The sequence below is a fragment of the Nocardioides asiaticus genome (genome assembly GCF_040049175.1).
In the GTDB taxonomy this organism is placed as follows: Bacteria; Actinomycetota; Actinomycetes; order Propionibacteriales; family Nocardioidaceae; genus Nocardioides; species Nocardioides cheoyonin.
In genome coordinates, this window is record NZ_JBDZDM010000003.1 from 787,073 (window position 1) to 896,923 (window position 109,851).

113 protein-coding genes, 1 tRNA gene and 1 riboswitch (1 of these 115 running past the window's edge) are annotated in these 109,851 nt (G+C 72.0%); of the genes, 50 read left to right on the forward strand and 64 right to left on the reverse strand.

Annotated elements, in window-relative coordinates:
- Nucleotides 1-71: 71 nt before the first annotated feature.
- From kdd to ABLE53_RS14385, 6 genes are all read left to right on the forward strand, one after another.
- Entirely contained in the window at nucleotides 72-1,136 is a 1,065-nt protein-coding gene (gene kdd, locus ABLE53_RS14360; RefSeq protein ID WP_348859643.1) for an L-erythro-3,5-diaminohexanoate dehydrogenase, read from the forward strand.
- A 2-nt stretch (nucleotides 1,137-1,138) separates the two neighbouring features.
- Nucleotides 1,139-2,710, forward strand: coding sequence for a lysine 5,6-aminomutase subunit alpha (kamD, locus tag ABLE53_RS14365; RefSeq protein WP_348859644.1), 1,572 nt, complete (start codon nucleotides 1,139-1,141; stop codon nucleotides 2,708-2,710).
- A complete protein-coding gene (gene kamE, locus ABLE53_RS14370; protein ID WP_348859645.1) occupies nucleotides 2,707-3,474 on the forward strand; it encodes a lysine 5,6-aminomutase subunit beta in 768 nt (255 codons plus the stop codon). Before kamD ends, kamE begins: the two co-directional genes overlap by 4 nt.
- A complete protein-coding gene (gene kal, locus ABLE53_RS14375; RefSeq protein WP_348859646.1) occupies nucleotides 3,471-3,881 on the forward strand; it encodes a 3-aminobutyryl-CoA ammonia lyase in 411 nt (136 codons plus the stop codon). Before kamE ends, kal begins: the two co-directional genes overlap by 4 nt.
- A 557-nt stretch (nucleotides 3,882-4,438) precedes the next feature.
- A complete protein-coding gene (locus tag ABLE53_RS14380) occupies nucleotides 4,439-5,215 on the forward strand; it encodes a polyprenol monophosphomannose synthase (RefSeq protein ID WP_348859803.1) in 777 nt (258 codons plus the stop codon).
- A 72-nt stretch (nucleotides 5,216-5,287) separates the two neighbouring features.
- A complete protein-coding gene (locus ABLE53_RS14385) occupies nucleotides 5,288-5,734 on the forward strand; it encodes an FxsA family protein (RefSeq protein ID WP_348859647.1) in 447 nt (148 codons plus the stop codon).
- A gap of 63 nt (nucleotides 5,735-5,797) precedes the next feature.
- Here the strand turns inward: ABLE53_RS14385 and ABLE53_RS14390 are convergent, their stop codons facing one another.
- The 3 genes from ABLE53_RS14390 to ABLE53_RS14400 all read right to left on the reverse strand — a co-directional run bounded on the left by ABLE53_RS14390 (nucleotide 5,798) and on the right by ABLE53_RS14400 (nucleotide 8,610).
- The gene (locus tag ABLE53_RS14390; protein ID WP_348859648.1) at nucleotides 5,798-6,181 is read right to left on the reverse strand and encodes an RNA polymerase-binding protein RbpA; all 384 of its coding nucleotides are present in this window, start codon (nucleotides 6,179-6,181) and stop codon (nucleotides 5,798-5,800) included.
- Nucleotides 6,182-6,353: 172 nt separating this feature from the next.
- Complete coding sequence (locus tag ABLE53_RS14395) at nucleotides 6,354-7,733, reverse strand: MFS transporter (protein ID WP_348859650.1); 1,380 nt, start codon at nucleotides 7,731-7,733, stop codon at nucleotides 6,354-6,356.
- Between the two features lie 79 nt (nucleotides 7,734-7,812).
- Nucleotides 7,813-8,610: a glycerophosphodiester phosphodiesterase family protein gene (locus ABLE53_RS14400; protein WP_348859651.1), complete on the reverse strand. Its 798-nt coding sequence runs from the start codon at nucleotides 8,608-8,610 to the stop codon at nucleotides 7,813-7,815.
- A 68-nt stretch (nucleotides 8,611-8,678) separates the two neighbouring features.
- Between ABLE53_RS14400 and ABLE53_RS14405 the strand changes: the two genes are divergently transcribed.
- The gene (locus ABLE53_RS14405; protein ID WP_348859652.1) at nucleotides 8,679-9,506 is read left to right on the forward strand and encodes an SDR family oxidoreductase; all 828 of its coding nucleotides are present in this window, start codon (nucleotides 8,679-8,681) and stop codon (nucleotides 9,504-9,506) included.
- Between the two features lie 10 nt (nucleotides 9,507-9,516).
- Here ABLE53_RS14405 and ABLE53_RS14410 read toward each other — a convergent pair whose 3' ends face one another.
- A complete protein-coding gene (locus ABLE53_RS14410) occupies nucleotides 9,517-11,043 on the reverse strand; it encodes a UDP-N-acetylglucosamine 1-carboxyvinyltransferase (RefSeq protein WP_348859653.1) in 1,527 nt (508 codons plus the stop codon).
- A gap of 111 nt (nucleotides 11,044-11,154) precedes the next feature.
- On the opposite strand from ABLE53_RS14410, the gene ABLE53_RS14415 reads away from it, so the two are divergent.
- Together ABLE53_RS14415 and ABLE53_RS14420 are read left to right on the forward strand one after the other, a co-directional pair.
- The gene (locus tag ABLE53_RS14415; RefSeq protein WP_348859654.1) at nucleotides 11,155-12,174 is read left to right on the forward strand and encodes a zinc-dependent alcohol dehydrogenase family protein; all 1,020 of its coding nucleotides are present in this window, start codon (nucleotides 11,155-11,157) and stop codon (nucleotides 12,172-12,174) included.
- 307 nt (nucleotides 12,175-12,481) lie between these two features.
- Nucleotides 12,482-13,414, forward strand: a complete 933-nt coding sequence (locus ABLE53_RS14420) for a lytic transglycosylase domain-containing protein (RefSeq protein ID WP_348859656.1) — start codon at nucleotides 12,482-12,484, stop codon at nucleotides 13,412-13,414.
- Here the strand turns inward: ABLE53_RS14420 and ABLE53_RS14425 are convergent.
- Together ABLE53_RS14425 and ABLE53_RS14430 are read right to left on the reverse strand one after the other, a co-directional pair.
- Nucleotides 13,407-14,120, reverse strand: a complete 714-nt coding sequence (locus ABLE53_RS14425) for an alpha/beta fold hydrolase (protein ID WP_348859657.1) — start codon at nucleotides 14,118-14,120, stop codon at nucleotides 13,407-13,409. The genes ABLE53_RS14420 and ABLE53_RS14425 overlap by 8 nt on opposite strands.
- 71 nt (nucleotides 14,121-14,191) lie before the next feature.
- Nucleotides 14,192-14,701: a gamma carbonic anhydrase family protein gene (locus ABLE53_RS14430; protein ID WP_348859658.1), complete on the reverse strand. Its 510-nt coding sequence runs from the start codon at nucleotides 14,699-14,701 to the stop codon at nucleotides 14,192-14,194.
- 29 nt (nucleotides 14,702-14,730) lie between these two features.
- Between ABLE53_RS14430 and ABLE53_RS14435 the strand changes: the two genes are divergently transcribed.
- The 3 genes from ABLE53_RS14435 to ABLE53_RS14445 all read left to right on the forward strand — a co-directional run bounded on the left by ABLE53_RS14435 (nucleotide 14,731) and on the right by ABLE53_RS14445 (nucleotide 18,086).
- On the forward strand, nucleotides 14,731-15,228 hold the full coding sequence (locus ABLE53_RS14435; protein ID WP_348859659.1) for a GNAT family N-acetyltransferase: 498 nt from the start codon (nucleotides 14,731-14,733) through the stop codon (nucleotides 15,226-15,228).
- A 67-nt stretch (nucleotides 15,229-15,295) separates the two neighbouring features.
- Nucleotides 15,296-17,026 (forward strand): AMP-binding protein, encoded by a 1,731-nt coding sequence (locus tag ABLE53_RS14440; protein WP_348859660.1) that lies wholly within the window; start codon nucleotides 15,296-15,298, stop codon nucleotides 17,024-17,026.
- Between the two features lie 34 nt (nucleotides 17,027-17,060).
- Nucleotides 17,061-18,086: an LLM class flavin-dependent oxidoreductase gene (locus ABLE53_RS14445; protein WP_348859662.1), complete on the forward strand. Its 1,026-nt coding sequence runs from the start codon at nucleotides 17,061-17,063 to the stop codon at nucleotides 18,084-18,086.
- On the opposite strand, the gene ABLE53_RS14450 is transcribed toward ABLE53_RS14445, so the two are convergent.
- A complete protein-coding gene (locus ABLE53_RS14450; RefSeq protein WP_348859663.1) occupies nucleotides 18,056-22,315 on the reverse strand; it encodes a patatin-like protein in 4,260 nt (1,419 codons plus the stop codon). The genes ABLE53_RS14445 and ABLE53_RS14450 overlap by 31 nt on opposite strands.
- Nucleotides 22,316-22,473: 158 nt before the next feature.
- Nucleotides 22,474-22,848: a DUF427 domain-containing protein gene (locus ABLE53_RS14455; RefSeq protein ID WP_348859664.1), complete on the reverse strand. Its 375-nt coding sequence runs from the start codon at nucleotides 22,846-22,848 to the stop codon at nucleotides 22,474-22,476.
- 53 nt (nucleotides 22,849-22,901) lie between these two features.
- Between ABLE53_RS14455 and ABLE53_RS14460 the strand changes: the two genes are divergently transcribed.
- Nucleotides 22,902-23,216 carry a YciI family protein gene (locus tag ABLE53_RS14460; protein WP_348859665.1) on the forward strand — a complete coding sequence of 105 codons (315 nt, stop codon included), beginning with the start codon at nucleotides 22,902-22,904 and terminating at the stop codon, nucleotides 23,214-23,216.
- Between the two features lie 13 nt (nucleotides 23,217-23,229).
- Here the strand turns inward: ABLE53_RS14460 and ABLE53_RS14465 are convergent, their stop codons facing one another.
- The 3 genes from ABLE53_RS14465 to fdhA form a co-directional block, all read right to left on the reverse strand.
- Complete coding sequence (locus ABLE53_RS14465) at nucleotides 23,230-24,039, reverse strand: helix-turn-helix transcriptional regulator (RefSeq protein ID WP_348859666.1); 810 nt, start codon at nucleotides 24,037-24,039, stop codon at nucleotides 23,230-23,232.
- 124 nt (nucleotides 24,040-24,163) lie between these two features.
- Nucleotides 24,164-24,619, reverse strand: coding sequence for a VanZ family protein (locus ABLE53_RS14470; RefSeq protein ID WP_348859667.1), 456 nt, complete (start codon nucleotides 24,617-24,619; stop codon nucleotides 24,164-24,166).
- Between the two features lie 46 nt (nucleotides 24,620-24,665).
- A complete protein-coding gene (gene fdhA, locus ABLE53_RS14475) occupies nucleotides 24,666-25,880 on the reverse strand; it encodes a formaldehyde dehydrogenase, glutathione-independent (protein WP_348859668.1) in 1,215 nt (404 codons plus the stop codon).
- Between the two features lie 147 nt (nucleotides 25,881-26,027).
- On the opposite strand from fdhA, the gene ABLE53_RS14480 reads away from it, so the two are divergent.
- Genes ABLE53_RS14480 through ABLE53_RS14500 form a run of 5 tightly spaced genes read left to right on the forward strand, consistent with a single transcriptional unit; the run spans nucleotide 26,028 to nucleotide 30,439 of the window.
- The gene (locus tag ABLE53_RS14480; protein ID WP_348859669.1) at nucleotides 26,028-26,480 is read left to right on the forward strand and encodes a helix-turn-helix transcriptional regulator; all 453 of its coding nucleotides are present in this window, start codon (nucleotides 26,028-26,030) and stop codon (nucleotides 26,478-26,480) included.
- A gap of 10 nt (nucleotides 26,481-26,490) precedes the next feature.
- The gene (locus ABLE53_RS14485; protein ID WP_348859671.1) at nucleotides 26,491-27,165 is read left to right on the forward strand and encodes a glyoxalase; all 675 of its coding nucleotides are present in this window, start codon (nucleotides 26,491-26,493) and stop codon (nucleotides 27,163-27,165) included.
- A 10-nt stretch (nucleotides 27,166-27,175) separates the two neighbouring features.
- Nucleotides 27,176-27,586 carry a VOC family protein gene (locus ABLE53_RS14490; protein ID WP_348859672.1) on the forward strand — a complete coding sequence of 137 codons (411 nt, stop codon included), beginning with the start codon at nucleotides 27,176-27,178 and terminating at the stop codon, nucleotides 27,584-27,586.
- A 9-nt stretch (nucleotides 27,587-27,595) separates the two neighbouring features.
- Nucleotides 27,596-29,977 (forward strand): ATP-binding cassette domain-containing protein, encoded by a 2,382-nt coding sequence (locus ABLE53_RS14495; protein WP_425474877.1) that lies wholly within the window; start codon nucleotides 27,596-27,598, stop codon nucleotides 29,975-29,977.
- A gap of 60 nt (nucleotides 29,978-30,037) precedes the next feature.
- Nucleotides 30,038-30,439, forward strand: a complete 402-nt coding sequence (locus ABLE53_RS14500) for a hypothetical protein (protein WP_348859674.1) — start codon at nucleotides 30,038-30,040, stop codon at nucleotides 30,437-30,439.
- Nucleotides 30,440-30,473: 34 nt separating this feature from the next.
- On the opposite strand, the gene ABLE53_RS14505 is transcribed toward ABLE53_RS14500, so the two are convergent.
- Nucleotides 30,474-31,223, reverse strand: coding sequence for an SDR family NAD(P)-dependent oxidoreductase (locus ABLE53_RS14505; protein ID WP_348859675.1), 750 nt, complete (start codon nucleotides 31,221-31,223; stop codon nucleotides 30,474-30,476).
- Nucleotides 31,224-31,251: 28 nt separating this feature from the next.
- On the opposite strand from ABLE53_RS14505, the gene ABLE53_RS14510 reads away from it, so the two are divergent.
- The gene (locus ABLE53_RS14510) at nucleotides 31,252-31,776 is read left to right on the forward strand and encodes a MarR family winged helix-turn-helix transcriptional regulator (RefSeq protein ID WP_348859676.1); all 525 of its coding nucleotides are present in this window, start codon (nucleotides 31,252-31,254) and stop codon (nucleotides 31,774-31,776) included.
- 244 nt (nucleotides 31,777-32,020) lie between these two features.
- Here the strand turns inward: ABLE53_RS14510 and ABLE53_RS14515 are convergent, their stop codons facing one another.
- Complete coding sequence (locus ABLE53_RS14515) at nucleotides 32,021-32,611, reverse strand: GNAT family N-acetyltransferase (RefSeq protein ID WP_348859677.1); 591 nt, start codon at nucleotides 32,609-32,611, stop codon at nucleotides 32,021-32,023.
- 148 nt (nucleotides 32,612-32,759) lie between these two features.
- Between ABLE53_RS14515 and ABLE53_RS14520 the strand changes: the two genes are divergently transcribed.
- On the forward strand, nucleotides 32,760-33,332 hold the full coding sequence (locus ABLE53_RS14520; protein WP_348859679.1) for a mycothiol transferase: 573 nt from the start codon (nucleotides 32,760-32,762) through the stop codon (nucleotides 33,330-33,332).
- A gap of 19 nt (nucleotides 33,333-33,351) precedes the next feature.
- Here ABLE53_RS14520 and ABLE53_RS14525 read toward each other — a convergent pair whose 3' ends face one another.
- Nucleotides 33,352-33,993: an HAD family hydrolase gene (locus ABLE53_RS14525; protein ID WP_348859680.1), complete on the reverse strand. Its 642-nt coding sequence runs from the start codon at nucleotides 33,991-33,993 to the stop codon at nucleotides 33,352-33,354.
- Entirely contained in the window at nucleotides 33,990-35,327 is a 1,338-nt protein-coding gene (locus ABLE53_RS14530; RefSeq protein ID WP_348859681.1) for an MFS transporter, read from the reverse strand. Before ABLE53_RS14530 ends, ABLE53_RS14525 begins: the two co-directional genes overlap by 4 nt.
- A gap of 133 nt (nucleotides 35,328-35,460) precedes the next feature.
- On the opposite strand from ABLE53_RS14530, the gene ABLE53_RS14535 reads away from it, so the two are divergent.
- Complete coding sequence (locus ABLE53_RS14535; RefSeq protein WP_348859682.1) at nucleotides 35,461-36,300, forward strand: SCO6745 family protein; 840 nt, start codon at nucleotides 35,461-35,463, stop codon at nucleotides 36,298-36,300.
- Between the two features lie 8 nt (nucleotides 36,301-36,308).
- Here ABLE53_RS14535 and ABLE53_RS14540 read toward each other — a convergent pair whose 3' ends face one another.
- A complete protein-coding gene (locus tag ABLE53_RS14540; RefSeq protein WP_348859683.1) occupies nucleotides 36,309-37,205 on the reverse strand; it encodes a TIGR03621 family F420-dependent LLM class oxidoreductase in 897 nt (298 codons plus the stop codon).
- An 82-nt stretch (nucleotides 37,206-37,287) separates the two neighbouring features.
- The gene (locus ABLE53_RS14545; protein ID WP_348859684.1) at nucleotides 37,288-37,683 is read right to left on the reverse strand and encodes a VOC family protein; all 396 of its coding nucleotides are present in this window, start codon (nucleotides 37,681-37,683) and stop codon (nucleotides 37,288-37,290) included.
- A gap of 114 nt (nucleotides 37,684-37,797) precedes the next feature.
- Between ABLE53_RS14545 and ABLE53_RS14550 the strand changes: the two genes are divergently transcribed.
- From ABLE53_RS14550 to ABLE53_RS14560, 3 genes are all read left to right on the forward strand, one after another.
- Nucleotides 37,798-38,196 carry a nitroreductase family deazaflavin-dependent oxidoreductase gene (locus ABLE53_RS14550; protein ID WP_348859685.1) on the forward strand — a complete coding sequence of 133 codons (399 nt, stop codon included), beginning with the start codon at nucleotides 37,798-37,800 and terminating at the stop codon, nucleotides 38,194-38,196.
- Nucleotides 38,197-38,258: 62 nt separating this feature from the next.
- A complete protein-coding gene (locus tag ABLE53_RS14555; protein ID WP_348859686.1) occupies nucleotides 38,259-38,513 on the forward strand; it encodes a hypothetical protein in 255 nt (84 codons plus the stop codon).
- Nucleotides 38,510-39,019: a DoxX family protein gene (locus tag ABLE53_RS14560; RefSeq protein ID WP_348859687.1), complete on the forward strand. Its 510-nt coding sequence runs from the start codon at nucleotides 38,510-38,512 to the stop codon at nucleotides 39,017-39,019. Before ABLE53_RS14555 ends, ABLE53_RS14560 begins: the two co-directional genes overlap by 4 nt.
- A gap of 21 nt (nucleotides 39,020-39,040) precedes the next feature.
- Here the strand turns inward: ABLE53_RS14560 and ABLE53_RS14565 are convergent, their stop codons facing one another.
- Entirely contained in the window at nucleotides 39,041-39,547 is a 507-nt protein-coding gene (locus ABLE53_RS14565; protein WP_348859689.1) for a GNAT family N-acetyltransferase, read from the reverse strand.
- Here ABLE53_RS14565 and ABLE53_RS14570 point away from each other — a divergent pair.
- The 5 genes from ABLE53_RS14570 to ABLE53_RS14590 all read left to right on the forward strand — a co-directional run bounded on the left by ABLE53_RS14570 (nucleotide 39,546) and on the right by ABLE53_RS14590 (nucleotide 44,907).
- Entirely contained in the window at nucleotides 39,546-40,133 is a 588-nt protein-coding gene (locus ABLE53_RS14570; protein ID WP_348859690.1) for a helix-turn-helix domain-containing protein, read from the forward strand. The two genes, ABLE53_RS14565 and ABLE53_RS14570, sit on opposite strands and share 2 nt — an antisense overlap.
- A 285-nt stretch (nucleotides 40,134-40,418) precedes the next feature.
- Entirely contained in the window at nucleotides 40,419-41,279 is an 861-nt protein-coding gene (locus tag ABLE53_RS14575; RefSeq protein ID WP_348859692.1) for a methylenetetrahydrofolate reductase, read from the forward strand.
- Between the two features lie 65 nt (nucleotides 41,280-41,344).
- Nucleotides 41,345-42,751, forward strand: coding sequence for a vanillate/3-O-methylgallate O-demethylase (ligM, locus tag ABLE53_RS14580; RefSeq protein WP_348859693.1), 1,407 nt, complete (start codon nucleotides 41,345-41,347; stop codon nucleotides 42,749-42,751).
- 111 nt (nucleotides 42,752-42,862) lie between these two features.
- Nucleotides 42,863-43,750: a formyltetrahydrofolate deformylase gene (gene purU, locus ABLE53_RS14585; RefSeq protein ID WP_348859694.1), complete on the forward strand. Its 888-nt coding sequence runs from the start codon at nucleotides 42,863-42,865 to the stop codon at nucleotides 43,748-43,750.
- Nucleotides 43,751-43,794: 44 nt separating this feature from the next.
- Complete coding sequence (locus ABLE53_RS14590; RefSeq protein ID WP_348859695.1) at nucleotides 43,795-44,907, forward strand: NDMA-dependent alcohol dehydrogenase; 1,113 nt, start codon at nucleotides 43,795-43,797, stop codon at nucleotides 44,905-44,907.
- Here ABLE53_RS14590 and ABLE53_RS14595 read toward each other — a convergent pair.
- Both ABLE53_RS14595 and ABLE53_RS14600 read right to left on the reverse strand, forming a co-directional pair.
- Nucleotides 44,898-46,022 carry a DmpA family aminopeptidase gene (locus tag ABLE53_RS14595; RefSeq protein WP_348859696.1) on the reverse strand — a complete coding sequence of 375 codons (1,125 nt, stop codon included), beginning with the start codon at nucleotides 46,020-46,022 and terminating at the stop codon, nucleotides 44,898-44,900. The genes ABLE53_RS14590 and ABLE53_RS14595 overlap by 10 nt on opposite strands.
- Before the next feature lie 193 nt (nucleotides 46,023-46,215).
- Complete coding sequence (locus ABLE53_RS14600; protein WP_348859697.1) at nucleotides 46,216-46,677, reverse strand: MarR family winged helix-turn-helix transcriptional regulator; 462 nt, start codon at nucleotides 46,675-46,677, stop codon at nucleotides 46,216-46,218.
- 121 nt (nucleotides 46,678-46,798) lie between these two features.
- On the opposite strand from ABLE53_RS14600, the gene ABLE53_RS14605 reads away from it, so the two are divergent.
- The 6 genes from ABLE53_RS14605 to ABLE53_RS14630 all read left to right on the forward strand — a co-directional run bounded on the left by ABLE53_RS14605 (nucleotide 46,799) and on the right by ABLE53_RS14630 (nucleotide 52,794).
- The gene (locus ABLE53_RS14605; RefSeq protein WP_348859698.1) at nucleotides 46,799-47,878 is read left to right on the forward strand and encodes a substrate-binding domain-containing protein; all 1,080 of its coding nucleotides are present in this window, start codon (nucleotides 46,799-46,801) and stop codon (nucleotides 47,876-47,878) included.
- A gap of 111 nt (nucleotides 47,879-47,989) precedes the next feature.
- The gene (locus tag ABLE53_RS14610; RefSeq protein ID WP_348859699.1) at nucleotides 47,990-49,009 is read left to right on the forward strand and encodes an aliphatic amidase; all 1,020 of its coding nucleotides are present in this window, start codon (nucleotides 47,990-47,992) and stop codon (nucleotides 49,007-49,009) included.
- A gap of 104 nt (nucleotides 49,010-49,113) precedes the next feature.
- Nucleotides 49,114-50,847, forward strand: a complete 1,734-nt coding sequence (locus ABLE53_RS14615; RefSeq protein ID WP_348859700.1) for a purine-cytosine permease family protein — start codon at nucleotides 49,114-49,116, stop codon at nucleotides 50,845-50,847.
- 14 nt (nucleotides 50,848-50,861) lie between these two features.
- Nucleotides 50,862-51,143 carry an FmdB family zinc ribbon protein gene (locus ABLE53_RS14620; protein WP_348859701.1) on the forward strand — a complete coding sequence of 94 codons (282 nt, stop codon included), beginning with the start codon at nucleotides 50,862-50,864 and terminating at the stop codon, nucleotides 51,141-51,143.
- A gap of 40 nt (nucleotides 51,144-51,183) precedes the next feature.
- The gene (gene fmdA, locus ABLE53_RS14625; RefSeq protein WP_348859702.1) at nucleotides 51,184-52,443 is read left to right on the forward strand and encodes a formamidase; all 1,260 of its coding nucleotides are present in this window, start codon (nucleotides 51,184-51,186) and stop codon (nucleotides 52,441-52,443) included.
- A gap of 69 nt (nucleotides 52,444-52,512) precedes the next feature.
- Nucleotides 52,513-52,794 (forward strand): Fe-S cluster assembly protein HesB, encoded by a 282-nt coding sequence (locus tag ABLE53_RS14630; RefSeq protein WP_348859703.1) that lies wholly within the window; start codon nucleotides 52,513-52,515, stop codon nucleotides 52,792-52,794.
- Nucleotides 52,795-52,827: 33 nt separating this feature from the next.
- On the opposite strand, the gene ABLE53_RS14635 is transcribed toward ABLE53_RS14630, so the two are convergent.
- The 6 genes from ABLE53_RS14635 to ABLE53_RS14660 form a co-directional block, all read right to left on the reverse strand.
- Nucleotides 52,828-53,310 (reverse strand): GNAT family N-acetyltransferase, encoded by a 483-nt coding sequence (locus tag ABLE53_RS14635; protein ID WP_348859704.1) that lies wholly within the window; start codon nucleotides 53,308-53,310, stop codon nucleotides 52,828-52,830.
- Entirely contained in the window at nucleotides 53,307-54,095 is a 789-nt protein-coding gene (locus ABLE53_RS14640) for a metallophosphoesterase family protein (RefSeq protein ID WP_348859705.1), read from the reverse strand. The genes ABLE53_RS14635 and ABLE53_RS14640 overlap by 4 nt, the downstream gene beginning before the upstream one ends.
- A complete protein-coding gene (locus ABLE53_RS14645; protein ID WP_348859706.1) occupies nucleotides 54,071-54,733 on the reverse strand; it encodes a DedA family protein in 663 nt (220 codons plus the stop codon). Before ABLE53_RS14645 ends, ABLE53_RS14640 begins: the two co-directional genes overlap by 25 nt.
- A gap of 78 nt (nucleotides 54,734-54,811) precedes the next feature.
- Nucleotides 54,812-55,210 carry an MmcQ/YjbR family DNA-binding protein gene (locus tag ABLE53_RS14650; RefSeq protein WP_348859707.1) on the reverse strand — a complete coding sequence of 133 codons (399 nt, stop codon included), beginning with the start codon at nucleotides 55,208-55,210 and terminating at the stop codon, nucleotides 54,812-54,814.
- Between the two features lie 8 nt (nucleotides 55,211-55,218).
- Nucleotides 55,219-56,094, reverse strand: a complete 876-nt coding sequence (locus ABLE53_RS14655) for an LLM class F420-dependent oxidoreductase (RefSeq protein WP_348859708.1) — start codon at nucleotides 56,092-56,094, stop codon at nucleotides 55,219-55,221.
- 13 nt (nucleotides 56,095-56,107) lie between these two features.
- Nucleotides 56,108-56,986, reverse strand: a complete 879-nt coding sequence (locus ABLE53_RS14660) for an LLM class F420-dependent oxidoreductase (protein ID WP_348859709.1) — start codon at nucleotides 56,984-56,986, stop codon at nucleotides 56,108-56,110.
- Between the two features lie 82 nt (nucleotides 56,987-57,068).
- Between ABLE53_RS14660 and ABLE53_RS14665 the strand changes: the two genes are divergently transcribed.
- Entirely contained in the window at nucleotides 57,069-57,791 is a 723-nt protein-coding gene (locus ABLE53_RS14665) for a peptidylprolyl isomerase (protein ID WP_348859710.1), read from the forward strand.
- A 32-nt stretch (nucleotides 57,792-57,823) separates the two neighbouring features.
- Here ABLE53_RS14665 and soxR read toward each other — a convergent pair whose 3' ends face one another.
- Nucleotides 57,824-58,306, reverse strand: coding sequence for a redox-sensitive transcriptional activator SoxR (gene soxR, locus ABLE53_RS14670; RefSeq protein ID WP_348859711.1), 483 nt, complete (start codon nucleotides 58,304-58,306; stop codon nucleotides 57,824-57,826).
- Nucleotides 58,307-58,376: 70 nt separating this feature from the next.
- Here soxR and ABLE53_RS14675 point away from each other — a divergent pair, with 70 nt between their 5' ends.
- On the forward strand, nucleotides 58,377-59,075 hold the full coding sequence (locus ABLE53_RS14675; protein WP_348859712.1) for an SDR family NAD(P)-dependent oxidoreductase: 699 nt from the start codon (nucleotides 58,377-58,379) through the stop codon (nucleotides 59,073-59,075).
- A complete protein-coding gene (locus ABLE53_RS14680) occupies nucleotides 59,072-60,142 on the forward strand; it encodes an S-adenosylmethionine:tRNA ribosyltransferase-isomerase (RefSeq protein ID WP_348859713.1) in 1,071 nt (356 codons plus the stop codon). Before ABLE53_RS14675 ends, ABLE53_RS14680 begins: the two co-directional genes overlap by 4 nt.
- Before the next feature lie 114 nt (nucleotides 60,143-60,256).
- Here ABLE53_RS14680 and ABLE53_RS14685 read toward each other — a convergent pair whose 3' ends face one another.
- Both ABLE53_RS14685 and ABLE53_RS14690 read right to left on the reverse strand, forming a co-directional pair.
- Nucleotides 60,257-60,727, reverse strand: coding sequence for an OsmC family protein (locus tag ABLE53_RS14685; RefSeq protein WP_348859714.1), 471 nt, complete (start codon nucleotides 60,725-60,727; stop codon nucleotides 60,257-60,259).
- Nucleotides 60,728-60,771: 44 nt separating this feature from the next.
- The gene (locus tag ABLE53_RS14690) at nucleotides 60,772-62,586 is read right to left on the reverse strand and encodes a SpoIVB peptidase S55 domain-containing protein (protein WP_348859715.1); all 1,815 of its coding nucleotides are present in this window, start codon (nucleotides 62,584-62,586) and stop codon (nucleotides 60,772-60,774) included.
- A 134-nt stretch (nucleotides 62,587-62,720) separates the two neighbouring features.
- Between ABLE53_RS14690 and pepN the strand changes: the two genes are divergently transcribed.
- Nucleotides 62,721-65,192, forward strand: coding sequence for an aminopeptidase N (pepN, locus tag ABLE53_RS14695; RefSeq protein ID WP_348859716.1), 2,472 nt, complete (start codon nucleotides 62,721-62,723; stop codon nucleotides 65,190-65,192).
- Here the strand turns inward: pepN and ABLE53_RS14700 are convergent.
- Entirely contained in the window at nucleotides 65,189-66,055 is an 867-nt protein-coding gene (locus tag ABLE53_RS14700; RefSeq protein ID WP_348859717.1) for an alpha/beta fold hydrolase, read from the reverse strand. The genes pepN and ABLE53_RS14700 overlap by 4 nt on opposite strands.
- 77 nt (nucleotides 66,056-66,132) lie before the next feature.
- Here ABLE53_RS14700 and ABLE53_RS14705 point away from each other — a divergent pair, with 77 nt between their 5' ends.
- The 5 genes from ABLE53_RS14705 (at nucleotide 66,133) to ABLE53_RS14725 (ending at nucleotide 73,750) form a co-directional block, all read left to right on the forward strand.
- The gene (locus ABLE53_RS14705; RefSeq protein WP_348859718.1) at nucleotides 66,133-67,338 is read left to right on the forward strand and encodes an exonuclease SbcCD subunit D; all 1,206 of its coding nucleotides are present in this window, start codon (nucleotides 66,133-66,135) and stop codon (nucleotides 67,336-67,338) included.
- Nucleotides 67,338-70,268 carry an AAA family ATPase gene (locus ABLE53_RS14710; protein ID WP_348859719.1) on the forward strand — a complete coding sequence of 977 codons (2,931 nt, stop codon included), beginning with the start codon at nucleotides 67,338-67,340 and terminating at the stop codon, nucleotides 70,266-70,268. Before ABLE53_RS14705 ends, ABLE53_RS14710 begins: the two co-directional genes overlap by 1 nt.
- Nucleotides 70,269-70,288: 20 nt before the next feature.
- Nucleotides 70,289-71,806, forward strand: a complete 1,518-nt coding sequence (locus tag ABLE53_RS14715) for a TldD/PmbA family protein (protein WP_348859720.1) — start codon at nucleotides 70,289-70,291, stop codon at nucleotides 71,804-71,806.
- Entirely contained in the window at nucleotides 71,806-73,191 is a 1,386-nt protein-coding gene (locus ABLE53_RS14720; RefSeq protein ID WP_348859721.1) for a metallopeptidase TldD-related protein, read from the forward strand. The genes ABLE53_RS14715 and ABLE53_RS14720 overlap by 1 nt, the downstream gene beginning before the upstream one ends.
- A gap of 64 nt (nucleotides 73,192-73,255) precedes the next feature.
- Entirely contained in the window at nucleotides 73,256-73,750 is a 495-nt protein-coding gene (locus ABLE53_RS14725) for a hypothetical protein (protein WP_348859722.1), read from the forward strand.
- 24 nt (nucleotides 73,751-73,774) lie between these two features.
- On the opposite strand, the gene gcvP is transcribed toward ABLE53_RS14725, so the two are convergent.
- The 14 genes from gcvP to ABLE53_RS14795 form a co-directional block, all read right to left on the reverse strand.
- On the reverse strand, nucleotides 73,775-76,672 hold the full coding sequence (gene gcvP, locus ABLE53_RS14730; protein WP_348859723.1) for an aminomethyl-transferring glycine dehydrogenase: 2,898 nt from the start codon (nucleotides 76,670-76,672) through the stop codon (nucleotides 73,775-73,777).
- 79 nt (nucleotides 76,673-76,751) lie between these two features.
- Nucleotides 76,752-76,852, reverse strand: a riboswitch (glycine riboswitch).
- A gap of 81 nt (nucleotides 76,853-76,933) precedes the next feature.
- Entirely contained in the window at nucleotides 76,934-77,548 is a 615-nt protein-coding gene (locus tag ABLE53_RS14735; RefSeq protein ID WP_425474878.1) for a MerR family transcriptional regulator, read from the reverse strand.
- 180 nt (nucleotides 77,549-77,728) lie between these two features.
- Nucleotides 77,729-78,196 (reverse strand): bifunctional nuclease family protein, encoded by a 468-nt coding sequence (locus ABLE53_RS14740; RefSeq protein ID WP_348859724.1) that lies wholly within the window; start codon nucleotides 78,194-78,196, stop codon nucleotides 77,729-77,731.
- Between the two features lie 54 nt (nucleotides 78,197-78,250).
- Complete coding sequence (gene ftsR, locus ABLE53_RS14745; RefSeq protein ID WP_348859725.1) at nucleotides 78,251-78,985, reverse strand: transcriptional regulator FtsR; 735 nt, start codon at nucleotides 78,983-78,985, stop codon at nucleotides 78,251-78,253.
- Between the two features lie 3 nt (nucleotides 78,986-78,988).
- Nucleotides 78,989-79,480 (reverse strand): double zinc ribbon and FHA domain-containing protein, encoded by a 492-nt coding sequence (locus ABLE53_RS14750; protein ID WP_348859726.1) that lies wholly within the window; start codon nucleotides 79,478-79,480, stop codon nucleotides 78,989-78,991.
- Nucleotides 79,481-79,581: 101 nt separating this feature from the next.
- Nucleotides 79,582-79,968: a glycine cleavage system protein GcvH gene (gcvH, locus tag ABLE53_RS14755; RefSeq protein ID WP_348859727.1), complete on the reverse strand. Its 387-nt coding sequence runs from the start codon at nucleotides 79,966-79,968 to the stop codon at nucleotides 79,582-79,584.
- A gap of 129 nt (nucleotides 79,969-80,097) precedes the next feature.
- Entirely contained in the window at nucleotides 80,098-81,081 is a 984-nt protein-coding gene (locus ABLE53_RS14760) for a DUF881 domain-containing protein (RefSeq protein WP_348859728.1), read from the reverse strand.
- Nucleotides 81,074-81,406: a small basic family protein gene (locus ABLE53_RS14765; RefSeq protein ID WP_348859729.1), complete on the reverse strand. Its 333-nt coding sequence runs from the start codon at nucleotides 81,404-81,406 to the stop codon at nucleotides 81,074-81,076. The genes ABLE53_RS14760 and ABLE53_RS14765 overlap by 8 nt, the downstream gene beginning before the upstream one ends.
- Nucleotides 81,403-82,248, reverse strand: a complete 846-nt coding sequence (locus ABLE53_RS14770; protein WP_348859805.1) for a DUF881 domain-containing protein — start codon at nucleotides 82,246-82,248, stop codon at nucleotides 81,403-81,405. The genes ABLE53_RS14765 and ABLE53_RS14770 overlap by 4 nt, the downstream gene beginning before the upstream one ends.
- Nucleotide 82,249: 1 nt before the next feature.
- Complete coding sequence (clsA, locus tag ABLE53_RS14775; RefSeq protein ID WP_425474882.1) at nucleotides 82,250-82,948, reverse strand: cardiolipin synthase ClsA; 699 nt, start codon at nucleotides 82,946-82,948, stop codon at nucleotides 82,250-82,252.
- A 68-nt stretch (nucleotides 82,949-83,016) separates the two neighbouring features.
- Nucleotides 83,017-84,090 (reverse strand): hemolysin family protein, encoded by a 1,074-nt coding sequence (locus tag ABLE53_RS14780; RefSeq protein WP_348859732.1) that lies wholly within the window; start codon nucleotides 84,088-84,090, stop codon nucleotides 83,017-83,019.
- Nucleotides 84,087-85,475 (reverse strand): hemolysin family protein, encoded by a 1,389-nt coding sequence (locus ABLE53_RS14785; RefSeq protein WP_348859733.1) that lies wholly within the window; start codon nucleotides 85,473-85,475, stop codon nucleotides 84,087-84,089. Before ABLE53_RS14785 ends, ABLE53_RS14780 begins: the two co-directional genes overlap by 4 nt.
- A 141-nt stretch (nucleotides 85,476-85,616) precedes the next feature.
- Complete coding sequence (locus ABLE53_RS14790; RefSeq protein WP_425474883.1) at nucleotides 85,617-86,378, reverse strand: spermidine synthase; 762 nt, start codon at nucleotides 86,376-86,378, stop codon at nucleotides 85,617-85,619.
- A gap of 117 nt (nucleotides 86,379-86,495) precedes the next feature.
- The gene (locus ABLE53_RS14795) at nucleotides 86,496-87,134 is read right to left on the reverse strand and encodes a hypothetical protein (RefSeq protein WP_348859735.1); all 639 of its coding nucleotides are present in this window, start codon (nucleotides 87,132-87,134) and stop codon (nucleotides 86,496-86,498) included.
- Between the two features lie 163 nt (nucleotides 87,135-87,297).
- On the opposite strand from ABLE53_RS14795, the gene ABLE53_RS14800 reads away from it, so the two are divergent.
- Together ABLE53_RS14800 and ABLE53_RS14805 are read left to right on the forward strand one after the other, a co-directional pair.
- Nucleotides 87,298-88,695: an FAD-binding oxidoreductase gene (locus ABLE53_RS14800; RefSeq protein WP_348859737.1), complete on the forward strand. Its 1,398-nt coding sequence runs from the start codon at nucleotides 87,298-87,300 to the stop codon at nucleotides 88,693-88,695.
- A gap of 34 nt (nucleotides 88,696-88,729) precedes the next feature.
- Nucleotides 88,730-90,019, forward strand: coding sequence for an MFS transporter (locus ABLE53_RS14805; protein WP_348859738.1), 1,290 nt, complete (start codon nucleotides 88,730-88,732; stop codon nucleotides 90,017-90,019).
- 4 nt (nucleotides 90,020-90,023) lie between these two features.
- Here ABLE53_RS14805 and ABLE53_RS14810 read toward each other — a convergent pair whose 3' ends face one another.
- The 3 genes from ABLE53_RS14810 to ABLE53_RS14820 all read right to left on the reverse strand — a co-directional run bounded on the left by ABLE53_RS14810 (nucleotide 90,024) and on the right by ABLE53_RS14820 (nucleotide 92,145).
- Nucleotides 90,024-90,671 carry a group I intron-associated PD-(D/E)XK endonuclease gene (locus ABLE53_RS14810; RefSeq protein WP_348859739.1) on the reverse strand — a complete coding sequence of 216 codons (648 nt, stop codon included), beginning with the start codon at nucleotides 90,669-90,671 and terminating at the stop codon, nucleotides 90,024-90,026.
- Between the two features lie 160 nt (nucleotides 90,672-90,831).
- Nucleotides 90,832-90,905 (reverse strand) — tRNA-Pro (locus tag ABLE53_RS14815).
- A 91-nt stretch (nucleotides 90,906-90,996) separates the two neighbouring features.
- Nucleotides 90,997-92,145, reverse strand: coding sequence for a CDP-glycerol glycerophosphotransferase family protein (locus ABLE53_RS14820; RefSeq protein ID WP_348859740.1), 1,149 nt, complete (start codon nucleotides 92,143-92,145; stop codon nucleotides 90,997-90,999).
- A gap of 164 nt (nucleotides 92,146-92,309) precedes the next feature.
- Here ABLE53_RS14820 and ABLE53_RS14825 point away from each other — a divergent pair, with 164 nt between their 5' ends.
- Entirely contained in the window at nucleotides 92,310-93,743 is a 1,434-nt protein-coding gene (locus ABLE53_RS14825) for a glycosyltransferase family 2 protein (protein ID WP_348859741.1), read from the forward strand.
- Nucleotides 93,740-93,949, forward strand: coding sequence for a hypothetical protein (locus tag ABLE53_RS14830; RefSeq protein ID WP_348859742.1), 210 nt, complete (start codon nucleotides 93,740-93,742; stop codon nucleotides 93,947-93,949). The genes ABLE53_RS14825 and ABLE53_RS14830 overlap by 4 nt, the downstream gene beginning before the upstream one ends.
- A 20-nt stretch (nucleotides 93,950-93,969) precedes the next feature.
- Here the strand turns inward: ABLE53_RS14830 and der are convergent, their stop codons facing one another.
- From der to ABLE53_RS14900, 14 genes are all read right to left on the reverse strand, one after another.
- Nucleotides 93,970-95,349, reverse strand: coding sequence for a ribosome biogenesis GTPase Der (gene der, locus ABLE53_RS14835; RefSeq protein ID WP_348859743.1), 1,380 nt, complete (start codon nucleotides 95,347-95,349; stop codon nucleotides 93,970-93,972).
- On the reverse strand, nucleotides 95,346-96,080 hold the full coding sequence (locus tag ABLE53_RS14840) for a lysophospholipid acyltransferase family protein (protein ID WP_348859744.1): 735 nt from the start codon (nucleotides 96,078-96,080) through the stop codon (nucleotides 95,346-95,348). The genes der and ABLE53_RS14840 overlap by 4 nt, the downstream gene beginning before the upstream one ends.
- The gene (gene cmk / locus ABLE53_RS14845; protein ID WP_348859745.1) at nucleotides 96,077-96,784 is read right to left on the reverse strand and encodes a (d)CMP kinase; all 708 of its coding nucleotides are present in this window, start codon (nucleotides 96,782-96,784) and stop codon (nucleotides 96,077-96,079) included. The genes ABLE53_RS14840 and cmk overlap by 4 nt, the downstream gene beginning before the upstream one ends.
- An 11-nt stretch (nucleotides 96,785-96,795) precedes the next feature.
- Nucleotides 96,796-97,881: a prephenate dehydrogenase gene (locus ABLE53_RS14850; RefSeq protein WP_348859747.1), complete on the reverse strand. Its 1,086-nt coding sequence runs from the start codon at nucleotides 97,879-97,881 to the stop codon at nucleotides 96,796-96,798.
- Between the two features lie 43 nt (nucleotides 97,882-97,924).
- Nucleotides 97,925-98,311, reverse strand: a complete 387-nt coding sequence (locus ABLE53_RS14855; protein ID WP_348859749.1) for a VOC family protein — start codon at nucleotides 98,309-98,311, stop codon at nucleotides 97,925-97,927.
- 4 nt (nucleotides 98,312-98,315) lie between these two features.
- Complete coding sequence (locus tag ABLE53_RS14860; protein WP_348859750.1) at nucleotides 98,316-99,125, reverse strand: helix-turn-helix domain-containing protein; 810 nt, start codon at nucleotides 99,123-99,125, stop codon at nucleotides 98,316-98,318.
- A gap of 4 nt (nucleotides 99,126-99,129) precedes the next feature.
- Nucleotides 99,130-100,455 carry a threonine--tRNA ligase gene (gene thrS / locus ABLE53_RS14865; RefSeq protein ID WP_348859751.1) on the reverse strand — a complete coding sequence of 442 codons (1,326 nt, stop codon included), beginning with the start codon at nucleotides 100,453-100,455 and terminating at the stop codon, nucleotides 99,130-99,132.
- Between the two features lie 188 nt (nucleotides 100,456-100,643).
- A complete protein-coding gene (locus tag ABLE53_RS14870) occupies nucleotides 100,644-101,417 on the reverse strand; it encodes a pseudouridine synthase (protein WP_348859752.1) in 774 nt (257 codons plus the stop codon).
- Nucleotides 101,410-102,138 (reverse strand): SMC-Scp complex subunit ScpB, encoded by a 729-nt coding sequence (gene scpB / locus ABLE53_RS14875; protein ID WP_348859753.1) that lies wholly within the window; start codon nucleotides 102,136-102,138, stop codon nucleotides 101,410-101,412. Before scpB ends, ABLE53_RS14870 begins: the two co-directional genes overlap by 8 nt.
- Entirely contained in the window at nucleotides 102,131-103,039 is a 909-nt protein-coding gene (locus tag ABLE53_RS14880) for a segregation and condensation protein A (RefSeq protein ID WP_348859754.1), read from the reverse strand. The genes scpB and ABLE53_RS14880 overlap by 8 nt, the downstream gene beginning before the upstream one ends.
- Before the next feature lie 2 nt (nucleotides 103,040-103,041).
- Nucleotides 103,042-103,455: a hypothetical protein gene (locus ABLE53_RS14885; protein WP_425474879.1), complete on the reverse strand. Its 414-nt coding sequence runs from the start codon at nucleotides 103,453-103,455 to the stop codon at nucleotides 103,042-103,044.
- Entirely contained in the window at nucleotides 103,452-104,330 is an 879-nt protein-coding gene (locus ABLE53_RS14890; protein ID WP_348859756.1) for a ParA family protein, read from the reverse strand. The genes ABLE53_RS14885 and ABLE53_RS14890 overlap by 4 nt, the downstream gene beginning before the upstream one ends.
- A gap of 351 nt (nucleotides 104,331-104,681) precedes the next feature.
- Nucleotides 104,682-104,975 carry a GNAT family N-acetyltransferase gene (locus tag ABLE53_RS14895; protein ID WP_348859757.1) on the reverse strand — a complete coding sequence of 98 codons (294 nt, stop codon included), beginning with the start codon at nucleotides 104,973-104,975 and terminating at the stop codon, nucleotides 104,682-104,684.
- Nucleotides 104,976-104,992: 17 nt separating this feature from the next.
- Nucleotides 104,993-105,214, reverse strand: coding sequence for a VOC family protein (locus tag ABLE53_RS14900; protein ID WP_348859759.1), 222 nt, complete (start codon nucleotides 105,212-105,214; stop codon nucleotides 104,993-104,995).
- Nucleotides 105,215-105,282: 68 nt separating this feature from the next.
- Between ABLE53_RS14900 and ABLE53_RS14905 the strand changes: the two genes are divergently transcribed.
- A complete protein-coding gene (locus ABLE53_RS14905) occupies nucleotides 105,283-105,729 on the forward strand; it encodes a GNAT family N-acetyltransferase (RefSeq protein WP_348859760.1) in 447 nt (148 codons plus the stop codon).
- Between the two features lie 18 nt (nucleotides 105,730-105,747).
- Nucleotides 105,748-106,086, forward strand: coding sequence for a cupin domain-containing protein (locus tag ABLE53_RS14910; protein ID WP_348859761.1), 339 nt, complete (start codon nucleotides 105,748-105,750; stop codon nucleotides 106,084-106,086).
- A gap of 44 nt (nucleotides 106,087-106,130) precedes the next feature.
- Here ABLE53_RS14910 and ABLE53_RS14915 read toward each other — a convergent pair whose 3' ends face one another.
- The 3 genes in view from ABLE53_RS14915 to ald are tightly spaced (at most 26 nt apart) and all read right to left on the reverse strand, a layout consistent with a single transcriptional unit that may run on beyond the window.
- A complete protein-coding gene (locus ABLE53_RS14915) occupies nucleotides 106,131-108,797 on the reverse strand; it encodes a DEAD/DEAH box helicase (protein WP_348859762.1) in 2,667 nt (888 codons plus the stop codon).
- Nucleotides 108,794-109,753 carry a site-specific tyrosine recombinase XerD gene (xerD, locus tag ABLE53_RS14920; protein WP_348859763.1) on the reverse strand — a complete coding sequence of 320 codons (960 nt, stop codon included), beginning with the start codon at nucleotides 109,751-109,753 and terminating at the stop codon, nucleotides 108,794-108,796. Before xerD ends, ABLE53_RS14915 begins: the two co-directional genes overlap by 4 nt.
- Before the next feature lie 26 nt (nucleotides 109,754-109,779).
- Nucleotides 109,780-109,851, reverse strand: the 3' portion of a protein-coding gene (ald, locus tag ABLE53_RS14925; RefSeq protein WP_348859764.1) for an alanine dehydrogenase. It continues 1,044 nt past the right edge of the window; 72 of the gene's 1,116 nt are visible here — the last part of the coding sequence; the start codon falls outside the window, past its right edge; its stop codon occupies nucleotides 109,780-109,782.

A 109,851-nucleotide genomic window follows, 5' to 3' on the forward strand; every position in this document is an offset into this window, starting at 1 on the left:
GCCAGCGTAAGCACAGATTCTGCGGTGCGTCGACAGACTCGCCGCAAGAATTGTGGCATGGTGGCCGTGTGGTGAGTGGACGAACCCGCAGCGACCCCACCGGGCTGCACCGCGTGCTCGACGACGCCGTCGTGCTGCCGCAGGCGGCGCGGCGGCTGGACACCCGCCGTGAGCTGTGGCCGGACGAGGTCCGCGTCCGGGTCGAGCGCCTCAACCTCGACGCCGCGTCGTTCCGACAGCTGGAGCGGAAGCACTCCTACGACGGCACCGTCGACGGCGACGCCGTGCGCGCCGAGGTGCTCGACATCGTCGCGGCCCGCGGCAAGATGCAGAACCCCGAGACCGGCTCGGGCGGCATGCTCGTCGGCACCGTCGAGGAGGTCGGGCCCCAGTCTCCGTTGGGCCAGTCGCCGCTCGGCCTCACGGTGGGGGACCGGGTCGCGACGCTGGTCTCGCTCACGCTCACCCCCCTCGTGATCGAGGACGGCCTCGCTCGCTGGGACGGCCGCTCCGAGCAGGTCCCCGCCGACGGCTACGCGATCCTCTTCGGCCGCTCCATCGCAGCGGTCATCCCGGACGACCTGCCGGGCGGGTTGAGCCTCGCGGTCATGGACGTGTGCGGCGCGCCGGCGCTCACCCGCCGCGTCGTCGCCGAGAGGTACGCCGGCGGCGTCGTCGCCGTGGTCGGCGGCGGTGGGAAGTCCGGCTCCCTCTCGCTGGCCGCCGCCCGCGACGCCGGCGCGCGCCACCTGATCGGCATCGTCCCGACCGAGGCCGAGGCGGCCCGGCTACGGGACGCGGCGCTGGCCGACGAGGTGGTGGTCGCCGACGCCCGCAACCCGGTGGCCCTGCGCGACGCGGTCGAGAAGGCGGGCGGTCCCGCCGACGTCACCGTCGTCTGCGTCGACGTGCCCGGCTGCGAGGGCGGGGCGATCCTCGCCACGGCCGACCGCGGCACGGTCGTCTTCTTCTCGATGGCGACCAGCTTCTCCGCCGCCGCGCTGGGCGCCGAGGGGCTGGCCGCGGACGTGACGATGCTGGTCGGCAACGGCTACGTCCCCGGCCACGCCGACTACGCGCTGCGGCTGCTGCGCGACAACCCCGGCGTACGCCGGCTGTTCGAGGGGAGACTGTGAGCGTGGGCAAGCTCGACCTCGACCCCGCGACCATCGCCAGGGCCCGCGACCTCGCGGCACGGGTGGGCGCGCCGATCGTCGACCTCGCCAGGCGCCACACCACCGTCTCGGTGGAGCGCGCGACGCTGCGCCTGGCCGGGCTCGCGGGCGCCGATCCGGACGGGACGCCCTGGGCCAACCACCTCGTCGACGCCGTGCGCGTCGGCCTCCACGACGACGGCGGGCTCGCCCACGGCGTCGCGCTGCCGGTCTGGGACGCCCTGCTGCGCGGCGAGGCGGAGGACCTCGCCACCCTCGCCCAGAAGGCGGCCGCCGGCTCGGTGGCGTTCCGCCTGCCGGAGGTCGCCGAGGCGCGGGCCGCGGGTGCCGCCGCCCGGGCGGCCGTCGCGCGGGGCATCGCCACGATCGACGGCAACCGGCGTACGCGCGACTCGCTGATCGCGACGATCGGGGACGCGCCCCGCCAGCCGTGGGTCTACCTCATCGTCGCGACCGGTGACATCGACGAGGACATCCCGCAGGCGCAGGCCGCCGCCCGGGAGGGCGCCGACGTCATCGCGGTCATCCGCTCCACGGGCCAGAGCCTGCTCGACTACGTCCCCGAGGGCGCCACCCACGAGGGCTTCGCCGGGACCTACGCCACGCAGGAGAACTTCCGGCTCATGCGGGCGGCGCTCGACGAGACCTCGAGGGAGCTCGGCCGGTACGTGCGGCTGACGAACTACGCGAGCGGGCTGTGCATGCCGGAGATCGCCACCCTGGCCGGGCTCGAGCGGCTCGACATGATGCTCAACGACTCGATGTACGGCATCCTCTTCCGCGACATCAATCCGGTCCGGACCTTCGTCGACCAGCGCTTCAGCCGCCAGGTCCACGCCCGCGCCGGGATCATCATCAACACCGGCGAGGACAATTACCTCACCACCGCCGACGCCGTCGAGGCGGCCCACACCGTCACGACGAGCCAGCTGCTCAACGAGTACTTCGCCAAGGAGGCCGGCCTCGACGACTGGCAGCTCGGCCTCGGCCACGCCTTCGAGATCGACCCGGCGATCCCGGACTCCTTCCGGCTCGAGCTCGCCCACGCACTGCTGGCGCGGGAGATCTTCCCGGACGCTCCGCTGAAGTGGATGCCGCCCACGCGCCACATGACCGGCGACGTCTTCCGCGGCTACCTGCTCGACGGGTTGTTCAACCTCGCCGGCGCGCTCACCGGCCAGGGCATCCTGCTGGTCGGGATGATGACCGAGGCCGTGGTCACGCCCTGGCTCTCCGACCGCGACCTCGCGCTGCAGAACGTCAGGTACGTCCTCGACGCCGCCGGCCGGCTGCACGAGGACTTCCACCCCGTTCCCGACGGGTTCATCGCCACCCGGGCCCGGCAGGTGCTCGACGAGGCGATCGACCTGCTGCGCCGGATCGCGGAGGAGCCGCACGGGCTCCTCGACGCCATCGCCGACGGCACCTTCGGGCTGATGAAGCGCCCGGCCGACGCCGGCAAGGGGCTCGACGGCGTGGCCGGGCGGTCCCCGTCGTACGTCAATCCCGCCATCGACCTCCTGGAGGAGCCGTGATCGTCCGCCCGTACGGCGACACCACCGGCGACGGCATGGTGCAGCTGTCGTTCACGCTTCCGCTGCCCTCGACCTCGGGGCAGGCCGCCAAGGTCGCCGAGGGCGCGGCGCTGCAGCTGGCCCGGAAGATGGGGCTCGACCCGGCGATGGTCGTCCACAGCAAGGCCATCGGCCAGGACGACGGGCAGAGTGGGTTCACCTTCTTCGTCGTGTACGGCCGGGTGAGCCACCTCGTCGACACCGAGCAGGTGCAGGTCGTGGAGCGGGACTTCCCGCTGCTCACGCCGAAGGAGGTCAACGCGGCCGTGAAGAAGACCCTGCGCCGGCCGCTCGTCGTCGTCGGGGCCTGCATCGGCACCGATGCCCACACCGTCGGCATCGACGCGATCCTCAACATCAAGGGGTTCGCGGGGGAGAAGGGGCTGGAGTACTACCAGGAGCTGCAGGTCGTGAACCTCGGCGCGCAGGTCTCGGTCCCGCAGCTCGTGGAGGAGTCGCGGGCCCACGGTGCGGACGCCGTGCTGGTCTCGCAGGTCGTCACCCAGCGCGACGCCCACCTGCTCAACACCCGTGAGATGTCGGCGGCGTTCCGCGAGGCCTACCCGAGCGACCGGCGGCCGCTGCTCGTCGTCGGCGGACCGCGGTTCGACGAGTCGATGGCCGGCGAGCTCGGCGTGGACCGGGTCTTCGGCCGTGGCACCACCCCGGGCGAGGTGGCGTCGTACCTCGTGCACCGGCTCGCCCCGGCGGGAGCGGCGGCATGAGTGCCGAGGCCCGGCCCGCCGACGAGCTGGTCGGCACGAGGGTCGTCCACCGCCGGTACGTGCCGTACTCCCACGCCCACTACGCCGGCAACCTCATCGACGGCGCCTACAGCCTCGGCCTCTTCGGCGACGTGGCGACCGAGCTGTGCATCGTGACCGACGGCGACGAGGGGCTCTTCGCGTCGTACGACGACGTGCAGTTCCGGGCGCCGGTCCGCGCCGGAGACGTCCTGGAGATCACCGCGGAGATCGTCCGCGCGGGCACCCGGTCGCGGGTCGTGGAGTTCGCGGTGTACGTCGTCGCGCGGGGCGCCGCGACCGCCGACCGGCCCGGCGCCGCGGAGCTTGTCGAGCCCCCGATCCTGGCCACGACGGCGCTCGGCACGGTCGTCGTACCACCCCGATGAGCGCCTCAGATCGCGGTTTTCTCGGCGTGTCGCCGCGACACGCCGAAAATAGCGGCGATTCTCCAAGAATTTTCGAAGTGTGCAGGTACCCGCTGACCTGCGTAAACATCCGTTTCTGCTGGTCAGGAGACGGTTGACGGCTCAGCCAGCCGGAAGTCAACCTGTGGCCGTCCGCCCACGCAGAGTCGCGCCAGGCGGACCGACGTCCGAGTGGCCGGGTCGGAGGGTGTCGAGCCAGACACCTGTCTCACGTGGTTCGCGGATGCCGGTCCGCCCCGCGAGGGCAACGTGGGAGGGTCCGAACGCTCTTTAGACAACGATCGTGGCCCGGCAGCCGGTCGGGCCGGACGATCGGCCCGAAGGGGGTACGGGCCCTCCCGCGGCTCTGTCGCCGCGGGAGCCGGATCGAGCCGTTCGGCTCCCGCCTCCCCTCATGGCTCTGCCTCGCCTCCACGGCGCCGGGGTCCCCCGCCGTTAACCTGTCCTTCAGGTGCCCGAACCAACGTCTGCGGCACCCGACCCGACGAGCGAGCGAGGCACTTCCACTCGTGACCACCATGCAGCACCCCGACGACCACCGGAGCGGACCCGACGACGGGCTCGGCCGGGTCGTCATGGTCATCCCGACCTACAACGAGGCGGCCAACCTGGCCTGGATCGTCGGCCGGCTGCGGCGTGCGCAGCCCGACGTCGACGTCCTCGTCGTCGACGACGGCTCGCCCGACGGCACCGGCGCCGTCGCGGACGAGCTCGCCGCGACCGACGACCACGTCACCGTCCTCCACCGGACGGTGAAGGAGGGCCTCGGGGCGGCGTACCTCCACGGGTTCAGGTGGGCGCTCGGCCACGGCTACGACGTGATCGGCGAGATGGACGCCGATGGCTCGCACCAGCCCGAGGAGCTCGGCCGGCTGCTCGAGGCGCTGCGCGGCGCCGACCTCGTGATCGGGTCGCGGTGGGTTCCCGGCGGCTCGGTGGTGAACTGGCCGCTGCGGAGGCAGGCGCTCTCGCGCGGCGGCAACCTCTACGTCCGGCTCCTGCTCGGGCTCAAGGTCCGCGACGCGACCGCCGGCTTCCGCGTGTTCCGCCGGGAGACGCTGGAGAAGATCGACCTCGACTCCTGCGAGTCGACCGGCTACGTCTTCCAGACCGACCTCGTCACCCGGACGCTCCGCGCGGGCCTGGAGGTCAGGGAGGTCCCGATCGAGTTCGTCGAGCGGGTCCGGGGCGACTCCAAGATGAGCGGCGCGGTGGCCGCCGAGTCGATGCGGCTGGTGACCCGCTGGGGCATCCGCGAGCGCCGCCAGCAGCTGCGCCGCCGCTTCGGGCGCTGAGTCACCCCGGCCATCCCGGGCGCCCAGGGCGCATCCCGGCCGGGGCTTGGCGCGCGGTGCGATGATCGGGGTGTGAAGTCCCGCCGGCGCCTCTCCTGGATCCTCCTGGTCGCGTTCCTCGTCGTCCCGATCCTGGAGATCTACGTCCTCATCCAGGTCGGCCAGGTCATCGGCCCCTGGTGGACGATCCTGCTCCTGGTCGCCGACTCGATCTTCGGCAGCTGGCTGATGAGGCGGGAGGGCGCCCGCGCCTGGGCCGCGCTCCGCGAGGCTCTCTCGACCGGTCGGATGCCCCACCGCGAGCTCGCCGACGGAGCGCTCATCCTCGTCGGCGGCGCGCTCATGCTCAGCCCGGGCTTCGTGAGCGACCTGTTCGGCGTCCTGCTCATCCTGCCGGTCACCCGGCCCTTCTTCCGGCGGGTGCTCGGCTCGCTCGTGCAGCGGCGGCTCCTCGGACCGACCCGGCGGAGCTCGTACGCCGGCGGGCCGGTCGTCCACGGCGAGGTCGTCGACCGCTGAGACGACGAACGGCGGTGGCCTCCCGTGGGGGAGTCCACCGCCGTCGTACGACGCTGGTGCGGCTCAGGCCGTCGCCTTGCTCCGCTTCGTCTTGCGGTGCAGGTGGGCGGGGCCGATCTCGCCGCCGCGGAGCAGCTCGAGCCGCTCCTTGAGGATGTCCTCGAGCTCCTTCTCGGAGCGGCGCTCGAGAAGCATGTCCCAGTGGGTGCGGGCCGGCTTCTCGACCTTCTCCTCCGGCTGCGCGCCCGAGGTGTTCAGCGCCTCGGCGCCGCAGCGCGGGCACTCCCACGTGGCCGGGACCTCGGCCTCCTCGGACATGGTGATCTCGAACTCGTGTCCCTGCGGGCAGCGGTAGCCGACCTGCTGACGAGCGGCGAACTCGATGCCGCGCTCGTCCTCGAAGCTCTGACCGCCCAGACGGGCTCCGCGCAGTGTGCGCTCAGCCATGCGGGCACCTCCCTGACTGTGTTCCCCCGATTGCCATAGACGAGACGTTCGACGCAGGCGCGCATGACGCGGAGGTGCCGAACCCCTCGAAGTCCTCAACGGTACTCAGGTCCACGGGATTCCGGGAATTGTCGACAAAGCGCCATGGCCTGCGCCACGCCGGCCCGCGCGCTCAGACCGCCGCCGGCGGTCGGTTGCCCGCCTCGGCGATGCCGCGGCGGGGGTCGAGCCGGAGCAGGAAGACCGCGCCGAGGACGAAGAACACGATGAGCGAGACGATCGCCGGCCGGTAGGACCCGGACAGCTGGAAGACCAGCCCGAACAGCAGGGTCCCGAACCACGACGTGCCGCGCTCCGCGGCGTTGTAGAGAGCGAAGTACTCACCCTCCCGGCCGCGCGGGATCAGCAGGCTGAAGAACGAGCGGGAGAGTGCCTGGGTCCCGCCCATGACGAGCGCGATCGCGACGCCGATCGCGAGGAAGAGCGCGATGTTGCGGGCCGGCAGGAACATCGCGACGACCACGATCGCCATCCAGGCGAACGTGCCGTAGAGCAGGCAGTGGTAGGCGCCGTACCGCCTGGCCCAGCGACCGAAGAAGAGCGCGCCGCCGAAGGCGACGAACTGGATCATCAAGATGGCGGCGATCAGGACGCTGTCGCCGAAGTGGAGCTGCTTGGAGCCGTAGATCGAGGCGCTGTAGATGACGGTCTGGATCCCGTCGTTGTAGAAGAGGTACGCCAGCAGGAACGTCAGCGTCATCGGGTAGCGCCGCATCTCGGTGAGCGTGGTCCACAGCTGCCCGAAGGACCGGTGCAGCAGGCCGCCGGACTCGGGGACGACACTCGTCGGCGGGTGGTTCCGCAGCCGCAGGACCGGGATCAGGGTGAACCCCGCCCACCACAGCGCGGCGCTCAGCAGCGACAGGCGTACGGCGAGCTCCTTGCCGATGCCGAACGCGTCGTGGCCCTGGACGAGCACCAGGTTGAGCAGCAGGAGGATCCCGCCGCCGAGGTAGCCGAACGCCCACCCGCGCGCGGAGGCCGCGTCGCGCTCGTCCTCGGTGGAGATGTCGACGAGGATCGCGTAGTAGCTGACCAGCGAGCAGCCGCCCAGGATGCTGCTCACCACGACCGCGACCGCGCCGAGCTGCCAGTGGCCGCCCCACATGAAGAAGAGCAGCGCGCAGAAGAACGCCCCCACCCACGCGAACCACGCCATGTTCCACTTCTTCCGCGGCGAGCGGTCCACCATGGCGCCGACGACGGGCAGGATGAAGGCGGAGAGGATGGTCGCGAAGCTGGTGAGGTACGACGGCAGCGACCCGGCTGCCAGATGGAGCCCGAGGACGCTGACGGTCCTGTCGCAGGTGTCGTCCGGGGAGTCGCCGCAGCCGGCGGCGCGCCCGGCGACGGTGATCATGAACGGTCCGAAGAGGACCGTGAGGACCGTCGTGTAGAAGGCGGAGTTCGCCCAGTCGTACCAGTTCCACGCCTTCTGCTCGTTGCGGCGTACGACGGGGCGGAAGTCGCCGAGGCCGGTGGTCGCCGTCATGCCGCCGCCTCCGTGGAAGAACGCCGAGGACACGGACGCGGCGGCACGACCATCCCGATGATCGCTCGCTGACGCTCGCTCATGCCGGCTCCTGCCCGTCCCAGAGCCCGTGCTCGACGAGCACGTCCTTGAGGACATCGGTGCGATCGGTCATCACGCCGTCGACGCCGCGGTCCACGAGGTCGGCCATCTCGTCCGGGTCGTCGATGGTCCAGACGTGGACCTCCTTGCCGGCGGCGTGGGCCTTGCGGACCAGCCGCTCGCTCGCCACGGTGAGGCTGACCGGACCGAGGCCGCGCTTGTGGGGGATCTGCAACGCACTCACGCGGTGACGCGTGACGAGGTCGGCGAGCCGGCCGCTCGGCAGCACCAGGTAGGCGAGCACCTCGAGCGGGTGGGCCGAGGTCCGGACCCGGCCACCGGTGAGGCGCCGGAACTCCTCGAGCCGCCTTGGCGAGAACGAACCCACGACGACCCGGTCGCCCTGTCCGGTCGCCTCGAGGAACTCCGCGAGCGCACCGACCGCGCCGTCGGACTTGATGTCGATGTTGAACCGCACACCCGGGAACGCGTCGAACAGCTCGGCGAGGGTCGGCACCTCGTGGTGGCCGCCGATCCGGGCCGCGCGCACCTCGGCGTACGTGAGGTCGGCGATGGCCCCCTGCTGGTCGGTGACCCGGTCGAGGACCGCGTCGTGGAAGGCGAGCAGCACGCCGTCGCGGGTCACGTGGACGTCGGTCTCGAGGTGGCGGTAGCCCAGCGCCACCGCGTGCTCGAACGCCGCCATCGTGTTCTCGAGCCCCTCGATCTCCGGGTGGTAGGACCCTCCGCGGTGCGCGTACGCGCGGACCCGGGACGGTCGTGTCGTCTCCCTCACGGGGCAGCAGTATCCACGGTCCCCGGTCGCTTGCGTTGGAGCGCGCTCCAACTCCTAGCGTCGAGGACATGACTGACTCCAAGACCTGGTTCATCACCGGCACGTCGCGCGGGTTCGGCCGCGAGTGGACCCTCGCCGCCCTCGAGCGCGGCGACCGCGTCGCCGCCACCGCACGCGACGTCACCAGCCTCGCCGACCTGACGGAGAAGTACGGCGACCAGCTCCTCCCGATCGCGCTCGACGTGACCGACCGCGACGCCTGCTTCGCGGCGGTCGAGACGGCGTACCAGGCCGTCGGCCGGCTCGACGTCGTGGTCAACAACGCCGGCTACGGCCACTTCGGCTTCATCGAGGAGCTGTCCGAGAAGGACGTGCGCGACCAGATGGAGACCAACTTCTTCGGACTGCTCTGGGTCACCCAGGCGGCGCTGCCGCACCTGCGCGCGCAGGGGAACGGCCACCTCATCCAGGTGACCTCGATCGGCGGCGTCACCGCCTTCCCGCTCACCGGCGCCTATCACGCGTCCAAGTGGGCCGTCGAGGGGCTGACCCAGTCGCTCGCCGCCGAGCTCCGCGACTTCGGCGTGAAGGTCACGCTCGTGGAGCCGGCCGGCTTCTCGACCGACTGGGCGGGCAGCTCCTCGCGGAGGTCCGAGCCCCTCGCGGCGTACGACGGCCTGCGGATCAGGACCCAGGAGTGGCGCGCCTCGCGCAACACCCGCGCCGGCGACCCGCGAGCCTCCGCCGACGCCGTGATGCGCCTCGTCGACGCCGCGGAGCCTCCACTGCGCTGCATGTTCGGCGAGACCGCCCTCGCGATCGTGCGCCCCGACTACGAGTCGCGGCTCGAGACCTGGGACGAGTGGGACGAGGTCGCCCAGCTCGCCCAGGGCTGAGGTGGCGGCCTCAGATGTCGCGGAACGGCGTGATGTTGGCGCCGAGCTGGTTGAGCCGCTCGGCGAGGTCCTCGTAGCCGCGGGCGATGACGTAGGTCGACCGCAGGACCGAGGTGCCCTTCGACGCGAGCATCGCGAGGAGTACGACGACCGCCGGCCGGAGCGCCGGCGGGCAGACGACCTCGGCGCCGGAGAAGTGGGTCGGGCCCTCGATCATCACCCGGTGCGGGTCGAGCAGCTTCACCTGCGCGCCGAGCTTGTTGAGCTCGGTGAGATAGATCGCGCGGTTCTCGTAGACCCAGTCGTGCAACAGCGTCTGCCCGGTCGCCACGGCGGCGATGACCGCGAAGAACGGCAGGTTGTCGATGTTGAGCCCCGGGAACGGCATCGGGTGGATCTTGTCGAGCGGCGCGTGCAGCACCGAGTGATGGGTCGTGATGTCGACCAGCCGGGTCCGCTCGTTGCGCGCGGTGTACTCGGCCGAGCGGCTGTAGTTGAACCCCATCTCCTCCAGCGTCGCCAGCTCGATCTCGAGGAACTCGATCGGCACGCGCCGGATCGTGATCACCGAGTCCGTCACGATCGCCGCCGCGAGCAGCGACATCGCCTCGATCGGGTCCTCCGAGGGCGCGTAGTCCACGTCGACGTCGATCGCCCTGCAGCCGGTCACGGTGAGCGTGGTGGTGCCGATGCCCTCGATGCGGACGCCCAGCTTCTCCAGGAAGAAGCAGAGGTCCTGGACCATGTAGTTCGACGACGCGTTGCGGATGACCGTGGTGCCGGGGTGCAGCGCGGCCGCCATCAGGGCGTTCTCCGTGACGGTGTCGCCGCGCTCGGTCAGCACGATCGGCCGGCCGGGCTCGATCGCCCGGTTGACGTTGGCGTGGTACTTCCCGTCGGTGGCCTTCACGTCGAGGCCGAAGGGACGCAGTGCGGACATGTGGGGCTCCACCGTCCGGGTGCCGAGCTGGCAGCCGCCGGCGTACGGCAGCGCGAAGGCCTCCGACCGGTGCAGCAGCGGGCCGAGGAACATGATCACCGAGCGCGTACGTCGGGCGGCCGCCTCGTCCACGTTGTCGAGCCGCAGCTCGCGCGGCGGGATGATCTCGAGGTCGTTGTCGGCGTTGAGCCAGCGGGTCTGGACGCCGAGGGACCGGAGGACCTCGAGCAGACGGTTGACCTCCTCGATCCGGGCCACCTTACGCAGCGTGGTGCGGCCGCGGTTGAGGAGCGAGGCACACAGCAGCGCCACGCCGGCGTTCTTGGAGGTCTTGACGTCGATCTCGCCCGACAGCGTGGTCGGGCCGGTGACGCGCAGGTGGGTCGGGCCCACGCCGAAGTCGACGATCGAGGAGTCGACCGCCGAGCTGATCCTCGCGATCATCTCCAGCGAGAGGTTCTGCTGCCCCTTCTCGATCCGGTTGATCGCGCTCTGGCTGGTCCCGAGCCGCTCGGCCAGCTGGGCCTGGGTGAGACCGCGGTGCTTGCGGGCGTCGCGGATGAGGTTCCCGATCCGGCCCTTGTATCCCTCACTCATAGCAGCAAGGTATCTCATATGTGAGATATCGCAAGTCAGCGTCGGTCCCGCGCGTGTCGCGACCGCCGGGGCGGCGAACCCGCAGCATCTTACGCCTGAAAGGATGGAGACATGCGCGCCACGACGATCCACGGAGTCCGGGACATCCGCTACACCGAGGTCCCCGACCCGGTCATCACCCGCCCGACCGACGCGATCGTGCAGGTCACCGCGTCCTGCGTGTGCGGCTCCGACCTGTGGAGCTACCGCGGCGACAACGGGCCCATCACCGAGCCGCGGACGATCGGTCACGAGTGCATCGGGGTCGTCGCCGAGGTGGGGGAGGACGTCCGGTCGTTCAGGCCGGGCGACTTCGTGCTGGTGCCGTTCGACCACTGCGACAACACCTGCCCGGCCTGCCTCGCCGACTACCAGTCGGCGTGCGTGAACACCGGCGTGACCAGGAGCGGCCAGGGTGAGCTCGCCCTGGTGACCCAGGCGGACGGGACGCTCGTGAAGCTGGACGAGCCACCGGCGCCGGAGCTGGTGCCCGACCTGCTCACCCTCACCGACGTGATGGCGACCGGCTGGCACGCAGCAGTGATGTCGGGGGTCACGAAGGGTGGCACGGCCGTCGTCGTGGGCGACGGCGCCGTGGGGCTGTGCGGCGTACTCGCGGCGGCGACCCTCGGCGCCGAGCGGGTCGTCGCGATGTCGCGGCACCAGCCGCGTCAGGAGCTCGCCGTCAAGTTCGGCGCCACCGACATCGTCGCCGAGCGCGGCGAGGAGGGCGAGGCCGCGGTCGCCGAGCTCACCGACGGCGTCGGCGCCGACTACGTCCTCGAGTGCGTCGGCAACGACCCGGCGATGCGGACCGCCCTCACGATCGCCCGCCCCGGCGCGACCGTCGGCTTCGTCGGGGTGCCGCACGGCATCGAGGTGCCGATGGGGGTGCTCTTCTCCCGGAACGTGGGACTGAAGGGTGGCAAGGCGCCGGTCCGCGGCTACCTTCCCGAGCTCCTGGACCTGGTGCTGGCCGGGAGCATCAACCCGGGGCTGGTGTTCGACCTGACGCTGCCGGTGGAGCAGGTCGCCGAGGGCTACCGCGCGATGGACGAGCGGACGGCGATCAAGGTGCAGCTCACCTACTGAGCCAGCGCGCGCTCAGGCGGCCGACGCCGGCTCACGCCCGCCCGGCATGACGACGGCCCTGCAGTCGCAGGCCTCGTCACAGGGCAGGTAAAGATGGCCCGGATGGCCGCACCACGGGCACGGCAGGTCGTGTGACAGGTGTCCGGCTCCTGGACCGGTGTGGCTTTCGACGGTGTCCCACATGGCACTTCCCCCCTGGAGTGAGATCCCATCTGAAACGCTAGGAGCGGGCACCGACATTTTTCGGACGCCACGCGTGTGGCGTCCCCCATTTGGGGGTCGGCCGAGCGTCGTGCACGCTGGGTGGGTGCGGACCCGGACGCCACCTCTCGCCGTCGCCCTGCTGACCGGTTGCCTCCTCGCCGGCTGTGGCGGCACCGAGCCGGGGGCCGACCCCGCCCCGCCGACGCCGTCGGCGACGTCAGCGACACCAGCGCCGTCGTCCGTCGCGCCGACCCCGAAGGCGGCTCCGGCGCCCGCGCTGCCGCAGATGCCGTCGCTCGCCGACCACGCCGAGCTGGCCGCGCAGCTCCAGCGCGCCGCGGAGACGGTGCTCGACCCACGCGCCGGGACCGACGTCGTACGACCGGCGGCGCTGTTCGAGCAGCTCGCCACCCGGATGCTCGCCCGGGCGCGGCCACGGGTCTCCGACGACGTCGTGTCCCGGCTCCGTCCGGCGGCGCGCAGGCTGGTCGCGACCGACGTCCGCGCCGCGGGCGAGCTCACCTCGATGACGGCGGCGCAGCCGAGGCTGCCGGAGTGGCGGATCGTCACGCCGCCGCCTCCGGCCGAGCTGCTGGGCGACTACCGGCGCGCCGAGCGCCTGACCGGGGTGCCGTGGGAGTACCTCGCCGCCATCCACCTCGTCGAGACCCGGATGGGCCGGATCCGCGGCACCAGCACCGCCGGCGCGCAGGGGCCGATGCAGTTCATCCCCGAGACGTTCGCGAGGTACGGCGCCGGCGGCGACATCGACAGCGCGCGTGACTCGATCCTCGCCGCCGGGCGGCTCCTGGCGGCCAACGGCGCACCCGACGACATGGCCGGGGCGCTGTGGCACTACAACCAATCGAGCCGCTACGGCCGCGCGGTGACGGCGTACGCCTCGGTGATGAGGCGTACGCCGGCGGCGTACCGCGGCTACTGGCACTGGCAGGTGCTCTACCGCCAGCGCGCGGGCACCTTCCTGCTGCCCGAGGGCTACCCGAAGGAGCCGGCCGAGCGGCTCTCGGTCAGCTAGCGTCCCGGTCGCCCGCGAAGGCCAGGATCGCCGCGGCGAGCTCCTCCGGTCTGGTCAGCTGCGGCCAGTGGCCGGTCGGCACGTCGGCGTACGACACGCTCGTGATCTTGGGGATCTCCCGCACCGACGCCTCGCCGTCTGCGACCCACGTCTGCAGCTGCTCGGCGGTGTACTCCGGGCAGACGAAGAGGGCGGGCACGTGGTAGCGGCGCTCGTCGGTGAGGCGTACGACGTCAGTGGTCAGCCGGGCGGGGGAGGGCCGCAGGATCGCCTCGAAGGAGGCCCGGTCGAGGTCGCGCACGTCGGCCTCGTCGAGCTCGTCCCACGGCATCGGCGGCAGTTCCGCGCCGTCGGTCGGGAACCCCTCGGCCAGCGGCTTGCCCGCCGCCCCCGGCCAGCCGCCGACGTAGACGACCTTCGCGACCGCGTCGACCCGCGCATCGAGCGCACAGCCGGCGATCCCGCAGCCGAGCGAGTGCCCCACGAGCACGACCGGGCCGTCGGCCTCGTCGATCGCCGCCGCCACCGCCGCCACGTGGTCGGCGAGCCCGACCTGCGACCGGTCGACGTCGGCCGACTCGAGGCCCGGCAGGGTCAGCGGACGGGCGCGGTGGCCCGCCTTCTCCAGCAGCGGGACGACGAGGTCCCACGACGACGCGTCGAGCCACAGCCCGGGCACCAGCACGATGTCCATCTTCGGATCCATGACGGCAGCCTTGCACCCGTTCCGGACGGACACCTTCCGGAACGCCGGAACGTCCGAAGCTTCCGGAACGGCTACAAAGTCGCGTACGTCCGCGCCCGCTCGCGGTAGTGCTCCGCGTTGGCCCGGATCAGCGCGGCCTCGTCGTCGGAGAGGTTGCGGCGGACCTTCCCCGGAACCCCCGCGACCAGCGAGCGCGGCGGGACGACCATGCCCTCGGTGACGAGCGCGCCGGCGGCGAGGATCGACTCCCGGCCGACCACTGCACCGTTCATGACGGTGGCGTGCATCCCGACCAGCACGTCGTCCTCGATCGTGCAGCCGTGCAGGACCGCGCTGTGCCCGACCGACACGCCGGCGCCGACGGTGAGCGGGAAGCCCGGGTCGGCGTGGCAGGCGACGAGGTCCTGCAGGTTGGAGCCCTCGCCGAGCACGATCGGCTCGCTGTCGGCGCGGAGCACGGCGTTGAACCACACGCTCGAGCCCGGGCGGAGGGTCACCGCCCCGACGAGCACGGCGCCGGCGGCGACGTACGCCGTCTCGTGGACCTGGGGACTTCCGTTGGGCAGGGGGATCCTCGTCATGCGCGGCATTGTGCCGTGACAATGGGAGCATGCCCGACAGCCTCCGCCTTCGACCGCTCCAGCCCGGCGACGAGACGCTCTTCGCGGCCTGGGCGCACGATCCCGACTTCCGCACGGCGAACGGCTGGAGCGAGCCGACCGGCGAGAGCCACCTGCGGCACTGGCGCGAGCTCATCGCCGCGCCGCCGGCTGACCTGGTCAGGCTCGCCGTGGAGCGCGACGGCGACGTGGTGGGCTACGTCGACCTGCACGGGTCCGGGGAGTCCTGCCGCGAGCTCGGCGTGGTGATCGGGCCGAGCAGCAACTGGGGCCGGGGGCTCGGCCGCCGGGCGCTCCGGCTCGCGCTCACCTACGCGTTCTCGGTCCTCGACCTCGACCAGGTCCAGGCCCGCACCCACGAGACCAACGAGCGCGCCCGCCGGCTGCTGGCCGGCAGCGGGTTCAGCGAGACCGGACCGCAGGGCGAGGAGGAGTACGCCGGCGAGGTGGTGGACCTCGTCGGCTACCGCCTCGAACGGGCCTCCTGACGCCGGAATCGGCCATCCCCGGCGGTGGGGATGTGATCGCCGCCACGGGTGGTGTAGGCATTGGGGCATGACCGCGAGCCCGACCACCCCTGCCGGTCCCACCAGTCCCGCGACAGCCGCCCTGCGAGCGGCGCGTGACCGGCTCATCGACCTCCGGACGTCGTACGACGAGGCCGTCGCGACGTTCACCTGGCCCGACGTGGGCCCGACGTTCAACTTCGGCCACGACTGGTTCGACGCGTACGCCCGCGGCGACGACCGGCCGGGCCTCGTCATCGTCGAAGAGGATGGGTCGCGGGCGTCGTACTCCTTCGACGAGCTCGCTCGTCGCTCCGACTCCGTCGCCCGCTTCCTGGCCGCCCGGGGCGTCGGGAAGGGCGACTCGGTGGTGGTCATGCTCGGCAACCAGGTCGAGCTGTGGGAGTCCATGCTCGCCGTCATCAAGCTCGGCGCCGTCATCATGCCGACGACCACCGCCGTCGGCCCGGCCGAGCTCATCGACAGACTCGCCCGCGGCGGCGCTCGGGCAGTCATCTGCAACGCGGCCGACGCCGCGAAGTTCGACGAGGTCCCGGGCGGCTACGCGCGGATCGCCGTGGGGCAGGCCGAAGGCTGGCTCGACTACGCGGCGGCGTACGACGAGGACGATGCGCCCCTCGACCACCCGGGCAACGCCTCGACCGACCGGATGCTGCTCTACTTCACCTCGGGCACGACCAGCCGGCCGAAGCTGGTGGAGCACACGCACGTGTCGTACCCGGTGGGCCACCTCTCCACGATGTACTGGCTCGGCCTGCAGCCGGGCGACGTCCACCTCAACATCTCCTCGCCCGGCTGGGCCAAGCACGCGTGGTCCAACTTCTTCGCGCCGTGGCTCGCCGAGGCGACGGTGTTCGTCTACAACTACGCCCGGTTCGACCCGGCCGCCCTGGTCGGGCAGCTCGAGAAGGAGCAGGTCACGACGTTCTGCGCGCCGCCGACGGTCTGGCGGATGCTCATCAACGCCGACCTCGGCACGAAGCCGTCGGCGCTGCGCGAGGCGATCGGCGCCGGCGAGCCGCTCAACCCGGAGGTCATCAGCCAGGTGGAGAGGCGCTGGGGGCTCACCATCCGTGACGGGTTCGGCCAGACCGAGTGCACGGCGTCGGTCGCCAACAGCCCCGGTCAGCCGGTCGTCGCCGGCTCCATGGGAAGGCCGCTGCCCGGCGTACCCGTCGTCCTCGTCGACCCCGCCACCGGAGCGCTCGTCGAGGGCGACGGTGAGGGTGAGATCTGCCTCGACCTCGAGCAGCGCCCGCTGACGCTCATGACCGGCTACCAGGGCGACGAGCTCCGCAACGCCCAGGCGATGGCCGGCGGCTACTACCACACCGGCGACGTCGCCGAGCGCGACGAGAACGGCTACATCACCTACGTCGGCCGCACCGACGACGTCTTCAAGGCGAGCGACTACAAGGTCAGCCCGTTCGAGCTCGAGAGCGTCCTCATCGAGCACCCGGCCGTCGCGGAGGCCGCCGTCGTCCCCGCGCCCGACCCGCTGCGGCTCGCCGTCCCCAAGGCGTACGTCGCCCTCGCACCCGGCCACCAGCCGACCGCCGAGACGGCTGAGTCGGTCCTGGCGTTCGCGCGGGAGAAGCTGCCGCCGTACCTCCGGGTGCGGAGGCTGGAGTTCTACGAGCTGCCGAAGACGATCTCGGGCAAGATCCGCCGGGTCGAGCTCCGCCAGCGCGAGGCGGAGGTCACCGACCACCGGCCGCCGGGGGAGTACCGCGACGAGGACTTCGGCCTCCGCGGCTGAGGAATGCCACGGATGATTGAGCGTTGAACCAGTTGTGACCAAGAAGATCGGGTTCCTGTCGTTCGGACACTGGACGCCGTCGCCTGCCTCGCAGGTGCGGTCGGCGTCGGACGCGCTGCTGCAGTCCATCGACCTCGCCGTCGCCGCCGAGGAGCTCGGCGCCGACGGGGCGTACTTCCGCGTGCACCACTTCGCCCGCCAGCTCGCCTCGCCGTTCCCGCTCCTCGCCGCGGTGGGCGCGAGGACCTCGCGCATCGAGATCGGGACCGGCGTGATCGACATGCGCTACGAGAACCCGCTCTACATGGCCGAGGACGCCGGCGCCGCCGATCTGATCGCGGGGGAGAGGCTCCAGCTCGGTATCAGCCGCGGATCACCGGAGCAGGTCATCGAGGGCTACAAGTACTTCGGCTACGAGCCGCCCGAGGGCAAGACCGACGCCGACATGGCGCGGGCGCACACCGAGGTGTTCCTGCAGGTCATCGAGGGGGCGCAGTTCGCCGAGCCGAACCCGCGGCCGATGTTCCCCAACCCGCCGGGCCGGCTGCGGCTCGAGCCCTACTCACCGACCCTGCGGAGGAGGATCTGGTGGGGCTCGGGCTCCAACAAGACCGCGGAGTGGGCCGCGCAGCTGGGGATGAACCTGCAGAGCTCCACGCTCAAGGACGACGAGACGGGCGAGCCGCTCCACGTCCAGCAGCGCAAGCAGATCGAGGCCTACCGCGAGGCCTGGAAGGCCGCCGGCCACACCCGCGAGCCGCGCGTCTCGGTGAGCCGCAGCATCTTCGCGCTCGTCAACGACGAGGACCGCCGCTACTTCGGCCTCGAGCGCAACAGCGAGGACCAGGTCGGCATGATCGACGCCCACACCCGGGCGATCTTCGGCCGGTCGTACGCCGCCGAGCCCGACGTGCTCGTCAAGCAGCTCGCCGAGGACGAGGCGATCGCGGCCGCCGACACGCTGCTGCTGACCGTCCCGAACCAGCTCGGCGTCGACTACAACGCCCACGCCATCGAGTCGATCCTGACCTACGTCGCCCCCGAGCTCGGCTGGCGCTGAGCGGCCTCGACGCGCGCCTTCGGGATCCGCAGGCTCTCCCACGCCTCCTTCGCCTGCGCCGAGGCGACCCGCTGTGCCGCCAGCACCTCGGCTGCAAGCTCGCCCCTTTCCCGCGCGCGTTCCGCTGACGCCTTCCTGGCCCGGTCGGCGTCGACGCGGCCCGCTGCCACCCTCGCCCGCAGCCGCTCACCGGCGCGGGTGAGCGTGGGGACGACGACCGGCAGGGGCAGACCGTCGGTCGTGACGTAGCGGCGGTACGCCGTGCCGCGGGCGACCAGGTCCGCGGCGTACTCGTCGGGCTCGTCGGCGGCGGCCCGGCCGGCCCTGACCTCGGACCGCTCGAACCTCCGCAGCACGCGCAGGCAGACGAGGGCGGGGTAGACCAGCGCGAGGAAGGCCCCGAACGCGGCGGCTGTCAGGAAGACCGTCCGGCCCCACGGGTGGTCGTCGAGCGGCAGCCGCCCGATCGTCGCGATCGCGGCGACGGCAACGTACGCGAACCCGTAGAGCAGCGCCCATCCGGACGCCACAGCGGCCGGGTCCGAGACCGGGTGGAACTCGTAGACGCCCGGCCGGCTGCCGCGGCTGAGGACCTGGAGCCGGCGGCTGCTCCAGAAGGCGTAGCCGGCGGCGAGGACGGCCAGGCCGGCGACCGGCAGCCACACCAGGAGCGCGTGGTCCTGGACGAAGCCGACCACCGCGTGGGTCGTGACGACCCGGCGGATGCCGCGTCCCGCGAACCACACCGCGGCGACGACGGCGGCGACCGCCGCCGCGGGGACGAGCACGGCCGTGACCCGGCGAACCACCGCCCACAGGTGGTCGAGCCACACCCGCCGAGGCCCGGAGGGGGGCCGGCCGGCGAACGGCGTCCGCCTCGGGAGACGTACGGCGTCGGCCAGCTCCGCGAGGGCCGACCACACCGTCTTCCGGGCGACCGCGATGCTGCCCAGCAGCATGAGCGCGACCGCGAGCACGACGACCACGACGACCGTCGACAGGCCGCGCTCGCGCTCGGCCTGCTGCGCGGCGGTGCCGGTGACGGCGTACACCGCCAGCGGGAGCAGCGGGGTCAGAAGCACGACGCCGTGGACGAGAGCGCCGGTCCGGAGCGCGCTGTAGGCGAACGCCCCGAGCGTGATCGCGCCGCCGATCGCCGCCGCCGGGCCGGAGAGCCCGCCGGGCAGCGCGCCGAGGAGGGCCAGCGCGAGCAGGACGCCGCCGATCGCGAACCCGAGCAGGACGACCGCCCGCGCGAGCTTGCTCTTCGACGTCAGCCCGACCATCGACCAGTAGGGGAGGAGCATCCCGCTGCGGACCGCGCGCGTGACGGGCCGGAGCGCGCCCAGGCCGGCGCGGCTCGAGTCGGCGAGCGTGGCGAAGGACGCCGCAGCGGTGACCGTGGTCCGCAGGACCAGGTCGCTCGTCGTTTCGTCGCGCAGCGGCTCGCGGCCGATCCCGGAGGCGTCGAACGCGGTCAGCGACGTACGCCGGTCCCGCGCCGACAGGTGGCCGTCGGGGCCGGCCTTCTCGATCCGCGCGAGAAGCTCCTCGTTCTCCTTCACGAAACGCTCGCTGTGGGAGCGCCGGTTGGCGCCCTCGACGTGGTCGGCGCGGATCGCCTTGACCAGCGCGCCCAGCTCGGCGGGCAGGGACTCCAGGTGGAGGGCCCAGGCGAACAGCTCGGCGAGGCAGGGCAGAGCAGAGGGGAGGTTGCCGTCCGGAACACCCTCGCCGGTGCGCTCGTCGTACGGGTCGAAGACGTCGGCCAGCTCCTCGACCGCCCCGGCGTGCAGGTCGGCCAGCAGGTCGCGATCCGGGAGCAGGTCCTGGTCGCCCAGGTGGCGCTCGATCCCGGCCACCGTGGCCTCCGCCCGGGCGCGCGGGTCGCCGATGCCGTCGAGGTAGCCGGCGAGCGAGGCCGTACGCCGGATCCGCTTCGGGTCCAGCACGGTCCGGCAGAGCATCGTCGCGGCGTCCGCCCGACCCCAGATCCAGTCGTTGACCCGCCACGAGCGCTTGAGGAAGCCGCCGAACCGGTTGACGCTGTCGCCGCCGAGCTTGTCGGCCGGGGTCTCCGACCGGGTCGCGAAGGCGTTCTGGGTCTGTGCGCTCAGCAGGACGAGCTCGACGGGGAGCGGGTTGCCGTTCTCGATCTCGTCACCGAAGACGGTGCCGAGCACCTCGAGCTGCAGGAACCGCCGGCGCAGGGCGTCGCGGTCGACCGAGCCGTCCTCCGGGAACAGCGAGGTCCGCCAGGCCGCGACGGACGGGTCGCGCACAGCCGCGGCATCGAGCAGGTCCGACACCTCCACGAGGGCGTCGAGGATCTCGTCGACGACCGCGCTGACCTCGCGCCCGAGGCTGCCCGGGTCCTGGTGGTCCGGCCGGTCGAGGGCGGCGACGATCGCAGAGGTTCGCGCGTCCCGCTGTGCCGGGTCGCCGGGCTCGGCGGCCTTCTCCGCCCACGGGGTGAGGTCGACGACGTTGCCGAGCATGAGGCGGTCGTAGAAGGCGAGCCGGAGGGTCCAGTACGTCTCGTCGGGCGGGAGCGCAAGGAGCGCGGGCTCGGTCTCCCAGCACGAGTCGGTCACCGAGCGGAGGTCGCGCAGCGTCGCCGTACGCGCGTCCACCAGGCAGCGCGCGGCCCGCACCTTGTCATATCCCTCGTCCTCGCGGGTCACCCAGATCATCCGCCGCAGCAGGTCGCCGGCCGCCTCGGCGACGCCCAGCGCACCGGTCACGCCCCAGGCCCAGCCGTCCCCGCCGGGCGCGGCGTCCCAGCAGTGGACCGGCCCGCCTTCGCCCTCGTGGCCGGTCCCGTCGTCCTTCTCCAGCGGCGCGTACGGCAGCCCGCCCTGAGGCTGCTCCCACTCGTCCTGCGAGCGCTGCGCGGCGTACCGGACCCGCTCGAAGCCCCACTCGGCGGTGACCTGCGCGCCGGAGCCGTCGGTGCGGCTCAGGGCGACCCCGGTGCGCCACGCGGCCAGGTCGCGGCCGACCCGCCACCGACGCAGGCGGCGGAACTGCTTGTAGATCCCCTCGGCGACCCGGCGCAGCTCGTCCGGCCCGTCGACCGACTCGAGGATGTCGCCGCGTGTGCCGCGCCGGCCGGCGGCGTCGAGGTTGTGGCGCTCCAGCTCCTCGACGTATGCCCGGCTGCCCTGGGCCGTGAGCGCGCCGAAGACCTGCGACAGGGACATCGTCAGCGTCGGGGGCGAGTCGGGGTCGTCCGGCGTCGACCTGGTCGGCAGCGGGGCGTGCGGGAAGACCAGGAGCATCACCCGGCGTACGGGGCCCTGGGCCGGCATCGCCTCGATCGCCCGCAGGGCGTCGATCGTCGGCGTGTTGGCGAGCACCCCGCCGTCCACGACGTACCTCGACCGGTCGGTCTGCGCGCCGTCGCCCCAGCCGCTCACCACCTTCGCCATGTCGGGGCGGGCGTAGCCGGCGACCCGCGGTGTCGGGTCCTCGCGGCCCACCGGGATGAACGTCGGCTCGAACGCGCCCGGGAAGCTCGCGGTCGCACGGGCGGCGAGCGCGAGCTCGTGCGCGGTGCCGGCGACGGCGCCGGCCGCGAACGGGTCGGCGTCCGCCCCGGTCGTGGGGAGGCGGCTCCAGTGGAACCGCCCGGCGTGCAGGCTCTGCGGGATCCGCTGGCCCATCGAGTCCACCCAGATGCCCTGGTTGCCCCGGAGCACCGTCGTCGTGATCGTCAGGTCGACCGGGCGCCGGTCGGGGCCGCTCACCGCCGCGCCCCTCGGGACGCGGGCGAGCAGGCCGAAGGCGTGGTCGAGCTGCGGAAGGAAGTACTCGTCGCCCTGGAGCAGCGACGTCGGCGCGCCCTGGAACGGCGGTCGCAGGAGCGCGTCGATCCGGCCCTGCTCGGTCCACAGGTCGCGCAGGAGGCCCAGGTCGGCCGACGGGTTGGTCTGGGCGAGCGCGAGGGCGGCGCCGTTGATGCCGCCGGCCGACGTCCCCGCGATGACGTCGGCGCGGGCGGTGCAGCCCGCCAGCCGGAGGAGCAGGCCGTACGGCGAGGTCCGGGTACGGTCGGCCCGCGTGAGCCGGTCCAGCTCCACGGTCGCGCCGCCCATCCACACGGCCAGCGAGACCCCGCCGTTGAGCACCACGGCCAGCCGCAGCTCCTCCGGAGGGACGTCCTCGATGCCCGGCTGGCTCAGCAGCCCGGCACCCGGATCGGCGGCTCTCGCCGCCGCTCGCGTCACCGGTCCTGCCGCTGTGTCTGGTCCTGTCGTCGCCATCTCGGCCTCCCGCACGTCCGACGCGACCCGGCCGCCCCGGCAGCGGCCATCTCTCGAGGCTAGGGACCCGACCGGACGGTGCGGAATAGTCAGAAGTGACTAGGCGACGCGAGGCGTCCCGGTCAGCCGGCCTCGGTGATCTGGACGCGGTCGGGGTAGAAGGCGACGTACTCCCGGATCTCCGCGACCGCGTCGTACGGCGCCTCGTAGGTCCAGACCACGTTGTCGAGGACGCCCTCGTCGGTGCGGACGCTGAAGTACGACGCGTCGCCCTTGTAGGGGCAGTACGTCGTGTGCGCGGTCCGCTCCAGCAGGTCGAGGTCGACGTCGACGCGCGGGAAGTAGTGGACGGGCGGGTAGTCGGCCTCGCGCAGCGTCAGGGTGGCCGAGGAGTCGGCGACGGTGCGGCCGTCGACCGACGCGACGACCCGGCCGGAGCCGGGCTCGACGGTGATGGGGTGGTCGGGTCCGGGCGACCACCGGGGCTTCTCGCTCATGTGACCCGTAACGCCCCTTCCTCGCGGGCCATTCCGGACCATACGCTCGCGGCGTGGCGGACATCGCGCAGTGGATCTACTTCATCCACCCACCCCGGGAGGACTTCGTCGCGACGATCACCGACGAGGAGGCGGCACTGATGGCCGGGCCGCACAGCGACTACCTGCAGCGCCTGTACGACGCCGGGACGCTGCTCCTCGCCGGCCCGACCTTCGGCACCCCGCACAACGACGGCATCTCGGTGTTCGAGGCGCCCGACCGGGCGGCAGCGGAGGCGATCATGAACGCCGACCCGGCGATCACGTCCGGGGTGTTCACCGGCGAGCTGCGGCAGATGCGGGTCGCCTTCCTGCGACGGCGGGACTAGGGACGCGCCAGGCTCAGCGCTGCCGCGGGATCGAGATGTCGGTCGGCACGGTGACGGGCGGCTGGAGGAGCCCGGCGGAGCGCAGCATGTCGACGGCGACCAGGCGGTCGGAGCAGCCGAGCTTCGCGTAGACGTTCTGCAGGTGCTTGCGCAGCGTCCCGGGCGCGATGCGGAGCGCCCGGGCGCAGGCGGTCGCGGTGAGTCCCTTCGCGACCAGCGTCATCACCTCGAGCTCGCGCGGCGTGAGGCCCCACGGCTCCTCGTCGGTGGGCTCCGGTGGCCCGACCAGCGCCTCCCAGCAGCGGTCGAGGGCGACGAGCACCGGCTGCAGGCGGGTGGCGAGGTCGACCTCCTTGTCGGTGAAGTCACCGGTGTGGCGCGCGAAGGTCCAGGCGCTCCCGGCCGCGCCGGGGGAGAGGGAGGTGAGGATGGTCAGCTGGTTCTCGGCCCCCATCGGGTGGAGCAGGTCGGCGTACGCGCGCGTGCGGACCAGGTCACGGTGGCTGACCACGTCGCTCATCCGGCGCGGATCGGTGTCGCCCGGCCTCCTCGGGCGGAGGTAGCTGTTGACCATCGGGTGGTCGTCGAGCTCGACCAGCAGCTCGGCCACCTGCGGTTCCATGAACGCGGGCGCGCCGACGATCTCCGCCTCGCCGCTGCTGCGGTCGATGCCGTTCCAGGCGATCTCGTCGCTCGGGATCAGCTGCGCCAACAGCTGCCGCGTCGCGGCGAGGAACGCCTGCCGGTCGGGAGCGCCGGAGAGGTCGTACGACAGCCGCGGCACGGCCGGATCAGCGAACTCGTCCTCCACCGACGTCAGCATGCTCGGCACCCCCTCGTGACGCTCCCCGTCACGTGCCCGGACTGGACGGTCCCAGCCTAGGAGCGCGCGGGCGTGCCGAACCGGGCCGATGGTCCCGATCGGATGGTCCCGGTCGCGCACCCGGTCAGGCGCGCTGGAGCCGCTGGCGCTGCTTGCGCTGGCGTCGCCGGATGGTGGCCGGCAGGGTCAGCACGAACGCGGCGACGATCCCGATGAGAGCGCCGACCGTGTTGGCGACCAGGTCGCGCTCGTCGGAGACGCGACCGGGGATGTACTGCTGTGCCTTCTCGATGAACGCCGTCATCGCGAACGAGCCGATCGCCGCCAGCCACCAGAACCCGGCGCCGAAGAGCAGCAGCAGGAACATGCCGATCGGCACGAAGAGCGCGATGTTGGCGAGGAACTCCAGTCGGCTGTAGTCCAGCGACTCCGCGTAACCGCGCCGGTGGAGCCCGTCCAGCAGACGCTCGATGAGCTGCTGCTGGTTGGGCCCGATCGGCTGCGGGGTCAGCGTCAGCCAGCCGACGAACACGAGGTAGGCGCCGGTCAGCAGGCTGAGGAACGGGTGTCGGTGGAACATCCTCCTAGTGTGCAGGAACGGTGGTGGCGAGGTCGAAATCCGAGGATCACGCCACCATGCCGTGCGGGTCGATGACGAACTTCGTCGCCGCGCCCTTGTCGAAGTCGGCGTAGCCGCGCGGGGCGTCGTCGAGGCTGATCTTGGTGGCGTTGACGGCGTTCGCGATCTGGGCCTTGTCCTCGAGGATCAGGTTCATCAGCTGCCGGTTGTAGCGCTTCACCGGGCACTGGCCGGTGGTGAAGTGGTGCGACTTGGCCCAGCCGAGCCCGAGGCGTACGCCGAGCGTGCCCTGCTTGGCCGCCTCGTCGACGGCGCCGGGGTCGCCGGTGACGTAGAGACCGGGGATGCCGATCCCGGCGCCTGCTCGGGCGATCGTCATCGTGTCGTTGAGCACCGTCGCCGGGGCCTCCGAGGCGCCGGCCCCGTGGCCGCGGGCCTCGAAGCCGACCGCGTCGACCGCGGCGTCCACCTCGGGCTCGCCGACCACGTCGGCGATCTTGTCGGCGAGCTCGCCCTCGCTGGAGAGGTCGATCGGGACGCAGCCGAAGCTCTCGGCCTGCTTGAGCCGGTCGCCGTTGAGGTCGCCGACCATCACCACCGAGGCGCCGAGCAGCTGCGCCGCGTGCGCAGCCGCGAGACCCACCGGCCCGGCACCGGCGACGTACACCGTCGAACCCGTCGTGACGCCCGCGGTGTAGGCCCCGTGGTAGCCGGTCGGGAAGATGTCGGACAGCATCGTCAGGTCGAGGATCTTCTCCAGCGCCTGGTCGCGGTCGGGGAACCTGAGCAGGTTGAAGTCGGCGTACGGGACCATGACGTACTCCGCCTGGCCGCCGATCCAGCCGCCCATGTCGACGTAGCCGTACGCCGCGCCGGCGCGGGCGGGGTTGACGTTGAGGCAGACGCCGGTCTTGCCCTCGTTGCACATCCGGCAGCGACCGCAGGCGATGTTGAACGGCACCGAGCAGATGTCGCCCTCGTTGACGAACAGGACGTCCTCGCCCTTCTCGACCACCTCGCCGGTGATCTCGTGGCCCAGCGTCTGGCCCACCGGAGCCGTCGTGCGCCCGCGGACCATGTGCTGGTCGGAGCCGCAGATGTTGGTGGTGACGAGCTTGAGGATCACGGCGTGCGGGGCCTTGCGCGCGATGCCGAAGTGGTCGGCCACCTCGCCGGGGATCTCGAGGCGCGGGTAGTCGGTCGACTCGACCGCGACCTCGCCGGGACCCTTGTACACGACGACCCTGTTGGAGTTGCTCATGGTGCTCCCTCTCTGGCTTCGTCCGCCGCGGTCGGGGGATGTGACCGCGGTCACGTCTTCTTTACCTGACCACGACCAACGGCCGGGGGCAAGGGCCGGCGGTCCCGATCCGCGCGCGAGGTGCGCGTCGGTGGCAGGATGGTCGGCGTGACCGGCACGACCGACGCGCAGCGGCTGGACGATCTGGCCAGGCTGCGCCGCGTGCGCGACCGGATCGACCGGGAGTACGCCGAGCCGCTGGACGTGGAGGCGCTCGCGCGCGGTGTGCACATGTCCGCGGGCCACCTGAGCAGGCAGTTCCGGCAGGCGTACGGCGAGTCCCCGTACTCCTACCTCATGACGCGCCGCATCGAGCGGGCGATGGCGCTGCTGCGCCGCGGCGACCTGAGCGTCACCGACGTGTGCTTCGCGGTGGGCTGCCAGTCGCTGGGCACATTCAGCACGCGCTTCACCGAGCTGGTCGGCGTACCTCCGAGCGTCTACCGTGAGCAGGGCGTGCCGGTGACCGAGGGGATGCCGCCGTGCATCGCCAAACGGGTCACCAGGCCGGTGCGTAACCGGTCAGGAATCGAGAAGCAGGCGTCGCCGACCCGCGCCTAGCGTGACGGCCATGTCCACCATCGACTCCATCACCCTCGAGGTGGCCGACCCGTCGGCCGCCGAGCGCTTCTACGCCAGCGCCTTCGACCTCGGCCCGCAGCACGGTCCCGAGCTGCGGCTGCGCGCCTCGGAGGCGCCCACGACCGGGTTCCCAGGCTTCACCCTCTCGCTCACGGTCGCCCAGCCGTCCACCGTCGACAGCCTCGTCGGGACCGCCCTCGACGCCGGCGCCGCGCCGCTGAAACCGGTCGCCAAGTCCTTCTGGGGGTACGGCGGCGTCGTCCGGGCCCCCGACGGGACGATCTGGAAGGTCGCGACCTCGTCGAAGAAGGACCGCGGCCCCGCCACCCGCGCGGTCGATGCGCTCGTCCTCCTCATCGGTGCGTCCGACGTCGCCGCCAGCAGGCGGTTCTACGTCGACCGCGGGCTCGCCGTCGCGAAGAGCTTCGGCAGGAAGTACGTCGAGCTCGACACCGCCGGATCGCCGGTCAGGCTCGGCCTCTACGGTCGGCGGGCGCTCGCCAAGGACGCCGGCGTCGCCCCCGACGGCAGCGGGTCGCACCGGATCGTCGTCAACGGCGACCTCGGCGCCTTCACCGATCCCGACGGGTTCGGCTGGGAGCCCGCCACCGTCCCCGACGACCGTCCCTCCGACGCGACCCACGGGTCGCCGAGCTCGCTCTAGGTTGATCGCCATGGACATCACCATCGACACGGTCGCCCTCCCGCACGTCGACCCGGACGCCTCGGTCGCCTTCTACCGCGACATCCTCGGCTTCGAGGTCCGCACCGACGTCGGCAGGGGCACGATGCGCTGGATCACCGTCGGACCCGTGGGCCAGCCCGAGACCTGCATCCTGCTCGGCCCACCGGCCGCCGACCCGGGGATCACCGACGACGAGCGCCGGACGATCACCGAGATGATGGCCAAGGGCACCTACGGGTGGCTGCTGCTGGCGGCGAAGGACCTCGACGCGACCTTCGACGCCGTCCAGGCCGCCGGCGCCGAGGTCGTCCAGGAGCCGGTCGACCAGCCGTACGGCATCCGCGACTGTGCGTTCCGCGACCCCGCCGGCAACCTGATCCGGATCAAGCAGGCGGGGTGAGACCCACCGATGTGCCACCCCGGCTACGTCCACCAGCCACCCCGCCAGGAGACCCCCGTGGCCGACAGCCATGACCTGATCCGCGTCCAGGGCGCTCGCCAGAACAACCTGAAGGACGTCAGCGTCGAGCTGCCCAAGCGCCGGCTGACGGTCTTCACCGGCGTCTCCGGATCCGGCAAGAGCTCCCTGGTCCACGCGACCATCGCGGCGGAGTCGCAGCGGCTGATCAACGAGACCTACTCGACCTTCGTGCAGGGCATGATGCCGACGCTGGCGCGCCCCGAGGTCGACGTGCTCGAGGGGATCACCACGGCCATCACCGTGGACCAGGAGCGGCTCGGCGCCAACGCCCGCTCGACCGTCGGCACGGTCACGGACGCCAACGCCATGCTCCGCGTGCTGTTCAGCCGGCTCGGCACGCCGTACGTCGGGCCGCCGACCGCCTTCTCCTTCAACGTCCCGACGCGGAAGGCGAGCGGCGTGATGACCTCCGAGACCGGCGAGAAGAGGGTGGTCCGGCAGGCGGTCTACCTCGGCGGCATGTGCGCCCGGTGCGAGGGCAGGGGCACGGTCTCCGACCTGGACCTGACCCAGATCGTCGACGAGTCGAAGTCGCTCGTCGAGGGCGCGATCCTGGTGCCCGGCTACACCGCCGACGGCTGGATGGTGGCGGCGTTCAAGGCCGTCATCCCCGCCGGCGTACCCGTCAGGGACCTCACGCCCGAGCAGCGCGAGGACCTGCTGTACGCCGAGCCGCGCAAGGTCAAGGTCGACAAGATCAACGTCACCTACGAGGGCCTGATCCCGAAGATCCGGAAGTCGATGTTCAGCAAGGACCCGGACTCGCTTCAGCCGCACATCCGGGCGTTCGTGGAGCGGGCGGCGGTCTTCACGGCGTGCCCGGCCTGCGACGGCACCCGGCTCAACGAGTCGGCCCGGTCCTCGACGATCAGGGGTCTGAGCATCGCCGACGTCTGCGCGATGCAGATCACCGACGCGGCGGAGTGGATCCGGGGGATCGACGAGCCCGGCGTGGCCCCGCTGGTCCGCAACCTGCTGCACCTGTTCGACTCGTTCGTGGAGATCGGCCTCGGCTACCTCGCGCTCGACCGGCCGTCGGGCTCGCTCTCGGGAGGGGAGGCGCAGAGGACCAGGATGATCCGCCACCTCGGGTCGGCGCTGACCGACGTCACCTACGTCTTCGATGAGCCGACGGTGGGGCTGCACCCGCACGACATCGAGCGGATGAACCGGCTGCTCCTCGACCTGCGCGACAAGGGCAACACCGTCCTCGTCGTCGAGCACAAGCCGGAGACCATCGCGATCGCCGACCACGTCGTCGACCTCGGACCGGGCGCCGGCACCGACGGCGGCACGGTCTGCTTCGAGGGGACGTACGACGGCCTGCGTGCCTCCAACACGCTCACCGGCCGCCATCTCTCCTACCGGGCCGCGCTGAAGGACTCAGTCCGCACACCCACCGGCAGGCTGGAGATCCGCGGCGCGAACGCCAACAACCTGCGGGACGTCGACGTCGACGTGCCGCTCGGCGTGCTCTGCGTCGTCACCGGCGTCGCGGGCTCCGGGAAGTCCTCGCTCATCCACGGCTCGCTCCCGGCCGGCGCCGACGTCGTGGCGGTCGACCAGTCGGCGATCAAGGGCTCCCGGCGCAGCAACCCGGCGACGTACACCGGACTCCTCGAGCCGGTCCGCAAGGCGTTCGCGAAGGCCAACGGCGTCAAGCCGGCGCTGTTCAGCGCGAACTCCGAGGGCGCCTGCCCGACGTGCAACGGCAACGGGATGATCTACACCGAGCTCGGCTTCATGGAGACCGTCGCGACGGTGTGCGAGGACTGCGGCGGCAAGCGGTTCCAGGCCGCCGTGCTGGAGCTGCGCCTGGGCGGGCTCAACATCGCCGAGGTGCTCGACCTGCCGGCCGCGCAGGCGAACGAGCTCTTCGCCGCGGGCGAGGCGAGGACCCCGGCGGCCGCCGCGATCCTCGGCCGGATGGAGGAGGTCGGGCTGGGCTACCTGCGGCTCGGCCAGCCGCTCAACACCCTCTCCGGCGGCGAGCGGCAGCGGCTGCGGCTGGCCATGCACATGGCGGAGAAGGGCGGCACGTACGTCCTCGACGAGCCGACCTCCGGGCTGCATCTCGCCGACGTCGAGAATCTGCTGCGGCTGCTCGACCGCCTCGTCGACGCCGGCAAGTCGGTCATCGTCATCGAGCACCACCAGGCAGTCATGGCGCACGCCGACTGGATCATCGACCTCGGCCCGGGAGCCGGGCACGACGGCGGGCGGGTCGTGTTCGAGGGCACGCCGGCCCAGCTCGTCGAGGACCGTTCGACGCTGACCGGCCGGCACCTCGCGGCGTACGTCGGAGGCTGACCGGGTCGAGCGGGCAGTGCTAGCGTCGCCTCATCCGTTCGGATGTCTCGGGAGGTCGCCATGCGATCGATTCTGAACGCCGCCACGAAGGCCGCCGGCGCCGCCGGCCTCGTCGTCGCGCTCGTGCTGCTGGGACCGGGGGTGGCCTCCGCCGCCACGGTGTCGCCGACGTCGACCACCGGTCACCCGCCCGACTGGCTGCCCGACTGGTGGTGGCCGGACACGCCGGGGTGCGTCAGCGACGAGGAGTGGGACCAGGCCTACGACTACCACCAGACGCACAACGACATGTACCTGCTCGACGTCGAGCTGATCTTCGAGGCCATCGGCCGGGTGAAGTACCACGAGTACGAGAACCTCGACAAGGAGTACGACCTCTGCGACGGCTCGGGGACGGTCCTGGTCTCCTACATCCAGGACGACAACGGCCGCTACTGGGTGTCGATCATGAGCAGGACCTGAGCCTGCTCTCTCATCAGCGGGCTCACCAACCGGCTCACAGCCGGGCGAGGATCGTGCCGCCGTGGATGCCGATCACCTGGCCGGTGGTGAAGCCACCCTCGGGCGAGGCGAGGTGGGCGACCAGCCCGGCGACCTCCTCGGGCGTGCCAGAGCGGCCCATCGGGATGCGGGCGATCCTCTGGGCGACGAGCTCCGGCGTCCGCCGGGAGTCCCAGAACCCGGTCTCGGGGATGAAGCCCGGCGCCACCGCGTTGACCGCGATCCCGTCCGGCGCGAGCTCGGCGGCGAGGCCGGTCACCCAGCTGTTGAGCGCCCCCTTCATCGCGCCGTACGACCCGCTGCCGCGCAGCGCCGCCACCGAGCTCATCGCGACGATCCGGCCGCCGGGGCGGCGCAGGTGGGGGAGAAGGGCCTCGGTCGGGAGCACGGCGGTGAGCACGTTGAGCCGGAAGTCGGCCGTCCAGTCACGCTCGGTCGCCTCGAGGTCGGTGCCGGTCGCGCTGGTGTTGCCGCCGGCGTTGAGCACGAGCACGTCCAGGCCGTCCGAGCAGGCATCCGCCAGGCGGCGTACGTCGTCGGGGTCGGCGCAGTCAGCCGCGAGCGCCGACAGGGGAGCGTCGCCGAGCTCGGCGTTGACCGCCGCCGCCGTCTCCTCGAGGACCTCCGCCCGGCGGCCGACGACAAGGACGTCGAACCCGTCGGTGGCGAGCCTGCGGGCGATCGCTCTGCCGAGCCCGGTGCCGCCGCCTGTGACGACGGCGGTGCGTGTGTTGGCGTGGGTCATGAGGACACTTTAGCGCTAAAATGTCTGCATGGAAGACGAGGGGAGAGGGGACGAGGTCGACCGGATCGTCGAGGCCTGGGCGCGTGAGCGGCCCGGGGTCGACGTCTCGTCGATCCGGGTCGTGACGCCGATCTGGCGGCTGGCCGCCGCACTGCAGGCGGCGCGTCACGAGGCGCTGGCCGCGTACGACCTGGACCAGAGCGCGCTGGACGTGCTCGGCACGCTGCGCCGTGCCGGACCGCCGTACCGTCTCACCGCCGGCGAGCTCACCCGACGCTGCCGCGTGACGGCCGGGGCGACGACCCAGCGCGTCGTGCGCCTCGAGGAGGCCGGGTTCGTCCGGCGGGTCCGTGAGGAGCCAGACCGCCGGACGGTCCACGTCGAGCTGACGGCTCGCGGCTCGACGCGGCTCGACGAGATCTTCGCCGACGTGCTGGCCGCTGACGAGGGCGTGCTGGCGCCGCTGTCGTCGTCGGATCGCGCCGACCTCGAGCGGCTCCTACGGGACTGGCTGAAGGGCGCAGACCTGGACCGGGCCACGTCGGCTGGGTGAGGCGTACGCGCCGCGCTGGTCTGTAGCGCGTGACATCTCCGGGTCAGTGATCCCGCCTGCGTATCGCCGATAAGCGACATTATGTCAACTACTGCACCCTGTCAGGACCGAGCGTCAGGCTGATGCCACTACCCCACGGGCAATGCCGCGATCACAAAGTCGTCCTCCTCCGGGTAGGCCGCGTGCCGCGGTGTAAGGCGTGGGCCAGATACGGACGGACTTGATACGCAGCCCGTCCACAGCCTCACGCAGGATCGACCGTCTTCACCATGACGCAGTTCTTCAGCCCTTTGGGCCGGTCGTAGGTGAAGCCGAGCCGCTCGTAGAGTCGACGGGTGCCGTTGTAGAGGAACGACGACGACATCTTCTTGGTCTGGTCGGTCAGGTCGTGGGGATAGCTCTCGACCCGTCCCCCGCCGGCCCGGGCGATCATGTCGAGCGCACCGGTGATCGCGAGCTCGGTCACGCCTCGCCGTCGATGGCGCTTGTCCACGAAGACACAGGTGATGCGGTAGTCGGGATCCGCGGTCTTGGTGGCGTCGTACTCCTTGCGGTGGTGGATCGACGGCAGCTCGACCGGGGTGCCGTACTCCGCCCACGCGATCGCCTCGTCGCCGTCCATCACCAGGGCGGCGTGCGCCTTGCCCTGCTCGACGTACGCCTTCTTGAGCGCTCGGTTGGCCTCGGCGCCCTGGCCGCGCTCGGGCCCGTCAGGGTGGAACCAGATGCACCAGCAGCCCCCGAAGATGCCGTTGTGCCGCTGCACCAGCGCATCGAAGGCGGGCCAGGTCTCGGGACTGAGGGGCGCGACGGTGTACGACGACTCGCTGGCCATGCCGCTCACGGTATTCGATCTGGAGTTGGCGAGGGCTGACCCCGGAAAACACTGGTCCCGGACGGGATTCGTCCGGAACCGCGCCTAGCGTGGCCCGCATGGTTGCCACACTCCCCCTCGTTCCGGTCATCCACCACGGGGGCAGGTCGTGAGGACTGCCCCGGGCTTCACCGCCGGCAAGCCGCCGGAGTGGGACGTCGAGCGGTTCCTCCACGGCGACGAGATCGACACCGCCCTGATCACCCTGGAGCGCAACCGGCGCACGTTCGCCTGGAAGTGCGCCGGCATCGACGCGGAGGGCATGACGCTGCGACTCGCTCCCTCGTCGGTGACCCTGGGCGGCCTGCTCAAGCACCTGGCCTGGGTCGAGGAGCTCTACTTCCAGCACCGCCTGGCGGGCCGGCCGGTCATGGCACCGTTCGACGGGCTCGACCTCGAGACCGACTGGGACGACTGGGCATGGCGCACGGCGGCCGACGACGCCCCACCAGCCCTTCGCTCACTGTGGGCCGACGCGGTGCACCGCTCCAGAGCCTCGCTGGCCGAGGCCCTGTCCGGCGGTGACCTCGATCAGCCGACCCACTCCGGGATGAGCCTGCGTCGGTTGCTGGCCGACATGATCGAGGAGTACGCCCGCCATACCGGCCACGCCGATCTTCTGCGCGAGGCGGTCGACGGCTCCACCGGCGAAGGACCCCCGCAGGACTTTCCGGTGCCGTAGACCAGGCTCCTGTGATCAGTCAGGTCGCATCGAGGACGATGCGCTTCAGCTCAGCCAGGGTCTTGATCCGATGGCTGGCCTGTGAGAAGTCCTGGGCGCTCGTGAAGTCGTTGCGGACGACGGCACAGTCGATACCGGCCGCCACGGCCGACTTCAGCCCTCTGGCCGAATCCTCGACGACCAGCGCCTCTTCCTTGGAGGCCCCGAATCGCCTCAGGCCGGTCAGGTACGGCTCCGGATGTGGCTTCGCGAGCCTGTAGTCCTCGCGGACGAGGACGAACTCCATGAACTGCCTGATCCGACGCTTCTGGTGGATGAGCTCGAAGTCCACGCGCCTCGCCGTCGTCACGATGGCCATGCGGACGTAGGTCGACAGCTCCGCGAGCGCGTCCACGACGCCGTCGATCTCAATGGCCTCTGTCCTGAGGTAGTCCTGGTAGTAGTCGTTGCGGACCTCGCGCAGTCTGCCGATGGACTGTTCATCGATCCCTGCCGCCCTCGCCTGGGCCCAGGTGCCCCTTCCCTGGCTCATGTCACGGAGGTACTCCTCCTCGTCCAGGACGAAACCGATCTCCGCCAGGGCGCGTTCTCCGGCCTTGTAGTACCAGGGCTCGGTGTCCACCAGCACGCCGTCGTGGTCGAAGAGTATGTAGTTCTTCATCCTCGGGATCCTTCATGCGCGGAGTGTCCGGAATCGACCGTCGAGCGGTCCGAGCGCAGCGGTGACAACAGCAGGATCGCCGCGGACACCGCGAAGACCACAGCCGCCATGACCAACGTCGACCCGCTGCCTTCCAGACCGACGAGCAGACCCGCGACCGGCGCACCGACGACCACCACGGCGCGGTTGAGCGACCGCATGGTGATGTTCGTCCGGGCCTGGAGCCGGTCGGGTGTCAGCAGCTGGCGGTAGCTCATCTCGTGGGAGTTGCTCACGCCCATCCCGATGCCGTGGAGCAGGTGGCCGGCGCCGAGCACCCCGACCACGAGCCAGTCCTCCGCGTCGCGAACCAGGCCCGCAGCCGCCATCGTCAGCGCCCCGGCCGCCGAGAGCAGGTGGGCGCAGACGATCGCTCCCCCTGTCCCCAGCCACCTGCCCACCCTGCCGGTCACGAGCGCGCCGAGCACCGCGCCCACCCCGGCCAGCGCCGCAGCGACGCCCAGCTGGAAGGGACTGAGGCCGAGCACGAGCAGCGCGTACGGCGCCACGACCACGCCGACCGCGGCCTGGCCGGCGAACCAGACATGCGTCGAGACCGCCAGCCGGGTCAGCCCGGAGTCGCGGTACACCCACCGGAGCCCCTGGGCCACCTCGCTTCCAAGATGGGGCCGCTCCCCCTCCGGGCGGGCACGCGGGGGCTCGGCGACAGGGAGCGCGGCCACGACGCCCGCGGAGAACACGTACGTCGCCGCATCGACCAGCACCGCGGCAGGGGCGCCGACGAGGGTGACCAGACCGCCAGCGAGCGCCGGCCCGCTCGTCTGGGCGACGGCGTCACCGGCGTCGAGACGGGCGTGCGCCGGCTGCAGATGACGCCGCGGGACCAGGCGGGGAACGAACGACTGCGAAGCAGCGTCGTTGACCACGGAGACGGCACCGAACACGACGACCACCGCCAGCAGCAGCGCCAGCGTGAGTACGCCGGTCCACCAGGCGACCGGGATCGCGCACAGGAGCGCCGCGCGGAGCAGGTCGCTGCCGACCATGACCGGACGGCGCGGCCAGCGGTCGACCCAGGCCCCGACGACGAGGCCGAGCACCAGGTACGGCAGCCATCGGCTGCTGTTGAGCCACCCGACCTGCTGGGCCGTGCCGTCGAGGGTCACCACGACGAGGGTCTGCAACGCCAGCAGCGTCACGTAGGACCCGAACGACGAGACGGTCTCCCCCGCGAAGAACCAGCGGAACTCGGGCGACGGGAACACGCCGTCGCGCACCCCTCCGTCGCGCACCTCGTCGACGCTGTCCTCCGTCGCTGGTGTCGGGTCCGACATGCCGGGACCCTACCGGTCATGACAGCGACGGCCCGCCGGCAGCACCGAGGTGTCGGATCGGAGCAGGTCGGTTCGTCGTAGGAGTGAGCGGCCGCCCATGAGAGGCGGCCCCGACCACAGGAGATCCTCGGACATGCAGCCTCCGGCCCACGGACACGACATCGCGCGCCGCATGCACCAGCTGGTGGAGCCGATCCATCTGGTGACCTACCTCTCCGCTGAGCCCACCGCAGCGCTCGTCGCGCTCGGGATGCGGAACTACTGGGACGGCTACTTCGCAGGCCGGGCCGCTCCGCTCGGCGTCGTCCCGGCCGAGGTGGTCGATGCGGCCTTCTACAACTTCGCCGACGGCGAGGTGGCCCGTCACATCCCCCGGGTCTGGACCATCACCACCCCCGAGGCGGCGCTCGCGGCCCGCCAGGAGGGCAGCGTCGCCGCGCTGAGGCGGATCCTCGGCGACCTCGCCGACTCCCCCGGTCTCGCCAGTGCCGCCGATCTCGCCACCACGGCCGCGACGAGCGCGCCGGTCGAGGGACGCGTCCTGTACGCCGCCCTCCGTGGCCTTCCCGTGCCCGACGAGCCGGTGGCACGGCTGTGGCACGCCGCCACGCTGCTGCGCGAGCACCGCGGCGACGGCCATGTCGCAGCCGTGGTCACCGAAGACATCGGCGGGACCGAGGCCCACATGCTCCACGCCCTCTCGCTCGGCATCCCGGCCGTGAGCTTCGGCCGCGTCCACCACCTCCCCGCCGAGCGGCTTGCGGAGGTGCTCGACGGCCTGCGCGACCGCGGTCTCGTCGACGCTTGCGGGTGGTTCACCGACGCCGGTCGGAAGACCAAGGAGCGGATCGAGTCGCTCACCGACGATCTCGCTGCACCGGCGTACGCCAGCCTGGACGCCGACGAGCTGGAGCGGCTCGTCGCCGACCTGGACCCGATCAGCGCCGTCCTCGAGGCCGCGGGCTCCCGCTAGGTCCGGCTCTACTCCCCCGCGAGCTGCGGCAGGACCGGCGCGAAGGCGTACATGAGCTCCTGGCCGACGAGGACGTAGGAGATCCCGAGGCGCTCGCGGCGTACGCGCAGCTGCTCGGCCATCTCCTCTGGCGACCCCGTCACGACGGGCACGGCGCCTGCCGCCGAGAGAGCGGCGGGGTCGAGCTGGCCGGCGAGGTGGCGGGGTACGACGTCGCCGACCGCCATCAGGTTGACGTTGATCTCGACCGGCCGGCCGTCCGCCGGGGCGCGGACCTGCGCGACCCGCGCGGCGAAGGCCGCCTCGTCGGCGTCCGGCTGCAGCGCCAGCGCGACGGTGTCGGCCTCGGCGCCCGCGAGCCGCAGCATCCGGGGAGCCCCGGCGGCGACGAGCAGCGGCACGCGCGGGGGCTCGACGCCGTACGGCACGACCGACGCCTCGGTGACGGTGTAGTGCTCCCCCGCCTCGGTGACGGTCTCCCCGGCCAGCAGCCGCTTGATCAGCCCGATCGACTCGGCGAGCCGGGAGACCCGGGTGCCGGGGCTGTCGAACGGCAGCCCGAGCATCGCGTTGTCGCGGTCCGAGGCGGGCCGGCCGGCGCCGAGACCGAGCTCGAACCGTCCGTCGGAGAGCAGCGCCACCGCGAAGGCCTCCTTGGCCGCCTCGACCGGGTGACGGAGGTCGTTGGCGAGCACGTAGGTGCCGAGCCGCAGCCGGGTGGTCGCCGTCGCGGCGGCCGCCAGTGCCGGGAAGACAGCCAGACCTTGCGCGACGTTGTCCGGCATCACGAGGGAGTCGTAGCCGAGGCCCTCGACCTCCTGCACGAACGCCGGCCACGCCTGTCCGGGCGGCGGCTGCATCGCGACTACGCCGAAGCGGAACGGGAGTGTCTGTGTGGTGTCCATGGGCTCCACGCTCGTCCGACGGACGGCCGGCCGCGTCCGCTCTTGCGCGGCGCCGTCGTACGCGATCTGGCGTAGGCGCCGCTCAGCCGGCCTGCTGGACCCTCTCGACGAGCTGGATCGGGTGGCCGTCCGGGTCCTCGACGAAGGCGACCCGCAGCCGACCGTCGAGGAACGGGTGCGGACCGGCGTGGTCGGTCGCGCCGGCGGCGAGCGCCTCGGCGTACGCCGCCTCGACGTCGTCGGTCCAGAAGGTCAGGCACGCACGATGCCCGGAGGCGACCGGGTCGAGGCCGTGGCTCTCGGCCGCCGGGCCCGGCAGGGCGAGCCCGAGGCCGAACCCGCCGAGCGCCATCTCGATCTTGACCGGGGCCTCGGCGGAGGTGCGGAACGCCTCCTTGAACCCGAACGACTCGTAGAAGCGGGCGGACCGCTCGCAGTCGGCCACGAACAGGATCACCTGCGGCTCGGTGACGATCATCGGAAGCTCCTCGCTGGAGTTCGGCTCTGTCGTGATCATGACGGACGAGCGGCCCCCGGATCGACAGTGACGAATGTCAGCCCGGTCTCTGCGCGGGCGGCGGATGGTGGAGGCATGACCACCACACACCGGCGGCCGCCGAGGGCCGTCAACAGGTTCAACAAGGTCGCGGCCACCGTCGCCGGCCGTCGGGTCCTGCCGGTCTGGGCGCTGGTGAAGCACCGCGGCCGCCGGTCCGGGACGGCGTACGAGACCCCGGTCGCCATCATCGGCTCGACGCAGGACGCCGTCTACCTCGGACTCCCCTTCGGCCGGGAGGTCGACTGGGTCCGCAACCTGCGCGCTGCCGGAGGCGGCACGCTCGTATGGAAGGGCACGACCTACACGGCGACCGCGCCCGCCTTCGTCGACAGGGACCAGGCGCTGAGCGTCGCACCACTCCCCCAGCGCGAGGTCGTCAAGCGCTGGCCGGTCACCGACTACCTGCGGCTCACGGTGAAGCCCGTCGCCTGAGGGTCCGCTGAGGATTCCGACCGGCCGCCCACGTCCTCGTTCCGCTGTGTCAGTCTTGGGACGTGACGGAGGTCTGGTACGTCGTCGGCCTGTGCGCCGCGTCCCTCGCCGTGCTCCTCGTGGGTCACTGGTACGTCCGCCACGAGCTGCGCACCCGCACCGAGCCGCCGCCCGCAGCGGTGCTGTGGGGCGGCTACGCGCTCGTCGCTGTGGTGGTCGTCCTCGGCTGCGCGCGTACGTCGTGGGTCGTGCTCGACAGCGACGACGGGACCGACCAGGCGACCGCCCTCCCGGCCCACTCGGCGGTGACCCGATGACCACTCACGTCGACACCAGGCAGCCCTCCACCGTGCGGTCCCTCGCCCCGACCGTGCTGGCCTGGGTCGGGCTCGCGGGGCGGCTCTACCTCGGCTACACCTTCATCAAGGCCGGCCTCGACAAGCTCCCCCACCCCGACGGGACCGAGGCCGCCGTACGCGCCTACCAGCTCCTCCCCTGGCAGTGGGCGTCGTCGTACGCCACGGCGCTGCCGGTCGCGGAGCTCGTCCTCGGCATCGCGCTCGCGCTCGGGCTCTTCACCAGGTCCGTGGCGGTCCTGCTGGCGCTCGGGCTCTGCTCGTTCCTCGTCGGGATCACGTCGGCCTGGGCGCGCGGGCTCAACATCGACTGCGGATGCTTCGGCGGTGGCGGCGAGGTGAGCGACCCGCACTACCTCGAGCACGTCCTGCGTGACGCCGGCTACCTCGCGATCGCCACCTACCTCGTCGTCGTACGCCGCACCGCGCTGGCCGCCGGAGACTGGCTCTTCGGCCGCCGCGACTGAGCGACCGGCTGCTCGGGACGGTCAGAGCCGGAGCTGCAGGATCGTGAGGTCGAGCCAGCGACCGAACTTCGTGCCGACCTCGCGCAGCGTGCCGACCCGCTCGAACCCGAGCGACTCGTGGAGCCCGATGGAGGCGGTGTTGCCGGCCTCGATGTCCGCGACCAGCACGTGGCAGCCGCCCTCGCGCGCGGCAGCGATCAGCGCCTCCAGCAGGGCCCGCCCGACGCCGTTGCCCTGGTGCCCGGCGAGCACGTAGACGGAGTCCTCGGCCGAGAACCGGTAGCCCTCCTTCGGTCGCCACCTCGCCCACGACGCGTACCCGACGACCTCGCCGTCGACCTCGGCGACCAGCAGCGCACCGCGTGCGAGGTGCTCGGTCGCCCAGTCCCGGCACTCCTCCGCGGTCACCGTCTGCGAGGACCACACGGCGGTCGAGTGCTCGATCGCGTCGTTGCGGATCGCGCGGATCGCCTCGACGTCCCGCTCGTCGGCCGCGCGAACCCGGACCGGCTCATATAGTGGATCCATGTCCAATATCGTAGACAGCGGTGCGGTCCTCGGCCAGCGCCTCCGCGAGGAGCGTGCCCGGCGGGGCTGGTCGCTCGCCGACCTGGCCGACGCCTCCGGCGTCTCACGGGCGATGATCAGCCGGATCGAGCGCGGCGAGAGCAGCCCGACCGCCGCGGTCCTGGGCAAGCTGTCGGCCGCGCTCGAGCTCAGCGTCTCGGCCCTGCTCAGTGCCGGCGCCGTCTCCGAGCCTGTCGAGCCCGCACCCGGGGGCGTACGCCGCGACGAGGACGTCCCCGAGTGGCGCGACCCGGAGACCGGCTACCTGCGCCGCCAGGTCTCGACCCCCACCTTCCCGGTCGACGTCACCGAGGTGCTGCTGCCGCCGGGCACGCGCGTCCCCTATCCCGCCGCGGCGTACGCGTTCATCGCCCAGCTGGTCTGGGTGCTCCACGGCACGCTCACCCTCGTCGACGGCGCAGACACCCATCTTCTCGAGGGCGGCGACACCTTCGAGCTCGGCACGCCCCGCCCGCGGGTCTTCGCGAACGACACCGGCCACCACTGCAGGTACGTCGTCGTGGTGACCCGCCGCGCCACGCCCTGAGCCTCTTCCGTACGCCGGCTGCCACGGGCACCGGCACGCGGGCGCCGCAGAGTCCTTCCGTCACACGGGAAGCGCCCTTCTCCGGCGTCCCGGCCCCGGCGAGCCTTGGAGGAACCCGGGGCCACGCCGCCACGGCCATCCCCAGGTGGGCGGCGCCTCGGGTCTCCGCGTCGCCACGGCAGACCGACCGCACGCGACGACACCGACCACGACCGCATCGACGACCGCACGAGAGCCAGGGAGCACATGACCACGGACGAGGCCCGAGCACCCGAGGAGCAGCGCATGGCGACAGGCTGGGCCGTCGACCACGGCACCCCCGACCAGGTGCTGCGCAGCATCCTCACCCACCTCACCTACGAGGTCATGCCGTTCAAGGGCACCGAGGAGAAGGTCGTCACCAACGTGCCGGCGACCACCCGCCTCACCGTCACCGCCTCTCCCGGCAAGACGCTCAGCGACACCGTCGACCTCGCCGAGCGGCTCACGAGGCACGGCTACACCGTCGCACCGCACCTGTCGGCCCGCATGCTGACCGACCGCGCGGAGCTCAAGGACCTCGTCGACCGGTGCGCCGGCGCTGGCATCTCGTCGTTGTTCGTGGTCGGCGGCGACGCCGACCAGGCCGGCGAGTTCTACGACGCGCTCGACGTTCTCCGCGGCCTCGACGAGATGGGCCACCACTTCGTCGACATCGGCGTCGGCGGCTACCCCGAGGGCCACGCCGGCATCCCCGACGAGGCGCTGTGGCGCGCGCTCGAGGAGAAGGCGCGCTACGCCCACCACATCGCCACGCAGGTCTGCTTCGACGCGCGTACGACGGTGGCCTGGTCGCGCCAGGTCCGCAGCCGCGGCATCGACCTGCCGATCCGCGTCGGCATGCCCGGTGCCGTCTCGCGCCAGAAGCTGATGCGGGTGACCGGGAAGATCGGCCTCGGCGACTCCGCCCGCTTCCTCAAGAAGCAGCAGGGCATGCTCTGGAAGTTCTTCACCCCGGGCGGCTATAGCCCCAACAAGCTCATCCGAGGCCTCAGGCCCCACCTCGCCGAGCCCGACACACGACTCCGGGGCTTCCACATCTTCACGTTCAACGACGTGGAAGGGACCGAGGCCTGGCGGCGCAAGCTGCTCGACGGCCTCGGCTGAGGCTCGACCGAGGCCCGAGCCGACGGCACGGTCGGACAGCATCCACCTGAAAGGTAAAGGAAGCAATGAACGCACGGAATCTGCAGGACGTCCTCGACGAGTCAGGCAACATCGTCGAGCACCTGCGCAACTCGCAGATCGGGGCCTACATCTACCCCGTGGTCCCCGCGGAGTTCACCAACTGGCGCCGCGAGCAGCGGGCCTGGCGCGAGACGGCGGTGCTGTACGACCAGTCGCACCACATGGTCAACCTGTTCCTCAAGGGCCCCGACGCGCTGAAGGTGCTCTCGGACACGGGCATCAACAGCATGGCCAACTTCCCGGTCAACCGCGCGAAGCAGTTCGTGCCGACGACCCCGGCCGGCCACGTGATCGGCGACGGCATCCTCTTCCACGAGGAGGACGACCAGTTCGTCTACGTCGGTCGCAGCCCGGGCGCCAACTGGCTGCAGTACAACGCCGAGACCGGCGGCTACGACGTCGAGGTGACCTACGACGACCGCTCCCCCTCGCGCCCGTACGGCCACGCGGTCAGCCGCAAGTACTGGCGGTTCCAGATCCAGGGTCCCAACGCGTGGGCGGTGATCGAGAAGCTGAACGGCGGGCCGCTGCCCGAGGTGAAGTTCTTCCACATGGACCACATGGAGCTCGCCGGCGACAAGGTCCGCACGCTCCGCCACGGCATGGCCGGCGCCCCCGGCCTCGAGCTGTGGGGCCCGTACGACACCTACGAGAAGGTCCGCGAGACGATCCTCGACGCGGGTGCCGAGTTCGGCCTCGAGCCGGTCGGCTCGCGGGCGTACTCCTCCAACACCCTCGAGTCGGGCTGGATCCCCTCCCCGCTGCCAGCGATCTACACCGGCGAGGAGCTCCGGCCCTACCGCGAGTGGCTGGCGGCCAACTCGTACGAGGCGGTCAACGCGCTCGCCGGGTCGTACGTCTCCGACAACATCGAGGACTACTACCTCAACCCGTGGGAGCTCGGCTACGGCAACTTCGTGAAGTTCGACCACGACTTCATCGGCGCCGACGCCCTCAAGCAGATCAAGCCCGAGGAGCAGAGGACCAAGGTCACCCTCGCCTGGAACTCCGAGGACGTCTCCAAGGTCTTCGCCTCGATGTTCGAGCCGGAGGGCGAGGACTTCCAGTTCTTCGACCTGCCGAACGCCAACTACGGCTCGTCGAACTACGACGCCGTGCTCGGCCCGGACGGCTCCCACATCGGGTTCTCGATGTTCACCGGCTACAGCGCCAACGAGCGCAAGGCGCTGTCGCTGGCCACCATCGAGCCGGGCGTCGAGATCGGCACCGAGGTCAAGGTCCTGTGGGGCGAGCCGGACGGCGGCAGCAAGAAGACCACCGTCCAGCCCCACAAGCAGCTCGAGGTCCGGGCCGTCGTCAGCCCGGTCCCCTACTCGCAGGTCGTCCGCAAGGACTACCACGACGGCTGGCGCACGGCCGGCCGCGCCTGACGGCATCGATCGGCGCCGTCCGCCACCCGGGCGGCGCCTGAGGACACATCCGGGCTGTCCGGTGCGGGACACCACCCGCACCGGACAGCCCTCGGCACCTGAGAGGGACCCATGAGCACAGCCGACGCCGTCGTACCCGACGCCGCGCCCGAGTACGTCCTGCGCTTCTCCTGCGAGGACGAGGTGGGGATCGTCTACGCGATCTCGAAGTTCCTCGTCGAGCACGACTGCAACATCGTCGAGAGCCAGCAGTTCGGATCCCGCACGTCGGGACTGTTCTTCATGCGCGTGCAGTTCAGCGCCTGCGACGGCGGGATCCTCGACCTCGACGGCGTACGCCGTGAGTTCGTGCCCATCGCCGAGCGGTTCGGCATGGGCTGGGACCTCCGCGAGCTCACCACGAAGCAGCGGGTGCTCATCATGGTGAGCAAGTACGGCCACTGCCTCGACGACCTGCTCTTCCGCGCCCACAGCGGCTGGCTCAACGTCGACGTCGTCGCGGTCGTCTCCAACCACCCCGACATGCAGCACCTCACCGAGAGCTACGACGTCCCGTACTTCCACATCCCGGTGACCGCCGAGACGAAGGCGGAGGCGGAGGCGGAGCTGCTCGACCTGGTCGACAAGTACGACGTCGACCTCGTTGTCCTCGCCCGCTACATGCAGATCCTGTCCGACGGCCTGTGCGAGCAGCTGGCGGGTCGGGCCATCAACATCCATCACTCGATGCTGCCGGCCTTCAAGGGCGCCCGGCCCTACCACCAGGCCCGCGACCGCGGCGTGAAGCTGGTCGGGGCCACCGCCCACTACGTGACCGCCGACCTCGACGAGGGCCCGATCATCGAGCAGGAGGTCGCTCGCATTGACCACACCATGACGGCCGACCAGGTCACCCAGGTCGGCAGGGACAACGAGTGCATCGCACTCGCGCGCGCCGTCCGCTGGCACACCGAGAGCCGCGTGATCATCGGCGGGAAGCGGACGGTCGTCTTCAAGTAACCCACACGCGCCGGACGGCGCGGGAGCCCGCCAAGGAGGCCGGGATGAGGACACAGGCAGCCGTGCTCTGGGAGTACGGCGGGGACTGGCAGGTCGAGGAGCTCGAGCTCGACGACCCGCAGAAGGGCGAGGTGCTCGTCAGGCTGGCCGCCTCCGGGCTGTGCCACTCCGACGAGCACGTGAGGGTCGGCGACCTCCCGATGGAGGCCTTCCCGATCATCGGCGGCCACGAGGGCGCCGGCGTCGTCGAGAAGGTCGGGCCCGACGTCGACGGGCTCGCCCCCGGCGACCACGTGGTCCTCAGCTTCATCCCGGCGTGCGGGCGTTGCGCGTCGTGCGCGACCGGCAACCAGAACCTGTGTGACAAGGGCGCCGGGATCCAGGTCGGTCTGCAGCAGGACGGCACGGCGCGCCACCACGTCCGCGGGCAGGACGCCCGGCTGATGTGCATGGTCGGCACGTTCTCGCCGTACACGCTGGTCAACCAGGACTCGGTCGTGAAGATCGACGACGACATCCCGCTCGACAAGGCGGCCCTGGTCGGCTGCGGCGTCACGACGGGCTGGGGTACTGCGGTGTACGGCGCGCGGGTCGCCGTCGGCGACACGGTCGTCGTCCTCGGGGTCGGCGGCGTCGGCGCCAACGCGGTCCAGGGGGCCCGGATCGCCGGTGCGTCGCACATCGTGGCGGTCGACCCGTCGGCCTACAACCGCGACCAGGCGAAGACCTTCGGCGCCACCCACACCGCCGCCTCGGCCGACGAGGCGCGCGACCTGCTCGCCGACGTCACCCGCGGGCGGATGGCGAACTCCTGCATCATCACCGTGGGCGTCAACAACGGCACCGTCGTCGGCGACGCGATCTCGCTGGTCGGCAAGCTCGGGACCGTCGCGATGACGTCCCTCGGCCCGGTCACCGACGCCGACGTGACACTGCCGATGTTCGAGGTCACCGCGTTCCGCAAGTCGCTGGTCGGCTGCCTCTTCGGCAACGCCAACCCGCGCTACGACATCCCGCGGCTCCTCGAGCTCTACCGCCAGGGCGACCTGCTGCTCGACGAGCTGATCACCGGCACGTACTCCCTCGACGAGATCAACAAGGGGTACGACGACATGCGGGATCACCGCACCATCCGCGGTCTGATCCGCTACGACTGAGGCGATAGCCACCTCAGCACGTCGACCGGGAACCCCGGCGACCGGTGGCCGTCGCGGCCGACCATCGTCGTGCTCGCGGCGAGGACGTTGACCACCGCCTCCTCGACGGCCTGGACGACCGCGGCGTAGAGCGGGTCGAGCAGGCCCCAGCGCAGGAACTCGAGGCGGCCCACTGACTCACGGTCCTCGACGAGCAGGCTGTCGAGCTCGCCGGGGTTGGCGGTCGAGAACGCCAGGAAGACGTCACCGGAGAAGTGGCTGCCGGTCGTCCCGGTGCGCGCCAGACCCAGCGGGACCCGGCGGGCGAGCGCCTGGCACTGCTGCGGCAGCAGCGGCGCGTCGGTCGCGACGACCGTGATGCACGAGCCCGCACCCGCCGGCGCGAGCCAGTCGGTGGTGGCCATCGGGTTGTCGTCGGCGAGCTGGGGGCCGAGGTGGCGCCCTGCGATCGTGAGCTCCTCGCGGGCGCCGAAGTTCGCCTGCATGAGCACGCCGACGGTGTACGTCGTACCGCCGACCTCGACCAGCCGCGACGAGGTGCCCGTGCCGCCCTTGAAGCCGTAGCAGCTCATCCCGGTGCCGCCGCCGACCGAGCCCTCGGCGATCGGTCCGCCGCCCGCCGCCTCGAGTGCCGCCCGGGCGTGGTCGACGGTGACGTGCTCGCCGTCGACGTCGTTCAGGTATCCGTCCCACGTCTCGGCCACGACCGGCAGGTGCCAGCGGTTGCGCAGCGCGGGGTTCGCGTCCATCGACCACGACAGGATGCCGCGGTGCACCGCGCCGACCGCGTGGGTGTTCGTGATGCCGATGGGCAGTGAGAGTGCGCCCGACTCAGCCAGCCAGACGGTTCCGGTCATCTCGCCGTTGCCGTTGAGCGAGTGGAAGCCCGCGGCGCACGAGACGCCCACGCCCGACCGGCCGCGCGGGAGGATCGCCGTCACGCCGGTCCTGACCGGGCCCTCCCCCACGACGAGCGGACCCTCGCCCTCGACCAGCGTCGCGTAGCCGACCTCGACCCCTGGCACGTCGGTGATCGCGTTGTGCGCCCCGGGGGTGCCGTCGAAGGGGACGCCGTGGTCACGGGCGCGCAGGCGGGTCGGCTCGTCAGGAGTCACCGGGCCATCGCACCAGAGGTCTGTTGCCGGGATGTGTCACGGCCGTACGAAACTGTCGGTGGTCGGTGGCAGCGTGGGTCGCGACCTGCCAGACCGCCTCCGAGGGGGACTCCATGCCCGACGCCACGCCTGCACAGCTTGCGACCGGGGCAGGCCGATGATCTCCTCACGCGAGGAGGTCGCCCGTCGCCGCTCAGTCGCGCGCGAGCGCGGTCTGCGCGTCCGTGAGCGCCGTCACCAGGGCGTCCATGCCGCCCTCCCCCAGCCGCGATGCGAGGAGCTCGGCGAGCCGCCGCTGCCCGGGGGCGAGCTTGGCGACCTTCTCCCGACCGCGCGGAGCGAGGGCGACGAGCACGCGCCGGCGGTCCTGGGCGTCGGGGGTCCGGTGGAGCAGGGCCGAGGAGACGAGCCGGTCGACGAGCCGGGTCGCCGACGCCGCCGGCACCCCTGCAGCGTCGATCACCTCGGCCATCGTGTGGCCCTTGCCGTCGCTGACCAGTGACAGCACCGCCCAGTCCTCGACCGACAGCCCGGCGGGGTCGAGGTTGATCCTCATCGCCTCGGCGACCTGCCGCTCGACGGTGTGCAGCAGTCGCCGGAGCGTGGCCGTCGTGTCGGCGCCGGCGGGTCGCCGCCCAGCCGCGGATCTCTGCATCGATGCTCCCTGGGAACGGAACCCGCTGGAAACCCAACGGTAACACCTCCATACGAAGATATTTCATCACTCGCGCACAGGTCGCGGACCCGGTGGTGCTCGCGGCCGCGAAGGAGGTCCCATGACCGCACCGAGTGATGCCCGCAGCGACGACCTGACCCTCGCCCTCGTCCTGCCGTTCCAGGGGCCGGCGGGCCTCTACGGCCCGTCCTGCCAGGTCTCGGCCCAGCTCGCGATCGAGGAGCTCAACGCGGTGGCCGGCGTCAACGGCCGCCGCGTCCGCGCCGTCGAGGTCGACGGTGGACGCCATCCGGATGCCGTGGCCGCCGAGGTCGACGCCCTCGCCTCCGCCGGCGCCGTGGACGCGGTCGTCGGCTGGCACATCTCCGCCGTACGCCAGGCCATCGTCGCCCGGCTCGACGGACGCCTGCCCTACGTCTACACCGCCGTCTACGAGGGCGGTGAGCGCTCCCCCGACGTCTTCGTCACCGGGGAGACCCCCGACAGCCAGCTGCTCCCGGCGATGACGTGGCTGCGCCAGGAGCTCGGTGCCCACCGCTGGGCGATCGTCGGCAACGACTACGTCTGGCCCCGGCTGACGGCACGCGCCGCCCATGTCTACGTGCGCCAGCTGGGCGGGAGCATCGACGCCCAGACCTACCTCCCGCTCGGCACCGAGCGGTTCGACAGCGCGCTCGACCTGCTCGAGCGCACCGAGCCGGACGCGGTCCTGATGCTCCTGGTCGGCCAGGACATGGTCCACTTCAACCGGCAGTACGCCGCCCGTGGCCTCGACCGGCGGATGATCCGGTTCAGCACGATCATCGACGAGAACGCCCTGCTCGGCATCGGCGCCCGCTCGACCCGCGGTCTCTACGCCGCGGCAGGCTACTTCGGCTCGCTCCCTACCGCCGACTCCCTCGACTTCGTCGGCCGGATCAGCGAGCGGTTCGGCGTCTACGCCCCGGCGTGCACCAGTCTCGGTGAGTCCTGCTACGAGGGGATCCACCTGCTCGCCCAGCTGCTCGAGTCCCGCCGCGGCGACGAGCCCCTCGGCGCCACGGCGACCCGGCTGCGCTACCAGTCGCCGCGCGGCGGCGTACGCCTCTCCGACAACCACCTGCAGCAGCCGGTCTACCTCGCCGCGGCGTCCGGCGTGGACTTCGACGTCACCGCCCAGATCACCGCCGTCGACGGGTGAGGGCCGTGGGCACCGCTGACGCCCTCCCGGCTGCCTGTTGACACCCCGTCACGCGGGTCGAATACTTCCTCTGAGATTTACTTCCATCTGGAATTAAACAGGAGGCGGGCGATGAGACACGGCGACATCAGCAGCAGCAGCGACGCGGTGGGGGTCGCGGTCGTCAACTACAAGATGCCGAGGCTCCACACCCAGGACGAGATCCGGGCCAACTGTGAGCAGATCGCATCGATGGTCACCGGGATCAAGGCCGGCTTCCCGGGGCTCGACCTGATCGTCTTCCCGGAGTACAGCACCCACGGGATCATGTACGACCGCGACGAGATGTTCGCGAACGCCACGACGATCCCCGGCCTGGAGACCGAGATCTTCGCGAGGGCCTGCCGCGAGGCGGGCGTCTGGGGCGTCTTCTCCCTGACCGGGGAGCAGCACGAGGGCCACCCGGGGAAGAACCCGTACAACACGCTCATCCTGATGAACGACCGGGGCGAGATCGTCCAGCGCTACCGCAAGATCCTCCCCTGGACCCCGATCGAGGGCTGGTACCCCGGCGACACGACGTACGTCGTCGACGGCCCGAAGGGCCTGAAGGTCAGCCTGATCATCTGCGACGACGGCAACTACCCCGAGATCTGGCGCGACTGCGTCGCCAAGGGCGCCGAGCTCGTCGTCCGCTGCCAGGGCTACATGTACCCCGCCAAGGAGCAGCAGATCATGGTCGCCAAGGCCATGGCCTGGATGAACAACACCTACGTCGCGGTGGCGAACGCGACCGGCTTCGACGGGGTGTACTCCTACTTCGGGCACTCCTCCGTCGTCGGCTTCGACGGCCGCACCCTCGGTGAGTGCGGCACCGAGGAGATGGGCGTCCAGTACGCCGAGCTCTCGCTCAGCCAGATCCGCGACGCCCGCGCCAACTGGCAGTCCCAGAACCACCTCTTCAAGCTGCTCCACCGCGGCTACACCGGCGTGCTGGCCTCCGGCGAGGGCGACAAGGGCGTAGCCGAGTGCCCCTTCGACTTCTACCGCACCTGGGTGGAGGACCCGGCGCTCGCGCAGAAGCAGGTCGAGTCGATCACCCGCTCCACGATCGGCACCGCCGAGGCTCCCGTCGAGGGCATCCCGCACTGAGCCGCCTGTCGCCCGCCCCCAGGCAGCAGCACCGCAGCAGCAACGCCACACCAGCCCCCGACAACGTCGTCGATCCCCCGTACTCCCGTCCCACGGAGGCACCGATGAGCACCGACCTCGACAGCCCTGCCGGCGCGACCGGCGCCGCGCCCGCGACGGCGAGCCGCAGCTACGGCGCGGCCGTCAAGAACGAGACCCTGGAGGACTACTCCCTCCGCTACGCACCCAAGTCCTTCCGCAAGTGGTCGGAGTGGACCGTCGCCAACACCGCGCTCGGCGGCATCGCCTACCTCGCCGACTTCTCGATCGGCGCCTCGATCGCGGTGACCCACGGCGCAGGCAACGCGATCGCCTCGGTGCTCGTCGCCGCGCTGGTCATCTTTGTGACCGGCATCCCGATCTCGTACTACTCGGCCCGCTACTCGATCGACATGGACCTCCTCACCCGGGCGGCGGGCTTCGGCTACCTCGGGTCGACGATCACGTCGGTCATCTACGCGAGCTTCACCTTCATCTTCTTCGCACTCGAGGGCTCGATCATGGCCCAGGCGTTCGAGGTCGGGTTCGGCCTCCCGCTGTGGGCCGGCTACATCATCACGGCGTTCCTCATCCTCCCGCTGGTCGTCTTCGGCATGACCGCGCTCTCGAAGCTCCAGGTCTGGACGCAGCCGATCTGGCTCATCGGGATGTTCGCGCCGTTCGTCTACCTGCTCTTCAAGGACCCGGGGATGTACTCCGCGTTCACCAGCTGGGCGCCCGGCGGCAGCGACGGCTCTGGCGACGGCGCCGGCTTCAGCTGGCTCGGGTTCGGGCTCGGGATGGGCGTCGCGCTCTCCCTCATCGCCCAGATCGGCGAGCAGGTCGACGCGCTCCGCTTCATGCCCGAGAAGACCGCCGCCAACGCGAAGAAGTGGTGGACGGCCGTCCTCGCCGCCGGGCCGGGCTGGGTGATCCTCGGGGCGCTCAAGCAGCTCGGCGGTGCCTTCCTCGCGTTCGTCTTCGTCAGCGGCGGCGCCGCCATCGCGGCCGCCAGCGAGCCGATCCACCAGTACGTCGCGGGCTTCAACTTCATCCTGCCGGCCGGCATCGTCACCGGGGTCGCGGTCTTCTTCGTCGTCCTCTCCCAGGTGAAGATCAACGTCGTCAACGCGTACGCCGGCTCGCTGGCCTGGTCGAACTTCTTCAGCCGGGTGCTCCACTTCCACCCCGGCCGGGTCGTGTGGATCTTCTTCAACGTCGGGATCGCGCTGGCGCTGATGGAGTTCGGCGTCTTCGGCTTCCTCAACACGGTCCTCGGCTTCTACTCCAACGTCGCCATCGCGTGGATCGGGGCGATCGTGGCCGACCTGTGCGTCAACAAGCCGCTGGGCCTGAGCCCCGCGATCATCGAGTTCAAGCGCGCCCACCTCTACAACTTCAACCCGGTCGGCTTCGGCTCGATGCTCATCGGTGCGACGGTCTCGATCATGGCGTTCTACGACTGGTTCGGCGCCTACGCGCAGGCGTTCTCGCCGTTCATCGCGCTGGCGCTCGCGTTCGTGCTCTCGCCGGTGCTCGCCTACCTCACCAAGGGCAAGTACTACATCGCGCGCGAGGACGAGCACCCCGAGCCGCTCATGGTCGACGGCCTGCTCAACGCCGCCACCGACGAGTGCACGGTCTGCGACACGACGTTCGAGCGGCCCGACATGGCGCACTGCCCGCACCACGAGGGCTCGATCTGCTCGCTGTGCTGCAGCCTGGACAAGGAGTGCCACGACATGTGCAAGACCAGTGCACGCGGCGGCAACGGCACCCGCCGACTGGTCGACGTCCAGATCACCAGCGCGCCCGCCTGAGGACGGGCTGCACGATGGCGACCTACGTCTACCGCTGCCGGTCCCACGGCGACTTCGACGTACGCCGCCCGCTGGGGCAGGCCTCCTCCGCGGAGGCCTGCCCCCGGTGCGCGGCGAGCGCGCGACGGGTCTTCACCGCGCCGCGTCTGTCCGCACAGCCGTCCGCCGTGACCGAGGCGTACGACGCGGCCGCCGCCAGCTCCGAGCGGCCGGCTGTCGTCAGCGCACCGCCCCGCCGGCGTACGCCATCGGCAGGCACGCCGAACCCGGCCACCAGCCGGCTCCCCCGCCCCTGAGCGGAACCGCCGCCCGACCCCGAAGCGTTCTAGGAGCACCATGCCCGAGCTCGTCTTCCCGCTCGACTCCGCACGACCCTTCACCGACCAGAAGCTGCTCGGCCACAACCGGTGGCACCCCGACATCCCGCCGGTGGTGACCCTCCGGCCCGGCGACTCCTTCCGGGTGCACTGCCGGGAGTGGTTCGACGGCGCGATCGTCAACGACGACTCCGCCGACGACATCCGGGACGCGCCGCTCGACTCCGTCCACGTGCTGAGCGGTCCGTTCGCAGTCGAGGGCGCCGAGCCCGGCGACCTGCTGATCGTCGACATCCTCGACGTCGGCCCGATCCCGCAGGAGGACGAGGGTCCGCTGGCCGGCCAGGGCTGGGGTTACACCGGCATCTTCCCGACCGACAACGGCGGCGGCTTCCTGACCGAGCAGTTCCCGGACGCCTACAAGGCGATCTGGGACTTCTCCGGCCAGAAGGCGACCTCGCGGCACGTGCCCGGCGTGACGTTCACCGGCATCGTCCACCCCGGCCTGATGGGGACCGCACCCTCCCACCAGCTGCTGACCAGGTGGAACGCTCGCGAGGGCGCGCTCCGCGCGACCGACCCGCAGCGGGTGCCGCCGCTCGCCCTCCCGCCGGAGCCGAAGGACGCCATCCTCGGCGGCCTCACCGGCGAGGCCTACGACAAGGCGGCGGCCGAGGCGGCGCGCACAGCTCCCCCACGCGAGAACGGCGGCAACCAGGACATCAAGAACCTCACCAAGGGGTCGCGGGTCTTCTACCCGGTCTTCGTCCCGGGCGCCAACCTGTCGATGGGCGACCTGCACTTCTCCCAGGGCGACGGCGAGATCACCTTCTGCGGCGCCATCGAGATGGGCGGCTTCATCGACCTCCACGTCGACCTGATCAAGGGCGGCATGGAGACGTACGGCGTCTCCGAGAACGCGATCTTCATGCCGGGCAACACCGACCCGCAGTACTCCGAGTGGCTCGCGTTCTCCGGGACGTCGGTCACGCTGGACGGCGAGCAGCGGTATCTCGACTCGCACCTCGCCTACCAGCGCGCCTGCCTCCACGCGATCGACTACCTGACGAAGTTCGGCTACAGCCCCGAGCAGGCCTACCTCCTGCTCGGGGCTGCACCGATCGAGGGGCGGCTCTCCGGCGTGGTCGACATCCCCAACGCGTGCGCGACGGTCTACCTCCCGACGGCGATCTTCGACTTCGACGTACGCCCGGGGCCGGGCGGGCCGGTCCAGATCGACCCGGGCATGGGGGCGCCCCACTCGCCGATGGCGGGCTGAGGCGTACGCCGGGAGAAAAAGTCGGGCCGGCACCCGCATGAGCCACGGACGGATCGGACACCGGCTTCTATGCTCACTCTCACCGAGAACGCCACGACCATCATCAACAACCTGGTGAACCAGCCGGGCACGCCGGAGGGCAGCGGCCTGCGGATCACCTCCGACTCGCCGGAGCCGGGTCTGGCCGTCACGACCGCCACCGCCGCCCAGCCGGGCGACCAGGTGGTCGAGCAGCAGGGGGCGACCGTCTACCTCGACGAGACCGCGGCGACCCTGCTCGACGACAAGGTGCTCGACGCCTCGCTCACCCAGGAGGGCAAGGTCGAGTTCGCGATCGGCCAGCAGGGCTGACCGCACAGCCCAGACCCCAGCGGAGCTCACGCCTCACAGCGTGAGCTCCATGAAGACGCTGTGGGGGTCCGGGCGGTAGTCGCCGAACGGCGGCCGCTCGACGAACCCATGGCGCGCATAGAGTCGGCGTGCGGGAGCGAAGTAGTCCTCGACGCCGGTCTCCAGCATTACCTGCTCGGCACCGCGCGCCCGCGCGGTGCCGAGCAGATGCATCAGCACGGCCGAACCCACGCCCCGACCGCGCGCGCCGGCGGCCGTACGCATCGACTTCAGCTCCACGACGCCGTCGCCCAGGTCCTTGAGCGCGCCGCAAGCGCGCAGCTCCGCGTCGCCGCCACAGCCCTCCCATGCCGACCAGAACTCGATCCCGGGGCCGCGCAGGGCGTCGAGGTCCAGCGCGTGGACCGACTCGGCCGGTGACGTGGCGTACATGTCCTCCAGATGCTCCTCGAGAAGCCGGTGGACCTCCGGCCTGGTCAGGTCGTCGACCTCGAAACGCAGCGTGCCGGCCGTCATCGCGGCCGGCGGTGGTAGTCGGGCGCCTCGCCGGCCCGCAGGTTGCCGCGGTAGACGCCGTCGCGGATCTCCACGGTGTAGCCGTCGAGCTCCGGCATCCCGACCGACGCGGCGTACGCCAGCTCGGACTGCCAGTCGTAGGGCACCCGCACCCACTGGATCGAGAAGGGCGCGTCGGCCTCGCCGTCCATGACTCCCTCGAGGATCACGTAAACGGGCGTCGGGTCGCCCATGCAGTTGCCGACGCTGCCGGTGTTGAAGACGGTACGGCGCTCGCGGTCGGTCTCGTAGTAGGGATCGTGGGTGTCGGCGTACCCGACGACGTCCGGCTCCGGCCTGTCGAACCCGGTGGCCGGCGTGTTGCGGAACAGCCCGAGGAACTCGGCCTCGTCGTGGTCGAACCGTACCCGTCGGTGCACGGTCTCCTCCGAGGCGTGGAAGAGCCGGATCCGGCGTCCGCTCATCCGGAAGTTGTGGCAGAACGGCAGCGACCGCAGCCAGTCCCCCTGTCCGGGGCCGAGCTGCGCGAGCCACCACTGCAGCGACTGGTTGTCGAACTCGCGGGCGGGATGGGGCAGGAAGTCGTCCCAGTTGCCGAGGATGTTGACCTCGCATCGCTCGCGGCACAGCTCCACCACCTCGCGGCCGCGCGGCCCCTTCCCGACGTAGTCGCCGAGGTTGAAGATCCGGGTGATGCCGCGTGCGTCGATGTCGGCCAGCACCGCCTCGAGGGCGGTCAGGTTGCCGTGGACGTCCGAGATCAGCGCGATGCGCTCGAGGGCCATGGCGGAAGGCTAGCGACAGCGCGCGGGCGGTGGGATCGGCGGCGCGTCCAGCGCAGCGCGACGACCGCGGCGACGAGCGCGGCGAGGACCGCAAGCCCGCCGAGGGAGAAGAGGTGGACGACGTGCTGCCAGTTCCGCCCGGCCAGGATCCCGGCGGCGACGACCGTGCTCACCCACGCGACACCGCCGGCCAGGTTCGCGATCGCGAACGTCCGGTAGCGGACACCGGACATCCCCGCGACGCCGGGCACGACGACCCGCAGCGCGGCCGTCCAGCGGCCGAGGAACACCGCCGACGCTCCGCGGCGTCGCACCAGGTCGAGGGCTCGCTCCAGGTAACGGCTCGGCAGCACCCGGGCGAGCCGGCCGGAGCGCGAGGAGGCGAGCAGCACGGGGCCGGCGCGCCGCCCCACGGCGTACCCCACCGTGTCGCCCAGCACGGCGCCCAGGACGCCGAGGACGAGGACGGCGACGGCCGGCAGCCGGCCCTGCCCGGCCAGGACGCCGCCCACGACGAGCGCCGTCTCACCGGGGAAGACGAATCCGACGAAGGCCGACGACTCCAGTGCCGGGAGGAGGAAGGCCGCGCCGAGGACCAGCCAGGGCGGGAGGGCGAGCAGGTGCTCCGCGAGGTTCATGGCGGCGACGCTAGGTCGCCGACCTGTCGGCAGCCTGACGCGTGCCGGGGCTGGTCCGGACGGCTGCGTCCGGACCGGCTACTGACCGAGCTCGCGCTCGGCGAGGAACTCCCGCGCCAGCCGCTTGGGCGCGCGCAGCAGCCAGGCCTCGGTGACGATCTCCTCGAGCTCGTCGAGGTCGACCGCCTCGAGCCTGACCAGCACCGCCGGGTAGCCGTCGAAGTGCGGGATCGTGAAGTAGATGTCCGGCTCCGACGCGATCCGCGCCTGCTTGTCGCCCTCGTCCTCGACGCGTACGCCGAGGATCTCGCCGTGCGGCGCCGCGTCGCCGAGGGCGGCCAGGTCCGTCTTGTGCAGCGGACGCTCCCAGACGAAGCCCTTGTCGCGGACCCGCCACATCTCGTGGCCCCAGGACAGCTTCGAGGTCACCTCGGGCAGCGCCTCGGCGATCCGGCGTACGTCCTCGAGGGTGGCCATCGGGACCGTCACAGCTCCTTGAGGCGCGGCACCACGTCGTCGCAGACGCGCTCGGTCCAGGCGACCGGGTCGTCGCCCGTCGGCGTCGTGGTGAACACGGTGAAGCCGAGCTTCGCGAACTCCTCCGCCTGCGCGAGGAAGGTGTCGGGGTCGGCGCCCGGGTCCGCGCTGCCGATGCCGCCGACGGTCTTCTCGATGCTGTCGTAGTCGCGCCCGACGTCGTCGCAGTGCCGGCGTAGCACCTCGAGCTTGTGCTTGATCCCCTCGAGCCCCTCGCGGGCGAAGAGGTGACAGGCGTCGGCGTACTGCGCCACGAGGCGGAGCGTCTTGCGCTCCCCTCCCCCGCCCACCAGCAGCGGGATGGTCCCGCGCACGGGCGGCGGCACGTTGGCGGTCTCCTTCAGCTGGTAGTGCTTGCCGTCGAACGGCCCGTCGTCGTCGGACCACATCTGCCGGCAGACGAGGATCGCCTCCTCGAGCCGCTCGAAGCGGTCCGCGAGCGGCGGGAAGGGTACGCCGAGGCCGGCATGCTCACGGTCGTACCACGCCGCGCCGATGCCCAGCATCGCGCGCCCCTTCGAGAGCACGTCGAGCGTCGTCACGATCTTGGCGAGCAGACCCGGGTAGCGGTAGGTCACGCCCGTGACCAACATGCTCAGTCGGACGTTGCTGGTGACCTGGGAGAGGGCGCCCAGGGTGGTGTAGCCCTCCAGCATCGGCTCGGCCGGGCCGCCGCGGACCTCCATCTGGAACCAGTGGTCCATGACCGTCAGGAGGTCGACGCCGCCCTGGTCGGCGATCCGCGCGGTCGAGACCAGAGTGTCGGTCAGGTCGTTGCGCCAGCCGGGGTAGGAGAAGTTCGAGTAGTGGATGCCGAGGTCCATGGGGGCAACCTACTCAGATCTCGTTCATCCTGGGCCGTACGTCGGTCACGATCCGGGTCGCCCACGGCACGGGGTCGACGTAGCGCGGCGGCATCAGCGACGCGAGGGTGATCCCGAGCGCGGCGTACGCCTCCATGTCCTTGAGGAAGGCGTCGGCGTCGTCGGTCGGGCCCTGGTAGAGGATCGTCTTCTCGATTGCGTCGTAGTCGGTGCCGAGCCGCTCGCAGTGCTCGCGGAGCACCTCGAGCTTGTGGCGCACCGTGTCGACGCCGTCCTGGCCGGGACCGCCGAAGAGGTTGCAGGCCTGGGCGTACTGCGCGACCAGCCGGAGCGTCTTGCGCTCGCCACCGCCGCCGATGAGGATCGGGACGGTGCCGTTCACCGGCCTGGGCAGGCAGATCGTCTCGGCGAGCTGATAGTGCTTGCCGTCGTACGCCCCGTCGTGGTCGGACCACATCTGGCCACAGATCTGGAGCGTCTCCTCGAGCCGCTCGAAGCGCTCGGCGGTGGACGGGAAGGGTACGCCGAGGCCGGCGTGCTCGCGGTCGTACCAGGCGGCGCCGATGCCCAGCATCGCGCGTCCCTTCGAGAGGACGTCAAGGGTGGTGACCGTCTTGGCGAGCAGGCCGGGGTAGCGGTAGGTCACGCCGGTGACGAGCAGGCTGAGGCGGACGTTGTCGGTGATGCCGGCCAGGTAGCCGAGGGAGGTGTAGCCCTCCAGCATCGGCTCGTACGGTCCGCCCGCGTGGAGCATCTGGAACCAGTGGTCCATCACGGTCAGGAGGCTCACGCCGCCCTCGTCGGCGACCCGTGCGGTCTCGGTGAAGCGGTCGGTGAGGGTGGACTCCCACTCGGGGTGGGTGAAGGTGAAGTAGTGCAGGCCGAGGTCCATGCCCACGACGCTAGGCCCTGGAGTGCGCTCCAAGGCAAGCCCGATCAGTCGGCGCTCAGGGACGCGACCTACGATGCGCGCCATGCTCTCCCGCGCCCTCACGCTCGCGGCCGCCGCCGCGCTCCTGCTCTCCCTCGCCGCCTGCGGCTCCGACGACGACACCGCGAGCGACAGCAGCGCGAGCAACAGCAGCGCGACCGGCAGCGCAAGTGCCTCAGCCGGCGCCAACGAGGCGGCGGGCACGTGCTCGTATCCCTCCGACGGCACCACCGCGGCCAAGCAGGTCGACACCCCGCCCTCGACGCCGACCGAGTCCGGGAAGGTCGCGGCGACGATGGCCACCACGATCGGCGACCTGAAGCTGACCCTGGACGCCGACAAGGCGCCGTGCACGGTCAACTCGTTCGTCTCCCTGGCGAAGCAGGGCTTCTTCGACGACACCCGTTGCCACCGACTGACCACAGCGGCCTCCGGTATCTCGGTGCTGCAGTGCGGCGACCCGACGGGCACGGGATCCGGCGGGCCGGGGTACTCCTTCGCCGACGAGCTGAACGGCAAGGAGCACTACGGCAAGGGCGTCCTCGCGATGGCGAACGCCGGTCCGGACACCAACGGCTCGCAGTTCTTCCTCGTGTACGCCGACTCCAGCTATCTCGACCAGCAGCCGAACTACACCATCTTCGGCACCATCGACCCCGCGAGCGTGAAGCTCATCGCGAAGGCGGCCAGCGCCGGTGTCGCAGGTGGCGGCTCCGACGGTGCACCGAAGACGAAGGTCGAGATCCGCAAGGTCACCGTCCGCTAGGCGCCTGCCGTCAGGCCTGTCTCAGGCCTGTCTCAGGCCTGTCGCGGGCCACGCCGTGGCGGCTCGCGGCGCAGCAGCCGCGGGAGATACGCCGCCCCCTCGCCGCGGGCGGCAGCGGCGTCACCGGGGTTGCTGATGCCGCAGTGCTTGAGCGACAGGCAGCCGCAGCCGATGCAGCTGTCCAGGCCGTCCCGCAGGCGCTGGAGCGCCACGATCTGCTCGTCCAGCCGCGAGCGCCAGTGTCGTGAGATGCGGTGCCAGTCGGACTTCGTCGGCGTGCGCTCGGCCGGCAGCGTCGCCAGCTCCTCGCGGATCTCCTCCAGCGACAGCCCGACGTTGCTCGCCGCCCGGATGAACGCCAGCCGGCGCAGCACGCTCCGCTCGAAGGTCCGCTGCCCGCCGGTCGAGCGCTCGGCGCTGATCAGCCCCTGCGCCTCGTAGTAGCGCAGCGCCGAGGCGGCGAAGCCGCTCCGCTTCGCCACCTCCCCCATCGTCAGCCGGTCGTGCGGGTCCACCGGATCTCCTCCGAAGAAAAATCTGTCGAGGCCTTGACCTCAAGTTCACTTCAACTTGAAGGCTAGCCGCATGACCACACGAAGTGAAGCCCCCGTGGCCCTGGTGACCGGCGGATCCGCCGGCCTGGGGCTCGCGCTCGTCACCGCGCTGTCGGCCGACGGCTGGACCGTCGTCACCGACGCGCGCGGCGAGGCGACCCTCGCCTCGGCCACCGCACCCCTCCCCCGCGTCACGGCCGTCGCCGGCGATGTCCGCTCGGCCCGCCACCAGGCGGAGCTCGCCGAGTCCGTGCTGGCCCTGGGCCGACTGGACCTGCTCGTGCACAACGCGAGCGACCTCGGCCCGATGGAGCAGCTGCCCGACGTCGTACCCCCGGCGTTCCGGGAGGTGCTCGCCGTCAACGTCCTGGCCCCCCTCGAGCTGACCCAGCGTCTCCTCCCGCTGCTGCGCGAGTCGCGCGGGACGCTCGTCGGGATCTCGAGCGACGCGGCCGTGGAGCACTACCCGGCGTGGGGGACGTACGGCGCCAGCAAGGCGGCACTCGACCACGTGATCCTCACGCTCGGCGCAGAGACCGGCCTGACGGCGTACGCGGTGGACCCCGGCGACATGCGCACCGCGATGCACCAGCGCGCCTTCCCGGGCGAGGACATCTCCGACCGGCCGCTCCCGGAGACGGTCGTCCCGCACCTACTCGCGCTGCTACGTAGCGGGCTGCCGAGCGGGCGCTACCGGGCGGCCGACGTGCTCGCGGGGGTGGCCCGATGACTCTCCTCACCGAGCACCCGGGCGTGGACTTCCCGGCGCCCGCCGACACCACTGCGCCGGCACCGGCGGAGTGGCGCGGGTACGCACGCGACGAGGTCAGGATGCTGGTGGCCCGCCCGGACGGCGTCGACCATGCGCGGTTCCGCGACCTGCCCGACCACCTCGAGCGCGGCGACCTGCTCGTCGTCAACGACTCGGCCACCGATCCCCGCCAGCTCGACGCGACGCTGCTCGGCCGCGGACCCGTCGTACTCCACCTCGCTCAGCTGCTGCGTCGCGGAGACTGGGCCGTCGAGATCCGTACGGCGCCGGACGCCTCCCGCGCGATCCTCGACGCCGAGCCCGGCGACGTGCTCGACGCCCAGGGACTGCGCGTGTCCCTCACCGCGCCGTACCCGCAGCGGGCGTCCTCGCCCACCGGCCGCGGCAACCGGCTGTGGCGCGCGCACGTCGTCGGTGACGTCGGCTCCACGCTCCGGGAGCACGGCCGCCCGATCGCGTACGGCTATCTCGACCGGCGCTACCCGCTGGAGGCGTACCAGACCGTCTTCGGCCACCGCCCGGGCAGCGCCGAGATGCCGTCGGCGGCCAGGCCGTTCACCCCGGAGCTGGTGACGGCCCTGGTCTCCCGCGGCATCCAGATCGCGCCGGTGACGCTGCACACCGGCGTCTCCTCGCAGGAGGCCGGCGAGGCGCCCGCCCCGGAGTGGTTCGAGGTCACCGCGACCACCGCGCGGCTCGCGCGCGAGACGAAGATCGCCGGCGGCCGGATCGTCGCCGTCGGCACCACGGCCACGCGGGCTCTCGAGTCGGCCATCACCCGCCGCGGCAGGCGCGGGGCCACCGTGCGCGCCGCCCGCGGGTGGACGGACCGGGTCGTCACCCCGGCACAGCCGCCGCTCGTCGTGGACGGCCTCATCACCGGCTGGCACGATCCGCAGGCCTCCCACCTGCTCCTCGTCGAGGCAGTGGCGGGGCGCATCCTCACCCAGACGGCGTACGACGCCGCTGTCGCGGCCGGCTACCTGTGGCACGAGTTCGGCGACTCGGCGCTGCTCCTGCCCTGACCGTCGAATCGGGGGTTCGGACCTGTTGAGTCGGGGGTTCGGACCGACCGGCCGGACCACAACTCCCGACTCGACCGGTCACAACTCCCGACTCGACCGGTCACAACTCCCGACTCAACCGAGGGTGCCGGCGGCGTACGAGACGGGCTCGCCGAGGGTGACGGTGCGGCCGACGGTGCAGAGCCGGTTCTGGCTGCGCTCGATGGCGCTGGGCAGGATCTCCCGGGCGGCGTCGCCGCCCTCGCCCTCGGGGAAGGTGGCGTCGAAGGTGACCGAGATGTCGACGACGTGGTTGCCGTTCTCGTCGCGGATCTTGGTGCCCTGCGCCCGCGCCGCGAAGGTGGCGAAGGGCGCCCGCTTGCCGGTGATGAAGTCGATGTCGAGCGCGCCGCAGCCGGCGAGCGCCGCCAGCAGCAGCTCGACCGGCGTGAAGTCCGGGTCGTCCCCGTGGCCGATGGTGATCGACCCGCCCCTGGCGTTGGTGGCCGTGAAGCGGTGCTCGCCGATCTTGGCCAGGTCGACCGACCGGAGGTCCGGTGCGCTGGGCTTGTGCCCGGGGGTCACCCCGGGATTGGACACTGTCATGTCCCCAGCGTGCCAGACCTCCGGCCGGCGCCTGAGCAGGGCCGTCAGCGGATCCGGAACGGCACGTCGACGTAGCCGTAGACGACGTGGTCGAGGCCGCCGAGCTTCACCGTCTTGTTGACCGGGTCGACGCCCTTCCTGCGGACGGTGGTGTGGACCCGGACCGCGTCGTTGCGGACCTTGCCGTCGACCGCCTTCTTGGCCTGGGCGAAGGTGTTGGCGCTGTAGATGTCGCTGTAGAGCTCAGCGCCGCCGGTCGCCTCCATGTCGCCGGTCGCGCCCTTCAGCCGGTACGGCGCCCAGACCTTCGTCTTCGCGTAGCGGGTGCCGCCGGCGCCCGTGATCACGAACCGCACGACCGCGTGCTTGCCGGCCTGCACCGACACCGGGCTCTTCCGGGTCACCTTGACCCACTTCCCGCCGACGTACTGCTCGACACGGGAGACCGACGTGGTCTGCTTGTGGTCGTCGAGCTTCGTGCTGGTCGTGACCGAGGTGACCTTGACCCCCGACAGCTGGCTCAGCACGTAGGTGAGGTCGCCGATGTCCCAGCTGGAGTCGTAGGAGATGTCGTACGACGAGGCGTACCGGTCCGTGTGGGTGAGCGTGAACGCCTTCCCGGCGGCCGTGCCCTTGACCGTGTAGGTGACCAGCGCGCCGCCGGGGATGACCGCGTCGAGCGCGGCGTCGTTCATCGCCGTCGTCTCGCCGAAGGCGCCGTCGGCGTAGTAGTCGGCGACCGAGGAGTAGCTCTTGCCGCTGTGCGCCTTCCCGCCGTCGTACGAGGAGCTCGCGCTGAACGTCGCCGTGGCGGGCAGCTTGCCCACCGGGCCGGCGATGCCGGTGAAGCCGTCGCGGTTGATCGTGCCGGCGATGCCACCGAGGTTGGCGACCTTGAACGGCGCGTACGGGTCCTCCTGGACGTACAGGGTGTCGGCGGTCAGCAGCGCCATCGCGGTCTTGCCCACCGCGGCCATCGGGTGGCCGAAGGCGACCAGCGAGCCCTTGCAGACGGCCGTCACGGTGCCGACGCCGCCCTCCACCACGTCGCCCCAGACGACGGCTGCCCCGACGTTGCCACCCGGGACGAGCGTGTCCGGGCCGGGCGCGGCGGCAGCCTTGGCGACACCGCCGGTCTTCCCGCTCGAGAGGAAGTGGCCGAGGAACTTGTGGTCGGCCTTGGCGCCCTTGGCCCCGGTCGCGCGTCCGTGCTGCCGGGCGGCGCTGATGCCGGGCGAGGGCGTGCCGAGCTGCCGGAACTGGTCCGCCTGCGCGGTGGACACGCCGGCCGCGTCGGCGATCTTGGCCTGCAGCTTCTTGCTGTCCACGTCGACCTTCTTGGGCGCGGCAAGCGGGGAGTCGGCCGCTGCGCCGCCGCCGGGGAGGTACTTCTGCATCGCCGAGTACGGCGTGATCCCGGCGACCGGCGACGGGCCGCTCGCCAGGCCGTACGCGACGGCCCCGATCAGGCGCCCGTCGGCGTCGTAGACGGGCGAGCCGGACATGCCCTCCCAGATCCCGCCGGCCTTGTCGATGGCCGTGGAGTGGAGCTCCATGATGATCATGTCGGTGCCGGGCTGGATGCCGTCGTCCAGGATGCCCGTGACCGTCCCCGTGAACTCCTCGGGCGTCGTGCCCTTCGAGACCGTGAGGCCGTGGACGGCCTCGTCCGGGGTGATGCTGGACGCAGGAGCGGCCGTCGGGCACTGAGCCGCGGCGTCTGCACCGGCGGTGTCGGCCGCGTGGGCCGCCGACGGCAGGGCGAGACCCGTCATCGTGAGCACGGCAGCGGATGCGAGCCCGAGAAGCGGGCGCCTCCGAGACTGGCGTACGAGAGCGGGTGAAGTGGTGCTGATCATGGGATCGCTCCTCGGATGTGGTGTGCGTGTCGTCACGCGTCGAACGCGGAGTATGACGGCCCGGAAGGCCCCGCGGTTGCAGAACAGAGGAACCAGATGCGGCCCGGTCCGGACACCCGCATAGCCTGTGCCTCGTGACAGCGGTCCGGAGCCCCAGCAAGAGCATCACCAGAGCCGAAGCAGAGGAGCGCCGGGCGCTCCTCGACGTCAGGGCGTACGACGTCCGTCTGGACCTCGCCTCGAGCGAGTCCACGTTCCGCTCGGTGACGACGATCCGGTTCCGCTCCCGCGGCGGCCCGGCCTTCCTGGACCTCAAGCCGGCCTCGGTCGCGAGCATCCGGCTCAACGGCACCGAGCTCAGCGCCGACGCGCTCGACCGCGGCCGGGTCCCGCTGGAGACCGTCGCCGGCGACAACGAGGTCGTCGTCGACGCGACGATGCGGTTCCGCAACGACGGCGAGGGGCTGCACCGCTCCGTCGACCCGGCCGACGGCCGGCACTACGTCTACGCAATGTCGTTCATGGAGGCGGCGCCGAGCATCTTCGCCTGCTTCGACCAGCCCGACCTCAAGGCGCCGTACACCCTCCACGTCACGGCGCCCACCGACTGGGTCGTGGTCGGCAACGCGCCGGGCGAGGAGGTCGAGCCCGGGGTCTGGGAGTTCCAGGAGTCGCCGCCGCTGTCGACGTACTTCGTCACGCTCGTCGCCGGTCCCTACCACCTCGTCACCGACGAGCACGACGGCATCCCGCTCGGCCTCTCGGCGCGGGCGAGCGTGGCCGCCGACCTCGACAAGGACGCCGACGAGCTGTTCACCCTGACGCGGCAGTGCTTCGACGAGTTCCACCGGCTCTTCGGGATCCGCTACCCGTTCGGGAACTACCACCAGGCGTTCGTGCCGGAGTTCAACGCCGGGGCGATGGAGAACCCCGGCTGCGTCACCTTCCGCGACCGGCTGGTCTTCACCTCCCGGGTGACCCGGGGGCTCCGGATCGGGCGCGCGACCACCGTGGCGCACGAGATGGCCCACCAGTGGTTCGGCAACCTGGTGACGCCGGTCTGGTGGGACGACCTGTGGCTCAACGAGTCGTTCGCCGAGTACATGGGCAACCGGGTGACCGCCGACGTGACGGAGTACGCCGACGCGTGGACCGACCTCTCCTACGCCCGGCGGCAGTGGGGCCTGAGCGCCGACAGCCGGTCCTCCACGCACCCGGTCGCCGGCAACGGCGCCACGGACGCCGCCACCGCGCTGCAGAACTTCGACGGCATCTCGTACGCCAAGGGATCGGCGATCCTCAAGCAGCTCGACGCCGCGCTCGGGGACGACGTCTTCTTCGCCGGCGTGGTCGACCACTTCACCAAGGCGCGGTTCGGGAACGCCACGATGCACGACCTGTTCGGCAGCTGGCAGAGGGCCGCCGACACCGCCGGCTCAGCCGTCGACCTGGCCGACTTCACCAGCAACTGGCTGCTCACCGCGGGCCCCGACGTGATCACCTTCGACCGCTCCGCGGGGATCATCCGCCGGCAGCCGCCTCGCGACCACCCCGCCGAGCGATCGCACACCTTCCGCGTGGCCGTGCACGACGAGGGCGCCTGGCGGATCGAGCCGGTGACGGTCAGCGGCCCGGAGACGCCGTACGACCCACCCGCCGGGGCCGTCCTGCTCGATCCGTACGACGACACCTGGGCGGTCCTCGAGCCCGACGCCGACACGGTCGAGGCGCTCAAGACGCTGCTGCCCGACGTCACCGACCCGGGCCTGCGCGCGGGGGTCTGGAACAACCTGCGCAGCGCGTTCTCCGACGCGGCCGTCTCCCCGGCCGACGTCGTCGACATCGCCTGCGCGAGCCTCCCGATCGAGGACACCGAGGAGAGCCCACGGCGTACCCGCGCCTGGCTGTTCGGCTGGGTCGTCCCGCTCGCCCCGAAGGGGTCGCTGGAGAGGCTCCACGCCGCGGCGCTCGACCGCCTCGCTGCCCAGGAGCCGGGCTCGGAGCTGCAGCTGGCGGCGTTCCGCACGGCCGTCACGAGCTCCACCAGCGTCGAGGAGCTGCGCGGCTGGCTCGCGGCGACACCCGAGGGCATCGAGCTCGACGTCGCGCTGCGCTGGCAGGTCCTCAACCGGCTCGCGACGCTCGGAGGGATCGACCGGGCCGGGCTGCGCGCGGCGTTCGACGCCGAGCCGACCGCGGAGGCGCGCATCCGCCTCACCTCCGCGCTGTGCTCCATCCCGGACGCCGAGGCCAAGGCATACGCCTGGTCCGTCTTCACCGGCGAGACCGACCTTCCCAACTACGAGGTCGAGGCGGCGGCGGCCGGGATGTGGCGCGGCGGCCAGGAGGAGCTCACCGCGCCGTACGTCGAGCGCTACTTCGCCGACCTGCCGGGCACCGTCGCCGTACGCTCGGGGTGGGTGCTCGGAGACGCCACCGAGGACTTCTTCCCGTCACGCTCGGTGTCGGAGGAGACCCTCGCCGCGGCGCGGATGCTCGTCGCCGACCCGGACCTCGACAACGCCGTACGCCGGCGGCTGGTGGACTGTGCCGACGACCTCGCCCGGAAGCTGGCGATCAGGCGGGCCTACCCGACCGGTCGCTAGGCATCCAGGGCGGACAGCGCACTCAGGATCTCCTCGGCGAGCACCCCGGGGTACTCCACCGGTGCGAAGTGGCCGACACCGTCCACCGGCCTGAGCCGGACGGCGGCGAAGTACGTCGCGAGCCGGTCGGACCAGGCCCGCGGGAAGAGCGGGTCGTGCTCGGGCCACAGCACGGTGGTCGGCGTGGCGACCACGGCGGGCGTGGCGCTCTCCTCGGCGACGGAGACGGCGACCGCTCCGGCGCCGGCGCGGTACCACGCGATCGAGGCGGTGAACGCGCCCGGACGTGCATACGTCTCGACGAGGTGGTCGAGGCGGTCCTGCTCGACCTGGTGGTCCGGGCCCGACCAGTGCTCCCAGAAGTGGGCCAGATAGGTCCTGACCGCCTCCGGGTCGCCGTCGACGAGCCGATCGGCGAGAGGCAGCTGGTGGAACGGCTGGTACCAGAACTCGCGCTGTGCCTCGGGGGTCAGGATCCTGGTGCCGATGCCCGGGAGCGGCGGCGCGACGACGAGGTGGCCGACGAGCTCGGGCCGGGACTGCGCGAGCGCCTGGGCGATCCGGCTCCCGATGTCGTAGCCCGCCACGACCGGCCGCACGAGGCCGAGCTCCTCGATGAGCCCGGCGACGCTGCGGGCCTGCGCGGGGGCGGCGTACGCGTCGGCGGCGTGCGGCTCGTGCCGGTCCGACGCGCCGAACCCGCGCAGGTCGGGGACGACGACGTCCGCGCGCGCGGTCAGCAGCGGGACGAGCCGGTCGAAGTCGGTCCGGTCGCCGGGCCAGCCATGCAGCAGCACGACCGGCGGGCCCTCGCCGGCGCGGTCGTAGGCGAGCCGGAATCCGTCGACGGGCCTGGTCTCCATGCTTCGAACGTAGCGGTCCACAGGTGCTGCGGGGTGTCGGGCGGAAACTGTCGGCGCAGGCTCCTAGCGTTCGTGGCATGCGGATCCTGCACACCTCCGACTGGCACCTCGGCCGGTCCTTCCACCGGGAGGGCATGCTGAGCCACCAGGCGGCGTTCGTCGACCATCTCCTCTCCGTCGTGGAGCAGGAGAGCGTCGACCTCGTGCTGGTCTCCGGTGACGTCTACGATCGCGCCCTCCCCCAGGTCGACGCCGTCCGCCTCGCCTCGGAGGCACTCGCCCGGCTGGCCGCCTCGCGGGCGAAGGTGGTGCTGACCAGCGGCAACCACGACTCCGCCCACCGCCTCGGGTTCGGGTCGGAGCTCATCGACGCAGCCGGGGTCTTCATCCGCACCGACCTCGCCGGCGTCGGCACGCCCGTCGTGCTGGAGGACGAGCACGGCCCCGTGGCGGTCCACGGGCTGCCCTATCTCGACCCGGACGCCGTGAAGGAGTCCTGGCAGCTGACCACGCGGTCCCACCAGGCGGCGCTCACCGAGGCGATGGCGCGGGTGCGCACGGACCAGGAACGTCGCGGCGGACGCACGGTGGTGATGGCGCACGCGTTCGTGACCGGCGCCGAGCCGAGCGACTCCGAGCGCGACATCAGCGTCGGCGGGGTCTCGATGGTGCCGGCCAGCGTTTTCGCCGAGACGACGTACGCCGCGCTGGGCCACCTGCACGGCCGCCAGACGATCACGGAGTCGGTGCGCTACAGCGGGTCTCCACTGGCCTACTCCTTCTCCGAGGAGCGCCACGTCAAGGGCTCCTGGCTGGTCGACCTCGACGCCAGCGGCGTGGCCGCCGTCGAGTTCGTGGAGGCGCCGGTCCCGCGGCGGTTGGCACGGCTGCGCGGCGACCTCGACACGCTGCTCACCGACCCGACCCTGGCGGATCACGAGGACTCCTGGGTCCAGGCGACGCTCACCGACGCGGTGCGGCCGGTGCAGGCGATGGAGCGGCTGCGCCGCCGGTTCCCCCACACGCTCGTCCTGGGCTTCGAGTCGACCGCTGCCGTCGTCGGCGGCATGGCCCTCCCGGGCGACCGTCCGCGGCGCGACCGCGACCTGGTCAAGGAGTTCCTCACCGAGCTGCGCGGCAGCGCCCCGGAGTCGGCCGAGGCGGCGCTGCTCGACGAGGCCGTCGACGCGTGCTGCGAGGATCCCGAGGTCGACGCCCTCGACAGCGGCCGGGGCCTCGCCCGGGAGACCGCCGAGGCGGAGTTCGCGGAGGTGCTCTTCTGATGCGTCTCCACCACCTGGAGGCGACCGCCTTCGGCCCCTTCGCCGGGACCGTCTCCGTCGACTTCGACCGTCTCTCCGCGGCAGGCCTCTTCCTGCTCTCCGGCCCGACCGGCGCTGGGAAGACGAGCGTGCTGGACGCGGTCTGCTTCGCGCTGTACGGCGACGTCCCCGGCGACCGCGCCACGGCGAAGCGGCTGCGCTGCGACCAGGCCGCGCCCGACCTCCCCTCGAAGGTCATGCTGGAGGCGACGCTGGCCGGTCGACGGTTCCGCATCACCCGGTCGCCCGCCTGGGAAAGGCCCAAGAAGCGCGGCAGCGGCACGACCACGCAGCAGGCGTCCGTGGTGCTCCAGGAGCGGCGCGACGGCGGCTGGCAGACCCTCTCCACCCGGCTCGACGAGGCGGGCCACCTCGTGAGCGGACTGCTCGGCATGACGCTCACCCAGTTCACCCAGGTGGCCATGCTGCCGCAGGGGCGATTCCAGGCGTTCCTGCGGGCCAGGTCCGAGGAGCGCAAGGAGCTGCTGCAGAGGCTCTTCCGCACCGAGCGGTTCACCGACGTCGAGCGCTGGCTGCGCGACCGCCGGACCGAGCTGCGCCGACGCTCCGAGACCGTCCACCAGGAGGTCGCCGACGTCGTCAGCCGGGTCAGCGAGGCCACCGGCTCGCCGCTGCCCGACGACTGGGACCTCCACGACCTGACCCTGCCGGCCGCCGAGGGCGCTCTGGAGCGCTGGGTCGAGGAGCTCGCCGACGCCGCCCGAGGCGAGCAGGAGAGCGCCGCCGCGGCGGCGTCGACCGCGCTGGCCGACGAGACCGCCGCGCGTGCCGAGCTCGAGGAGGCGCGCGCCTTTGCGCAGCGCCGCGCCCGGGTGGAGGCGGCCGCCGCCGAGCGCGCCGACCTCGTCGCGGGTGCCGAGGATCACGAGCTCGCCGTCGCAGCGGTCGAGGCGGCCGGTCGGGCGGCGGCGGTCGTGCCCGTCCACGGGCTGGCCGAGCGCGCCAGGGCGGCCCGCGCAGAAGCGGTCGCCGATGCCCCGGACGACACCGACCTCTCCTCGGCCAGGGGGCTGGTCGCCGCGCTGACCGAGCGGCTCGCCCACGCCCGCGCCCAGCTCCCCCGCCAGGATCGGCTCCGCGCCGTGGCGAAGGAGCTCTCGGCGACCGCCGAGGAGCGGGCCGAGCTCACCGAGAAGGCCGCCTCCCTCGAGGAGCGCCGCGCCGCCCTGCCTGCCGAGATCGCCCGGCTCCGCGCCGCCCTCGACGACGCCCGGGAGGCCCGCACCGCGGTCCCCGCCCTCCAGAGCCGGCTCGACGCCCATGCGACGGTCGAGGAGCTGTCCGCCGAGCTCACCCAGGCGCGCACGCTCCACGACCAGGCCCGGGAGACAGCCATCATGCTGCGCGAGCGGGCGCTCGACGTACGCCAGGCGAGGCTGGAGGGCATCGCCGCCGAGCTCGCCGGTGCCCTCGTCGTCGGGTCCAGCTGCCCGGTCTGCGGGTCGGCCGACCACCCCCACAAGGCGACCCCGGCCGACGGTGCTCCGGACGCCGCGGCCGAGAAGGCCGCCCAGAGGGCCGCCGACGACGCCAGCGCCGAGGAACACGCTCGGGCCGGCCACGTCCGCGATCTGACCACCCGGCTCGAGCTCGCCCGCCGCCAGCTCGGCGAGGACTCCGACGTCACCACGCTGGAGGAGGACCTCGACCGGCTCTCGTCCCTGGCCGCGCGGGTGCCCGAGCTCGAGGAGTCCGTCGCGGCCGGCGAGCGGGAGCTGGAGGAGCTGACCGCCCGGGTTGCCGCCGCGGGGGCGCGGGTCGCGGAGCTCGAGGCGTCGCTGCGCCACCTCACGGTGGAGCGCGACCGGCTCGCCGAGTCGCTCGGGTCGACCCTGGCCGGCACCGGCGCGCCCGACGTTCCCACCCTCGTCGGCGACCTCGAGGACGAGCTCGCCGCCGCGCGAGAGGCGGTCGACCGGCTCCAGGCGCTCCATCAGGCGACCACCGCGCTCGCGGAGGCCGACCGGGCACTGGCAGCCGCGTGCGAGCGGGCCGGCTTCGCCGACGCCGAGGCGGCCGTGGCAGCCGCCCTCGAGCCCGAGGTGCTCGACGATCTCACGGCCACGATCAAGCACCACGACCGCCGCCTCGCCGCGGTCGGCGCCGTCCTCGCCGAGCCCGGCGCGGAGGAGGTGCTCGCTGCCCCGGTCCCCGACGTCGACGCTCTCGCCGGTGCCCACCGCCGCGCCCTCGACGCCCTGGGCGCGGCGCAGGCGGCCGTCTCCCGCGCGGTGTCCCGGCTCGCCCGCATCACCGCGCTGCAGTCGGAGCTGGCCGAGCGCGTCGCCGCCTGGGGTCCGCTCCGCGGCGAACTCGAGCTGGCCACCCGGCTCGCGTCGTTCGCCGAGGGCAAGAGCAGCGACAACAGGCTCCAGATGTCACTGTCGGCCTACGTCGTCGCCTACCGGCTCACCCAGGTCGTGGCCGCCGCCAACGAGCGGCTCGCGGTGATGAGCGACCAGCGGTACTCCCTCGAGCACTCCGCCGCGCGCGGCGCTGGTGACCGCCGCGGCGGCCTGGCCCTGCTGGTGCGCGACGACTGGTCGGGAGAGTCCCGCGACCCGGCCACCCTGTCGGGCGGCGAGACGTTCGTCGTCTCGCTCGCGCTCGCGCTGGGCCTGGCCGACGTGATCATGCAGGAGGCCGGCGGCGCCATGCTCGAGACGCTCTTCGTCGACGAGGGCTTCGGCTCCCTCGACGCCGACACCCTCGACGACGTGCTCGACGTCCTCGACGGTCTCCGCGACGGCGGCCGCGTCGTCGGCGTCGTGAGCCACGTCGCCGAGATGCGCGACCGGATCCCCACCCGGCTGGTCGTCACCAAGCAGCGCGCCGGCTCGACGCTGCGTGTCGAGGGTGCGCCGCGCTGACTTCTACTAGGTTCGGGGGCATGACCGAGGTCGACCCGGCGTTCCTCGCCCTCCCCTACCGCGAGCTCGGCGCGGCGGCGCTCCAGCGGGCCGAGGAGCTGGGCGCCGGCCATGCCGACTTCCGGTTCGAGCGGGTGCGCTACCAACGGCTCCTCGTCCGCGACGGTGCGCTCCAGGGCGCCAGCGAGCGGGAGGACCTCGGCTTCGCCGTCCGGGTCATCCACGACGGAGCCTGGGGCTTCGCGTCCGGGGTAGCGCTCACCGTCGACGAGGCGGTCCGGGTCGCCGAGACCGCAGTCTCCGTCGCCGGGGTCGCCGCGGCGATGACCGCCACGCCCGTCGAGCTCGCCCCCGAGCCGGTCCACCCGGAGGCCACCTGGGTCTCGTCGTACGCCGTCGACCCGTTCGACGTGCCGGTCGCCGAGAAGGCGGCTGTCCTCGTCGACTGGACCGACCGGCTCCGCACCGGCGCCGTCTCCCACGCGACCGCCCACGTCGTCGCGGTCCACGAGAACAAGTACTTCGCCGATCTCGCCGGCACCAGCACCACCCAGCAGCGTGTCCGGATCCACCCCGGCTTCGAGGCGATGGGCAGCGGCCCCGCCGGCTTCGACTCGATGCGCAGCCTCGCGCTGCCGACGGGTCGCGGCTGGGAGTTCGTGACCGCGGCACCGGAGGCCGGCGGCTACGACTGGGAGGCCGAGATCGCCGCGGTCCCCGAGCTGCTCGCCGAGAAGCTGGCCGCGCCGGGGATCGAGCCCGGCACCTACGACCTGGTCGTCGACCCGACCAACCTGTGGCTGACCATCCACGAGTCGATCGGCCACGCGACCGAGCTCGACCGCGCGCTCGGCTACGAGGCCAACTACGCCGGGACGTCCTTCGCCAGGCCCGACCTGGTCGGGTCGCTCCGCTACGGCTCGGAGGTCATGCACGTCACCGGCGACCGCACCGTCGAGCATGGCCTCGCCACGATCGGCTACGACGACGAGGGGGTCGCGACGCAGGGCTGGGACCTCGTCCGCGACGGCATCCTCGTCGGCTTCCAGCTCGACCGGCAGATGGGCCTCATGCACCCGGAGCTCAACGGTGGCCGGTCCAACGGCTGCGCCTACGCCGACTCGCCGGGCCACATCCCGATCCAGCGGATGGCCAACGTCTCGTTGCAGCCCGCGGCCGGCGGCCCCAGCACCGAGGAGCTGGTCGGCGGCGTCGAGGACGGGCTCTACATCGTGGGCGACCGGAGCTGGTCGATCGACATGCAGCGGTTCAACTTCCAGTTCACCGGGCAGCGGTTCTACCGCATCCGCGGCGGGCGACTGGCGGGTCAGGTGCGCGACGTCGCCTACCAGTCGACCACGACGGACTTCTGGGGCTCGATGGAGGCGGTCGGCGGCCCGCAGACGTGGCTCCTGGGCGGGGCCTTCAACTGCGGGAAGGCCCAGCCAGGGCAGGTCGCCTCGGTGAGCCACGGCTGCCCGAGCGCGCTCTTCCGCGGCGTACGCGTCCTCAACACCGGCGAGGAGGCGGGGCACTGATGGCCACCTCTCCCCAGCAGCTCGTCGAGCAGGCGCTCGCCGCCTCGACCGCCGACGACTGCGTCGTCATCCTGCGCAGCGTCACCAGCGCCAACCTCCGCTGGGCCAACAACACCCTGACGACCAACGGGGTGATGCGGGCGGCCGAGGCGACCGTCATCTCGTTCGTCTCGGCGGGCGACGGCATCGCCGCCGCCTCGGTCAGCGGCAGCGCGGGGTCGGCCGAGCAGCTGCTCGCCACGGTCGCGGCCGCCGACGGGGCCGCGAGAGCCGCCTCGCCCGCCGAGGACTCCGCACCTCTGGTCGGCGACCGCGTCTCACCGGACTGGGTCGAGGAGCCCGACGCCACCGACATCCACGTCTACGACGCGCTCGCCCCGGCGCTGGGCGAGGCGTTCGGTGTCGCCGGCGGCGGGGGCAGGGTCCTCTACGGCTTCGTCGACCACGAGGTCGCGACCACCTACCTCGGCTCGACCACCGGGCTGCGGCTGCGCCACGTCCAGCCGACCGGTCAGTGGACCTGCACCGGCAAGACCGGCGACCTCGCCTCCTCGGCGTGGGTGGGCGGCGCCACCCGTGACTTCACCGACGTCGACCCGCTGGCGATGGAGGCCGAGCTGTCGCGCCGGCTCGGCTGGGCCGCGCGCACTCTCGACCTACCGGCCGGCCGCTACGACACGATCCTGCCCCCCACCGCCGTCGCCGATCTGGAGATCTACGCCTACTGGACCGCCGACGCGCGCAGCGCTCACGAGGGCCAGTCCGTCTTCGGCAGGCCGGGCGGCGGCACCCGGATCGGCGAGCGGGTCGCGAGCCCGGGCGTGACGCTCTACTCCGACCCCGCCTACCCGGGTCTGGAGTCGGTCCCCTTCGTCGTGGCGGCCTCGTCCGGCAACGACTCCTCCGTCTTCGACAACGGACTCCCCCTCGAGCGCACCGACTGGATCCGCGACGGCGAGCTCGCCGCGCTCGTCCAGACGCGTCACACCGCCGGGCTCACCGGTCAGCCGGTCACGCCCGGCATCGGCAACCTCGTCCTCGACGTCGCGGGCTCGGGCGGCGACCTCGACGGTCTCGTCGCCGGGACCGAGCGCGGCCTGCTGGTCACGTCGTTGTGGTACATCCGCGAGGTCGACCCGCAGACCCTGCTCCTCACCGGGCTGACCCGGGACGGCGTCTACCTCGTCGAGGGAGGCGAGATCACCGGCGCGGTCAACAACTTCCGCTTCAACGAGAGCCCGATCGATCTTCTCACCCGCTACACGGCCGCGTCCGCGACCGTGCCCAGCTTCAGCCGGGAGTGGGGCGACTACTTCGCTCGTACGGCGACGCCGGCGCTGCGCATCCCCGACTTCAACATGTCCAGCGTCTCCCAGGCTCGCTGAGCCTCGCGCGGTCGCGGGACGTTCTCCCCTGCCCTGCATCATCGCCGCGACGCACGCTGGAGCCGTGGCGGTGCTGACCGATCTCCTGGACCGCATCAACCGGCGCGTCGACCGCTTCCTCTACCGCGGCGGACGGCCGCACCTGACGGCGCGGATGGTCAATGCGGCGACCGCGCGCTTCTTCGCGCGGGGCTTCCTCACCCAGCCGGAGTGGGTCACCCTCGAGGTGCGCGGCCGCCGCTCGGGCCACCCGGTCGCTCTTCCGGTCGCGGTGCCGGAGATCGCTGGTGAGCGCTACCTCGTCTCGATGCTCGGCGAGCGCGCGCAGTGGCCGCGCAACGTGCGCGCCGCGCACGGTCACGCGACCCTCGTCCACGGCTCCCGCGAGCCGGTCCTCCTCGCCGAGGTCGACCCGGCGGCGCGGCCTGCGATCATCAAGGAGTACCTCCGCATCGCGCCCGGCGCGCGGGCCCACATCCCGGTGGACCACCGCGCGCCGGTCGCCGACTTCGAGGCGGTCGCCGCGCAGCTCCCGGTGTTCCGGGTCGTACCGCTCTGACAGCGCCCCGGCGGCGTACGACGGCTACTCGGCGAACGCCTCCACCGGCGGGCAGGCGCAGACCAGGTTGCGGTCGCCGTACGCGTTGTCGATGCGGGCCACCGGCGGCCAGTACTTGTCGCCCGCACCATTCGGCCCAGCGACGCCGAGCGGGAAGACCGCCTCCTCGCGGGTGTAGGCGCGGTCCCACTCCCCCACGAGCGCCCGCGAGGTGTGCGGGGCGCCGCGCAGGACCGAGGTCTCGGCGGTCCACTCCCCCGAGGCGACCCGGTCGATCTCGCCCCTGATCGCGATCATGGCGTCGACGAACCGGTCCAGCTCGCGCAGGTCCTCGGACTCGGTCGGCTCGACCATGAGCGTCCCGGCGACCGGGAAGGACATCGTCGGCGCGTGGAAGCCGTAGTCGATGAGCCGCTTGGCGACGTCCTCGACGGTCACGCCCGTGTCCTTGGTGATCTGTCGCAGGTCGAGGATGCACTCGTGGGCGACCAGCCCGGACTCGCCGCGGTAGAGCACCGGGAAGTGCTCGTTGAGGCGGGCGGCGACGTAGTTGGCCGCCAGCACGGCGCTCGCGGTGGCCTTCGTCAGTCCTTCGGCACCCATCAGCCGGATGTAGGCCCACGAGATCGGCAGGATCCCCGCCGAGCCGTACGGCGCGGCCGAGATCGCGCCGATGCCGGACCGCTTGGCCTCCTCCGGGTGCAGTGCGTGGGAGGGGAGGTACGGCGCCAGGTGCTCGCGCACGGCGACGGGGCCGACGCCCGGCCCGCCGCCACCGTGCGGGATGCAGAACGTCTTGTGCAGGTTGAGGTGGGAGACGTCGCCGCCGAACTCACCCGGCTTCGCGTAGCCGAGCAGCGCGTTGAGGTTGGCGCCGTCGACGTAGACCTGCCCGCCGTGGGCGTGCACGATCTCGCAGAGCGTGGTGATGCCCTCCTCGTAGACCCCGTGGGTCGAGGGGTAGGTGACCATGATCGCCGCGAGGCTGTCGGCGTACTGGTCGCACTTGGCCCGCAGGTCGTCGAGGTCGACGGTGCCGTCCTCGGCGGACTTCACCACCACGACCTTCATCCCCGCCATCACCGCGGAGGCGGCGTTGGTGCCGTGCGCCGACGCCGGCAGCAGGCAGACGGCGCGCTGGTCGTCACCGTTGGCGCGGTGGTAGCCGCGGATCGCCAGCAGCCCGGCGAGCTCGCCCTGCGAGCCGGCGTTGGGCTGGATCGAGACCCGGTCGTAGCCGGTGACCGCGGCCAGCCATCCCTCCAGCTCCGCGACGAGCCGGGTGTAGCCCGCGGCGTCCTGCGCCGGCACGAACGGGTGGAGGTCGGCGAAGCCGGGAAGCGAGATCGGCTCCATCTCGGTGGTCGCGTTGAGCTTCATCGTGCAGGAGCCGAGCGGGATCATCCCACGGTCGAGCGCGTAGTCGCGGCTGGCGAGCTTGTGCAGGTAGCGCAGCATCTGCGTCTCGCTGTGGTGGGAGTTGAAGACCTCGTGGGTCAGGAACTCGGTGGACCGGAGGAGGTCGCCGGGCAGCGCGTTGGGGGTCGTGCGGTCGAGCTCGTCGAGGTCCGGCGCGACGCCGAACGCGGCGAACAGCGACGTGAGGGTCGAGCGGGTCGTGGTCTCGGAGGTCGAGACCGCGACGGTGTCGTCGTCGACGAGGCGGAGCTGGAGACCGAGCTCGCGCGCCTTCGCCACGATGGCGGCGGCGCTGCCCGGCGCGGTGACGGTGACGGTGTCGAAGAGCGCGTCGGCGGCCAGCGCGTAGCCGCCCGCCTTCAGCGCGGCGGCCAGCACGGCGGCGTACCGGTGCGTCCGGGTGGCGATCGAGGTCAACCCCCGCGGCCCGTGGTAGACGGCGTACATCGAGGCGACTACGGCGAGCAGGACCTGGGCGGTGCAGATGTTGGAGGTGGCCTTGTCGCGGCGGATGTGCTGCTCGCGGGTCTGCAGCGCGAGGCGGTACGCCGGACGGCCCTCCGCGTCGACCGAGACGCCGACGAGCCGGCCGGGCAGGTGCCGCTCGAGGCCTTCGTGCACCGCCATGTAGCCCGCGTGCGGCCCGCCGTAGAACAGGGGTACGCCGAAGCGCTGGGTGGAGCCGACGACCACGTCGGCGCCGAGCGTGCCCGGGGCCTCGAGGAGGGTCAGCGCGAGCAGGTCGGCGGCGACGACGGCGAGGGCCCCGCGCTCGTGGGCGGCCCCGATGAGCGGTCTGGGGTCGAGGATCCGGCCGGAGGCGCCGGGGTAATGCACCAGCACACCGGTGAGCTCGCCGTCCGGCAGCCCCTGGGACAGGTCGGCGACGACCACCTCGATGCCCATCGCCTCGGCCCGCGTGCGGACGACGTCGATGGACTGCGGCAGCGCGTCGGCATCGACCACGAACGGCCCGGAGCCCTTCCCCTTCGTCGATCGACCGGCCGCGCGGCGTACGAGCGTCATCGCCTCCGCCACGGCCGTGCCCTCGTCGAGCAGCGACGCGTTGGCGACGGGGAGCCCGGTCAGGTCGCCCACCATCGTCTGGAAGTTCAGGAGCGCCTCGAGACGGCCCTGCGAGATCTCGGGCTGGTAGGGGGTGTAGGCGGTGTACCAGCTCGGGTCCTCGAGCACGTTGCGCCGGATCACGGCGGGGGTGACCGTGCCGTGGTAGCCGAGGCCGATCATCGCCTGGCCCGGCCGGTTGGCGCCGGCGATCTCCCGCGCCAGGGCGGCCACCTGCTGCTCGGTGAGCGCCCCCGGAAGGTCGAGGGACTCCGGGTTGCGGATGCCGCCCGGCACGGCGGCGTCCATCAGCGCGGCGAGCGAGTCGTAGCCCAACCGCTCGAGCATCGTCTGCTGGTCGGCGGGCGAGAGGCCGATGTGACGGTCGACGAACGGCAGCGCGCCGTCGAGGTCGGAGAGGGAGGGAGTGTCTGACACGGTGGGCTCCGGGTGGACTCGTACGGGGCTAAGGAGTCCTCCCCCTCTGTCACGCCCGCCGTGGCCGCTCCAGAGTTGCCTGATCCGCGTGGTCCTGGTGCCTGAGAGGTTCCGGGGAGGAATTGCCCCTTCGGCGCTCCGCCGGCCTGTCGACCGGAGAAGCTCTCCCACACGGGATGGTCAGCGGATCCAGCATAACGGCAGCGGCCCCGGATCGACGCACTCGTCGATCCGGGGCCGCTGGTGTGTCTGGGTGGCGCCTCAGCCTGCGCTGCGCGCGGCGCGACGCGCGGCGAGCTCGTCGCCGGCGACAGCGGCGGAGTCCTCGCCTTGCTCCTCGGCGGTGCGCTCGCTTGGCAGCGCGGAGAGGGTCCCCTCGATCTCCCGCCAGACGCCGCCGATCGCGATGCCGAAGACGCCCTGGCCGCCCTGGAGCAGGTCGATGACCTCGTCGTTGCTCGTGCACTCATAGACCGAGGCGCCGTCGCTCATCAGCGTGACGCGGGTGAGGTCGTCGGTGCCCCGCTCGCGCAGGTGCTGCACCGCCGTACGGATCTGCTGCAGCGAGATGCCCGCGTCGAGCAGTCGCTTGATGACCTTCAGGATCAGGATGTCGCGGAAGGAGTAGAGCCGCTGCGTGCCGGAGCCGGTGGCGCCGCGGACGCTCGGCTCGACGAGACCGGTACGGGCCCAGTAGTCGAGCTGGCGGTAGGTGATGCCGGCGGCGTTGCACGCGGTGGGGCCGCGGTAGCCGGTGTCGCTGGGCAGCGGCGAGACGTCGTCGGTGAAGAGCAGCCCCTGCTCGTCGGCCTGCTCCGCAGCGCGCTGGGCAGCTAGCGCGTCCTCGACGCCGGGCTCCTGGTCGTGCTCGTTCACGCGATCCTCCGTGGTCTACTCCGTTGCGCGTAACTCCGACGAGGGGAAGAGCACCGCGATCGGGGGGACCACAGCGGTGGAGTTACAACAGAGACAGTTCACGGTAAGACGACAACCACCCCGGGTCAAAGAGGCGTACGGCGTGTCGGCAACCCTCAACCTCAACTAGAGGGTGAGCCCCTAGCGGGACTCGAAGTCCTCCGGGGTGACCTGGTCGAGGAACTCGCGGAACTTCTCCACCTCGTCCTCCTGCTCCGCCGGCACCGAGAGCCCGGCCTCGTCGAGGACGTCGTCGGCGCACACGATCCTCGTTCCGGTGCGGAGCGCGAGGGCGATCGAGTCCGAGGGCCGCGCGCTCACCTCGACCCCCGAGGAGAAGACGAGGTTGGCGTAGAAGACGCGGTCCTGGACCTGGGTGATCTGGACCTCGGTCAGCTCGTTTCCGGTCGCGTCGAGGATGTCCTTCATCAGGTCGTGGGTCAGCGGCCGCGGCGGCACGACACCCTGCTGGGCGAAGGCGATCGCCGTGGCCTCGACCGCCCCGATCCAGATCGGGAGGTAGCGCTCCCCCGACACCTCCCGCAGCAGCACGATCGGCTGGTTCGAGGGCATCTCGACGCGGACTCCGAGGACATCGACTTCACGCACGGTTTCACACTACCCCCGACCGCCCAAGGCGATAGGGCGCAGTTCGGCGCGCCCCTACGAGGACCGGAGACCGGCCTTCACCAGGGTCGCGTGCAGGCGTACGGCGAGCGCGGCGATCTCACTGCCGATCTCCTCCGCACGGCCGGCTGCCGACGGGTCCGAGGCCCTTCGGTGGGGCGCCACGATCTGCTCGATCAGGCCGACCTCGCGGTCGGCGGCGGCCTTCATCCCGCGCAGGTGGCGCGGCTCGATCCCGAACTCCGAGAGGTCGCGCGCGGTGCGCGCGACGACGAGGGCGTCGGTGTCGAAGTGACCCGACCGCATCGGGGTCACCAGCCCGGTCTTCTCGAGCTCGCGCAGGAGGTCCTCGTCGATCTCGGCGATCTTGAGCAGCTCCCGCCGGGAGATCTTCATGTGGTCGCGCCGGCGGAACGACTCCGGGCTCGGGGTGCCGTCGGCCGCGAGCGCGACCGTCGGGACGGTCGGCACCGTCGGCTCGATGGCGGGTGGCTCCAGACCGCGGTCGATCGCGTCGAGGTGCTCCCCGATCACCTTGAGCGGCAGGTAGTGGTCACGCTGCATCCGGAGGACGTAGCGGAGCCGGTCGACGTCCGCGCGCGAGAACTTGCGATAGCCGGCCGGCGTCCGCTCCGGCTTGATCAGGCCCTTGTCCTCCAGGAACCGGATCTTCGGGATCGTGACCGACGGGAAGTCGGGACGCAGCAGGTCGAGGACCTGGCCGATGTTGAGCCGGTCGCCGGACTCCCGAGGGGCTGCGGACGGCGCCAACGGTCAGTGGCTCTCGTGGCCGGCGTAGAAGACCAGTCGGAACTTGCCGATCTGGACCTCGTCCCCGTCCTTGAGGACGACCTTGTCGATGCGATCGCGGTTGACGTAGGTGCCGTTGAGGCTGCCCACGTCGCTGACCGAGTAGGTGTCGTCGACACGGTTGAACTCCGCGTGCCGACGGGAGACCGTCACGTCGTCGAGGAAGATGTCACTGTCCGGGTGACGGCCGGCGTGGACGACGTCCTTGTCGAGCAGGAAGCGGCTCCCCGAGCCGGGGCCGCGCTGGACCACCAGCATCCCGCTGCCCACGGGCAGGGCGTCCACGGTGGCGGCGTCGACCGGGCTGAGCATCCGGTCGGAGGTGTCCGACGGCTCGCCGAGCTGGATCGTCGCGGTCGAGTCGGACGGCGCCTGGGGCGCCAGCGGCGTACCGCACTGCGAGCAGAACCGCGCGTCGTCGGGGTTCTGGCTACCGCATGCGGGGCACTGTGACATCGGTGCTCCTGGGGTCCACTCGGAACTGGTTCGGTGTCGGGTGAGGCTGGAAGGTGACCCTCAGGCAGACGCTGAGGGTGTGTTCCTCCGAACCTATCAGGTCAACCCTGGAGCGAGGCCTCGTACGCCGCCGCGTCGAGAAGTCCGTCGATCTGCCCCGGGTCGGAGGGCACGACCTCGAAGAGCCAGCCGCCGCCGTACGGGTCGTCGTTGACCAGCTCGGGGGTGGCGTCGAGGGCCGAGTTGACGGCCACGACCTCGCCCGAGACGGGCGCGTAGATGTCGCTGACCGACTTGGTCGACTCCAGCTCACCGCAGGTCTCGCCACCGGTGACGGCGTCGCCGACCGCGGGCAGGGAGACGTAGACGATGTCGCCGAGCGCGTCCTGGGCGTACTGCGTGATGCCGATGCGGACGGAGCCCTCGTGCTCGCCGGGGCTGCGAAGCCACTCGTGCTCGGTGGTGTACTTCAGGTCCTCGGGGTACACGGCTCTCCTTCGGGCTCGTCTGCGGCTGCGGTCCTCGGCCGTACGCAGGTGGTGACCGAAACCCTACTGGGTCAACGCCGGGTGGACGCCGGGTGGATGCCGGGTGGGCGGTGCGGGCCGGGACGACCGTCAGGGCGTGGCGTCGCCGTCCGGCGTACGCACGCTGCGGATCTCCAGCGACTGCTCCTGGGAGACGTCCACGTCGGCGCCGTCGTCGGTGAACTCCGACTTCGGCCCCCGGCCGAAGACCACGGCGCTCTCGAGCGTGGCGGGCTCGCCGATGGCGGTGACGACGTACGGCGAGCTGACCAGCTCGCCGTCGATGATCAGGCCGCCCACACCCTGCTCGAAGGAGGACTCGGCCACCAGCCGAACCTTGCCGTTCACGTCGATCGCCTCGGCGCCGTTGGTGCGCAGCTCCTCGATCAGGTCGAGGAAGCTGCCGACCTTCACCTCGCCTGTCTGCTCGGTGATCGTGATCTTGATGCCCGGTCCGGTCACCGGCACCAGGCCGGCGAGCACGCTGAGCGTCCCGGCCTGGGTCTGCGCCTGCTGCAACGCCGCCTGTCGCTTCGAGCTGTCCGAGTCGAGCTGCGTCTTGGTGCGCTGCAGGTCCTCGAGCTGGGACTGCGCGCGCTGGGTCGTGCCCGCCAGCCCGGACAGGATGTCGATCAGGTCCTGCTCCCGCGAGCCGGCGTACGTCGAGTCGTCGACGTTGGTGCGCACCTGCGTCACCCCCGCGAAGCCGACCAGCGCCAGGAGCACCGCCGCCAGCACCTGGCCGCGCCGGGGATGCATCAGCGCGTCGAGCAGCCTGCCCCGGCCGCTCGGCGCCGTCGCCGTCGCCGTTGCGGTCGGCTCCCCCGGCTCCTCGTCGGTCTCGTCGGTCTCGTCCGGCGTGTCCGGCGTGTCCGGCGTGTCCGGCGTGTCCGGGTCCTCGGCGGAGTCCTCTGTCGAGTCGTCAGCCGGGTCGTCGGGCTGCTCGGACCGCTCGTCGGGCTGCTCGGGCTGCTCGGGCTGCTCGGGCTGCTCGGGCTGCTCGGGCTGCTCGGGCTGCTCGGGCTGCTCGGGCTGCTCGGGCTGCTCGGGTACGGCGCGCTCGGGATCAGGCATGGAAGATGTGCCTCCGGATGGCGGCGACGTTGGAGAAGATCCGGATCCCGAGGACGACGATGACGCCGGTGGAGAGCTGGCCGCCGACGCCGAGCTTGTCACCGAGGTAGACGATCCCCGCTGCGATCACGACGTTGCTCACGAAGGAGACGACGAAAACCTTGTCGTCGAAGATGCCGTCGAGGAACGCGCGGAGCGCGCCGAACACCGCGTCGAGCGCGGCGACGACGGCGATCGGGAGGTACGGCTCGAGCCCGACCGGGACCTCCGGCCGGAAGATGAGTCCGAGGACGATCCCGACGACCAGTCCGAGAGCGGCGATCAATTGTCCTCCTGGGGCGTCTTTCCGGTGTTCGAGTGGGCGTACTGCAGGTGCAGCATGCTCGCAGGTGCGCTGGGGAGCTGCAGGGAGTCGACGTTCTCGGGCTTCACCGGCATCCCCAGCTGCGAGGTGATCGTGGTGAAGCTCGAGCCGGACGTGGTCTCGGCCAGCTTCGCGAGGAGGGTGCGGTTGTCGCCGAGCGCCAGGACGACGTACGGCGGGGAGAGCGACACGTTGTTCATCCTGATCACCGACCCGGAGTTGCGCAGCCCGCTCTTCGCCGTGACGCGCTGACCGTCGACGCTCACCGCGGTGGCGCCGGCCTCCCACAGCCCGTTGACGAGCGAGGCGAGGTCGCTGTCGCGGACCATGCCGTCCTCGTCGCCGTCGGGGTTGTCGTCGACGGTGATCCGCACCCCCGCCCCGGAGACCGGCCCGAAGCCGGTGCGCTGCCCGAGTGCCCGAACCCGGGCGGTGGCCTGCTTCAGCTGGTCGCCGAGCGTGGCGTACCTCGACTCGCTGTTGGTGTTCTCGTCGGTGAGCTCGGCGATGCTCCGGTGCATCGAGGCGACCGTCTTCTGCCGGGCGTCGATCCGGCTGATCAGCACCTCCCGGCTCTCCTGCTGGATCGGTGCGTTCCGCGAGGTCTGCACGCCGGCGATCGCGACCAGCAGCCCGAAGGCGACGACGGCGATCACGGTGAGCCGGCGGCCGCCCGCGGACGCCGATGCCTCGCCCGTCGTACGCCGCCGGTCGGCGACGTGGTGGTAGTCCTCGTCCAGCGACTGCTGGGTGATGCGGGCGAGAAGCGGCATCGTCACCGCCTCGGGCACCCGCGCGGGCATGTCACTCACGGCGACCCCCGCGCTTGGACGCCACCTCGGGCCGCGACCCGGCGGTCGACCGCTGCCGGAGCGGAGGCGTGGTCGCGAGCAGGCGGCGCACCTGCCAGACATAGAGCAGCCCGGCCCACCAGTAGAGCGCGATGCCCCAGATGGCGAACGACCAGCCGAAGACCTTCGCGAGCAGCGGCCCGCTGCCCTCGCCGTGGCCGAGCAGCAGCAGCGGAAAGGCGTAGAGCAGGCTGAAGGTGGCCGCCTTGCCGAGGAAGTGGACCGGGAGCGTGGTGTAGCCACGGGTGCGCAGCAGCGGCACGAGCGCGCCGATCATCACGTCGCGCAGCGGGAGCAGCACCGCCACCCACCACGGCACGACGTCGCGGAGCGCGAGCGCGACCACGACGGCCAGGATGCAGAGCCGGTCGGCCACCGGGTCGAGGAGGCGACCGAGGCGGGAGAACTGGTGCAGCCGCCGGGCGAGGTAGCCGTCGAGGTAGTCGGTCACCCCGGACAGGACCAGCACCCCGAGCGCGACGAGGTCGTGCCGCGGCCCGAGCACGAGCCAGAGGAAGACCGGGATGAGCAGCAGCCGGAGCACGCTCAGCAGGTTCGGAAGCGTGACCAGCCGGTCGCGCTCGGGCGAGGGCGCGGGCGTGCCACCGGGGGTGTTCGCATCGCCGACCTCCCCGGCCACCCTGCCGGCCATCTCACCCGTCACAGCGCCCACGATAGACAGCGCCGGGGCGGTGGTCGGAATCCGTGGCTCCGGCCGCGTCAGGCGTCGTCGGGGCCCGGGGGCTCCGAGGCCTCGTCGGCGTGGGCGGCGTCGCGGATCTCGCCCACGAGCTCCTCGATCACGTCCTCGAGCGTCGCCAGGCCGAGCGTCCTGCCGTCCTCGTCCACGACCCGCGCCATGTGGGCGCCGCGGCGCTGGAGCGTCTCGAGGGCGTCGTGCAGCGCGTCGTCCGGCGACACCGGGGCGAAGGGGCGGATCCACTTGTCCTCGACGGGCCGCCGGCGGCGTACGTCGTCGGACTCGAGGACGTCCTTGATGTGCAGGTAGCCGAGCAGCTCGCCGCCGTCCCCGACGACCGGGAACCTGCTGTAGCCCGTGGCCGCGCACATCGCCTCGATATCGGCGCCGGACGCGCCGCGCGGCACGGTCGCGAGCCGGTCGACCGGCAGCAGGATCTCGGCCACGCGCTTCTCCGTGAAGCCGAGCGCGCCCGCGAGCCGGTCGTACTCGTCCTCCCGCAGCAGTCCCTCGCCCCGGGACTCCTCGACCAGGGCCGCGACCTCTTCACGGGTGTACGTCGAGCTGACCTCTTGGGCCGGCTCGACGCGGAGCACTCGCAGGCTGCCGACCGCGATCGCGTTGAGCACCACGATGATCGGCCGCAGGACCGTGACGATGGCGTACATCGCCGGCGCGAGCACGAGCACCGCCCGGTCGGGGCCGGCGAGGGTGAGGTTCTTGGGCACCATCTCGCCGAGGACGACGTGCAGGAACGCGACCAGCGCCAGCGCGATGACGAAGGCGACCGGGTGCTCCACCGACTCCGGCAGACGTACGGCGTGGAAGACCGGCTCGAAGAGGTGAGCGACCGCCGGCTCGGCGACGGCACCGAGCAGCACCGAGCAGACCGTGACGCCGAGCTGGATGCCGGCGATCATCGAGGAGACGTGCTCCATCGCGTGCAGCGCCGTGCGGGCCAGCCGCGACCCGGCCTGCGCGGCCGGCTCGATCTGACTGCGCCGGGACGCGACGAGCGCGAACTCGGTCGCCACGAAGAACGCGTTGAGGAGCAGCAGCAGGAGGCCGAGGAGGAGGGCGACGGGGGTGCTCACGGCTGGCTCCCGTCGTGCGCGGGCCGGTCGCGGCCCTGGTCGGACGGCGCGGGTCCGGCCATGCGCAGGCCGATGCGGTCGATGCGCAGGCCGTCCATGTGCTCGACGGAGAGCAGCGCGAGCCGCTCCCGGGTCTCCTCGGGGTCGGAGGTGTCGGGGATCGGGACCTCGGCGATGTCACCGCGGGTCGGGATCCGGCCCAGGACTCGCAGCATCAGCCCGGCGATCGTGTCGTAGTCGCCGCCCTCCGGCAGCGCGATGCCCGTGATGTCCTCGACCTCGTCGGGCCGCAGCAGCCCGGACAGCGACCAGCTCCCGTCGCGTCGCACCCGGGCGCGGGCGGCGAGCGGGTCGTGCTCGTCGGCGATGTCGCCGACGATCTCCTCGATCACGTCCTCGAGGGTGACGATGCCCGCCTGCCCGCCGTACTCGTCGAGCACCACCGCCATCTGGAAGCCCTCCTCGCGCAGCAGATCCATCAGCGGGTCGAGGCGCAGCGAGTCGGGTACGACGACCGGCTTGGCCATCAGATGCTTCAGCTTCACCGTCGAGCGCTCGTGGAGCGGGAGGGCGACGGCGTTCTTGACGTGGACGGTGCCGACGACGTTCTCCCGCTCGTCGACGACCGGGAAGCGGGAGTGGCCGGTGCGGCGGGTGAGGTCGATCAGGGCCTCCGCCCGGTCGTTCTGGTCGAGGCTGTGGACCCGCACCCGCGGCGTCATGATCTCGCCCGCCGTGCGGGTGCCGAACTCCACCGAGCGCTCCATCAGCTCGGCCGTGTCGGCGTCGAGCGTCCCCTCGTCGGCGCTGCGCTGGATCAGCGAGGCGAGCTCGGTCGAGCTGCGCGCCGAGCGCAGCTCCTCCTGGGGCTCGATGCCCAGCCGGCGTACGAGAGCGTTGGCAGTGCCGTTCAGCAGCCGGATCGGCGCCCGGTTGAGCGAGGTCCACGCCCGCAGGACGCCCTGGGTGGCGCGGGCCGTCGGCATCGGCAGGGCCAGCGCGATGTTCTTCGGCACCAGCTCGCCGTAGAGCATCGTGAGGATCGACGACAGGATCAGCGCGATGGTCACGGCCGTCGGCTCGACCGCGCCCTCGGGCAGGCCGGCCGACCCGAGCGGGCCGTCGATCAGCTCGGCGATCGCCGGCTCGGAGAGCCAGCCGATCCCGAGGTTGGTGATGGTGATGCCGAGCTGGGCGCCGGAGAGGTGGCTGGAGAGCCTCCGCAGGGCGTGCTGGACCCCGGCCGCCTTGGCGTCGCCGGCGGCGGCGTCGCGGTCGACGGTGGCGTGGTCGATCGTGACGAGGCCGAACTCCGCGGCGACGAAGACGCCGCAGGCGAGGACGAGGAGCACCGCGAGGAGCAGCAGCAGGACCGCGGTCAGCATGGCCGCCACCCGCGGTGGCGCCGGTTCGGGAGCCCGTCAGGGGCGCCGTCAGAGAGGGGTGGGTGGCTACTTTGGGAGCCGTCCATCGGGGTGCTGGATCGTCCTTCTGCGTCGAGCTCGGGCGGTGCGCGTGCGACCACTCTAACGGCCGCGCCGACCCCCGGGTTCCGGCACGGGACCGTCCTCGGTCTCGCCGCCTGCGGAGGCATCCCCGAACGGACGCCCGCCGCCGAAGGAGTCGCTCACCGCACGCGCGTCGAGGACCTTGTACGGCGCCGCGCCGGTCGCCGCCCGGCCGCGCAGCTCCGCCACCGGCGCGGTATCGCCCGCCACCACCACGAGGTTGCCCTGACGGCGACCTCGCAGGGTCGCCGGCTCGGCCGCCAGCAGCACGTCACCGAAGACCGCCCGGATCCCCGCGACCGCGCGGCGCGCGTGCGGGAACGGCGCCCGGTCGACCAGGTTCGCCGCGAACCGGCCGCCGTGGGCGAGGACCCGGGCCACCTCGGCGTACGCCTCCTGCGTCACGAGGTCGCCGGGCACCCGTCCGTGGGCGAAGGCGTCGAGGACGACGAGGTCGGCGGCGCCCTCGCGCATCGCCGCCAGTCCGGCGCGGCCGTCGACGGGCCGCACCCGGATCCCGCTGCGCGGCGGCAGCGGCAGCTCCGCCCTGACCAGGGCGGTCTGGGCCGTGTCGGGCTCGAGGACGACCTGCCAGGAGCCGGGGCGGGCGGCCGCGACGTACCTCGGCAGCGTGAGGCCCGCTCCCCCGATGTGGACGACGCGCACAGGCTCACCGGGCGGTGCGTGCACGTCGACGACGTCGGCGAGCCGGCGTACGTAGTCGAAGACGATCCGGGTCGGGTCGGCCAGGTCGACGTGGGACTGGTCCATGCCGTCCATCCGGACCACGAACGTGTCCGGGCGGTCGCCCGCGACGATCTCGACACCGGTCACGGGAGGAGCATGCCAGGCATGCCCCTCCCGTGGTGCCGGTGCGGGATCGACGCGGGCGTCGAGTCAGCGGAGGGAGGGCCGCCCGTAGGTGACGATGACCTGCTGGACCGGCGAGTAGGACTTCACCAGGCCGTTGCTCGCGCCCACGACCGCGCGGTACTTCATCTTCTTCACCGGGATCCGCACGCTCCACTTGCTGTACTTGTTGGTGCGCACCTTCTTGTAGACCTTCCAGCCGCAGGAGTTGCACTTCTTCTTCTGGATGACGACCGGCCGCTTCTTGTAGCGCGGCGAGACCTTGCCGGAGATCGTCTTCGACCTCGAGTGCACAGCCGGCCGGGTCAGTTTCCGGGCGACCTTGATCCCGCGCGGGTTGGTGGTCCCCACCCCGGTCACGTAGACCTTGAACTGGGTGTACTTGACCGGCTTGACCGACCAGCTGAACGACGACGGACTGCTGTCCGTCCGGATCAGCTTCCACGTGCCCTTGTACGGCTTCGAGTACAGCTTCGCGTTGCCGCTCGACGCCGTCGTCGTCCCGTGGATGGTCAGCGACTGGCCGTAGGTGACCTTCGTCCTGCTGAAGTAGACGACGTTGTCCTGGGCCGAGGCGCTGCCCCCGGTGGACACCAGCGCGGCCGAACCGACCACCGCGGTGGTCAGGACGGCCGCGGCGAGGCGCCCGAGCTTGCTCATCTTCATTTACGCTCCTCGTGTAGGTGGGCGGCGGGCGAGCCCGCCTCCAGACAGGAGCCGGTCGGTCCTCCCCATCCACCACCGACCCGCCCGCACCGCTCCTTTCCCGGGCCGCGGAAGGTGAAACCTCCGCCCGCGTCCCGCGGACGCCGGGGTATCGTCCGAGGCCGTGACCGCATCCGTCTCCCCCATGACCCGCACCGCCTTCCTCGCCGCCCTCGAGGCGAGCCTCCCCGGGAAGGTGCTCACCGACGGGACGGCGATGGAGCGGTACGCCCACGACGAGGCCGAGTGGGCGGCGTACGAGCTGCCCCTGGCGGTCGTGCGGGCGACGAGCACGGAGGACGTACGCCGGCTGGTGGAGCTCTGCGTCGAGCACCGCGTCCCCGTGGTGCCCCGCGGCTCGGGCACCGGCCTGTCCGGCGGCGCCAACGCCTTCGCCGGCTCTGTCGTGCTGAGCGTCGAGCAGATGGACCGGATCCTCCGGATCGACCCTCTCGAGCGGATCGCCGTCGTCCAGCCGGGCGTCGTCAACGACGACCTGCGCGCCGCCACGGCCGAGCACGGCCTCTGGTACCCGCCCGACCCGGCCAGCTCGCCGTGGTCGAGCATCGGCGGCAACGTCGCGACCAACGCCGGCGGGCTGTGCTGCGTGAAGTACGGCGTCACCGGCGACTACGTCCGGGAGATCGAGGTCGTCACCGGCACCGGCGAGGTCGTCCGGCTCGGCCGGCGTACGGCGAAGGGCGTGGCCGGCTACGACCTCAAGTCGCTCGTCGTGGGCTCGGAGGGCACGCTCGGCATCATCACCGAGGTGACGGTGAAGCTCCGGCCGTCGCGGCCGGAGGAGACGACGATCGCCGGCTACTTCGACTCCGTCGTCGACGCCGGGCGCGCGGTGGCCGCGACCGCCGACGCCGGCGTGGTCCCCTCGGCGTTCGAGCTCGTCGACAAGCGCTGCCTGAAGGCGGTCGACGACTGGAAGCACATGGGGCTCTCCACCGAGGCCGAGGTCGTGCTGCTCGGCCGGGTCGACTCGCGCGGCGACGAGGGCAAGGACGAGGCGGCACGGATGGCGGCCGCGTTCGAGGCGAGCGGCGCGACGTTCGTCGCCGTCTCCGAGGACGCCCAGGAGTCGGAGGCACTCTTCGCGGCGCGGCGGCTCTCCTATCCCGCGCTCGAGCGGCTCGGGCCGGCCCTGACCGAGGACGTCTGCGTCCCCGTGGCCGCCATTCCGGAGATGCTCGGTCGCATCGAGGAGATCTCCGACCGCCACGACGTGCTGGTCTCCAACATCGCCCACGTCGGCGACGGCAACCTGCACCCGCTGATCACGACGCCGCCCGGCGACGACGCAGCCCGGGTCCGGGCGCAGGCGGCGTTCGAGGAGATCCTCTCCGCCGCGCTCTCGCTCGGCGGGACGGTCACCGGCGAGCACGGCGTCGGCCTGCTCAAGCGCGGCGGGCTCGCCCGCGAGCAGTCCCCGGCGGTCGTCGCCATGCAGCAGGCCGTCAAGGCGGCTCTCGATCCGCACGGCATCCTGAACCCCGGCAAGGCGATCGTGTGACCGGCCGTCGGATCGGCTGAGACCGGAGGCCGCCGTGGTCCGCGACGCGCTCTCGGTCGTACCCGAGGCCGCCCCCCAGCCGGACGTCACCGCCCACGACGCCGTGCCGCGGCGCAGCACCTTCCGCGCCCTTCGGTCGGTGCCGTTCCGGCTCTACTTCGCCGGCCAGATCGCCTCGGCGAGCGGCAGCTTCCTGCAGCAGACGGCGGTCGGGTGGCTCGTCCTCCAGATCACCGGCTCGGCGGCCAGCCTCGGTCTGGTGCTGGCGGCCGGCGGCGTACCCTCGCTCCTCCTCGGGCCGTGGGGCGGCTCGGTGGCCGACCGCTTCGACCTGCGCCGGCTGCTCGTCGTGACCCAGGTGCTGTACGCCGTCCTGGCCGGGGCGCTGTGGCTGCTGGCGGCGACCGGTCACGCGACGGTCACCGCGATCGTCACCGTCAGCGTCCTCACCGGCGTCGTCGGCATCGTCGACTCCCCCGCCCGCCAGGCGTTTGTCGGCGCGCTGGTCACGTCCGACGACCTGTCCAGCGCGGTCAGTCTCAACGGCGTCGTGATGAACAGTGCGCGCGTCGTCGGGCCCGCCGTGGCGGGCGCGCTGATCGTCACCGTCGGCACGACGCCGTGCTTCGCCGTCAACGCTCTCTCCTACCTCGCCGTCATCGCGGCCCTGCTCGTGATCCGTCCGCTGGGGGCGGCCAAGCGGAGGGCTGCGGGCGGCGTACGCGAGGGGCTGAGGTACGCCGCCGGCCGCGAGCAGCTCTGGGTGCCGCTGACGATGATGGCACTGGTCGGGCTGCTGTCGTTCAACTTCGGCGTCGTCCTCCCGGTGCTCGCGGACGACACCTTCCACGGCAGCGGCGGCACCTACGGCCTGCTGTCGACGATGCTGAGCGTCGGGTCGGTGCTCGGCTCCCTCGGCGTCGGCTTCGTGCCGCACCCGCGGCGGAACTACCTGATCGCCGCGGCGCTCGCCTTCGGCGTCGGGCTGGCGCTCACGGCACTCGCCCCGAACGTCCCCGCCGCCTGCGTCACACTGCTGCTCACCGGGTTCGCGGCCTTCTCGTTCGTGACGCTCTGCTCGACGACGCTCCAGCTCCACTCCTCGCCGGCGTACCGCGGCCGCATCATGGCGCTCTGGGTCTTCGTCTTCATGGGCACGACCCCGATCGGCTCCACCCTCACCGGCGCCATCAGCTCCGGCGCCGGACCGCGGGTGGCCCTCGTCGTCGGCGCCGGCGCCTGCGTCGTCGCGGCCGCCATCGCCGCCCGCGTCCACACTCCCCCGCACCCCGACGACCGGCTCACCGACCTCCAGCCGACATGACGTCTCACGGGATCTGGGTCGCGAGCCCGTCGGCGAATGCCCCCACGCGATAGCCCTCGTACGCCGTCAGATGCACCGAATGCAGACCGCCGACCGCGTCCACGGGGATGAGGTAGCAGCCCATCTCCCCGTCGATGATGAAGAACCAGTCGATCTCCTCGGGGTCGTACGCGGCTCCCGAAGCCCCCGATCGCTGAAGGCGCACCACCCACGTCCGTCCCGTGCGGTAGGTCGTGGTCTTCACCTGCACCCGCTCGATGCGCCCGGCCATCTCGACGAGGAGGTCGTAGACCGCCGGCTCGAGGGGCCACGACACCGTGTGGCCGCAAAGCGTGAACCATGCCACCGCCAGCAGCGAACCGGAGCGGGCGAGCTGGTCTGGACGAGGCTGGAGATGTGCGCCGACCCAGCCGTCGGTGGGCGCCGAGGGAGCGCTCTCCAGATGCGAGGTCGGGATCCCCAGCCGCGCCGCGTGGCCCTTGACCGTGGCGTGGCCCGAGCCACCGGCCAACCCGAGCGCCTCCGCGACCTGCGTCCATGACTGCGCCTGCGCCACCGCCTCGGATAGTTCTGCATCACTCCAGCGACGTTGGCCCGTGAAGTGGCCGTAGTCGAGGCCCAGCCGGTCCGCCTGTGCGCGCACAGAGCGCATCACGGACGCCGACGTGGCCCTCAGTCCCAGCGAGCGCAGAACACCGCGCCACGAGCGGGACGCAGCAACGGCAGCGGAGTTCGGCATCACCGTAGGAGCGCACCCGGGGCATGCGGCTCACTTTGGCACTTCGCGCGACCAGATCGCGCGATTTCATCGGTCGGGCTGACAGGATTTGAACCTGCGACCCCGTGACCCCCAGTCACGTGCTCTACCAAACTGAGCCACAGCCCGATGCCCCATAGGAGCGCTGGAACCTTATCGTAGTCGGCCCCGACGGCGTGAATCCGGGGAGCGACTCCGCCGGACCGGAGCTTCTCCGCGTCTACGCCGTCGCCGCGCCGAGCTCCACGGCCGGCAGCCCGCCGCCGAGCAGCCGGTCACGTAGCGCGACCAGCTCGTCGACCGCGCCGACGAACCGGTCGGTGCTGCTCATCGCGGCGAGGTCGCCGAAGTAGAAGCTGCGCATCGCCAGCCGCGCCATCCGGTGCTCGTCGTGGTCGAGCCGCTGCCGCAGAAGGGTGGTGAGGCCCGCGAGGTTGGCGGAGTCGACGACGTCGGCGCACCGGCTGACCGGCACCTCGGCCCGCAGGCGGTCGCCGTCGTGGTGGCGGTCGGTGATGACGAGCGGCTTGTCGGTCTGCAGGTAGAGCCAGTCCAGCCCCACCGACGACACGTCGGTGACCATCGCGTCGCAGCCCGGGAAGACGGCGAGGATGTCGCCCTGCGTGACGGCGACGTGGCCGCCCGCGGGGTCCCGGCGGCGGGCGTCGTCGACCATCGCGAGGATCCGGTGGTGCGCCTGGCGTACGCCGGCCCGCTGGCTGGTCGTCACCTTGGGGTGCGGCTTGTAGACGAGGCGTACGTCGGGGACCGCGAGGACGGCTTCCACGATCTGGGTCCCGAAGACGTCGACCGACGTGTAGTCGTTGTACTCGGCGTCGCCCTCCCAGGTCGGCGCGTAGAGGACCGTACGTCGCCGGCTCGGCGGGAGGACCGGCTCCGGCCGTAGGTCCAGCTGCGGCCGGCCGATCCGGACCAGCTTGGCGGCGTCGAACTCCATCAGCCCGGACAGGTGGCGCTGCACCGCCGCGTCGCCGGCGACGAAGACCCGGTCGTAGGCCTTCGCGTTGTTGCTCACCATGCTCTGCTTGTCGCTCTCGCCGTGGTTGATGTGGACGTGGAGCATCCGGCCGTCGAGCAGCGACTGGAAGTTGCGCATGGAGTTGTTGCAGTAGAGGACCACCTTGGCCGCCAGCCCGTCGTACAGCTCGGTGAGCGCGGCGAAAGCCGACGCTTCGAAGACCGGAAGCCCGGTCCAGCACCGCACGGTCGCCGCCGTCTGGTCGTTGCGGGTCACGATGCCGACGCGATGGGAGCGGTCCAGGATCTCGAGCACGGGGAGCCACTGGCGCAGCTGGTAGACGCGGGTCGGGTCATCCGCGAAGTAGGCGATCACATCGACGTTCGGCACGCGCGAATACTAGGGCTCGGGGCGTCCCTCACGCACCGGCCCCCCGGCGCGAATTTCGCCGCTTCTGGGGAGCGTCCGGCAGCGTCGGTTTCCGGCCGGTTTCCGGGCGGTTTCGCGGGCGTCGCGGGGAGCCGGCCGGGGCGCGTTCCGCTACGCTCGCCGGCATGAGGCGGTGGAACCTCCAGCGTGGGATCGGCCTCGTGGTGCTGATCGCCGCAGCCCTGGCCGGTGCGCTGATCTGGATGGCGATCGCGTTGACGGACCCGGCCGAGCCAAGACCCCACGAGGGTGTCCTCTTCGGGGCCTGGAAGGTGCTGTACGACACCCAGGCGCCGACCCTCTTCACCCTGCTGATCGCGATCGCCGGCATCCTCCTGGTGGCCGCCGGGGTGGCGCTGGTGGAGCAGCTGATCTCCAACCGCGACCGGCGCTCGCTCGACGTCGTGCACCTCCCGCTCGCGCCGCGGATCGTGATGGCCGAGACCCGGGGCGTGTACGCCGGTCCGGTGACTGTCACCGTCCTCGTGCCCGCCCACAACGAGGAGGCCATCCTCGGCGAGACCCTGGACGCCCTGATGGCGCAGTCCTACCGCCCCGACCGGGTGATCGTGGTCGCCGACAACTGCACGGACCGTACGCCGGAGATCGCGCGCGAGCACGGTGCCGAGGTGTTCGAGACGGTCGGCAACGACAAGAAGAAGGCGGGCGCCCTCAACCAGGCCCTCAAGGAGTTCCTCCCCGGGCAGGGCGACAACGACGTGGTCATGGTCATGGACGCCGACACCTCGCTGGACGACGGCTTCCTGCAGTCAGCGGTCGACCGGATGACCTGGGACCGCGGCCTGATGGCTGTCGGCGGCCTCTTCTACGGCGAGGAGGGCCACGGCCTCATCGGCCAGTTCCAGCGCAACGAGTACGTCCGCTACAGCCGCGACCTCGAGCGGCGGCGCGGCCGGGTGTTCGTCCTGACCGGCACCGCGTCCCTCTTCCGCCCGCGCGCGCTGCGCGAGGTGGCGGCCCACCGCGGAGTCTCGATCCCAGGCGTCCACGGCGACGTCTACGACACCCTCGCGCTGACCGAGGACAACGAGCTCACGATCGCGCTCAAGTCGCTCGGCGCGCTCATGGTCTCGCCGAATCAGTGCACGGTCGTCACCGAGCTGATGCCGTCCTGGCGGACGCTGTGGGCCCAGCGGCTGCGCTGGCAGCGCGGCGCGCTCGAGAACATCGGCGCCTACGGCATCACACCGCAGACGATGCGCTACTGGGCCCAGCAGCTCGGCCTCGGCTACGGCGTGATCGCGCTCTTCGCCTACCTGGTCGCGATGTTCATCCTGGTCTTCTCGGTCGACGGCTGGATCTGGTTCCCGTTCTGGCTGGGCGTCGGCCTGGTCTTCATGGTCGAGCGCGTCGTGACCGTCTGGCCCGCCGGCTGGCATGCCAGGGTCGTCGCCGCACTGCTCGTCCCGGAGCTCGTCTACGCGGTCTTCCTCGACCTCGTCCACGTACGCGGCATCTGGGACATCACCACCGGCCGACGGGCGCAGTGGAAGCACGTCGCGCACGACGCCGCCGCGGGGACGGAGCACGCCGCATGACGACGCTCTGGGGCATCCTCTTCCCGTCCTCCGTGCTGCGCAGCGAATGGTTCGCGATCCTGTCGACCTTCGTCGCGGTCAACACCGTGATGTACGTCGTCCTCGCGATCGTCAAGCTGCTCCCGCGGGTCTACGTCTCCGACCTCTTCCGCGGCCGCAACCGCCGAAGCGAGACCCGCAACATCGACCCCGACGCTCCGATCTGATCGGCGGCGGACGGGAGGCGTCAGCGCTTGCGTCGCTCGCGGACCCGCTGCTGGAGCACGATCGGCGTGCCGACGAAGCCGAACTCCTCGCGCAGCCGGCGCTCGATGAACCGCTCGTACGACGGCTCGAGCTTGCCGGAGGTGAACAGGATGAACGTCGGCGGAGCCGTCGACGGCTGGGTGCCGAAGAGGATCTTCGGCTGCTTGCCGCCGCGTACCGGGTGCGGGTGCTCGGCCACGAGCCGGCCGAGGAACGCGTTCAGCGCGCCGGTGCCGACCCGGGTCTCCCAGCCGGCGAGCGCCTTGTCGATCGCCGGGACGAGCCGGTCGACGTGCCAGCCCGTCCGAGCCGTGACGTTGACCCGGGGCGCCCACTGGACCTGGACGAGCTCGCGCTCGATCTCACGGTCGAGCTGCCAGCGCCGCTCCTCGTCGACGAGGTCCCACTTGTTGAAGGCGATGACGAGCGCCCGCCCCGCGTCGCGGACGGTCTGGAGGATGCGGATGTCCTGCTCGGAGATCGGCTCGCCGCCGTCCACGACGAGGACCGCCACCTCCGCCCGGTCGATCGCCGTGGAGGTCCGGAGGCTGGCGTAGTACTCGTGCCCCGACGCCTCCTTCACGCGCTTGCGGATGCCGGCGGTGTCGATGAAGCGCCAGGTCCGGCCGCCGAGCTCGATCAGCTCGTCGACCGGGTCGACGGTGGTGCCGGCGACGTTGTCGACGACGGCCCGCTCGGCCTTCGCGAGCATGTTGAGGAGCGAGGACTTGCCGACGTTCGGCTTCCCGACGAGGGCGACCCGCCGTGGCCCGCCGATCTCCTCCTCCTCGGGCTGGGGAGACGCCTCCGGCAACGCGGCGAGGATGGCGTCGAGCAGGTCGCCGGAGCCGCGACCGTGGAGCGCCGAGACCGGGAACGGCTCACCGAGACCGAGGTTCCACAGCGCGTACGCCTCGGCCTCGGTGCGCTCGTCGTCGACCTTGTTGGCCGCGAGCACGACGGGCTTGCCGGACCTGCGCAGGATCTTGACGACCGCCTCGTCGGCGTCGGTGATGCCGACCGTGGCGTCGACGACGAAGAGCACCGCGTCGGCGAGGGAGACGGCGATCTCCGCCTGCGCGGCGATCCGCTCCGCGAGCCCGCGCGCGTCCGGGTCCCAGCCGCCCGTGTCGACGAGCGTGAACGCCCGGCCGCTCCACTCGGCGTCGTACGAGACGCGGTCGCGGGTCACGCCGGGGACGTCCTGCACGACCGCCTCACGGCGGCCGAGGATGCGGTTGACGAGGGTCGACTTGCCGACGTTGGGGCGGCCGACGACCGCCACCACCGGCGCCGGCCCGGTCGGCCCGTCGGACCCGACGTACTCCTCGGGCGCGCCCTCGAGCTCGCGCTCGCTCACTCATTCTCCTCGTCGATGGGATCGGGGGGCGGACCGGGCAGGGTGCGCCCGGTCAACGCCTTCGCACGGTCCAGATGGACCTGCATGTGCTCCTGCAGCAACTTCGAGACCTGCTCGACTTGTTCCCGCGTGCGCGGCCACGGCACGGGGTCGACCCGGATCGGCTCGCCGTAGACGATGTCGATCTCCGCCCGCTTGTGCGGCAGCGAGGACACGCTCCCACCGGGGTCGCGGGTGCCGAACATGACGACGGGCACGACCGGGGCGCCCGAGGCGAGGGCGAAGTACGCCGCACCGCGGTGCCACCGCTCGAACTCGCCGCTCCCGCGCGCCCCCTCGGGGTAGATGCCCATCACCCGGCCGGTGCGCAGCACGTGGAGCGCCGTCTTGACCGCCGTCGGGTCGCTGAAGGTCCGGTGCAGCGGGATCTGGCCGACCAGGAGCAGGAACCTGCCGAGGAAGCCGTGCTCGAACATCTCCGACTTGGTCAGCGCGTGGACCGGCCGCGGCGAGTAGATCGCCAGCAGCGGCCCGTCCATGACCCCGACGTGGTTCGACGCCATGATGACCGGGCCCGTGCGCGGAACGTTCTCGGTGCCGTGCACGCGCACGGTGTATCGCCGCCGGATCCCCCACTGCCCGATCCAGCGGAACCGGTAGAGCAGCCACCTGATGGGATGCGGTACGTCGTCGGACCGGGGCAGCTGCGCACGGACGTCGGCGTCGATCACGTGCCTGCCTTCGCGCTCTCGACCAGCGCCACCACGCGGTCGATCACCTCGTCGAGGGTGTACGGCGTCGTGTCGAGGTGGACAGCGCCCTCGGCCATCATGAGCGGCGAGGCGGTGCGGGTCGAGTCGATCTGGTCGCGGGCCTCCAGGGACGCCTTCACCTGGTCGGCGTCGCTGCCGCCCTCCTCGAGCGCGCGCCGGGCGGCCCGCGCCTCGGGGTCGGCGGTGACGTAGAGCTTGACCTGCGCCTCGGGCCAGACGACCGAGCCGATGTCGCGGCCCTCGACGACGATGCCGGGCCCGTCGAGGGCCTCGGCGATGGTCGCGCGCTGGACCTCGAGCAGACGCGCCCGGATCGCCGGCACGGCGCTCACCGGCGAGACGCTGGCGTTGACGACCTCCGTGCGGATCTCGGCCGAGACGTCCACGCCGTCGAGCGTGATCGTGGGGTGCTCAGGGTCGGTGCCCGAGACCACCTTCGGCTCGCCGGCATGGGCAGCGACCGCCGAGGCGTCGTGGACGTCGACCGCGTGCTCGAGCATCCACCAGGTCATCGCCCGGTACATGGCCCCAGTGTCGAGGTAGCGCAGGCCCAGCCGCGCGGCGACACCCCGGGACGTGCTCGACTTGCCGGACCCGGAGGTCCCGTCGACGGCGACGACGACGGCGGACGACGTGGTGGTGCGGTGGTCGGCGCTGCTCACGGGGCAGCAGCCTACCGGTGAGTCACCCAGCCACGAGACTCGAGAGCGTCGTGGAGGCGCTCGTCGGAGCCGGCCGCCACGACCAGCTCCGCGAGGCCGAAGGGACGGCCCGGGTCGTGGTCGATCCGGACGTCCTCGATGTTGACGCCGCTCTCCCCCGCGTCGGCGAAGAGCCGGGCCAGCTCGCCCGGGTGGTCGGGCACCGAGACGAACACGCTCGCCGTCGGGGCCACCGGACCGCCGTGCTTGCCCGGGATGGCCCGGGTGCCGCTGACGCCCTCGGCGAGCAGCCGCTCCACCGCGGCGGCGTCGCCGGCCGCCACCGCGTCGATGAGGACGTCGAGCTGCGAGCGGACCTCCGCGAGCAGCTGTGTCACCGCCGCGGCGTTGCCCGCGACGATCTGGCCGTACAGCGCCGGGTCGCCGGCCGCCACCCGGGTCACGTCGCGCACCCCTTGGCCGCTGAGGGCCAGGTGGCCGGGCGGCCCGGCGGCGAGCCGGGCCGCGACGAGGGCCGACATCAGGTGGGGCACGTGGGACGTCCGCGCGACGGCGCGGTCATGGTCCTCGGGCGTCAACCGGACGGGGATCGCGCCGCAGAGCCTGACCAGCTCCTCGACCAGCACCACCGCGTCGGGGTCGGACCTCTCGTGGGGCGTCACGGCCCAGGGGCGGCCGTCGAAGAGGCTGTCGCTCGCGGCCAGCGGCCCCGAGCGCTCGCTGCCGGCCATGGGGTGCCCGCCGACGTAGCGGCGTACGCCGTCGCGGGCCGCCAGCCCCTCGAGCGGCGCGGACTTCACGCTCCCCACGTCGGTCACCACCGCGTCGTACGCCGCCGTGCGGTCCAGCGCCTCGCCGATCACGTCGCCGAGCACGGCCGGAGGGACGGCGACGACGACCAGCTGCGGTCGGTCGTCCTTGCGGCGACGGCGCCCGGCGCCGAGCCCGGAGGCCGTCCTGATGTGGCCCGACGCGACGTCCGAGAGGACGACCTCGAGCCCCGCTCGGCGGCAGGCCAGGCCCACGGAGGTGCCGAGCAGACCGGTCCCGACGATCTCGACCGGCCCGACAAGGGCAGGACCGGCGGGCTCAGGCATGCGCCACAGGCTAACGGCTGCCGCACCGGCCCCGTGGCACGTCTCAGCCCGGTTGGTAGTCCCCGAAGGACCACTGGTTGCCCTCCGGGTCGCGCACGGTCCCGCCGCGGCCGCCGTAGTCCTGGTCGACCATCGGCCGCAGCACCGTCGCGCCCGCGCCGACCGCCCGCTCGAAGATCGCGTCGGGGTCGAGGGTGACCAGGTAGCAGGCGCCGTGGCCGGCGAGCTCTCCCGGATCGTCGCCGGCGGTGCCGAACATCAGCCCCCCACCGCCCTCCCAGACGTACTCCGCATGGACGACGGTCGCCGGGTCCTCGCCGCGGTAGAGCGCGTGCTCCGTGAAGCCGATCGCCTCCAAGAACGCGATCATCCGGTCGGCGTCGTGGAACCGCAGGGACTGCCAGTACTGCACGTTCTTCGCATCGGTCATGCCGTCAGTCTTCGTCGCCCCCGGTGCGGAGGTCTTGAACGAACGGGAACTCCTCGCGCAGCCACGTGGTGGGCGAGCAGCCGGCGAACTCGCCGAACTCCCGGGTGAAGTGGGCCTGGTCGGCGTACCCGCACCGCTCCGCGACCTCCGCGAGCGGGAGCCGCCCGACGAGGCGGGACGCGGCCTCGAACCGCGCCATCCGCTGGTACTCCTTCGGCGTCACCCCGGTCTCCTCGCGCACGAGATCGCGCAGCCGGCGCCGGCTGAAGCCGACCTCGTCGGCCACCTCGTGGACTCCCCCGCCGCCGGTGAGCAGCGCGAGCGCCCGGCCGACCTCCGCTCGCGGGCCGGGCGCGCCGTGATGAGCGAGCGCCGCGACCAGCGTGGTGCTCACGGTCGTCGCCCACGCCTGCGGCGCGGTCCCGGCGAGCCGCTCCGGGAGGTCGCGCAGCCCGGCGGCGTCGGCGCCGAGGTCGTCAAGCGAGAGCAGCTCCCCGCGCCAGGCGGAGGCGGGCATGCCGAACAGCGCGCGTACGCCCGCAAGGGTCAGTGCCAGCTGGACCCCGCGCTGGTGGCCGGAGTGGTGGATCGCCGCCGGTGCGGGATGGAGGCCGGAGAGCGACGACCAGGTCGCCCGGCGGCCGGTGCCGTCCGCCCAGCCGACGTCGAGCGGCTCGTCGACCGGGAGCACGAACACCACCGTGGTCGACGGCAGCCCGCGGTGGACCCCGGGCGACCCGAAGTCGGTGTCGTACGCCGTCAGCGAGCGGACGTACGGGCCCAGCACCTCGGGCACGGGCACGGTCCTCGACACGCCCCTAGCGTCCGCCGGGCGCCCGGTCGCTGTCGAGGGCCGGCCACGGCACCGCCGCCATCCGGCCGGCGTACGCCTGTTGGAGGGCGGCTACCAGCGCCTCGGGCGGGAGCGAGAGCTGCGTGCCCGCGGTGACGTCGCGCACCTGCACCCGGCCGGCCGCCACCTCCGCGGCGCCGATGACGACGATGAGCGGCTCGCGGCGGCGCCGGCTCTCCCGGATCCGGGCGCCGAGCGAGCCGTCGGCGTGGAGCCGGGGCCGCAGCCCGGCCGCGACCAGGTCGTCCACGAGTCCCCGCGCCGCGGCGTCCTGGGCCGGGTCGACGGGCAGCACACAGGCCTGCACCGGGGCCAGCCACAGCGGCAGCCGGCCCTGGTAGCGCTCGAGGACGGCGGCTGCGACCCGCTCCATCGATCCCACGGTGCCGCGGTGGATCATCACGACCCGCTGGCGGCTGCCGTCGGCGGCGTCGTAGGTGAGGTCGAAGCGCTCGGGCTGGTTGAAGTCCAGCTGCACGGTGGCGATGGTCTCCTCGGCGTGGTCGTCGCGGACCTGCAGGTCCAGCTTCGGGCCGTAGAAGGCGGCCTCGCCCTCCGCCTCGACGAGCTCGATGCCGCCGTCACTCAGCCCGACGTCGTACGCCGCCCGGCGCAGCGCCTCCTCGGCCTCGCGCCAGTGCTCCACGCTGCCGAGGTATGCCGGAGAGTCGTCCCGCTTCGAGAGCCGGACGTAGTCCACCCGCAGCCCGAGGATCTCCTGGGCCCGGAGCGCCGAACGGAGCGCCCGCGCGGACTCCTCGGCCACCTGGTCGGGCCGGCAGAAGACATGGGTGTCGTCGAGGTCGATCTGCCTGACCCGGGTCAGCCCGGAGAGCACCCCCGACCGCTCGGCGCGGAACATCGGCGCGAGCTCGTTGAGCCGGATCGGCAGCTCGCGGTAGGAGTGCCGGCCCGCGGCGTAGACCAGAGCGTGGTGCGGACAGTTGGCCGGCCGCAGGACGAGCTCGTCGGCGGGCTCCTCGTTGCCGAGCCGCATCGGCGGGAACATGTCGTCGGCGAACTTCGCCCAGTGGCCGGAGCGCTCGAAGAGGGCGCGCTTGCCGAGCACCGGGGTACGCACGCCGACGCAGCCGTCGGCGCGTGCCAGGTCGGCGGCCAGGCGCTCCAGCTCGGCGTAGACGACCGCGCCGGCGGGCAGCCAGAGCGGCAGGCCGGCGCCGGCGAGCGGATCGGTGGCGAAGATCGCGAGGTCGCGGTTGAGCTCGCGGTGGTCTGCGCTGGGGTCGGCGCTGGGATCGGGGCTGGGGTCGGGGCTCATCTCGAGGTCCATGGTGCTCCTGGTCGTGGGTACGGAGCCGACCCGGACGCGACACCGCCCCGGAGCCGGGCTCCGGGGCGGTGCGGGAAAGGAAGGTTGCCGCTAGCAGCGCGCGCCGGAGTGGTCCGGCGTCGTCGTGCTCATCGCGTGCGGCATGGCGCCGAGCGTAGGGGCGGGGCCGACGGGTGTCACGTCGTTATTCACAGACCGGTGCTGTCGAGCAGCTCGCCGAGCTCCTCGGTAGTCAGCTCGCGGTGCTCACCCGACGCCAGCCCGGCGAGCCTGACCGGGCCGATCCGGGTGCGCGTGAGCCGCCGGACCGGGTGGCCGACGTGGTCGAGCAGCCGTCGCACGATCCGGTTGCGGCCCTCGTGGATGACCAGCTCCACGATCGACTTCTCCTTCGTCGCCTCCACGACCCGCGCCCGCGAGACGGTCACGGGCCCGTCGTCGAGCGTGACGCCCTCGCGCAGCTGCTTGATCGTCCGCGGGTAGACCTGCCCGGCCACCTCGGCGACGTACGTCTTGTCCACCTCGTACGACGGGTGCGCCAGCCGGTGGGCGAAGTCGCCGTCGTTGGTGAGCAGGATCAGCCCGGAGGTGTCGGTGTCCAGCCGGCCGACGTGGAAGAGCCGCTCGGGCCGGTCGGCGACGAGGTCGGCGAGCGCACGACGCCCCTCCGGGTCGCTCATCGTCGACACCACGCCGCGCGGCTTGTTGAGCGCGAGGTAGACCTTGCCCGAGATCGGCGGCAGCCGCCTGCCCTCGACCCGGATGACGTCCCGCGCCGGGTCGACCTTGGTGCCGAGGCGGGTGACGACCTCGCCGTTGACCTCGACCTGGCCGTCGAGCATGAGCTCCTCGCTGCGGCGGCGGGACGCGACCCCGGCGAGCGCGAGCAGCTTCTGCAACCGGATCCGGCCCTCGTCGTCGAGGGGCAGGTCGCGGGCGGCGCCGTTCTGCTGATCACTCACCCCCGGATTCTCCCGCACCCTCCTCCGCGGCGTCGGCGGCGGGGACCTCGGACGTCTCCCCCGCCTCGTTGGGCGGCGCGGCAGCGACCATCTCGGACAGCTCGTCCTCGAGGTCGTCCATCTCCGGGAGGTACGGCGCGAGCTCGGGCAGCTCCTCGAGCGAGGTGATGCCGATCCGCTCCAGGAAGTAGCCGGTCGTCCGGTAGAGATGGGCACCGGTCTCGCCGTCGTGCCCGGCCTCCTCGACCAGCCCGCGGGCGAGCAGTGTGCGCATCACGCCGTCGACGTTGACCCCGCGGATCGCCGACACCCGCGCCCGGCTGACCGGCTGCTTGTAGGCCACCACGGCCAGGGTCTCGAGCGCGGCCTGCGTGAGGCGGGCCTGCTGCCCCTCGAGCACGAAGCCCTCGACCACGGCGGCGTACTCCTCGCGGGTGTAGAACCGCCACCCTCCCGCGACGTTGCGCAGGTCGAACCCGCGGCCCTGGTCGGTGTACTCGGCGGAGAGCTCCTCCAGCGCAGCGACGACCTCGTCGACCGGGTAGCCCGCGGCGGTCGCGAGGGTCGCCGCGTCGAGCGGCTCGTCGGCCACCATCAGCACCGCCTCGAGCGCGGGACGCAGCTCCGCGAGGGGTACGGCGAGGGCCTCCTCGGCCGGCTGCTGCTCGCTGGTCTGCTCGTCGGTCTGCTCGTCGGTCTGCCCGTCGGTCTGCTCAGTCATCGCTCTCCTCCATCACGTCTCCCGCCTCCGTCGCGGCTGCTGCCTGCGCATCGTCGGCTGCCGGAGGCTGCCCCTCGAACTCGTCCTGGATGAGCTCCTCGACGTCGGCGTCGTCGTCACCGGTCCAGCGGATGGTGAGCTCGCCGAACGGGCTCATCTGGTCGAACGACACCGCACCCTCGCGGAAGAGCTCGAGCAGCGACAGGAACCGAGCGACCGTCGTCAGCGTGTCGGGCGAGTCGCCGCACAGAGCGCGGAAGGTGGCGGTGCCGGAGCGGCGGAGCCGGTCGACGACGATCGCGGCCTGCTCCCGGACGCTCACCCTCGGCGCGTGGATGTGGGTCAGGGTGAGCTCCGGCGGCCCGGGCTTGGGCGCCATCGCCTTCGCGGCGAGCTGGGCGAACTGGTCGAGCCCGATGCCGATCAGGACCTCGGGCAGCAGGCCGGCGTACCTCGGCTCGAGGGTCACCGACCGCGGATGGCGCTTGCTCTCGGCGGCGAGCCGCTGCTCGAAGAGGGCAGCGACCTGCTTGAAGGCCTTGTACTGGAGCAGCCGGGCGAAGAGCAGGTCGCGCGCCTCGAGCAGCGCGAGATCCTCCTCGTCCTCCACGTCGCCCTGGGGCAGCAGCCGGGCGGCCTTGAGGTCGAGCAGGGTCGCGGCGACCAGCAGGAACGACGAGGTCTGCTCGAGGTCCCAGACCTCGCCGCCGGCCTTCACGTGGGCGATGAACTCGTCGGTGACCTTCGCCAGTGCCACCTCGGTGATGTCGAGCTTGTGCTTCGCGATCAGGCTCAGCAGCAGGTCGAAGGGGCCCTCGAAGTTGTCCAGCCGGACGGCGAATCCTCCGGCAGCCTCCGCGCCGGCGTCGGCCGCGCCCGCCGAGGTGTCCGTCCCGGCCACGCTCACTCTCCCGCGAGCCGCTGCACCAGGGCGCTGTCCTCGCCGTGGGCCTCGAGGTCGGCGAGCACGATCGCCACCGCCTCGCGGACGAGCCGGCCGCGGTCGACGGCGAGCCCGTGGCTGCGCCGCAGCGAAAGCCGGGCGTGCTCGAGATCGAGCAGCTCCTCGGAGGTGATGTAGACGGTCATCTTCTCGTCGTGCCGCACCCGCCCGCTGGAGCGCCGGCTCCGCTTCGCGGGAGCCTCGGTCTCGGCGGCGGTCTGGCCTGCCTCGGGGACCGCCCGCACCCGGCGTACCGGCTGCTTCTCCTGCTCCTCGGCGGAGCCCTCGGAGCCGGACTGGGGCCGGTTCTGGGCCCGACTCTGGGCCTGGTCTGCGGTGGGGCGGAAGAGGTCGTCGGCGGCGGGCAGTCTCACGCGTCGCGCTGCCACCGGGCCAGCACCTCCTTCGCGAGCTGGCGGTAGGAGTCGGCACCCTGGCTGGTGGCGGCATACGTCGTGATCGGCTCGCCGGCCACCGTCGAGTCCGAGAACTTCACCGTACGCCGGATGACGGTGTGGAAGACCGTGTCGCCCCAGGCCTGCACCAGCCGCTCCATCACCTCGCGGCTGTGCAGCGTGCGGCCGTCGTACATCGTCCCGAGCACGCCGTCGACGTGCAGCCCCGGGTTGAGCCGCTCCTGGACCTTGTCGATGGTCGTCTTGAGGAGCGCGACACCGCGGAGCGCGAAGTACTCGCACTCCAGCGGCACGATCACGCCGTCGGACGCCGTCAGCGCGTTGACCGTGAGGAGGCCGAGCGACGGCTGGCAGTCGATGAGGATGACGTCGTAGGTGTCGAGCGCCGGCTTGATCACCCGCTGCAGCGTCTGCTCGCGGGCGACCTCGTGGACGAGCTGCACCTCCGCTGCCGACAGGTCGATGTTGGCGGGCAGCAGGTCGACGCCGTCGATGCCCGAGCTCACGACGACCTCGTCGAGGGTGACGTCGCGCTCCATGAGCAGGTTGTAGACGGTCAGGTCCATCTCGTGGGGGTTCATCCCCAGCCCGACCGACAGCGAGCCCTGGGGGTCGAAGTCGACGAGCAGCACCTTGCGGCCGTACTCCGCCAGCGCCGCGCCGAGGTTGATGGTCGTGGTGGTCTTGCCGACCCCACCCTTCTGGTTGCACATCGCCACGACCCGGGCCGGCCCGTGCTCGCGCAGCGGGGGCGGCTCCGGGAGGTCGGGCAGCGGGCGGCCGGTCGGGCCGAGCTCCGGCTCCCGGACCGGGGTGTCGAAGGGCAGTGTCACGTGTAGCTCGCTTTCCAGAAGCTGATCAGCACGGGGCTGGGCGACAGGGACGGGGCCGTCGGTGGGCCGGCGTACGGTGGGCGGGATCTCGGAGGCCGCGGACCCCATGCCCACACCGGGCGGTTGACCCGTACCGTCGCTCATCGCTACCCCCTAGCGCGAATCCGGGAGGACATAAGTCGACTCGGCGACTTGTGGCCCGATTTCGGGCGACTGTAGAGCCGCCCGATTCGCCGTCACAAGGCGTAGGTGGATTCCCCCAGGCTCGCCCGGAAATCTGTTGATGAACTGTGCACGAATCCCCCGACAACCCCACAGGTGCGGGACCGGCTGTGCACGGCCCTGTGGATATCAGGACCTCTTGTGCACGAGGTCCTGATAGTCGGGGTGCTTGGCGATCCAGCCCTTGATGAACGGGCAGAGCGGCACCACGTCGCGCGTCCCGTCGGCGCGCACGTCGTCGAGCGCGGCGCGCGCCAGGGCGCTCCCGACACCGTGGCCCTCGAACTCGTCGCCCACCTCGGTGTGGAGGAACACGATCGCGTGCTCGCTCAGGCCGTAGACCGCCATGCCCGCCAGCTTGCCGTCGAGCCAGGCCTCGTAGCGGTTCTCGGCGGGATTGTTCTTGACCTCGACGTCGCTCATGGCGTCGAGCCTAGTGGCTACCCGGGGACGCAGAACTCGTTGCCCTCCGGGTCGGCCATCGTGATCCAGTGGAGAGCGCCCTGGGCGGCGTCCCAGAGCCTCGTCGCACCGCGGGCGAGGAGGCGATCGACCACCTCGGCCGGTTCGTCGTCGCCGATGCCTAGGTCGAGGTGCGCCCACCACGCCGCCAGCGCGTGCGGCTCGCTCGAATCGATCGTGATCTGGAACGTGTACGCCATGGCCGCAACGTAACGCTGCCTGCGGACAGCTCCGCTCCGCATTGCTCCTCGGCCCTAGGGTTGCGCCCGTGCAGCTGATCTTCCGGAATGCGACCAAGGACGACCTGGAGCGGATCGTGGCACTGATCGCGGACGACTCGGTGGCGGCGGAGCGAACCGGAACGTACGGCGAGCCGCACGTGCGTGCGTTCGAGGCGATCGTGGCCAGCCCCGACAACGAGCTGGTCGTCGCCGAGCTCGACGGCGAGGTCGTCGGCACCGCACAGCTGACCTACATCCCGGGCATCTCACGCAACGGGACGACCAGGCTGCTCGTGGAGGCGGTCCGGGTGGCTGCCGAGCGGCGCGGCCTGGGCATCGGCCGCGCCCTGATGGAGCACGCGCACGCGCGCGGCCGGGCACGCGGCCGCGGAATGGCCCAGCTGACCTCCGACAAGGCCCGCCCGGACGCACATCGGTTCTACCGCGCGCTCGGCTACGGTCAGACCCACGAGGGGTTCAAGCTCGCCCTCTGACCCGGCACAGGAGGCGCCATGCGCATCGTCACCCTCGCCGACCTCGACTGCCGCGGCATCGACGAGTTCGACAGCCGGAGTTTCACGATCGCCGCCTTCGGCCGCCTCGCCGACGGCCACGTCGCCGTGGCCCACCTCGGCACCGACGGCGTGATCGGCCGGCACGACGCGGCAGGCCCGCAGGCGCTGGTCCCCATCATCGGTGTCGCGGTGGTCAGCGGTGCCGATGGCGAGCGCCAGGAGATCGGCCCGGGACGGGTCGCGGTGTGGAGCGCCGGCGAGTCCCACGAGACGCGTACGGCGACCGGGCTCACCGCCCTGGTCGTCGAGGGTGACTGGCTCGCCGGACCGCCCTGAGCCAGGCCGCCACGCTCAGCCCAGTGCGACCCTGGGCGCACGGGTCACAGCCGGCGCATCACCACGGTCGCGAGCACGAGCTCGCCGGTCTCGTCCGAGGCGTCGAGGTCGGCGACCGCCTCGATCACCCAGTCGTGGTCGCCGGCCGGGTCGTCGAGCGTCTGGGTCACCCGCCACAGCCGGGCCTCGCGGCCCGCCCACTCGGCGGAGTCCTCGTCGGCCCCCGCCGGTACGCCGCGCACGGCCTCCCAGGAGAGCCAGCGCGGCGAGCGCGCGTCGGCGTCGATGCCGACCCGGTCATGGTCGGCGTAGTAGTCCTCGAGCGCCTCGTCCCACGACGAACGCGTCATCACGACCTCGCGGGGCGGCTCCACCCGGTCGGCCGCGGCGCGCTCGATCGCCATGAGCGCGTCCAGGTCGTCGCGGGCGACGGCGTCGACCCGCGCCCACATGGCGTTGCGGACCATCACCTCGAAGGCGCGGGACTGCTGGGAGATCGGCCGCGGGTTCGGCGGCGGCTCGTGGTGCGCGACCGTGCCCGGCACGTGGGCGGGGTCGTTGAGCGCCTCCCACTCGTCGAGCAGCGAGGAGTCGGTCTGCCGGACGGTCTCCCCCAGCCACTCGATCAGGTCCTCGAGCTCCGGTGTCCGATGCTGGTCGGGCACGGTCTGTCGGAAGGTCCGGTAGGCATCGGTGAGGTAGCGCAGCACCAGCCCCTCCGAGCGGGCGAGCTGGTAGCGGCGTACGAGGTCGGTGAAGGTCATCCCCTGCTCGTACATCTCCCGTACGACGGACTTCGGGTCGAGTGCGTCCTCCGGGAGCCACGGGTGGGACCGCCGGTAGACCTCGTAGAGCGCCTCGAGCCGCTCCGCCATCGGCCGCGGCCAGGTGACGTCCTCGAGGAGCGCCATCCGCTCGTCGTACTCGATCCCGTCGGCCTTCATCTCCTCCACCGCCCGTCCGCGCGCCTCGTACTGCTGCGCGAGCAGCACCTGTCGAGGTGCCTCGAGCACCGCCTCGACGACCGACACGATCTCGAGGGTGTACTGGAGTCGGTCGCCGGCGCTCCCCTCCGGCTTCGCCTCCGGCGACTCGGGGTCGAGCGTGTCGAGGACTGCCAGCGCGAAGTGCGCGAGCGGCTGGTTGAGCGCGAAGTCGGCGGGCAGGTCCTCGGTGAGCACGTAGCGCCGGCCGAGCTCGTCGGGCTCCTCGAGCCGGGTCAGCACGCCGGACCTCACCAGCGAGCGCGCCAGCCGTACGGCGCGGCGCGCCAGCCGGAGCTGCTGCCGACGCGGCTCGTGGTTGTCGAGCACGAGCCGCCGCATGACCGGGAAGGCGTCCTCGTCGCGCGCGACGACGTTGAGGATCATCGCGTTGTCGACCTTCATCCGCGACGACAACGGCTCGGGGTCCCCGTCGACGAGCTTGGTGAAGGTCGCCTCCGTCCACACGACGGTGCCCTCGGGCGGCTTCTTGAGCTGGGCCTTCGCGTTCTTCTTCCCGGCGGCCCGACGCTCCTCCGCCTTCGTCTTGGCCTTCTCGTTCTCGATGACGTGCTCGGGAGCCTGTACGACGACGTAGCCCTGCGTGTCGAAGCCCGCCCGGCCCGCGCGCCCGGCGATCTGCAGGAACTCGCGGGTGCGCAGCACCCGCTGCCGCCGGCCGTCGAACTTCGAGAGCCCGGTGAACAGCACCGTCCTGATGGGCACGTTGATGCCGACGCCGAGCGTGTCCGTGCCGCAGATGACCGTCAGCAGCCCGGCCTGGGCGAGCTGCTCGACCAGCCGGCGGTAGCGCGGCAGCATCCCGGCGTGATGCACGCCGATCCCCTTGCGGAGCAGCTTGGACAGCGTCTTCCCGAAGCCCGCCGCGAAGCGGACCGGCTCAAGTCGGCGCCGCAGCTCCTCGGCCGCCTCGGGCGACGGCTTCACCCAGCCCGCGTGGAGCAGCGAGGTGGCGTGCTCGACCGCGTCCTTCTGCGTGAAGTGGACGACGTACGCCGGCGCCTGGCCCGTGGTGACGAGCTCCTCGAGCGTCTCCGCCAGCGGGGTCATCCGCCACTCGAAGGACAGCGGAACGGGCCGTTCCGCCTGGTCGACCAGCACCGTCTCCCGGCCGTTGCGGCGGGTCAGGTCCGTCGCGATCGCCGAGGTGTCCCCCAGCGTCGCGGACATCAGCAGGAACTGCGCCTGCGGCAGCTCGAGCAGCGGCACCTGCCAGGCCCAGCCGCGGTCGGGCTCGCCGTAGTAGTGGAACTCGTCCATGATCACGAGCCCCACGTCGGCGCGCGAGCCCTCGCGCAGCGCGATGTTGGCGAGGACCTCCGCCGTACAGCAGATGACCGGCGCGTCGGCGTTGACCGACGCGTCACCCGTCAGCATCCCGACGTTGTCCGCGCCGAAGACCGCACACAGGTCGAAGAACTTCTCCGAGACGAGCGCCTTGATCGGCGCCGTGTAGAACGACACCCGGTCGGAGGCGAGCGCCGCCGCGTGGGCGCCGGTCGCGACGAGCGACTTCCCCGAGCCGGTCGGCGTCGCGAGGATGACGTTCGCGCCGCCGAGAAGCGCGATCAGCGCCTCGTCCTGGTGCGGGTAGAGCTCCAGCCCCCTCCCGGCCGCCCAGGTCGACACGGCGTCGTACACCTCGTCGGGCGTCGCCCCGACCGGCGGCACCCAGGTGCCGCCCACCGAGCCCGTCGAGACCGTCATCGCGCCCGAGGATGGGCGGTGGCGAACACCTCGCGCAAGTTGTCGACGGTCACGAGCGTGTAGATCTGGGTCGTGGTCACCGAGGCGTGGCCGAGCAGCTCCTGGACGACGCGTACGTCGGCACCGCCGTCGAGCAGGTGGGTGGCGAACGAGTGCCGCAGGGTGTGGGGCGAGACATCCTTGGTGATCCCGGCCCGCTCGGCCGCCTTGGCCAGGACCGCCCATGCCGACTGCCGGGAGAGCCGGCCGCCGCGGGCGTTGAGGAAGAGCGCACCGCCGGTGGTCGAGCGTGTTGAGGCACCGGCGGCCAGCGCCGGACGTGCCCGGGAGAGATAGGCCTCGACCGCGTGCCGGGCGTAGGACCCGATGGGCACGAGCCGCTCCTTCCCGCCCTTGCCGTGGAGGAGGACCGTGCCGTCGGTGAGGTCGAGGTCGTCGACGTCGAGACCGACCGCCTCCGAGATCCGCGCGCCGGTGCCGTAGAGCACCTCCAGCAGGGCGCGGTCACGCAGCGCCAGCACCGTCTCCGGAGCGCCGGCCGCCTCCAGGATCGCCTCGACGTCGGCCAGCGGCAGCGCCTTCGGCAGCCGCTTGGCCGGCCGCGGCGGCTTCACTCCCCCGGCCGGGTCCAGCTTCGCCAGGCCGTCGACGACGGCGAACCTGTGGAAGCCGCGTACGGCCACCACAGTGCGCGCCGCCGAGGTCGCGCTCAGCGGCGGATGGCCTCCGGGAGAGCCCGGACCGTCGGGCCCTGGCTCGCCCTCGCGCAGACGGACCAGGAAGTCGCTGACGATCGCCTCGGTGACCGAGTCCAGGTCGTCGAGCCCCCGCGAGGCGAGGTACTCGGCGTACCGCCGCAGGTCACGCCGGTACGACGCCAGGGTGTTCGCCGCGAGCCCGCGCTCGACCGAGAGGTGGTCGAGGTAGGTGCGTACGGCCCGCTCGATCCCGGTCACCGGCCCCAGCCCCTCGGGCCCTGCCCTCAGGCGAGCACCGACTCCACGGAGACGGCGTCGATGCCGACCGCGGCACCGACCGGCGCGCTGGTGAGGAC

What these genes read in the sequence shown, in the direction of transcription:
- ABLE53_RS14720 (WP_348859721.1), top strand. Translation starts at nt 71,806, where the DNA reads ATGGCCACCTCTCCCCAGCAGCTCGTCGAGCAGGCGCTCGCCGCCTCG.
- ABLE53_RS14415 (WP_348859654.1), top strand. Translation starts at nt 11,155, where the DNA reads ATGCGCGCCACGACGATCCACGGAGTCCGGGACATCCGCTACACCGAG.
- ABLE53_RS14650 (WP_348859707.1), bottom strand. Translation starts at nt 55,210, where the DNA reads ATGGCCACCCTCGAGGACGTACGCCGGATCGCCGAGGCGCTGCCCGAG.
- clsA (WP_425474882.1), bottom strand. Translation starts at nt 82,948, where the DNA reads ATGGCCGGCAGGGTGGCCGGGGAGGTCGGCGATGCGAACACCCCCGGT.
- ABLE53_RS14790 (WP_425474883.1), bottom strand. Translation starts at nt 86,378, where the DNA reads ATGGACGGCATGGACCAGTCCCACGTCGACCTGGCCGACCCGACCCGG.
- ABLE53_RS14685 (WP_348859714.1), bottom strand. Translation starts at nt 60,727, where the DNA reads ATGACAGTGTCCAATCCCGGGGTGACCCCCGGGCACAAGCCCAGCGCA.
- ABLE53_RS14850 (WP_348859747.1), bottom strand. Translation starts at nt 97,881, where the DNA reads ATGCCTGAGCCCGCCGGTCCTGCCCTTGTCGGGCCGGTCGAGATCGTC.
- ABLE53_RS14515 (WP_348859677.1), bottom strand. Translation starts at nt 32,611, where the DNA reads ATGGCCAGCGAGTCGTCGTACACCGTCGCGCCCCTCAGTCCCGAGACC.
- ABLE53_RS14540 (WP_348859683.1), bottom strand. Translation starts at nt 37,205, where the DNA reads ATGGACACCACACAGACACTCCCGTTCCGCTTCGGCGTAGTCGCGATG.
- ABLE53_RS14830 (WP_348859742.1), top strand. Translation starts at nt 93,740, where the DNA reads ATGACGACGCTCTGGGGCATCCTCTTCCCGTCCTCCGTGCTGCGCAGC.
- ABLE53_RS14610 (WP_348859699.1), top strand. Translation starts at nt 47,990, where the DNA reads ATGAGACACGGCGACATCAGCAGCAGCAGCGACGCGGTGGGGGTCGCG.
- ABLE53_RS14550 (WP_348859685.1), top strand. Translation starts at nt 37,798, where the DNA reads ATGACCACCACACACCGGCGGCCGCCGAGGGCCGTCAACAGGTTCAAC.
- ABLE53_RS14525 (WP_348859680.1), bottom strand. Translation starts at nt 33,993, where the DNA reads ATGAAGAACTACATACTCTTCGACCACGACGGCGTGCTGGTGGACACC.
- ABLE53_RS14395 (WP_348859650.1), bottom strand. Translation starts at nt 7,733, where the DNA reads ATGACGGCGACCACCGGCCTCGGCGACTTCCGCCCCGTCGTACGCCGC.
- ABLE53_RS14570 (WP_348859690.1), top strand. Translation starts at nt 39,546, where the DNA reads ATGTCCAATATCGTAGACAGCGGTGCGGTCCTCGGCCAGCGCCTCCGC.
- ABLE53_RS14810 (WP_348859739.1), bottom strand. Translation starts at nt 90,671, where the DNA reads ATGCGCTCTGTGCGCGCACAGGCGGACCGGCTGGGCCTCGACTACGGC.
- ABLE53_RS14855 (WP_348859749.1), bottom strand. Translation starts at nt 98,311, where the DNA reads ATGACCGATGCGAAGAACGTGCAGTACTGGCAGTCCCTGCGGTTCCAC.
- ABLE53_RS14645 (WP_348859706.1), bottom strand. Translation starts at nt 54,733, where the DNA reads ATGAACCTCGCGGAGCACCTGCTCGCCCTCCCGCCCTGGCTGGTCCTC.
- ABLE53_RS14705 (WP_348859718.1), top strand. Translation starts at nt 66,133, where the DNA reads ATGCGGATCCTGCACACCTCCGACTGGCACCTCGGCCGGTCCTTCCAC.
- ABLE53_RS14505 (WP_348859675.1), bottom strand. Translation starts at nt 31,223, where the DNA reads ATGACCCACGCCAACACACGCACCGCCGTCGTCACAGGCGGCGGCACC.
- ABLE53_RS14640 (WP_348859705.1), bottom strand. Translation starts at nt 54,095, where the DNA reads ATGGCCCTCGAGCGCATCGCGCTGATCTCGGACGTCCACGGCAACCTG.
- ABLE53_RS14490 (WP_348859672.1), top strand. Translation starts at nt 27,176, where the DNA reads ATGGACATCACCATCGACACGGTCGCCCTCCCGCACGTCGACCCGGAC.
- ABLE53_RS14465 (WP_348859666.1), bottom strand. Translation starts at nt 24,039, where the DNA reads ATGCTGACGTCGGTGGAGGACGAGTTCGCTGATCCGGCCGTGCCGCGG.
- ABLE53_RS14405 (WP_348859652.1), top strand. Translation starts at nt 8,679, where the DNA reads ATGACTGACTCCAAGACCTGGTTCATCACCGGCACGTCGCGCGGGTTC.
- ABLE53_RS14380 (WP_348859803.1), top strand. Translation starts at nt 4,439, where the DNA reads ATGCAGCACCCCGACGACCACCGGAGCGGACCCGACGACGGGCTCGGC.
- ABLE53_RS14430 (WP_348859658.1), bottom strand. Translation starts at nt 14,701, where the DNA reads ATGACGAGGATCCCCCTGCCCAACGGAAGTCCCCAGGTCCACGAGACG.
- ABLE53_RS14785 (WP_348859733.1), bottom strand. Translation starts at nt 85,475, where the DNA reads ATGCTGACCGCGGTCCTGCTGCTGCTCCTCGCGGTGCTCCTCGTCCTC.
- ABLE53_RS14605 (WP_348859698.1), top strand. Translation starts at nt 46,799, where the DNA reads ATGACCGCACCGAGTGATGCCCGCAGCGACGACCTGACCCTCGCCCTC.
- ABLE53_RS14895 (WP_348859757.1), bottom strand. Translation starts at nt 104,975, where the DNA reads ATGAGCGACGTCGAGGTCAAGAACAATCCCGCCGAGAACCGCTACGAG.
- ABLE53_RS14630 (WP_348859703.1), top strand. Translation starts at nt 52,513, where the DNA reads ATGCTCACTCTCACCGAGAACGCCACGACCATCATCAACAACCTGGTG.
- ligM (WP_348859693.1), top strand. Translation starts at nt 41,345, where the DNA reads ATGAACGCACGGAATCTGCAGGACGTCCTCGACGAGTCAGGCAACATC.
- ABLE53_RS14915 (WP_348859762.1), bottom strand. Translation starts at nt 108,797, where the DNA reads ATGACGGTCTCGACGGGCTCGGTGGGCGGCACCTGGGTGCCGCCGGTC.
- ABLE53_RS14565 (WP_348859689.1), bottom strand. Translation starts at nt 39,547, where the DNA reads ATGGATCCACTATATGAGCCGGTCCGGGTTCGCGCGGCCGACGAGCGG.
- ABLE53_RS14485 (WP_348859671.1), top strand. Translation starts at nt 26,491, where the DNA reads ATGTCCACCATCGACTCCATCACCCTCGAGGTGGCCGACCCGTCGGCC.
- ABLE53_RS14700 (WP_348859717.1), bottom strand. Translation starts at nt 66,055, where the DNA reads ATGGAGACCAGGCCCGTCGACGGATTCCGGCTCGCCTACGACCGCGCC.
- ABLE53_RS14495 (WP_425474877.1), top strand. Translation starts at nt 27,596, where the DNA reads ATGTGCCACCCCGGCTACGTCCACCAGCCACCCCGCCAGGAGACCCCC.
- ABLE53_RS14620 (WP_348859701.1), top strand. Translation starts at nt 50,862, where the DNA reads ATGGCGACCTACGTCTACCGCTGCCGGTCCCACGGCGACTTCGACGTA.
- ABLE53_RS14455 (WP_348859664.1), bottom strand. Translation starts at nt 22,848, where the DNA reads ATGAGCGAGAAGCCCCGGTGGTCGCCCGGACCCGACCACCCCATCACC.
- scpB (WP_348859753.1), bottom strand. Translation starts at nt 102,138, where the DNA reads ATGACTGAGCAGACCGACGGGCAGACCGACGAGCAGACCGACGAGCAG.
- ABLE53_RS14715 (WP_348859720.1), top strand. Translation starts at nt 70,289, where the DNA reads ATGACCGAGGTCGACCCGGCGTTCCTCGCCCTCCCCTACCGCGAGCTC.
- purU (WP_348859694.1), top strand. Translation starts at nt 42,863, where the DNA reads ATGAGCACAGCCGACGCCGTCGTACCCGACGCCGCGCCCGAGTACGTC.
- ABLE53_RS14665 (WP_348859710.1), top strand. Translation starts at nt 57,069, where the DNA reads ATGCTCTCCCGCGCCCTCACGCTCGCGGCCGCCGCCGCGCTCCTGCTC.
- ABLE53_RS14535 (WP_348859682.1), top strand. Translation starts at nt 35,461, where the DNA reads ATGCAGCCTCCGGCCCACGGACACGACATCGCGCGCCGCATGCACCAG.
- ABLE53_RS14710 (WP_348859719.1), top strand. Translation starts at nt 67,338, where the DNA reads ATGCGTCTCCACCACCTGGAGGCGACCGCCTTCGGCCCCTTCGCCGGG.
- ABLE53_RS14440 (WP_348859660.1), top strand. Translation starts at nt 15,296, where the DNA reads ATGACCGCGAGCCCGACCACCCCTGCCGGTCCCACCAGTCCCGCGACA.
- ABLE53_RS14660 (WP_348859709.1), bottom strand. Translation starts at nt 56,986, where the DNA reads ATGGACCTCGGCCTGCACTACTTCACCTTCACCCACCCCGAGTGGGAG.
- ABLE53_RS14410 (WP_348859653.1), bottom strand. Translation starts at nt 11,043, where the DNA reads ATGAGTGAGGGATACAAGGGCCGGATCGGGAACCTCATCCGCGACGCC.
- fmdA (WP_348859702.1), top strand. Translation starts at nt 51,184, where the DNA reads ATGCCCGAGCTCGTCTTCCCGCTCGACTCCGCACGACCCTTCACCGAC.
- ABLE53_RS14680 (WP_348859713.1), top strand. Translation starts at nt 59,072, where the DNA reads ATGACTCTCCTCACCGAGCACCCGGGCGTGGACTTCCCGGCGCCCGCC.
- ABLE53_RS14910 (WP_348859761.1), top strand. Translation starts at nt 105,748, where the DNA reads ATGCGCATCGTCACCCTCGCCGACCTCGACTGCCGCGGCATCGACGAG.
- fdhA (WP_348859668.1), bottom strand. Translation starts at nt 25,880, where the DNA reads ATGAGCAACTCCAACAGGGTCGTCGTGTACAAGGGTCCCGGCGAGGTC.
- ABLE53_RS14425 (WP_348859657.1), bottom strand. Translation starts at nt 14,120, where the DNA reads ATGGATCCGAAGATGGACATCGTGCTGGTGCCCGGGCTGTGGCTCGAC.
- ABLE53_RS14675 (WP_348859712.1), top strand. Translation starts at nt 58,377, where the DNA reads ATGACCACACGAAGTGAAGCCCCCGTGGCCCTGGTGACCGGCGGATCC.
- ABLE53_RS14655 (WP_348859708.1), bottom strand. Translation starts at nt 56,094, where the DNA reads ATGGACCTCGGCATCCACTACTCGAACTTCTCCTACCCCGGCTGGCGC.
- ABLE53_RS14545 (WP_348859684.1), bottom strand. Translation starts at nt 37,683, where the DNA reads ATGATCGTCACCGAGCCGCAGGTGATCCTGTTCGTGGCCGACTGCGAG.
- ABLE53_RS14470 (WP_348859667.1), bottom strand. Translation starts at nt 24,619, where the DNA reads ATGTTCCACCGACACCCGTTCCTCAGCCTGCTGACCGGCGCCTACCTC.
- ABLE53_RS14760 (WP_348859728.1), bottom strand. Translation starts at nt 81,081, where the DNA reads ATGCCTGATCCCGAGCGCGCCGTACCCGAGCAGCCCGAGCAGCCCGAG.
- ABLE53_RS14690 (WP_348859715.1), bottom strand. Translation starts at nt 62,586, where the DNA reads ATGATCAGCACCACTTCACCCGCTCTCGTACGCCAGTCTCGGAGGCGC.
- ABLE53_RS14615 (WP_348859700.1), top strand. Translation starts at nt 49,114, where the DNA reads ATGAGCACCGACCTCGACAGCCCTGCCGGCGCGACCGGCGCCGCGCCC.
- ABLE53_RS14900 (WP_348859759.1), bottom strand. Translation starts at nt 105,214, where the DNA reads ATGGCGTACACGTTCCAGATCACGATCGATTCGAGCGAGCCGCACGCG.
- ABLE53_RS14635 (WP_348859704.1), bottom strand. Translation starts at nt 53,310, where the DNA reads ATGACGGCCGGCACGCTGCGTTTCGAGGTCGACGACCTGACCAGGCCG.
- ABLE53_RS14750 (WP_348859726.1), bottom strand. Translation starts at nt 79,480, where the DNA reads ATGTCACAGTGCCCCGCATGCGGTAGCCAGAACCCCGACGACGCGCGG.
- kal (WP_348859646.1), top strand. Translation starts at nt 3,471, where the DNA reads ATGAGTGCCGAGGCCCGGCCCGCCGACGAGCTGGTCGGCACGAGGGTC.
- ABLE53_RS14770 (WP_348859805.1), bottom strand. Translation starts at nt 82,248, where the DNA reads ATGCCCGCGCGGGTGCCCGAGGCGGTGACGATGCCGCTTCTCGCCCGC.
- ABLE53_RS14590 (WP_348859695.1), top strand. Translation starts at nt 43,795, where the DNA reads ATGAGGACACAGGCAGCCGTGCTCTGGGAGTACGGCGGGGACTGGCAG.
- ABLE53_RS14500 (WP_348859674.1), top strand. Translation starts at nt 30,038, where the DNA reads ATGCGATCGATTCTGAACGCCGCCACGAAGGCCGCCGGCGCCGCCGGC.
- ABLE53_RS14510 (WP_348859676.1), top strand. Translation starts at nt 31,252, where the DNA reads ATGGAAGACGAGGGGAGAGGGGACGAGGTCGACCGGATCGTCGAGGCC.
- ABLE53_RS14600 (WP_348859697.1), bottom strand. Translation starts at nt 46,677, where the DNA reads ATGCAGAGATCCGCGGCTGGGCGGCGACCCGCCGGCGCCGACACGACG.
- thrS (WP_348859751.1), bottom strand. Translation starts at nt 100,455, where the DNA reads ATGGACCTCGAGATGAGCCCCGACCCCAGCCCCGATCCCAGCGCCGAC.
- ABLE53_RS14390 (WP_348859648.1), bottom strand. Translation starts at nt 6,181, where the DNA reads ATGGCTGAGCGCACACTGCGCGGAGCCCGTCTGGGCGGTCAGAGCTTC.
- ABLE53_RS14795 (WP_348859735.1), bottom strand. Translation starts at nt 87,134, where the DNA reads ATGAAGATGAGCAAGCTCGGGCGCCTCGCCGCGGCCGTCCTGACCACC.
- ABLE53_RS14530 (WP_348859681.1), bottom strand. Translation starts at nt 35,327, where the DNA reads ATGTCGGACCCGACACCAGCGACGGAGGACAGCGTCGACGAGGTGCGC.
- ABLE53_RS14825 (WP_348859741.1), top strand. Translation starts at nt 92,310, where the DNA reads ATGAGGCGGTGGAACCTCCAGCGTGGGATCGGCCTCGTGGTGCTGATC.
- ABLE53_RS14575 (WP_348859692.1), top strand. Translation starts at nt 40,419, where the DNA reads ATGGCGACAGGCTGGGCCGTCGACCACGGCACCCCCGACCAGGTGCTG.
- ABLE53_RS14435 (WP_348859659.1), top strand. Translation starts at nt 14,731, where the DNA reads ATGCCCGACAGCCTCCGCCTTCGACCGCTCCAGCCCGGCGACGAGACG.
- ABLE53_RS14560 (WP_348859687.1), top strand. Translation starts at nt 38,510, where the DNA reads ATGACCACTCACGTCGACACCAGGCAGCCCTCCACCGTGCGGTCCCTC.